This window comes from Rhodococcus sp. ACS1 (assembly GCF_002300155.1).
Classification (GTDB): domain Bacteria; phylum Actinomycetota; class Actinomycetes; order Mycobacteriales; family Mycobacteriaceae; genus Rhodococcus_F; species Rhodococcus_F koreensis.
Map to the genome: position 1 here is coordinate 401,537 of NZ_NSDZ01000005.1, position 115,343 is coordinate 516,879.

The following is a 115,343-nucleotide window of genomic DNA, read 5'->3' on the forward strand; positions in this document are numbered from 1 at the left end:
CGGGGACTACCGTGCGCGACGTGCCAGGCGCTCGGAGTCGGAGATCAGCACACTCTTGCCTTCGAGGCGCAGCCATCCGCGGTGCGCGAAGTCGGCGAGCGCCTTGTTGACGGTCTCGCGGGAAGCGCCGACGAGCTGGGCGATCTCTTCCTGCGTGAGGTCGTGGGTGACGCGCAGTGAGCCCGCCTCCTGGGTGCCGAACCGCTGTGCGAGCTGCAGCAGCGCCTTGGCGACACGACCGGGGACGTCCGTGAAGATGAGGTCGGCCAGGTTGTTGTTGGTACGACGCAGACGGCGCGCGAGGACCCGCAGCAGCTGTTCGGCGATCTCGGGGCGGTGGTCGATCCACGCCTTGAGCGCTTCGCGGTCCATGCTGACCGCGCGGACCTCGGTGACCGTGGTCGCGGTGGACGTACGCGGACCCGGGTCGAAGATGGACAGCTCACCGAACATGTCGGACGGGCCCATGATCGTCAGCAGGTTCTCACGGCCGTCCGGCGAGCGGCGGCCGATCTTCACCTTGCCGGAAACGATGATGTACAGGCGGTCACCGGGCTCACCTTCGTTGAAGATGACATGTCCGCGGGGGAAGTCGACAGGCTGCAGCTGCTTGGTCAGCGCCGCTACCGCTGAGGGCTCGACTCCTTGGAAGATGCCGGCTCTTGCCAGGACGTCGTCCACGTGCGCTCCTTGGGAATATTGTTCGTCTGTATGCATATTGTGCGCGATTTGCTGCATGTCGACGATGCCCCGGTGATCCGCGGCGTGTCGCTGTGCAACAGGTACGGCTCTGAAGTCTACGTTGAGACGGCTCGGTCTGAGTGACCGATGCCACGGAAGTCGCAAAAGTTAACCGGATGATGCGTCCGGTGGTGCGTCTTTGCGGGGGTTTCCAGGGGTCAGCTGGCGCGCCGCGAGCCCACTCCGGTGATGTCGGCGTCGTCGGATTCGAAGCCCGACCGCCCCTTGCGACGTCGATGGAAGCGTGCCAATGCGTGGGGGAAACCTTCGTGGGCCAGGGTGGCCACTTCGTCGTGACTTGCCTGGTCGAGGAACTCTTCCACCTCTTGCTGACGAACCGTGAGCCGGCGGAGTCTGAACTCCACCCGCTCCATTGCCAGCGCAAACAGCATCAGCAGCACTGGGAAGAGGACCACAGCGAGACCTTGCATACCGGGAAGTAAACACTGCAAATGTCTCAGAAGCGACACAGCAGCAATTCGGATCGGTCGGGTATCCGTAGAGTTGATCCCGTGCATGCGACCCCCAGCGACGGCTCCGAAGTGCGTGGACGCACCCGTTCGCGGGCCGCGAAGCAGGAAGAAACCCGACTCGGACTCGTCCGGCGCGCCCGGCGGATGAACCGCAGGCTCGCCGAGGCCTTCCCTCACGTCTATTGCGAACTCGACTTCACCACACCCCTGGACCTCGCCGTCGCGACGATCCTGTCCGCGCAGTGCACTGACGTGCGGGTGAACATGGTGACGCCGGCGCTGTTCGCCCGCTACCCCGATGCGAAGGCGTACGCGGAGGCCGAACGGACCGAACTCGAGGAGTACATCCGGTCCACGGGTTTCTACCGAAACAAGACGAACTCTCTGATCGGGCTCGGGCAGGCGCTGCTCGAGCGTTTCGACGGTGAGGTCCCCGGCAATCTGAAGGATCTCGTGACGCTGCCCGGGATCGGCCGGAAGACGGCCAACGTGATCCTCGGCAACGCGTTCGATGTGCCGGGAATCACGGTCGACACCCACTTCGGGCGGCTCGTGCGGCGGTGGAAGTGGACCGAGGAGGAAGACCCGGTCAAGGTCGAGCACGCCATCGGCGCCCTGATCGAGCGCAAGGAGTGGACGCTGCTCTCGCATCGGGTGATCTTCCACGGCAGACGCGTCTGCCACGCCCGCAAGCCCGCCTGCGGGGTGTGTGTGCTCGCTGGCGACTGTCCGTCGTACGGGCTCGGCCCGATCGACCCCGACGTCGCCGCCGGACTTGTTCGTGGACCGGAGACAGAGCATCTGCTGCGTCTGGCCGGCAGGTGAGGGTAGATACGAGTGTCTAGTGCAGCGCGGTGGAGTCTGGCCGCCCTCGTGGTCGTGGTGGCTCTCGTCGTCGCGATCTGGCCGCGGGGCGACGACGCGGAGACGCCCTCGTACGAGGACCGGTTCGGTGCGGGCGGCAGCACCCCGACGTCGGTGAGCGCCGATCCCGACGCGCTCGCGGCACTGAGGACGCAGGCGGGCCTGGCTCCGTGCCCCGCCCCGGCGGCCGCGTCCGGGCCTTCGGCGGATCCGGTGCTGTCCGGCATCACACTGGAATGCGTGGGCGACGGCAGTCAGGTGGATCTGGCGGCCGCGCTCGGTGGTAAACCGGCGCTGCTGAACCTGTGGGCGTACTGGTGTGGCCCCTGCGCCGAGGAGCTGCCCTATATGCAGCAGTTTTCGGATCGTGCGGGCGACGCGGTTACCGTGCTTACGGTGCACACCGATCCCAACGAGTCCAGCGCGCTGTCGCGGCTCATCGATTACTCCGTCACCCTGCCCGGTGTGCAGGACGGCGACGGTCGCGTCCGCGTCGCGGTCGGGGCCCCTCCCGTCCTCCCGGTCTCGGTGCTGATCCGGCCCGACGGCACGGTGGCGAAGGTCCTGCCGCAGCCGTTCCGCAGTGTCGACGAGATCGCGGACGCCGTCGAACAGAACCTGGGGGTGGCGGCATGACGTCTTCCGTGGACGGCGTCGCCGTTCCGCCCTGGCTGCGCCGGGTCGTGCACCGCACGCCGGCCGACCCGCACAGGATCAACCCCGTCCTCGATCGGCGCGCACCCCGTGGTGCGATCACCCGTGAGGCGGCGGTGCTCGTGTTGTTCGGCGGTCCCGTCGAGGCGGACCCGTTGATGTCGGGCGGCCTGCCCGCCGGCGCCGACGTCCTGCTCACCCAGCGTGCGTCCACGATGCGTCAGCACAGTGGTCAGGTGGCATTCCCGGGCGGTGCCAGCGATCCCGGAGACGAGGGACCCATCGCCACCGCGTTGCGGGAGGCCCAGGAGGAAACGGGACTCGACCCGTCCGGTGTCCGCCCACTCGCCGTGCTCGAGGAGATCTTCATCCCGCCGTCCGGCTTCGACGTCACTCCCGTCCTCGCGTACTGGGAGAAGCCCAGCGCGGTCGGCGTGGTCGATCCCGCGGAGGCCGAACGCGTCGCCCGGGTTCCCGTGCACACCCTGATCGATCCGCGGAACCGGTTCCAGGTGCGCCACCCGGCCGGATACCAGGGGCCCGCGTTCGCCGTCGACGGCATGCTCGTGTGGGGTTTCACCGCCGGCATCCTGGCCGCCCTGTTCGCGGTCTCCGGTTGGGAACAGGAGTGGGACCGCCACGACATCCGCGACCTCGACACCGTCCTCGCCGAACTCGACAACGACCTGGACGACGACCACCTGACCCACGGTCACGGCCGGCCGGCGGCCGAGCGATGACGGGCTCGCACTGGATCGACCTGGCGATCGTGCTGATCGCCTTCGTCGCCGCGACGTCGGGCTGGCGTCAGGGCGCCGTGGCGTCGGTACTCGCCTTCATCGGCGTGGTGCTGGGCGCGGTCGCGGGCATCCTGATCGCCCCCCACGTGCTGGTGCACGTGGACGAGGGCCGCGGTCGCGTGCTGGTCGGCATCGCCCTCATCGTGGTGCTGGTCATCGTCGGCGAAGTCGCGGGCATGGTCCTCGGCCGAGCCGCGCGGGGAAGCATGCACAGTCCGGTCGCGCGGTCCGTCGACAGCGTGATCGGCGCCTGCGTACAGGCGGTCGCGGTGTTCGTCGCGGCGTGGCTGCTGGCGATCCCGCTCACGTCCTCGTCCCAGCCTCAGCTGGCGGCGGCGGTGCGCGGGTCGACCGTCCTCGAGACGGTCGACAACATCGCGCCCGCCTGGATGCGGCAACTGCCCACCGAGTTCACCGCGCTGCTCGACACGTCCGGGCTTCCCGACGTCATCGGGCCGTTCGGGCGCACCCCCATCACGACCGTCGACCCGCCGGACGCCAGCGTCCTGGAGAGCCCCGTCGCGTCCTCGCTGCAGTCGAGCGTGCTGAGGATCCGGGGTGTTGCCCCGAGCTGCCAGCGCGCGCTGGAGGGATCCGGGTTCGTCGTGGCACCCGACCGGGTGATGACCAACGCGCACGTGGTCGCGGGAACGGCCGGGATCGTCGTCGACACCGCGAACGGGCCGATGGACGCCGAGGTCGTGCTGTTCGACCCGTCCGCCGACGTCGCGGTCCTCGAGGTGCCCGGACTGGACGCTCCCGTCCTGAACTTCGCGCCCGAACCGGCGCAGACCGGCGACAACGCGCTGGTGCTCGGCTACCCGGGCGGCGGCCCGTACACGGCCAGCGCCGCGCGGGTCCGGGAGATCCTGGACCTCAGCGGTCCCGACATCTACCGGGCGGGCACCGTCCAGCGTGAGGTGTACACGGTCCGCGGTTCCATCCGGCAGGGCAACTCCGGCGGACCGCTCGTCGACAGCGACGGCCGGGTGCTCGGGGTGGTCTTCGGCGCCGCCGTCGACAACAGCGACACCGGGTTCGTGCTCACCGCCGCCGAGGTGTCGCGTCAGTTGCAGGCGGCGTCCGGGGCGTCGGTCGCCGTGGACACCGGGGCGTGCATCCTCTGACGGTCAGGCCGTGCGGGGCGCGACGAGGTCGAGCAGGGCGGCGTTGACGCGTTCCGGGGCTTCCCAGTGCGCGTAGTGGCCGACCCCGGGCACGGTCTGCATCTGCTGGGTGGGTGCGAAGCGGTGGCTGCGGCGCACGGTGTCCGCGAGCACGTACGGGTCGAGGTCGCCGTGCAGGTGCAGGACGGGGATCCGCAGCGTCTGATCCATCGACGCCATGAACCGGCTGCCGTCCGGCCGGAACTGACTGCGGAACGCCCACCGCTGGTACTCCAGGGTGCAGTGCGCGGTGCCGGGAATCTGGATCGCCGACCGCATCCGTGACACGACGACGTCGAATTCCGGATTCTCGGTCCAGCCGGGGCCGGAGCGTTCGCGGATCAACCGCTCGACCTCCGACCCGTTGTCCCGGGTGAGGCGACGTTCGGGACGCCACGGCACCTGGCAGGAGACGAACGAGGGCAGCAAAGCTTTGCGCTGGTAGCGGTCGTGGAGGACGGCCTGCTTGAGCGCGAGTGGATGCGGCGAGCTGACCAGTGCAATCGACCGGACGAGACGAGCATGGAGGACCGCCGTGGCCCAGCAGACCAGGCCGCCGTCGGCGTGCCCGACCAGTGTTGCCTCGCCATAGCCCATCGCCCGGATCAGGCCGGCGATGTCGCCGGCCAGCGTCCACCCGTCGTAGCCGCGCGGCGGTTTGTCGGAATCGCCGTAGCCGCGGAGGTCGACGGCGACGGCCCGGTACCCCTGCTCGGACAGCGCGGTCAGCTGGTGGCGCCACGACCACCAGAAGTCCGCGAACCCGTGCAGCAGGATGACGAGCGGCGCATCCGGTGCGGATGCGCCGACCTCGACGGTGTGGAATCGGATTCCGTTGGCATGGATGTCGCGATGAATCCAGGGGCCGTCGAAACGGACGGTGGACGGATCGGGTGGTGCCACAGGAGCGAGTTACCGCGCGTGACGTCCGGTGGGCGATGCGAGATGGGCCTCCGCATCCGAGTACGACGTGGGCAGCACCGTCTTGGCCTGCCTCAGGGAGTCGATGGTCTTCTCGGGTGCGCGGAGTTTGCGTACCCGCAGATAACCGAGCAGCGCGAGGATCGCCGTCACCACGAGCATGATCAGGAAGACGATCAGGAACGCCAGCCAGCGGGCGATCCACACGTCGAGGAGTTCGGCGAGGAAGAAGAAGAAGAAGAACGAGCTGAACAGCAGCACGGTGAACGCGAGGATGAAGAACAGGCTGCCCTGCAGGCCCTTCTTGACCTCACCGGTGACCTCGGCCTTCGCGAGCTCGACCTCGGCGCGGACGAGGGTGGACACCTGCGCGGTCGCATGCTTGACCAGCGTGCCGAGGCTCGCCTCGCCGGGTGTCTGAGCGTCCACGTCCGTGAGCGGGATCGACGACACCGTGTTCGGCACCCCGTCTCCCGTATAACGCGGGCTGTCTCCCTTGCCGTGAGTGATGCTCACTTGTCGACCCCTCCAGGTAGCTCTTGCACGTCCGAGTCATCCTGCCGGGCCGCATGGGCCCGACCGCGTCGCCACAGTAACGCTGATCCGATCAGCGACGCTGTCAACGATGTCACGAGCACCGCGACCTTAGCTATTTCGGCCGCGCTGCCGTCACCGATTCCCGCAAGCGCGAGATCCGCTACGAGAAGGCTAACGGTGAACCCGATCGCACCGAGCACTGAGAGGGCAAACATGTCCCGGAACCCCAGTGCACGCGGTTTCTTCGCGATACCCAGGCGGATCGCGAGCCAGGAGACGCCGAAGATGCCGACGGTCTTGCCGACGAGGAGCCCGGCGATCACGGACTGCGAGATGGGGTCGGTGAACAGCTGCCCGAGGAGCTCGCTGCTGAGGGCGACCCCGGACGCGAACAGGGCGAACACCGGGACACAGAAGCCCGCCGACAACGGCTGGATGCGGTGCTCGAGGCGGGACGCGGGGGATTCGCGTTCGCCGGGGTCGCGCCGCACCCGGGTGAGGAGGCCGAGAGCGACGCCGGCCAGCGTGGCGTGGATTCCGGCTTGGTGCATGCAGTACCAGGCGAACAGTGCGAGCGGAACGTAGAGCAGTGGGGTGGTGATGCGCCGGTGCTGGGCGACCGCGTAGACGACCAGGCACACGGCGGCGCCCAGCAGCCACAGCAGGGCGATCGAACTGGTGAACAGGACGGCGATGAGCACGATCGCGAGAAGGTCGTCGACGACGGCCAGGCTGAGCAGGAACACGCGGGCGCTCGCCGGGATGCGGGACCCGGTCAGCGCCAGCACACCCAGTGCGAACGCGATGTCGGTGGCGACGGGGATGGCCCAGCCGCGGTCCATGCCGGGTGTTCCGGCGCCGATCGTCGCGGCGATGATCGCGGGCACCACCACCCCGCCGCAGGCCGCGATGATCGGGAGCAGCGCACGTTTGCGGTCGGCGAGTTCGCCCACCACCAGTTCTCGTTTCAGTTCCAGGCCGGCGACGAAGAAGAAGACCGCCAGCAGCCCGTCCTGCGCCCACGTCCCGACCGTCAGGTTCAGGTGGAGCGCCTCCGGGCCGATCGTCCAGTCGCGCAACGCGAAGTAGGAATCCGAGACGGGGGAGTTCGCCCACAGGAGGGCGACCGCGGCGGCGGCGAGCAGGATCGAACCGCCGACCGTCTCGGTGCGGAGGTAGCGGGAGAGTTCGGAGCGGAGGGGCTGGGTCACCGGGGTCGCTCGCTTTCGATGTGGTCGGGGTACGGCAAATGCTCTGCCGACCAGACTTCCCGGCGCACCGAGGAGAGCTTATCCAATTTGCCAAGCGAAAGACACGAGGTGTTCAATTCCTAAGGAATGGACTGTCGTCCCAATAGTTGAAATAGCATCGTGCAGGAGTAAGTCGAGTGAGCAGTGCCGTCGATACGTCGAAGCCAGAACCGGACGGCGGGGCCACCGTCGCCGGCGTACCCAGAAGCCGGATCGTCGTTGCGAGCATGGTGGGAACGTCCATCGAGTTCTACGACTTCTACATCTATGCGACCGCGGCCGTGTCCGTGTTCCCGCATCTGTTCTTCCCCAAGGGAAACGGCACCACCGCCCTGCTGGCGTCCCTCGCCACGTTCGGTCTCGCCTTCGTCGCCCGGCCGCTCGGTTCGATCCTGTTCGGCCACTTCGGCGACCGCATCGGACGCAAGACGACGCTCGTCGGCTCACTCCTCACCATGGGCCTCGCGACGTTCGTGATCGGTCTGCTGCCGACCTACCATCAGATCGGCATCGTCGCGCCCGCGCTGCTGGCGTTGATGCGCTTCTGCCAGGGTCTGGGACTGGGCGGTGAGTGGAGTGGCGCGGCACTGCTCGCGACCGAGACCGCCCAGAAGGGCAAGCGCGCGTGGGCGGCCATGTGGCCGCAGCTGGGCGCGCCGATCGGCTTCTTCCTCGCCAACGGTCTGTTCCTGATCATCACGCTGTTCCTGGACCACGACAACAGCAGCCCCGACCTGGACGGCGCGTTCCTCACCTGGGGTTGGCGGATCCCGTTCCTGCTCAGCGCGATCATGGTGATGATCGGTCTGTACGTGCGGCTCAAGCTGGAGGAGACGCCCGTGTTCGCCCGCGCCGTCGCGCGCGGCGAGAAGGTGAAGACCCCGATCGCCGAGGTGTTCAAGACCAGCTGGCGTCAGTTGATCATCGGCACGTTCGTCATGCTCGCCACCTACACGCTCTTCTACATCATGACCACCTGGGTGCTGAGTTACGGCACCGGCAAGACCCCCGCGCAGGGCGGCACGGGAGCCGGGTTCCATTACACCGACTTCCTGGTGCTGCAACTGGTCGCGGTCCTGTTCTTCGCGGCCGCCGTCCCCGTGTCGGGGTGGCTGGCCGACCGCTTCGGGCGCCGCATCACGCTGCTCACGATCACCGGGTTCATCATGCTGTTCGGCCTCACGTTCGGTGTCATGCTGAACCAGGACGGCATGGGCAACGCCCGCATGCTCGTGTTCCTGGCAATCGGAATGTTGTTGATGGGAATGACCTTCGGGCCGATGAGCGCCGTTCTGCCGGAGCTGTTCCCGACCAACGTGCGCTACACGGGTTCGGGGATCGCCTACAACACCGCCAGCATCCTGGGCGCCGCCGTCGCACCGTTCATCGCCACCTGGCTCGCCACGTCGTACGGCGTCGGCTGGGTGGGCATCTACCTGCTGATCGCCGCCGCGCTCACGTTCATCGCGCTGCTGGTGATGAAGGAGACGAAGAACGAGTCCCTCGACGACGTAGGGGTGTAGTCCCCGTGCGCCTTTCTGGTAGCAGGAGCAACCAGAAAGGCGCACAGGCGCGGAGCGCCTATAGTTCTTGCATGGCGAAAGCCGTGCTGCTGTCCAGGACGGCCCGGATCCGGCTGCCGAAGCAGGATCTGTGGTCGTTCCTCGCCGATACCGATCGGCTCAATCGCAACATCGATCTGTCGCCGGTGCGCTTCGCTCCGATGCTGGACCGCCGGCGCAAGGGGCACTATTCCGCGGAGACGCGTTCGTACGGGCGGCGGGTGCGGTACGAGGAGTTCCCGTTCGAGTGGGTCGAGGGCCGCTTCTATCAGGTCCTTCGACGTTTCTCCCGCGGTCCGCTCGTGGAGGTGTCCACGGGTGTCCGGCTCCACCCGGCCGCCGACGCCACCGAGGTCGAGGTGTTCGCCCGGATCGTCCCGCGCACCCGGTTCGGGACGATCGCCGCGCGAACGCTGCTGGCGCGCACGGGAATAAGGAAGACGGTGGCGCTCGCGCACGCGCTGGAACGACACGTCCGCGACCCGCGCGCGCATGCCGTCCCCGCCCTGCCGCCGCCGGAGCAACTCGACGCAGGCAGGCTGGAACTCCGCACGGCGCAGCTGTCGCGATCGCACGACGCCCCGAACCTGATCGGGCGCTTGGAGTCCCACTTGCGGACCGCGTCCGACCTGGAGGTGACGGGCATGCGCCCGTTCGAGCTTGCGGACCGCTGGGGTGCCGACAGGATACAGCTGCTGTACGTCTTCCTCCACGCCGCGGACTGTGGTCTGCTGGACCTGAGCTGGAGCGTGCTGTGCCCGGTCTGCCGGACCGCGCGCGAGGACGCCGCCCACATTCGACAGTTGCCGAGCCGCGTCCACTGCGACACGTGCGACATCGCGTTCGACACGGACCTCGCGCGGTCGGTGGAGATCCGCTTCGACGTCAACCCGGCCGTCCGCCGGGCGGAGCGGGCCCGGTACTGCATCGGTGGTCCGGCGAATTCACCGTCGGCGGTGGCTCAGTTGCGGCTCGAGCCGGGGGAGCGGCGCTGCGAGCGACTCGAACTCGACCCCGGGTGGCTGCGCATCCGGTGCTACCAGGTGGGCGCCCCGGTGGCCTGGGAGGTCGGTCCGGCCGGCGGCACGCTTCGGGTCGACTGCGGGCCCGGTGAACTCCGAGTGCGTGATGCGCCCGGCACCGACGGTGCCTGCCTGCTGGAGGTCGCGAACCGGCTTCCCGGTGAGGCGCTTGTGGCGGTCGAGCGGGAGCGGTGGAAGGACGCTGCGGCGACCGGCGCGCTCGTGACGTCGCTCGACGGTTTCCAGGACCTGTTCCCGGATCAGGGGGTGGCGCCGGGCGACGAGATCGGGATCGCGAACCTGGCGGTGCTGTTCACGGATCTGAGCGGTTCGACCGCCCTGTACGAGCGCATCGGCGACGTCCGGGCGTTTGCGTTCGTGCAGAGCCATTTCCGCTACCTGCGTGACGCGGTGGTCCGCGAGAACGGCAGCGTCGTGAAGCAGATGGGTGACGCGGTCATGGCGACGTTCGCCGACGCGCGGGAGGGCTGGTCTGCGGCGGCGTCGATGCAGGCGGGCTGGGACGACTTCCGCCGCCGGCACCTCGGCGACGACGACTCGGTGTCGTTGAAAGTCGGGTTGCACCAGGGGCCCGCCGTGATGATCGACAACGCCGGCCGCACCGACTACTTCGGTGCGACGGTCAACCTGGCGGCCCGGGTGCAGGGCTGTGCCGCGGGCGGCGACATCGTCCTGTCCCGGGCCGTTCACGACGACCCGGAGGTGGCGCCGCTGCTCGCGACGTCCGGCTACCGGTGCGACGTCTTCACCACCGGGCTGAAGGGAATCGGCGAGGAGCAGACGCTGTGGAGGCTTCGCCGCCCGTGAGTGGTTGAGGAGTGCAGAGACTCGTCAACCACTCACGGGGCGCGGAGCGCCCTACTTGCCGCGGATCGCGTCGAAGACCTTGGGGTCGACGAGGGTGGAGGTGTCGCCGAGGTCGCGGCCTTCGGCGATGTCCTTGAGCAGGCGTCGCATGATCTTGCCCGACCTCGTCTTGGGGAGTTCGGGGACGATCGTGATCTGGCGGGGCTTGGCGATCGGGCTGATCTCCCGGGACACTTCGGCCTTGAGTTCGGCGATGAGGGTGTCGCCGGTGTTCTCCACACCTTCGCGGAGGATGACGAACGCGACGATGCCCTGGCCGGTGGTCTCGTCGGCGGCGCCGACGACGGCGGCCTCGGCGACGCCGTGGTGTCCGACGAGGGCGGATTCGACCTCGGAGGTGGAGATGCGGTGTCCGGAGACGTTCATGACGTCGTCGACGCGGCCGAGCACCCACAGGGCGCCGTCCTCGTCGTACTTGGCACCGTCACCGGCGAAGTACCAGCCCTGCTCGGGGTAGCGGGACCAGTAGGTGTCGCGGTAGCGGTCCATGTCGCCCCAGATGCCGCGGAGCATCGCCGGCCACGGCTTGTCGAGGACGAGGTAGCCGGAGCCGCCGGCGCCGAGTTCGTTCGCGTCGTCGTCGACGATCTTCGCGGAGATGCCGGGCAGCGGTGCCATCGCGGAGCCGGGTTTGGTGGCGGTGATCCCGGGCAGCGGGGAGATCATGATGGCGCCGGTCTCGGTCTGCCACCAGGTGTCGACGATCGGGGCCTGGTTGCCGCCGATCACCTCGCGGAACCATTTCCAGGCCTCGGGGTTGATGGGTTCGCCCACCGAGCCGAGGAGCCGGATGCTGGACAGGTCGTGGGCGTCGGGGATGTCGCGGCCCCACTTCATGAATGTGCGGACCAGGGTGGGTGCGGTGTAGTAGATGCTGACACCGTATTTTTCGATGATCTGGAAGTGGCGGTGCTCGTCGGGGGAGTTCGGGGTGCCCTCGTAGACCACCTGGGTGACGCCGTTGGACAGGGGCCCGTAGACGATGTAGCTGTGGCCGGTGACCCAGCCGATGTCGGCGGTGCACCAGTACACGTCCTGGCCGGCCTTGTGGTCGAAGACGTTGTGGTGGGTGTAGGAGGCCTGGGTGAGGTAGCCGCCGGAGGTGTGGATGATGCCCTTGGGTTTTCCGGTGGTGCCGGAGGTGTAGAGGATGAACAGCGGGTGTTCGGAGTCGAACGGGGTCGCCTGATGGGTGCCGGACGCCTTGTCGACGGTCTCGTGCCACCACAGGTCCCGGCCCTCGGTGACCTCGACGTCGATGCCGGTGCGCTTGACGACGAGGACGTGCTCGACGGATTCCGCGCCGTCGACGGCTTCGTCGACGGCGGGTTTGAGGGGTGCGGCCTGGCCGCGGCGCCACTGTCCGTCGACGGTGACGACGAGTTTGGCTTCGGCGTCGTCGATGCGGGAGCGCAGGGCGCTGGCGGAGAAGCCGGCGAAGACCACGGAGTGGGTCAGGCCGAGGCGGGCGCAGGCGAGCATGGTGACGATGGCCTCGGGGATCATCGGCATGTAGATCGCGACGCGGTCGCCGGCGACGAGTCCGAGGTCGGTGAAGGTGTTGGCGGCCTTGCTGACTTCGGTGAGCAGGTCGTTGTAGGTGAGGTCGCGGGTGTCGCCCGGTTCGCCTTCGAAGTGGATGGCGACGCGGTCGCCGTTGCCGGCGAGAACGTGGCGGTCGACGCAGTTGAAGGCGACATTCAACTCGCCGCCGACGAACCATTTCGCGACGGGTGCGTCGGAGAAGTCGAGTACCTCGGTGAAGGGCGTGTGCCAGTGCAGGCGCTCGGCCTGTGTCGCCCAGAATGCGAGTCGGTCCTCGTCTGCGGCAGCCTGCAGTTCGGGGCCGGCGTTGGCCGCGGCGGTGAACTCGGGGCTCGGCGGATATACCTGCGGGACGGCATCCGAGTGGTCCGACTGATCCGTCGCTCCGCTCGCCTGTGCGGCATTCCCCGTCGCTCCGCTCGCCTGTGCTGCACTGGTCATTGTGGGCCGGCCTTCTTTCCAGTCTCGAATTCGGCACTTCTAGCACGTGTGAGGGTAGTCACAAGGGCTCCCGAGCGCACCGTTGCACAAGGTTGCATGCCCATATTCTGCGACGATCGGTCGAATGGGCGCGACGGACGGCAAGCGCGGACGACGAGTGGCGACCCCAGCGCCGACGATGTTTCGATCGGATGCCGATTCCGCGAGTTTCACCCGTCGTGGCCACACAGATTGAAACGTTGACTTATCGTCATCCCATCGTTCGGGCTGCGCCCGGCACGGCTGCCCGGAACCATGCAGATCTGGGAGGATCGTCTTGCGCATCACACGTGTGGCAACCGCCGTTCTGGCGGTTGGCCTGGCAGCAGGGATGCTGTCCGCCTGCTCGTCCGGTGACTCGACGGGCGGGGGTGGCAGCGGAATCGTCAACGCCTGGGCAGGTGAACCGCAGAATCCGTTGATTCCCACCAATACCAGCGAGAATCAGGGTGGCCGCGTCGTCGATGCGCTGTTCGCGGGGCTCGTCTCCTACGACTCCGACGGTGGAGTGAACAACGAGGTCGCCGAGTCCATCGAGACGACCGACGGCAAGAACTTCACCGTGAAGCTGAAGGACGGCTGGACGTTCACGGACGGCACGCCGGTCACCGCGGCCTCGTTCGTCGACGCCTGGAACTACGGCGCGCTGTCGACGAACGCGCAGCTCCAGGCGTCCTTCTTCGACCCGATCCAGGGCTACGACGAGGTGGCTCCCGAGAACCCCACGGCGCAGACCATGTCGGGACTGAAGGTGGTCGACGATTCGACGTTCACGATCGAACTGAAGCAACCCGAGTCCGCCTTCCCGGACCGTCTCGGTTTCGCCGCGTATTACCCGCTGCCCGCGGTGGCGTACCAGGACATGGCCGCGTTCGGCGAGAATCCCATCGGCAACGGGCCATACATGATGTCGGGTCCCGGGGCGTGGCAGCACAACGTGCGAATCGACACCGTCGTGAACCCCGACTACAACGGCAACCGTAAGCCGAAGAACGCCGGCGTCGACTTCGTCATGTACAACAGCCTCGACACGGCATACACGGATCTGCTCGCGGGCAATGTCGACGTCCTCGACCAGGTGCCGCCGAGTGCCGTCACCACGTTCGAGACCGACCTGCCGGGTCGCACCGTGAACCAGCCGTCCGCGACCATCGAGACGTTCACCATCCCGGGCCGTCTACCGCATTTCAGTGGTGAGGAGGGCACGCTGCGCCGGCAGGCCATCTCGATGGCGATCAACCGAGACCAGATCACCCAGCAGATCTACAACAACACCCGCACCCCCGCGCTCGACTTCACCAGCCCCGCCATCGAGGGCTGGTCGGATTCGCTCGTCGGCAACAGCAACCTGAAGTACGACCCGGAGGCGGCGAAGAGGCTGTGGGCCCAGGCCGACGCCATCGCCCCGTGGTCGGGCAGTTTCGAGATCGCGTACAACGGCGACGGCGGCCACAAGGAATGGGTCGACGCCACCGCCAACAACATCCGCAACACCCTCGGAATCGACGCGAAGGGCAAGGAGTATCCGACGTTCGCGCAGATCCGCACGGAGGCCACCAACCGGACCATCCCCAGCGCGTTCCGTTCGGGGTGGCAGGGCGACTACCCGCAGCAGTACGGCTTCCTCGCGCAGAACTACCAGACCGGCGGCAGCTCCAACGACGGCGACTATTCGAACCCCGAGTTCGACCGGCTGCTGCGAGCCTCCGCGGGTGAGGTCGATCCCGGAAAGGCGCAGGACCTGCTGAACCAGGCGCAGGAGGTTCTCCTGCACGACCTGCCCGCGGTCCCGACGTGGTACCGCAACGCGGCGAGCGGCTGGTCCGAGAACGTGTCGAACGTGGTCATCGACTGGAAGGGCATCCCGATGTACTCGGACATCGAGAAGAACTGACGCACGGGAGTTTTCTCCGACGGGTGGGGCCGCGAGCTGTCAGTTCGCGGCCCCGTTCGGGAATACGGGCCGAGGCTCCGGATTCCTGACGTCACGGCCCCCGACGAATAGGAGGTGATCCGATGCTCTGGTACGTCGGTCGCCGTTTGCTCCAGATGATTCCCGTGTTCATCGGGGCCACGTTCCTGATCTACGCGATGGTTTTCTTGCTGCCCGGAGACCCGATCGCGGCATTGGCGGGCGACAAGGCCCTCAGCCCCGCGGTGGCGGCGCAGCTCCGCGCCCGGTACCACCTCGACCAACCGTTCCTGATGCAGTATTTCCTGTATCTGAAAGGCATCTTCACGCTCGACTTCGGTACGTCCTTCTCCGGTCGCCCGGTCAGCGAGGTTCTGGCGCAGGCCTTTCCGATCACCATCAAGTTGTCTCTGATGGCACTCGCGATCGAGGGGATCTTCGGGATCGGCTTCGGCCTGTTCGCCGGGCTCCGCAAGGGCGGCATCTTCGACAGCACCGTCCTCCTCGTCAGCCTGGTGATCATCGCGATCCCGATCTTCGTCATCGGTTTCCTCGCCCAGTTCTTCATCGGCGTGAAGTGGGGGCTGGTGCCGCCGACGGTCGGGGGCAACACCAGCTTCAAGAATCTTCTGCTGCCCGCCTTTGTCCTCGGGTCGGTGTCGTTCGCGTACGTGCTCCGGCTCACGCGGACGTCGGTCGCCGAGAACCTCACCGCCGACTACGTGAGGACCGCGACCGCCAAGGGTCTTTCGCGGCGCCGGGTGGTGCAGGTGCACGTGCTGCGGAACTCGCTGATCCCGGTGGTCACCTTCCTCGGCGCCGATCTCGCCACCCTGATGGGCGGCGCGATCGTCACGGAGGGCATCTTCAACATCAACGGTGTCGGCGGCACGATCTATCAGGCGGTCACCCGCGGTGAGGCGCCCACGGTGGTGTCCTTCGTGACGGTGCTGATCGTCATCTATCTGCTCGCCAACCTGATCGTCGACCTCCTGTACGCCGCGCTCGACCCGAGGATTCGTTATGTCTGAGAAAGTGGAGAACGAGTCCGCCGGAACGGGCGACCGGAAGACCCGTCAGGCGCATTTCGTGGCGCCCGAGGAAGTGGCGGCGCCCGGGGAGACCGACGCCGTCCACATCGACCAGCCGCCGACGAGCATGCGGTCGGATGCATGGCGCGATCTGCGTAAGCGCCCGCTGTTCCTGGTCGCATCGGTGATCATCGTCGTGGTGATCGCCGTGGCGGCGTTTCCGGACGTGTTCACCAGCACCGACCCGCGGTTCTGCGATCTCGCGTTCAGCATGCAGGGGCCGTCGGCGGGGCACTGGTTCGGATTCGACAAGCAGGGCTGCGACATCTACTCCCGCACGATCCACGGGGCGCGGGCGTCGGTGCTGGTGGGTGTCGGCGTCACGTCGATCGTGCTCGTGGTGGGCGTGGTGTTCGGTTCGGTCGCCGGGTTCTACGGCGGCGCGGTGGACTCGCTGCTGTCCCGGGTCGCCGACATCTTCTTCGGCATCCCGCTCATCCTCGCGGCGATCGTCCTGATGCAGCTGTTCACCAACCGCACCATCTGGACGCTGATCGTCGTCCTCGCCCTGTTCGGGTGGCCGCAGATGGCGAGAATCGCTCGGGGCGCGGTGATCTCGGCGAAGGGCAACGACTACGTGATGGCGTCGCGGGCGCTCGGCGTCTCGAACGTGCGCACCCTGATCCGGCACGTGCTGCCGAACTCCCTCGCTCCGATCATCGTGATCGCGACCATCTCCCTCGGCATCTACATCGTGGCCGAGGCGACGCTGTCCTTCCTCGGCATCGGGCTGCCGTCCACCGAGATCTCGTGGGGCGGAGACATCAGCACCGCCCAGGTCACCCTGCGCCAGGGTTCGCCGATCCTGTTCTACCCGGCGACCGCCCTGGCGATCACGGTCCTCGGCTTCATCATGATGGGCGACGCTCTCCGGGACGCGCTCGACCCCAAGGCCCGGAAGAGGTGAGCGCGATGACCGCGAACGATCCGGCCGGACCGCAGAATTCGGCCGACGAGGTGCCGCTGCTCGAGATCCGGGACCTGGAGGTGTCGTTCCAGTCCCATTCCGGGCTCGTGCCCGCGGTGCGTGGGGCCAGCCTCACGGTGTATCCGGGGCAGACGGTGGCTATCGTCGGTGAGTCCGGTTCGGGCAAATCCACCACCGCCCACGCGATCATCAACCTGCTGCCCGGAACGGGAAAGGTGACCGGCGGCCGGATCCTGTTCGAGGGGCAGGACCTCGCGGAGGCGCCCGAGCGGGAGTTCGTCGCACTGCGCGGGAAGAAGATCGGCCTCGTCCCGCAGGACCCGATGTCCAACCTCAACCCGGTGTGGAAGGTCGGGTTCCAGATCGAGGAGGCGTTGGAAGCCAACGGGATCGCGAAGGGCAAGGCCGCGAAGGCGCGGGCCGCCGAACTCCTCGAGGAGGCGGGCCTCGCCGACGCCGAGAACCGGCTGGGCCAGTATCCGCACGAGTTCTCCGGGGGCATGCGCCAGCGCGCGCTCATCGCCATCGGGCTGTCGGCCCGCCCGCAACTGCTGATCGCGGACGAGCCCACGTCCGCCCTCGACGTGACGGTCCAACGTCAGATCCTCGACCACCTCGACGGTCTCACCGACGAACTCGGCACCGCGGTCCTGCTCATCACCCACGACCTCGGTCTGGCGGCCGAGCGGGCGGAGCACCTGATCGTGATGAGCAAGGGACGGGTGGTCGAGGCGGGGCCCGCACTGGAGATCCTGCAGCGGCCGCGTCACCCGTACACCCGGAAACTGGTGGCCGCGGCGCCGTCGCTGGCGTCGCAACGGCGGAGTTCTTCGCTGGCCCGGGCGGACATCCGGGAGCACGCGCTCGAGGTGGTGGGCGAGGCCGAGGAGCACGGGCAGATCGGCGTCGAATTCGGCAAGGCCACCGACGACGTGGTCGTGGCCACCGGGCTGACCAAGGTGTTCAAGATCCGCCACGGGCTACGGAAGTCCACCGACTTCACCGCCGTCGACGACGTCTCGTTCGCGGTCCGGCGTGGGACGACCACGGCCATCGTCGGCGAGTCGGGGTCGGGCAAGTCGACGGTCGCGCAGATGGTGCTGGGACTGCTCGCTCCGACGGCGGGGAATGTGGTGTTCGACGGCAAGGACGTCGCGACGCTGGACCGCAGGGAGACGCTCGCGTTCCGCCGGCGGGTGCAGCCGATCTTCCAGAACCCGTACGGCACGCTCGACCCGATGTACTCGATCTTCCGCACCGTCGAGGAGCCCCTGCGCACCCACAAGGTGGGGACGAAGGCGGAGCGGGAAGCGCGGGTACGCGACCTGCTGGACAAGGTGGCGTTGCCGGCTTCTGTCATGCGGAGGTTCCCGAACGAGTTGTCGGGTGGCCAGCGGCAGCGGGTGGCGATCGCCCGGGCGCTGGCGCTGCAGCCCGAGATGGTGGTGTGCGACGAGGCGGTGTCGGCGCTCGACGTGCTGGTCCAGGACCAGATCCTCACGCTGCTGAACGACCTGCAGGCGGAGCTGGGGCTGACGTACCTGTTCATCACCCACGACCTGGCGGTGGTGCGGCAGATCGCCGACGACGTGCTCGTCATGTCTGTCGGCGCGATCGTGGAGAAAGCCACCACCGACGAGGTCTTCACGTCGCCGAAGGAGGAGTACACGCGGAAGCTGCTGGACGCGATTCCCGGCGGATCGATCCGGCTCGGCGCCTGACCCGCGGCGGCGCCGGGTAGCGTTCCAGTACGTGAGCGACCCGTTGCAGCCCCTCGTCGACCTTCCCGGTGTCCGCGAAGCCGCGGACCGTGCGCGCGACGCGCTCGGCGCGGTTCACCGGCACAAGACCAACCGGCGCGGCTGGCCGACCACGGCGGCCGAGGCGGCGGTCCGGGCGGCCCGCGCCTCCGCGTCGCTGGACGGGGGCAGCACCGAACTGCCCGCCCCCGGCGAGGCCGGCGACCCCATCCTGTCGGGTGCCCTGCGCGTCGGGCAGGCTCTCGACGGTGACGCCCTCACGCTTCTGCAGTCCACGTGGCAGCGGGCGCCCCTGCAGGCCCTTGCCCGGCTGCATCTGCTGGCCGCGGCCGACCTCGTGGAGGATCAGGAATTGCTCGGCAGGCCGCGAGCCGGGTCCGGCGTCGCGGAGCGGCTGGACGGTCTGGCTCAGCTCGTGACGGGAGGAACCGCTGCACCCGCGCCCGTTCTGGCGGCTGTGGTGCACGGGGAATTGTTGACGCTGAGGCCGTTCGGGGTGGGCGACGGCATCGTCGCGCGCGCCGCATCCCGTCTGGTCTCGGTGTCGAGCGGGCTCGATCCCCACAATCTCGGGGTTCCGGAGGTCAGCTGGCTGCGCCGGCAGCAGGCGTACCGCAACGGGGCAGCGGCCTTCGCCTCGGGCGAGCCGGACGGGGTCGGGAGCTGGGTCGTCCTCTGCTGCGGTGCGCTGGAGGCCGGGGCCCGTGAGGCCACGTCCATCGCGGAAGCGGCGGCAAGTTAACTCGAATCCGTTGCACTGCAACATGTTCCCGACATGTGAAACGGGCGGCGCTGCCGACTGGTGTCGACTTCGCCGCCCGTTAGCACGGACAACCGGTTACCAAGCGTGCAATGGTGGGTTGTGTGGGTGGCCTCGGCGAGAGTCCGAATATCGTCGGGTCGTCCTTGCAACCTGTGCAGGGTCCTTGCCGGTGAAGACTCGAGTCTCGCAGGCCCACAACGCTTTTGCCCTTATAGTGGCTTATGCTTCGCGTGGGTGCCTAGTGCCCGTGCTGGGAATCCTGGTCGGGAGATCGATCCTTCTCTTCTGGGTCGACCTTGGCCTTCCGTTCTTCCGTAACTCCTTTGTACCCCGTGACCCCCCTCACAGCAAGTATCAAATTAGGTTTGTGACCGTGTCGCGGGTTGCGGCGGTCAGCGCTTGCGGCGCAACACTCCATAGGTGAATGCGCCCGCCACCAGGGCCCCGACGCTCACCGCGGCGGTGGTCGCCAGGGTGGTGGCGGACGGCGCCTGGAGGCGCGCCCTGAGGGAGACCGGATTCGAGAAAGTCAATATGGGCCAACCGTTTCCGGCCGCGGCCTTCCGGAGCGCCCGGTCCGGGTTGACGGCCGTCGGGTGGCCGACCGCGGTCAGCATCGGCAGGTCGGTCACGGAGTCGGAGTAGGCGTAGCATGCCGACAGGTCGTAGTGGTATTCGTCGGCCAGTTGCCGCATCGCCTCGACCTTGCCCTCGCCGTAGCAGTAGAACTCCACCTCGCCCGTGTAGAGCCCGTCCGCGACCGCCATGCGGGTGGCCATGCTGCGTGTCGCCCCGAGTGCTTCGGCGATCGGCGTCACCACCTCCTCGCCCGACGCCGAGACGACGATGACGTCGTGACCCCGCAGCTTGTGGTCCGCGATGAGGTCGGCGGCCTCCGCGAACACCAGGGGGTCGACGATGTCGTGGAGGGTCTCGGCGACGACGGACCGGACCTGCTCCACGTTCCAGCCCGCGCACATGCTCGTGAGGTAGGCGCGCATCCGCTCCATCTGATCGTGGTCCGCGCCCGACAGCAGGAACAGGAACTGCGCGTAACTGCTCTTGAGGACGGACCGTCGATTGATCAGGCCCTGGTCGAAGAACGGTCTGCTGAACGCGAGGGTGCTGGATTTCGCGATGATCGTCTTGTCGAGGTCGAAGAATGCGGCAACCCGACCCGTCTCGGTGTGTCGACCTGTCTTGGCACTTCTCTGTGGCTTCGCGGTCACAATTTCCAAGGATATGCGGACTTCGGCCCGGGGTGCGCGTTCCGTGCAACGGCCCGGAACAGGGGCGTTCGGTATCTCCGACACCGTAAAACATTTGAACAGTTGAACTTGCAAATACTGATCTGGGGAGGTGTAGTATTGCTGATGTCCGGATTTGATCCGGACGATGTTCAGCCCGACCCCCCGGGGCTGAACACTGACGACCCTCGCCTCCTCCCCCCCTGGCGAGGGTCGTCCTCTGTTTGTGGGCGCTCTGCCATCCTTCGCTCTCTGCTCTCTAGAAATTGGTGCGGTAGTACCAGTTCTTATCCCCAGCCCCGAAGTTGTCCACAATTCGCAAAGGGCACCTTTCCGCGGTCTCCGGCAGCGGGCACGCTCGCTGCATGGACGCACATGACGGTGGCGAAGTGCTGGTTCTGGTAGACGATCCGGCGCTGCTGCACAGCATCAGGCGCGTGGCGGCAGCGGCCGACCGGACGCTGAACGAGACCGACGTCGCCGACGCCCGGCACGCCTGGGGCAGCGCGCCGATCGTCGTGCTCGACGCGCGTGCCGCCGCCGCGTGCCGCAACCGGCTTCCACGCCGGCGGCGGGTCGTGCTGCTGTGCGACGGGCCGCCGGGCATCGACGAGTGGCGGATCGCGACAGCGGTCGGTGCCGAACACGTGCTGGCCGTGCCCGACGACGAGTCGGCCCTGGTCGCCGTTCTCGGCGAGCAACCCCAGCGGCCCGAAGCGGACGGAACCGTCGTCGCCGTGGTCGGCGGGTGCGGCGGAGCCGGCGCCTCCACCCTGGCGGCGGCGACCGCCCTCACCGCGGCGGCGCGGTCGCAGCTCACACTGCTGCTCGACACCGACTCGTGGGGATCCGGGCTCGACGTGCTGCTGGGCATCGAGGACGTGCCCGGACTGCGGTGGTCGGGACTGTCGATCGAAGGCGGCCGGATCTCTTCGGGCGCGCTCCGGGACGCGCTGCCCGCTCGAGGCGAGCACCTGCGGGTCCTCGCCTGCAGCAGGACCGGGCACGGCGCGGGACCGACGGCGGCCGCGGTCCGCGCCGTCACCGACGCCGGGCGTCACGCCGGCGAACTGGTCGTGTGCGACGTGTCGCGGTTCCCGGGTCCGGTCACGGAGGCCGTCCTCGAACTCGCCGACCTCGTGGTTCTCGTCGTGCCCGCGACCGTCCGGGCCTGCATCGCCGCGGGGAAGGTGTCGCAGTGGATCACCGAACGGAATCCCAATCAGGGACTCGTGGTCCGTGGCCCGGCACCTGGCGGGCTTCGCGGGGCAGACGTGGCGGAGGTCCTCAACCTGCCGCTGATCGCGTCGATGCGCGCCGAGCGCGCGCTTACCGGAATGCTTGAACACGGCGGTCTGCGGCCGGGGCGGCGCTCCCCGCTGGGCGCCGCGGCCGAGGCGGTCCTCGACACCGTCGGCAGCAGACCGCGCACACGGGAGTGGGCGGCATGAGTTCCCTCGTCACCCCCGACCTCCTCGACCGGGTGCGCGAACGCCTCGCGCACACGTCCGGCGAGCCGACACCCGCGACGGTTGCCGCGGCCATCCGGACCGAGTCCGGCGGCGTGCTCGGCGACACCGACCTGCTCGGTGCGTTGCGGGTGCTCATGACCGAACTCACGGGCGCAGGCCCGCTCGAGTCGCTGCTGACGGAGCCTGGTGTCGCGGACGTGCTCGTCACGGCGCCGGACCGGGTGTGGGTGGACCGCGGCCGCGGACTCGAGCGCGCAGCGGTCCGGTTCACGGACGAAGCAGCCGTGCGCCGACTCGCCCAGCGACTCGCGCTGTCTGCCGGCCGCCGCCTCGACGACGCCCAGCCGTGGGTCGACGGAAGGCTGCGGGACGTCGGAAACGGCTCGTTCGGTGTACGGCTTCATGCCGTACTGGCGCCCGTCGCTCAGGGCGGCACCTGCCTGTCGCTGCGGGTGCTGCGCCCGGCCACCCAGGGGCTGGGTGCGCTCGTCGCGGGCGGCGCCGTGACCGAGGCGGCCCACGATCTGCTGGTGAAGATCGTGCACGCACGCCTCGCCTTCCTCGTCACCGGCGGCACCGGGGCGGGGAAGACCACGCTGCTGGCCGCGTTGCTGGGTGCGGTGGACCCGGCGGAACGGATCGTGTGCGTGGAGGACGCCGCAGAGTTGGCGCCGACGCACCCGCACGTGGTCAGGCTGGTGGCCCGGGCACCCAACGTCGAGGGCGTGGGCGAGGTGACCGTCCGGGACCTCGTCCGTCAGTCCCTCCGTATGCGACCCGATCGGATCGTCGTGGGCGAGGTGCGCGGCGCGGAGGTGGTCGACCTGCTGACGGCGCTCAACACGGGGCACGACGGCGGCGCCGGGACGGTGCACGCCAACTCGCCAGAGGAGGTGCCCGCCCGGCTCGAAGCGCTTGCGGCACTGGGCGGAATGGACCGCGCGGCGCTGCACAGTCAGCTGGCCGCGGCCGTGCAGGTGATCCTGCACGTCCACCGGTCGTCGAGTGGAGCGCGGCAGTTGACGCAGATCGGTGTCGTCACTCGCGACGAGCACGGACGCGTCACGATCGTTCCCGCCTGGAGTCACGACAGGGGGGAGGGGCCGGCGGTGGACCGGCTCCGCCTCTGGTGTTCTCGGCGGGAACGGTCGGCTTCTCCTCGGGAGGCGTCGTGATCGCAGGTCTGGTGGTGCTTGCGTGTGCGGTACTGGCGGTGCCGTCCGCGCGGTCGCGTCCGCGCTTGCTCGCGGTGACCGGGCGGGGAGGTTCCGGGCGGCGGATGCGTCTGCCCTGGGCGGTTCCGGCGGCGGTCGTCTGCGCTCCGGTCGTGTACGAACTCGGCGGGATCTGCGCGGTTCTGGCGTCGGTGATCGTCTGTGCGACAGTGCGGTTCAGGTCGGTGCGACGTCGGTCGGCGAAGGCGAAGGACGCCGATCTGCGCGTCGTGCTGGCGGGCCTCGAGGTGGTAACGGCGGAACTTCGGGTGGGCGCGCATCCCGCCGCGGCATGTCAGACCGCGGCCGACGAATCGGTGGGCAGTGTGTCGGCGGCGTTCCGGGCCGCTTCGGCGCGCTCGCGGCTCGGGGGATCCGCCGCCGACGGGTTCCGGATCGCGGACTCCCGTGTCGGCACCGAGTTGGGGCGGATCGCCGACATCTGGGCGGTGGCCGACGCGCACGGTCTCGCGCTGGCGGAACTGCTCGAGGCGGCGCGGACGGACCTCCTGGGGCGCAGTCGCTTCCGTCAGCGGACCGAGGCGTCCCTCGCCGGAGCGAGGGCGACGGCGACCGTGCTGGCCGGGCTGCCGCTCCTGGGTGTCGGTCTGGGTCAGATGATGGGGGCGTCCCCGCTGGCGGTGCTGTTCGGCGGCGGGGTGGGCGGCATCCTGCTGCTGCTCGGTGCGGGATTGGTGTGCGCGGGACTGCTGTGGACCGACCGGATCACCGGGCGGGTGACGGGATGATCTGGGGCGCGGTACTTCTCCTCGCCTGCGCCGTGTTGGTTCTCCCCGCACCCAGATCACCGGTGCAGCGACTGCGCGGCGACACCGGCGGTCCGGGCGATGCGGTGGCCACGGCGGACGACCCCGCGCGCCGCGAGGACCCGCTCGCGACCGCCGCCGCCTTCGACCTGCTGGCAGCGTGCCTGCGCGCAGGGTTGCCGGTCGCGACCGCGGCGCTGGCCGTGTCGCGGTCCGCGCCGGCGCCGCTGTCGGAATCGCTCCGCCGCGCCGCAGACCTACTCGCGCTGGGGGCCGACGCGGCGACCGCGTGGGAGGCGGCGGCGTCGGACCCGGCCACCGAATCGCTCGCTCGGATGGCGCGACGGTCGGCGGCATCGGGTTCGTCGCTCGCCGGTTCGATGACGGAACTCGCCGCCGACGGCCGAACCCAGGTCGAGCATCTGGCGGCGGCATCGGCCGAACGAGCGGGTGTGCTCATCAGCGGTCCGCTCGGGTTGTGCTTCCTGCCGGCGTTCATCTGCCTCGGGATCATCCCGGTCGTCGTGGGGCTCGCCTCGCGCGTGCTGGACGGCGGGTTGCTGTGACACGCAGACACTTCCGGCGCAGAACCGCTGCGCCGGACACTCTGAAGGGGGAACACCATGAAACACGGAATCCGGTCTCTGGCGGCAGTGCGGGCACTGACGGCGCACCTCGCGCTGCTCGCGACGGACGAGGACGGCATGTCGACCGCCGAGTACGCCATCGGCACCATCGCGGCCGCGGCGTTCGGGGCCGTCCTGTATTCGGTCGTCACCGGCGACAGCATCGTCACGGCGTTGACCAACATCATCGACAAAGCGCTGAACACCGCGGTGTGATGAGGTCCGCCGAGAACCTGCGCCGGTCGGAGGCAGGCGGCGTCACGGTGGAGGCGGCGATTGCGATCGCGTCGATCGTCGCGGTGGTCGTGCTGTGTGTCGGCGCGATCACCGCGGTGACGCTGCACGTCCGGTGTGTCGATTCGGCGCGCGAGGCCGCCCGGCTCGCCGCCCGCGGAGACCACGAGTCGGCGATCTCCGCGGCGGAGGGGGTGGCCCCGGGCGGCGCCGAGGTGTCGGTACGGACCGAGGGGGAGTTCGTCGTCGCGACCGTGCGGGCACACAGCCCACTTCTTCCGCTGGTGAACATCTCCGCGGAGGCGGTGGCCGCTCTCGAACCCACGGTGCCGGGGTGGAGTGGGGGAAGCCGGTGAGTGCGGGGATCTCCGACGACCGCGGTGCCGCGACGGTGCTGGCGTGTTGTGCGCTCGCGGCCTTGGTGGTGGTCACGGCGATGCTGGTGCACGTCGGTTCGGCGGTGGCGGTGCGGCACCGGGCGCAGTCGGCCGCGGATCTGGCCGCTCTCGCCGCGGCCGTCGGTCTGGACCGCGGCACCGCCGCGGCGTGCGACGCGGCGCGGGAGGTCGCGGGGCGGATGCACACCGAGGTCGTGTCCTGTGAGGTCGACGACTGGGACGTGGAGGTCGCGGTCACCGCGCCGGTGCTGCTGTCCGTGCCGGGGGTCCGGGACGCCCGGGCGGTGGCGAGGGCGGGCCCCGCGGAGTGACGTCGACGGCGGGGCGGCACTGGTGACGCCCATCGCTCCAGCGTGCGCGGGGTTTCCCGGATTATGACCAGATCGGTAATAATCCCCGGCCGGAGAAGTATTGGACGGCATGGATCCTGTGATGCGAGTCTCACTGAAGCGAGCTGGTTTCCATTCACACCACTCCCCTTGGCGAGAGAGGGCACTACATGACCACGGCACCACCGCAGCGGACCGAGGCCGAGACGAAAGCACGGAGAGCGGGCATCGCCTCGTTCATCGGCACCACGATCGAGTGGTACGACTTCTACATCTACGGCACCGCGTCCGCCCTGGTCTTCGGTCAGGTGTTCTTCTCCGACACCCTGCCCGCAGGCATGGGCACCCTGCTCGCGTTCGTCACGCTGTGGGCCGGGTTCCTCGCCCGACCGATCGGTGGCATCGTCTTCGGGCACCTCGGCGACAAGATCGGCCGGAAGACCACCCTCGTCATCACGCTCGTGATGATGGGGACCGCCACGGTCGGGATCGGCCTCCTGCCCTCCTACGCACAGATCGGGGTGTGGGCGCCTGTCGCACTGGTCTTCCTCCGCGTCGTTCAGGGCGTGGCCGTGGGTGGCGAGTGGGGCGGGGCCGTCCTGATCGCCAGTGAGAACGCACCCAAGGGCAAGGGAATTCTGTACTCCGCGTTCGCGCAGCAGGGGTCGCCCGCCGGAAACCTTCTGGCCACGATGGCGTTCTTCCTGCTCTCCGCGATGCCCACCCCGGAATTCGTGCTGTACGGCTGGCGAATCCCGTTCCTGATCTCCGCGGTCCTGGTGATCGTCGGCATGATCATCCGCCTCAAACTCGAAGAGTCGGACGCCATGAAGACCGTGCTGAAGCGCAAGAAGACCGTCGCACTGCCGATCGGTGAGGTGTTGCGCAAGCATTGGGTCCTCGTCCTGCTCGGTGCGGGCGCGCTGCCCCTGGCGCAGGTGACGTACTTCAAGAACACCTTTGCGTTGTCGTGGGCCACCAGCGAACTCGGCTACGACCGTGGCACGTTCCTCGGTGCCATCGCGATCGCCCTCGTGGTGCAGTTCATCGTGCAGCCGTTCGGCGCCGTCCTGGTCTCCCGGATCGATATGCGGAAAGCCATGTGCATCATGGTAATTCCCGAGTTCGTCCTGATGCCGGCGATGTTCTTCGCGATCCGGACCGAGAACTTCGCCGTCGCCGTGGTCATGATGTGCCTCGCAACCATTCCGCATTCGATGTTCTACGGCGCCATCGCCGGTGTGCTCGCGCGTGCCTTCCCCGCCAACATCCGCTACACCGGCTTGTCGGCGGCCTACCAGCTGTGTTCGCTGATCGTCGGCGGCGGCACACCGGTGCTGGCGCAGTGGATGCTCAACTCGTCCGGCAACATCGTCGGTGTCGCCTTCGTGTCGGCCGGCTACGCCGCCGTGTCGCTGGTCTGCACGCTCCTGCTATTGAACCGGACCGGATTCGACGCGCGCCGGTTGTCGACGGCGGAGCAATCCGACGCCGACGAACTGCAACTCGACGTCGAGGAAGACGACGAGGCGGACGGCACTCCGAGCGCAGGGCAGGCACATGCGACAGCCCACTCCTGACCGCGCGGTGTCATTCCGGAGTGGGCAGTCATTCCGGAGTCGGCAACGCCTCTTCGGACAGCCTGAGGACTTCCCGCAACGCGGCGCTGTCGTCGTCCGCACGCCACGCGATCCGCAACTGCAGGGTGCTGGGACCTCCGATCAGCGGGAGGAACACGACATCCGGGTTGTTGACGTTCTCGACGACGGAGGAGACGGTCAACGCGCAGCCGACCTCCGCGGACACCAACGCCATCAACGACATCGAGTCCGGCGCACTCTGCACGATCCGGGGCGTGAAACCGGCGTCGTGGGCGGCCCTCTGCAGGGAGTCGCGCAGCGCGGATCCGGGATCGGCGGGCAGCGCCACCCAGGGCTCGGTCGCGAGCTCCTCGATCCGGACGCCGTCCCTGCCCGCGAGCGGGTGGTCGACGGTCATGGCCACCACGAAGTCCTCGTTGAGGATGACGCGGGACGCGATGCCGGGTGGGGTGAAGATCCACCGGCCCAGGCCGATATCGAGGGTTCCGTCGAGGAGTTTGTTCAGTGCCTCGCTCGCGAAAGCGGAACTGTTCAAAACGAATTCGATTCCCGGATGAGTGTGCCGGACGAGTTTCGCCCACCGTCCGATGAGCAGATGGGACGAGACGCCGGAGAAGCCGATGCGCACCCGGCCGACCTGGCCGCGCCCGGCGGCGGCAACGGCGATCTCCGCGAGCCGGCAGGCGTCCAGGACCTCGCGCGCCGGGCCGAGCAGTGCCTCGCCGGCGGAGGTGAGGCGGACGTTCCGCGTGTTCCGGTCGAACAGGGTTGCCCCGAGCTGCTTCTCCAGTTGCCGAATGGTTCTGCTCAGCGGCGGCTGAGCCGAGTGCAGGCGCTGTGCGGCCCTGCCGAAGTGCAACTCCTCGGCGACCGCGAGAAAGGCAGTGATCTGAGAAATCTCCACACCAGAACTATTGCAGTTCGAGCAATAGAACTGTCAACACTATTGAGCGCGACGGCGGTAGTCCGGTGGGAAGGTTCCCGAAGCGACCCCCGGCCGGTCCGGAGAAGGGCATGGCAATGAGCAAAGTGGTCAGTATGGCGGACGCCATCGAGACGTACGTCGAAGACGGCATGACCGTGTGCCTCGAGGGCTTCTCGCATCTCATCTCGTTCGCGGCTGCGCACGAGATCATCCGGCAGCAGCGCCAGAACCTGACGCTGTGCCGGATGACGCCGGACATCGTGTCGGATCAACTCGTGGCCGCCGGCTGCGTCACCAAGCTCGTGGCGTCGTTCTTCGCGAGCGGCTCGGCCGGGTCCCTGCACGAGTTGCGACGACGCATCGAGCGTCACGATCCGGTGCCGCTCGAGGTCGAGGAGTACAGCCACTACGGAATGGTCTGCCGCTATCAGGCGGGCGCCGCCGGTCTGCCGTTCTTTCCGCTACGGTCCTACGCCGGAAGCGACCTTCCGCGGCTCAATCCCCGAATTCGACTGGTCGACGACCCCTACGGGGAGGGCACCGTCTACGTCGTGCCGCCGCTGAACCCGGACGTCACCATCGTTCACGCGCAGCGCGCGGACCGCCACGGCAATGTGCAGATCTGGGGGATCTCCGGGGTCCAGCAGGAGGCGGTCTACGCCGCGAGGAAGGCGATCGTGGTCGTCGAGGAGATCGTCGACGACGAGGTCGTCCGCTCCGACCCCAACCGCACGTTGATCCCCTCCCACGCCGTCGACGCCGTCGTCGTCTGTCCGCGTGGGGCGCATCCCTCGTACGTGCAGGGCTACTACGACCGGGACTGCGCGTTCTACCGGCGCTGGACCGCTATCAGCAAGGACTCGGGACTCCTGCAGGCGTGGCTGAAGGAATGGGTGCACGGCACCGCGAATCACGAGGAGTACCTGGACAAACTCGGCGGCGACTACTGGGACGACCTCGCCGTCGCGCCTCGATTGTCCGAACCAGTCGACTACGGGAGCAGAAAATGACCACAGCACGAGTCGGAGGGATCTCGGCGACCGAGGTCATCGTGTCCGTTGCCGCCCGCGAACTCGCAGGCAAGAGGCGTGTCTTCGCCGGCGTCGGCCTGCCGACGCTCGCCGTCGACCTGGCCAAGCGGACCAGCAACCCGGATGTCGAACTGATCTACGAATCGGGTGTGTGCGGCGCCCATCCCAGCGCGATGGCCGAGGGCATCGCAGACTCGGTGGTCGTGTCGGGTGCGGAGTCGGTGGTGTCGATGTCGGCGTTGTTCGGGTACGTGCTGCAGGGCGGCAACGTCGACGTCGGGTTTCTCGGTGCGGCCCAGATCGACAGGTACGGCAGCCTCAACACCAGCATCATCGGCGACTGGGACAGGCCGACGGTCCGATTGCCCGGTGCCGGTGGTGCCGTGGAAATCATGCCCAACGCCGGCGAGATCTTCGTGGTGATGCGGCGACACGATCCGAGCGCCTTCCCCGCGGAACTCGACTTCTGCACGTCGCCGAGCCCGGTCCGGGCCCGGGCGGCGGGTGACGGGATCGCTCCTCGCGGCCGCGGGGTGACGAAGGTGTTCACGAACCTCGGCGTGCTGTCGCGGCAGGGCCCGTTCGACGAACTCGAGTTGGTCAGCGTGCACGAGGGGGTCACCGTCGACGACGTGCGGGCGCAGACCGGCTGGGAGTTGAAGGTCGCCGACGATCTCACGGTCACCGCGCCGCCGACCGGCGAGGAGATTCACCTGCTCCGCGATGTGATCGACACGGTGCGGTTGTATCTGCGCTGATCGGAAGGCGGTATCTCAGCCGAGCGAGTCCAGCACCGCGGAGAGGACCTGGATCGCCCCGTCCTTGTCCAGGGGATCGTTGCCGTTTCCGCACTTCGGCGAGTACACGCAGGACGGGCACCCGGACGCGCATTCGCACGAGCGGATCGCTTCGCGGGTCGCGCCGAGCCAGCGGGTGAGTTCGGCGTGCCCCCGGTCGGCGAATCCGGCGCCACCGGCGTGACCGTCGTAGACGAACACGGTGGGAAGTCCGGTGTCGGCGTGCAACGCCGTGGAGACGCCGCCGATGTCGCCTCGATCGCACACCGCGACGAGCGGCAGGAGCCCGATCGCCGCATGTTCCGCCGCGTGGAGTGCCCCGGGCACGCGTTCCGCCGGAACACCCGCCTGCAGCAGGAGTTCCGGGGTGACCGTGTACATCACCGCGCGGGTGGGGAGGGTGTGCTTCGGCATGTCCAGTTCGACGGCATCGAGGATTTCGCCGGACGACAGTCGCCGCAGGTACCCGATCACCTGATGGGTCACCTCGACCTCGACGAGCGCGACTTCGACATCGCCGAACTGCTTCTGCTCGAGCACCGAGGTGACGGTGATCTCGGTGGTTTCGCGGGCCGACGTCGTCCAGTCGGGGTCCTCGGCGTGGACCAGGGCGAGGCCCTGGTCGAGGTCGAGTTCGTCGACGACGTACGACTCGCCCTGATGGATGTGGACGGCACCGGGGTGCGCTGTGGCGGGAGCGCGGCCGGTGTCGACGGTCCCGAGCATGCGTCCGGATTCCGACACGACAATCGCAACCTGGGTACCGATTCCACCCCGGATATCCACTGCGCCATGAGGATTTGTGCCGGCGGTGACGAACCAGCCGTGTGCGCGCCGTCGGATCAGGCCCTGCTCCGACAGCTTCGCGAGCACGTCGAGCGCCCCGAACGCTTCGGCCTCCGCGTCGGACAGTGGTAGTTCCATTGCCGCGCAGAGCAACTGCGGGCCGAGAACGTACGGATTGCTCGGGTCGGTGACGGTGGCCTCGACGGGCTTGTCGAGCAGCGCGGACGGATGATGGACGAGGTACGTGTCGAGCGGGTCGTCGCGCGCGACCAGCACGACGAGCGAGCCTTCGCCGCGCCGGCCGGACCGGCCGCCCTGCTGCCAGAACGACGCCACCGTCCCGGGGAACCCGGCGACCACGACGGCGTCGAGGCCGGCGATGTCGACGCCCAGTTCCAGCGCATTCGTCGTCGCCGCCCCCAGCAGGGTGCCGTCGGCGAGGGCTGTCTCGAGTTCACGCCGGTCCTCGGCCAGGTAACCGGCCCGGTACGACGCGACGCGCGACGCGAGTTCGGGATCGATCTCCCCGAGTAGGCGTTTGGTCGCCATCGCGGTCAGCTCGGCGCCCCGGCGGGAGCGCACGAACGTCAGCGTGCGGGCGCCTTCGACCATCAGATCGGCCATGATGCGGGCGGCCTCGGAGCCGGCGGGCCGCCTGACGGGGCTCCCGTTCTCCCCGGTGACCTCCCGCATGAGCGGGGGTTCCCACAGTGCGACGGTCCGGGGACCGTGCGGCGAACCGTCTTCCACGATCTCGGCGCAGGGCGCCCCGATCAGCCTCGACGCCGCCGCCCCGGGGTCGGCTGTGGTGGCGGACGCGAGGACGAAGACGGGGTCGGCGCCGTACCGCGCCGCGATGCGCCGCAGCCGCCGCAGCACGAGCGCGACGTTCGAACCGAAGACGCCACGGTAGGAGTGGCATTCGTCGATCACCACGTACGCCAGATTGCGGAAGAAGTGCGCCCATCGCTGATGGGTCCGGAGAAGCGAGATGTGCAGCATGTCGGGGTTCGTGAAGAGCCACCGCGAGTTCTCCCGGGCCCAGTGCCGCACCTCGAGGGGGGTGTCGCCGTCGAACACACACGGGCACGCACCGCGCAGGTCGTCCCCGGCGTCCAGGACCTCGGAGTCGATGAGGGCCGTCACCGCCCGGAGCTGGTCCGCTCCCAGCGCCTTGGTCGGCGAGAGGTAGAGCGCGGTCGCCCGCGGATCCGTTGCCAGAGTGGTGAGTACCGGAAGCTGGTAGGCGAGGGATTTACCCGAAGCGGTGCCGGTGGACACCACGACGTTCGTCCCGTGATGCGCCAGGTCGGCGGCAGCGGCCTGATGAGTCCAGGGACGGGCGATCCCGTTCTCCTGCATGGCCCGGACGACGCTGGGGTGCGCCCAGGCCGGCCATTCCGACAGCTGGGAAGTCCGGGCGGGCATTTCTGCGGCGAAAGTGAGCGGTTTTTCGTCCCGGGGAACACCCTCGAGGACTCGGTTCAGCAGTGTTCGGCCGTATGTTTCGCCCGTATTTCCACTGTCGTCACGGGGTGAAAACGGTGTGCTCACTGAAGTCTCCGGGCTGTCGTAGGGACGGGCGAGTAGCTTCCACACCGCCACGACCTGCGCATTTGATGATAACGAGTGCCCCTTCGGGCCTGTCGCCCGGGGTGTCGCGACGCCGTCGCTAATGCCCAGTTCCGTGCCTGTTCGCTACAAGATCAACTTTTTGTGTGAATTGTTCGGATTTCGACTGTTGCGTTCCCGGAGTTCATGGTTGACTACAACTGGTCGCAGCTTCTGTGTTCGTAGGCTTGAAAGAGTGAACGTTCGCAGGATCGATGTTGCGAACGCGGTGCTCTGCTTTTCCTGAGGGGGAAATCTAGAAGTACAGCGGTCGGAACCGGCCCGGCGGACTGTATGTGCTGTCCGCCGAATCCGGTGGTTAGAAAGAGAAGGAAAAGCATGGCACAGGGCACTGTGAAGTGGTTCAACGCGGAAAAGGGCTTCGGCTTCATCGCACCCGAAGACGGCTCCGCTGACGTCTTCGTTCACTACTCCGAGATCCAGGGCAGCGGCTTCCGCACCCTCGAGGAGAACCAGCGCGTGGAGTTCGAGGTCGGCCAGGGCACCAAGGGTCCCCAGGCAACCGGCGTTCGCGCAGTCTGATTCTGCCGTTCACGTTCGTGAACACGTAAATCAGATAGGCGGGGTCCTCGTGGCCGCGTCTGATTCGTCCCCCATCGCCTGAGGCGGTGGGGGACGAGTCGTTTTCACGGCAACGGTGCCGTGGCAAAAGGGGGTACTTCAGTGAGCCAGCTCTCCTTCTTCTCTGCGGAGGCGATGCCGCCGGCGATCACCGATCTGTGTGGTCTTCTCGCGGCGACGGGCCAGGTGGTCACGTCCGGCGGGCGGGCGCGCATCTCCATCGTGGTCGACGCGCAGTGGCGGGCGGAGGCGATCGCGGAGCTGATCGCGCAGGCCGGACTCGAGGTCGAGATCACGCGGAGCGACGAAGGTAGTCCCCTGGTCCGCACCGCGTCCGTCGTCGACCTGCGGCCTCTCGCGGACCAGTGGACGAGGGGAGCGGTCAAGGCGGTGCCCTCCGGCTGGGTGCCGTCGGGGCGTCAGCTGAGGGTGTGGGCGCTGGCGTCGGGTAGGGGTGAAGCGGAGGGCGAACGGTTCGTCCTCGGACTCGATCCGCACGCCCCGGATACCCACGCGCCGTTGGCCCAGGCCTTGATGCGGTCGGGCATCGCGCCGACGCTGATCGGCACCCGTGGGTCCGGTCCGGGTCTCCGGATCTCGGGTCGGCGTAGGCTCGGCAGACTCGTCGAGAGCATCGGCGAGGCTCCCGGAAATGTGGACGACCGTACCGGTTGGCCCCACGTGTAGGGCCGCGTAGACGGTACTGATCTGCGAGGATGGGTTCCGGGTATGTCACTCTAGTAATAGGCGAACCGGGTATAAAAGGGTTTGTCTGCACAACTGTCGAGTGGCAGCGATCGACTTCAGGAAGGCTCGGGCTTCACGTGGCTAAAGGGGACAACGGCAGTGCACAGGGTGCGGCGGGAGCGTCCGGCCAGCCTCGCCGCCTCGTGATCGTCGAGTCGCCGACCAAGGCCCGCAAGATCGCCCCGTACCTCGGAAAGAACTATGTCGTCGAGGCGTCGGTCGGCCACATCCGCGACCTTCCGCGAGGAGCCGCCGACGTCCCGGCCAAGTACAAAGGTGAGCCGTGGGCGCGGCTCGGCGTCAACGTCGACCAGGACTTCGAACCTCTCTACGTGGTCAGCCCGGAGAAGAAGTCCAAGGTCACGGAGCTGAAGAGCCTCCTCAAGGACGCCGACGAACTCTTCCTCGCCACCGACCCCGACCGCGAGGGCGAAGCGATCGCCTGGCACCTCCTCGAGACGCTCAAGCCGAAGATCCCGGTTCGCCGGATGGTCTTCCACGAGATCACCGAGCCGGCCATCCGCGCGGCGGCCGAGGACACCCGCGAGCTCGACACCGACCTGGTCGACGCGCAGGAGACCCGCCGCATCCTCGACCGTCTGTACGGCTACGAGGTCAGCCCCGTGCTGTGGAAGAAGGTCATGCCGCGGCTGTCGGCAGGCCGCGTGCAGTCCGTCGCGACCCGCGTCATCGTGCAGCGCGAACGCGAGCGGATGGCGTTCCGCTCGGCCTCCTACTGGGACATCTCCGCCACTCTCGACGCCGGCGCGGACGCCAGCCCCCGCAGTTTCGGGGCGCGTCTGGTGACCGTCGACGGGTCCCGGGTGGCCTCCGGCCGCGACTTCGGTTCGGACGGACAGCTGAAGACGAGCACCGTCACGGTTCTGGACGAGGCGCGGGCGCAGCGCCTGGCCGAGTCCCTCGCGGGTGTCGATCTCACCGTCTCCTCCGCGGAGAGCAAGCCGTACACCCGCAAGCCCTATGCACCGTTCATGACGTCGACGCTGCAGCAGGAGGCGGGCCGCAAGCTGCGGTTCACGTCCGAGCGGACCATGCGCATCGCGCAGCGGCTGTACGAGAACGGCTACATCACCTACATGCGTACCGACTCGACGACGCTGTCGTCGTCGGCGATCGCTGCCGCCCGGGCGCAGGCCACCGAGTTGTACGGGGCCGAGTATGTGCACGACACTCCGCGGCAGTACACCCGCAAGGTCAAGAACGCGCAGGAGGCACACGAGGCGATCCGCCCCGCCGGCGACGTGTTCCAGACCCCCGGTCAGCTGCATTCGCGCCTCGACACCGACGAGTTCCGTCTGTACGAGCTGATCTGGCAGCGCACCGTCGCGTCGCAGATGGCCGACGCACGGGGCACGACGCTGACGCTGCGGATCACCGGAACCGCGGGCACCGGCGAGGAGTGCACGTTCTCGTCGTCGGGCCGCACCATCACGTTCGCCGGCTTCCTGAAGGCCTACGTGGAGAGCGTCGACGAGGAGGCCGGCGGCCAGTCCGACGACGCCGAGTCCCGTCTGCCGGTGCTCGTCGAGGGCCAGGCGGTCACCGCCACCAAACTCGACCCCGACGGCCACACCACCAACCCACCCGCCCGGTACACCGAGGCGAGCCTGATCAAGACCCTCGAAGAGCTGGGCATCGGCCGCCCGTCCACGTATTCGTCGATCATCAAGACCATCCTCGATCGCGGATACGTCTATAAGCGCGGCAGCGCGCTGGTCCCGTCCTGGGTGGCGTTCGCCGTCATCGGCCTTCTCGAGATGCACTTCGGACGGTTGGTCGATTTCGACTTCACCGCCGGGATGGAAGACGACCTCGACGCGATCGCCGGTGGTCGCGAACAGCGAGGCAACTGGCTCAGCAGTTTCTACTTCGGCGGCGATCACGGAGCCGAGGGTTCGGTGGCCCGTGAGGGCGGCCTGAAGAAGATGGTCGGCGTCAACCTCGAAGAGATCGACGCCCGCGAGGTCAACTCGATCCGGCTCTTCGACGACGCCGAGGGGCGGGAAGTGCACGTCCGCGTCGGACGGTTCGGTCCGTATCTCGAACGGATGGTCCAGAACCCGGACGACCCCGAGGGCGACCTCATCTCCCAGCGCGCCAACCTGCCCGACGACCTTCCGCCGGACGAGTTGACACCGGAGTACGCGGAGAAGCTGTTCTCGACGCCGCAGGAGGGTCGCAAGCTGGGCGTCGACCCGCTGACCGGGCACGAGATCGTCGCGAAGGAGGGCCGCTTCGGCCCGTACGTCACCGAGATCCTGCCCGAGCCGGAACCGGAGCCCGAGCCGGCCGTGGTGCCGGTGCCCGACGAATCGGCCGACGGGACGACCAAGACGAAGACCGCTGCTGCCAAGAAGGCACCCGCGAAGAAGGCGGCGAAGAAGGCCACCGGCCCGAAGCCGCGGACGGGCTCGCTGCTCAAGTCCATGGACCTGGCGACGGTGACCCTCGACGACGCCCTCAAGCTGCTGTCGCTGCCGCGTGTGGTGGGTGTCGATCCGGAGTCGAAGGAGGAGATCACCGCGCAGAACGGCCGCTACGGCCCGTACCTGAAGAAGGGCACGGACTCGCGGTCCCTCGCCAACGAGGACCAGATGTTCACGGTGACCCTCGACGAGGCGCTGAAGATCTACGCGGAACCGAAACGTCGCGGACGTCAGGCCGCCGCCACACCGCCGCTGCGTGAGCTGGGCGTCGACTCGGTCAGCGAGAAGCCGATGGTGATCAAGGACGGCCGGTTCGGACCGTACGTCACGGACGGTGAAACCAACGCCAGCCTCCGCAAGGGCGACGAGGTGGAGTCCATCACCGACGCTCGCGCTTCGGAACTGCTCGCGGATCGGCGTGCCCGCGGCCCCGTCAAGAAGAAGGCCGCTGCGAAGAAGGCGCCCGCCAAGAAGGCTGCGAAAAAGACCGCCGCCAAGAAGGCACCCGCCAAGAAGGCCGCCTCGACGAAGGCCGCGGACAAGAAGGCGTGAGCCGGTACCGCGGGCCGGTAGGGATGTCGCACGTGCCGGTTAGGCTGGCGCGATGACGGTATTCGACCGGTTGGTGGGCCAGGAGGACGTCGAGTCCGAGCTGACGGCCGCGGCGACTGCCGCCCGTCGTGGAGTCGGCGAGATGGGCTCCGCGATGACGCATTCGTGGCTGTTCACCGGCCCGCCCGGCTCGGGTAGGTCGGTGGCGGCGCAGTGTTTCGCCGCCGCCCTGCAGTGCACGAGCGACGGCACACCCGGCTGCGGCGCCTGCCACGCCTGCACCACCGCGATGGCCGGCACCCACGGCGACGTCCGGCAGGTCGTCCCCGAGGGCCTGAGCATCAGCGTCAAGGAGATGCGCGCCATCGTGCAGACCGCCGCCCGCCGTCCCAGTACCGGGCGCTGGCAGATTGTCGTCGTCGAGGACGCGGACCGGCTCACCGAGGGTGCGGCCAACGCGCTCCTGAAAGTGGTGGAGGAGCCACCGGACCGCACCGTGTTCCTGCTGTGCGCGCCGTCCGTCGACCCGCAGGACATCTCCGTGACGCTGCGGTCGCGCTGCCGGCACATCCATCTCGTGACGCCTTCGGCCGACTCCATCGCCAAGGTCCTGCGCGAGCGGGACGGCCTGGCCCCCGAAGACGCGCAACTGGCGGCCTCGATCAGCGGCGGCCACGTCGGGCGCGCCCGGCGTCTCGCGACGGATCTGAACGCCAAGGTGCGTCGGAAGGACGCGCTCGATCTGGCGGTCGCGGCGCTGCGGCCGGCCACCGCGTTCGCCGCAGCGGAGGAACTTGTGCGTTCCGCCGACGCGGAGGCGAAGGAGATGAGCGCCGCTCGGGACGAGCAGGAGACCGAAGAGTTGCGCACCGCTCTGGGCGCGGGCGGTACCGGTAAGGGTGCGGCCGGAGCCCTCCGTGGTTCGGCAGGCGTGCTGAAGGATCTCGAGAAGCGCCAGAAGTCCCGGGCCACCCGCACGGGCCGCGACGCACTCGACCGCGCACTGATCGATCTGGCCGGTCTCTACCGCGACGCGCTCGCCGTCGCGTGGAAGTCGAACGCCGCCGCGAATCACCCGGACATGGCCGATCGAGCCGCCGACCTCGCGTCGCGAACAACCCCGGAAGGCCTTCTGAAGTGCATCGAAGCCGTCCTGGAGTGCCGCGAGGCGATCACCGTCAACGTCAAACCGCAGTGGGCTGTCGACGCCATGGTGGCCAGTCTCGGCGACGCGTTCAGGGAGCCGTTTTCGCATACTCGGGGTTGAGGCGCTAGACTCGCCACCGCCGAAAGGCACCGCTGCCTTAGCTCAGTCGGTAGAGCATTTCACTCGTAATGAAAAGGTCGAGAGTTCGATTCTCTCAGGCAGCTCAGCGGTCCTCTGGCCCTTCCCGATCAGTCGGGAAGGGCCAGAGTCGTCTCCGGGGTCCGATCCACCGCAGACCGGAAGAATCGGGAAGACTGGACGGGTGGACACCCAGAGTGGAACTCCGGCGACGCGGGCGGTCGGTCTGCGTGCACTCGGAGCACCCGCCGCTGTCGCCGCCGGCGCCGTGGTCGCGACCGCCGTCCTCCACTTCCGGGATCCGCATCAACCGGGTTCGTACGGTTTCTGTCCCGTCTACGCCCTGACCGGGTGGTGGTGCCCGGCCTGTGGCGGGCTGCGGGCAGTGCACGACCTGACCAACCTCGACCTCGGCGCGGCCGTCGCCGGCAATGTTCTGATCGTCCCGTTCATCGCGGTCATGGTTTTCGCCTGGATCGGCTGGGCACGTCACCGCTGGCAAGGACGACGCGACCGCGTCTTCGTGGTGGGACCGCGAGTGACAGTGGGTGTGCTCATTGTGCTTGCGGCGTTTACCGTCACCAGGAACACATCTTGGGGAAGCTGGCTCGCGCCGGTCTGACACCTGGTCGCCGCGGGCACGAAACAGAGAGTCGGTTCACAGATGGCAATGCAGGTCTTTTCGTTGATCGCGATCCTGGGCGCGCTGATCGTCCTCATTCCGACCGCGCTGCGAGTCTTCGGCAAGAGCGACAACGTGAAGGCGCCGGACGAGACCGAGGAGTGATCGTGTTGCACTCTCGACAACCCATCGCCGCACGACCATGATTTCGATATGAGCGATTCGCTGAAGGACCGGGTGCGCGAGAAGCTGTTGCGTCAGCTGGCCGAGGACGGGGGGCACCCGGTCCAGGAGGCGGAGGGGGACGACCCACGATTGGTCTCCATCGACTCCGACCTCGCGACGTTGGAACAGGCATCGGAGGGAGATCTGGTGATCGAGGAGCTGGCTGCCAAGTACTGGGTGCCCTGAATCGGCCGAATAGCGACGTTGACCTGGCGATTTGGTGTTCTCGTTTCCCTTCGCGTAACTTATTCCAGGTCAGAGCGACACGGACACCGACCCCGGCCGGAAGGCGGGGGACACGAGGTTGGACGAAGGCGCCTGGTAAATCGGAAGTTCACCGCCGTGTATGGTGGTGCTTCAATCCCGGTTTGATCTTGATCAGCGTCACGGCTTGCGCCGGTGAGGCTGGTAGGATAAGATGGAACGGTTGCCCCGGAGAGGCTGAAGTTGATACTTCGGCAGTGATGGTGTGCGCGTGTTCTTTGAGAACTCAACAGTGTGTCGATGAATGTCAGTGCCAAATGTTTTTGGTACTCCGCATCACGGATTGCTTTCGGGGCCTTCGGGTTTCGGGGTGTGTGGTGTGGGTATTTGCTGGCTTCCCTCCTTCTTCCGTCGGTGGGGGGTCAGTGTTTGATAATGCTAGTTTGAGTTTTTGATCGCTAGTGATTTGACTCGATGTCTATGACTGATTAACGGGTTCGCCTGTGAAATCTAGAGTCTTCAACGGAGAGTTTGATCCTGGCTCAGGACGAACGCTGGCGGCGTGCTTAACACATGCAAGTCGAGCGGTAAGGCCCTTCGGGGTACACGAGCGGCGAACGGGTGAGTAACACGTGGGTGATCTGCCCTGCACTTCGGGATAAGCCTGGGAAACTGGGTCTAATACCGGATATGACCAAGGACTGCATGGTTTTTGGTGGAAAGGTTTACTGGTGCAGGATGGGCCCGCGGCCTATCAGCTTGTTGGTGGGGTAATGGCCTACCAAGGCGACGACGGGTAGCCGACCTGAGAGGGTGACCGGCCACACTGGGACTGAGACACGGCCCAGACTCCTACGGGAGGCAGCAGTGGGGAATATTGCACAATGGGCGAAAGCCTGATGCAGCGACGCCGCGTGAGGGATGACGGCCTTCGGGTTGTAAACCTCTTTCAGCAGGGACGAAGCGAGAGTGACGGTACCTGCAGAAGAAGCACCGGCTAACTACGTGCCAGCAGCCGCGGTAATACGTAGGGTGCAAGCGTTGTCCGGAATTACTGGGCGTAAAGAGTTCGTAGGCGGTTTGTCGCGTCGTTTGTGAAAACTCACAGCTCAACTGTGAGCCTGCAGGCGATACGGGCAGACTTGAGTACTGCAGGGGAGACTGGAATTCCTGGTGTAGCGGTGAAATGCGCAGATATCAGGAGGAACACCGGTGGCGAAGGCGGGTCTCTGGGCAGTAACTGACGCTGAGGAACGAAAGCGTGGGTAGCGAACAGGATTAGATACCCTGGTAGTCCACGCCGTAAACGGTGGGCGCTAGGTGTGGGTTCCTTCCACGGGATCTGTGCCGTAGCTAACGCATTAAGCGCCCCGCCTGGGGAGTACGGCCGCAAGGCTAAAACTCAAAGGAATTGACGGGGGCCCGCACAAGCGGCGGAGCATGTGGATTAATTCGATGCAACGCGAAGAACCTTACCTGGGTTTGACATATACCGGAAAGCCGTAGAGATACGGCCCCCCTTGTGGTCGGTATACAGGTGGTGCATGGCTGTCGTCAGCTCGTGTCGTGAGATGTTGGGTTAAGTCCCGCAACGAGCGCAACCCTTGTCTTATGTTGCCAGCACGTAATGGTGGGGACTCGTAAGAGACTGCCGGGGTCAACTCGGAGGAAGGTGGGGACGACGTCAAGTCATCATGCCCCTTATGTCCAGGGCTTCACACATGCTACAATGGCCAGTACAGAGGGCTGCGAGACCGTGAGGTGGAGCGAATCCCTTAAAGCTGGTCTCAGTTCGGATCGGGGTCTGCAACTCGACCCCGTGAAGTCGGAGTCGCTAGTAATCGCAGATCAGCAACGCTGCGGTGAATACGTTCCCGGGCCTTGTACACACCGCCCGTCACGTCATGAAAGTCGGTAACACCCGAAGCCGGTGGCCTAACCCCTTGTGGGAGGGAGCCGTCGAAGGTGGGATCGGCGATTGGGACGAAGTCGTAACAAGGTAGCCGTACCGGAAGGTGCGGCTGGATCACCTCCTTTCTAAGGAGCACATCTCCAGTAGGAGATCAACACAGGTTGATTTCTCCTCTGGCAGAGACTGTTTCGTTCCCACATGTGGAACGGCAGACGCTCATGGGTGGAACACTGACACATTTTCCCGCGTATCGGTCGATCTGATGATCGGCCGGCGGGTGATATATCGATGCACTGTTGGGTCCTGAGAGAACACGCGAGTGTTTTTTCCAGGTAAGAACGACAAGCGATCATGGTGGTCATACCGGCCGGGTTTTTCCGGTGTTCGGTGGCGACAAGAACATGGTTGGTTGTGTGTTGTTTGAGAACTGCACAGTGGACGCGAGCATCTTTGTTGTAAGTAATGAAGAGCGTACGGTGGATGCCTTGGCACCAGGAGCCGATGAAGGACGTAGGAGGCTGCGATAAGCCTCGGGGAGCTGTCAACCGAGCTGAGATCCGAGGATGTCCGAATGGGGAAACCCAGCACGAGTGATGTCGTGTTACCCGCACCTGAATATATAGGGTGTGTGGAGGGAACGTGGGGAAGTGAAACATCTCAGTACCCACAGGAAGAGAAAACAATAGTGATTCCGTGAGTAGTGGCGAGCGAAAGCGGAAGAGGCTAAACCATGGATGTGTGATAGCCGGCAGGTGTTGCATTCGTGGGGTTGTGGGGTTCATCTTGTCAATGCTGCCGTGTTGGCCGACAGTAAGAAATCATTGTGTTAGTGGAAGTGGTCTGGAACGGCCTGTCGTAGAGGGTGAGAGTCCCGTACACGAAAACATGATGACTGTCGTGATGGAAACCCAAGTAGCACCGGGCCCGTGAAATCTGGTGTGAATCTGTCGGGACCACCCGATAAGCCTGAATACTCCCTGGTGACCGATAGCGGACTAGTACCGTGAGGGAAAGGTGAAAAGTACCCCGGGAGGGGAGTGAAATAGTACCTGAAACCGTGCGCTTACAATCCGTCAAAGCCTTCGCACACTTCGGTGTGGGGGGTGATGGCGTGCCTTTTGAAGAATGAGCCTGCGAGTTAGTGGCATGTCGCGAGGTTAACCCGTGTGGGGTAGCCGTAGCGAAAGCGAGTCCGAATAGGGCGTTTTAGTGGCATGTTCTAGACCCGAAGCGGAGTGATCTACCCATGGCCAGGTTGAAGCGACGGTAAGACGTCGTGGAGGACCGAACCCACTTAGGTTGAAAACTGAGGGGATGAGCTGTGGGTAGGGGTGAAAGGCCAATCAAACTCCGTGATAGCTGGTTCTCCCCGAAATGCATTTAGGTGCAGCGTCGCGTGTTTCTCACCGGAGGTAGAGCTACTGGATGGTCTAGGGGGCCCACAAGCTTACCGAAATCAGCCAAACTCCGAATGCCGGTGAGTGAGAGCGCGGCAGTGAGACTGCGGGCGATAAGGTTCGTAGTCGAGAGGGAAACAGCCCAGATCGCCAGCTAAGGTCCCTAAGCGTGTACTAAGTGGAAAAGGATGTGGGGTCGCGAAGACAACCAGGAGGTTGGCTTAGAAGCAGCCACCCTTGAAAGAGTGCGTAATAGCTCACTGGTCAAGTGATCCTGCGCCGACAATGTAGCGGGGCTCAAGTACACCACCGAAGCTGCGGCATTCACACAATGCACCCCTGCGATTCTGCGGAGTCGTGGGCAGTGGTGTGGATGGGTAGGGGAGCGTCGTGTGGCCATGGAAGCGGCGGGGTGACCCAGCCGTGGAGGCCACACGAGTGAGAATGCAGGCATGAGTAGCGAAAGACGAGTGAGAAACTCGTCCGCCGAATGACCAAGGGTTCCTGGGCCAGGTTAATCCGCCCAGGGTGAGTCGGGACCTAAGACGAGGCCGACAGGCGTAGCCGATGGACAACGGGTTGATATTCCCGTACCCGTGTGAACGCGCCCCTGGTGAATCAGTGATACTAACCATCCTGAAGCGTCCTTACGTCCCTTCGGGGGCCCTGGATGTGGATGCATGGGACCTGATCTGGTAGTAGCCAAGCGATGGGGTGACGCAGGAAGGTAGCTGAGCCAGTCAGTGGTAATACTGGTGTAAGCCTGTAGGGCGAATGGTAGGCAAATCCGCCATTCACACAGCCTGAGAGGTGACGCATAGCCGAATGAGGCGAATTCAGTGATCCTATGCTGCCGAGAAAAGCCTCTAGCGAGCTTTCACACGGCCCGTACCCCAAACCGACACAGGTGGTCAGGTAGAGAATACTAAGGCGATCGAGATAACTATGGTTAAGGAACTCGGCAAAATGCCCCCGTAACTTCGGGAGAAGGGGGGCCTCGTCCGGTGATCACTCTTGCAGTGTGAGCTGGGTGGGGCCGCAGAGACCAGTGAGAAGCGACTGTTTACTAAAAACACAGGTCCGTGCGAAGTCGTAAGACGATGTATACGGACTGACGCCTGCCCGGTGCTGGAAGGTTAAGAGGACCGGTTAGCTCTTCGGAGCGAAGCTGAGAATTTAAGCCCCAGTAAACGGCGGTGGTAACTATAACCATCCTAAGGTAGCGAAATTCCTTGTCGGGTAAGTTCCGACCTGCACGAATGGCGTAACGACTTCTCAGCTGTCTCAACCATAGACTCGGCGAAATTGCATTACGAGTAAAGATGCTCGTTACGCGCGGCAGGACGAAAAGACCCCGGGACCTTCACTACAGCTTGGTATTGGTGTTCGGTTCGGTTTGTGTAGGATAGGTGGGAGACTGTGAAGCGCTCACGCCAGTGAGTGTGGAGTCGTTGTTGAAATACCACTCTGATCGTATTGGACCTCTAACCTCGGACCATGATCTGGTTCAGGGACAGTGCCTGGTGGGTAGTTTAACTGGGGCGGTTGCCTCCCAAAATGTAACGGAGGCGCCCAAAGGTTCCCTCAGCCTGGTTGGCAATCAGGTGTCGAGTGCAAGTGCACAAGGGAGCTTGACTGTGAGACTGACAGGTCGAGCAGGGACGAAAGTCGGGACTAGTGATCCGGCACCGGCAAGTGGAAGCGGTGTCGCTCAACGGATAAAAGGTACCCCGGGGATAACAGGCTGATCTTCCCCAAGAGTCCATATCGACGGGATGGTTTGGCACCTCGATGTCGGCTCGTCGCATCCTGGGGCTGGAGTAGGTCCCAAGGGTTGGGCTGTTCGCCCATTAAAGCGGCACGCGAGCTGGGTTTAGAACGTCGTGAGACAGTTCGGTCTCTATCCGCCGCGCGCGTTAGAAACTTGAGGAAGGCTGTCCCTAGTACGAGAGGACCGGGACGGACGAACCTCTGGTGTGCCAGTTGTTCCACCAGGAGCACCGCTGGTTAGCTACGTTCGGAAGGGATAACCGCTGAAAGCATCTAAGCGGGAAGCCTGTTCCAAGATGAGGTTTCTCACCCCCTCGAGGGGGTAAGGCCCCCGGCAGACCACCGGGTTGATAGGCCAGAACTGGAAGTCCGGTAACGGATGCAGGTGACTGGTACTAATAGGCCGAGGACTTACCACAAAGAAGCTACGCGTCCACTGTGCAGTATCTGAAACAACACACGTTTCGGAACTGAAGAAGAAGAACCACCACCACCATCGGTCCAACGATGTGTGGTTGTGTCTTCGCTGATGTTCCGTGTGACAGTTTCATAGAGTTACGGCGGCCATAGCGGAGGGGAAACGCCCGGTCCCATTCCGAACCCGGAAGCTAAGCCCTCCAGCGCCGATGGTACTGCACCCGACAGGGTGTGGGAGAGTAGGACACCGCCGAACATCCGTTACCGAAAGCCCCCCAACCATGTTGGGGGGCTTTCGGCATTTCACAACACTTTCACCCACCGCAACTTGATAACGCTGCGGTAACGTCCCCCCGGTTCCCCTTTGGCAGGTCCTTCGCCTGCGTAACGTGGCCCGGGCAGATCCGTTGGGATCGTGCCGTGCGGTGCGCGTCCTCCCGGATCACCCGAGGTGACGAAGGGGAATCTGTGGTGACGAGCACGATGTCGAAACAACGTCCGGCTGTCAGAGCGGCTGTCGCGTTCGCAGGCTTGATGGTGGCCGCCGGCTCCGTCGCGGGGTGCACGAAGACCGACACCGCGAGCGGCGGATCGCTCCTCCAGCAACTGCAGGACAGCGGAACGGTGACCGTCGGTTTCGCCGGCGAGGCGCCGTACAGCTTCGAGCAGGACGGAAAGTTGACCGGCGCCACCGTGGCGTTGCACCGGGAAATCTTCGAGAACCTCGGCATCGACAACGTCGAGGGCGTGAGCACCGACTTCGGAGCCCTCATTCCCGGACTGCAGGCCCGCCGCTTCGACGTCGTCAGTGCCGGCATGTCGATCTTGCCGCAGCGCTGCGAGCAGGCAGCGTTCAGTGAGCCGGAATTCAACTACACGACCGCGCTGATGGTGCCCAAGGGCAATCCCGCGAACCTCACCGACATGCAATCGGTGCAGCAGAGCGGGGTGCGGATGGCCGCGATGACCGGGGCGATCGAGTCGGACTACGCGCAGCAACTCGGAATCGACGCGATGCAGGTGGCGTCGCCGCAGGACGGAATGGACGCTGTCGCCAACGGGCGAGCGGATGTCTTTGCGCTCACCGGGATCTCGCTGAACTGGCTGGCGCAGAACAACCCGCAGGCCCCGGTGGAGGTGACCAACTCCTTCGTCGCAGTGATCGACGGGGTACCCCAGGTCGGTGCCGGCGGAACGGTCTTCCGGAAGGAGGACACCGAGTTGCGCGATGCCTACAACGCCGAACTCGCCAAGATCACGTCCGACAAGGAGAAGTACCTGTCGATCGTCGGACCGTTCGGATTCACCGAAAAGGAACTGCCCGATCCGAACCTGACCACCGCCAAACTCTGCGGCGAGACCGGCTGATCGACGCCGGGGTCTGCTGCCTGTGAAGGAGAACATCGACGCGCTGCTGGATGCGTGGCCGAGCATCCAGGAAGGCATCGTCGTCACGCTCCAACTGACGGCGGGAGGCGCGCTCCTGGCGTTCGTGCTCGCGCTCGCTCTCGGGTTGGCTGCCCGTGCCCACAACATCGTGATCCGGGGATCGGCTCGCGCGTTCATCGAATTCTTCCGGGGCACTTCGCTGTTGGTGCAGTTGTTCTGGTTGTTCTACGTGGTTCCGCTGTTCGGCTATCTCATCGACCCGGTGCTGTGCGGGATCCTCGCGCTCGGGCTCAACTACGGCGCCTACGGAGCCGAGGTGGTCCGCGGTGCGATCAACTCGGTGCCGCAATCGCAGTGGGAGGCGGCGACGGCACTGGACTTCAGTCACTGGCAACGGCTGCGCCGGGTGGTCTTCCCGCAGGCCTGGGCCGAGATGATTCCTCCGCTGACGAATCTGCTGATCCAGCTCCTCAAGGGCACCGCGCTCGCGAGCTACATCCTTTTGCAGGACTTGACCTTCGAGATCGACCAGCTGCGGCAGACGACCGGGAACACGCTCTTCGCGTTCGGTGTGGGGCTCGTCATCTATTTCGTCATCGGCTATGTGCTGACCCTGCTGATGAACGCGCTCGAGGTGCGGGCGAAGAATCGCCTCGGCACGGGGCCGTCTCTGCGTGAAATCTTCAGTCTCGCACCGTCCGATCCACGGGGATTGGAGGCGGCGAAACAATGAGTGCACACTGGAGCTGGGACCGCGCATTCGAGGCTCTGCCCGTGCTGCTCGAGGGTTTCAAGATCACCCTGATCGCCACCGTGCTCGGGTTCCTGATCTCCGTCGTACTCGGACTCGTCATCGCGTTGATCCGGCAGGCCGCACCGCGGTGGGTGAGTGTGCCGGTCCGCGCGGTCAGCGAATTCATCCGGCTGACCCCGCTCGTCGTGCAACTGCTGTTCGTGTACTACACGTTCACGGGACTGTCTCCGCTGCAGATCGGTGTGGTGGTGCTCGGAATTCATTATTCGACGTACATGGCAGAGGTGTACCGGGCGGGGATCGAAGCGGTGCCCGTCGGTCAGTGGGAGGCGGCGCGGGCGTTGTCCATAGCGCCGACCCGGACGTGGCGGGCGATCATCCTGCCGCAGGCCATCCGTCGCGTCGTCCCGGCGCTGGGCAACTACGCGGTGTCGATGTTCAAGGACACCCCGTTCCTGTTCGCCATCACTGTGGTGGAGATGGTGACGGCCGCACAACAGTTCGGTGCCCGGCACTTCCAGTACCTCGAACCGTTGACGCTGGCGGGTGTGATCTTCCTGCTCGCCAGCTACCCGACGTCCCTGCTCATACGGCGATTGGAGAGACGTCTTGCCCGATGACGCGAGCGCAGCAACCCCGATGATCCGATTCGACGACGTCGTCAAGCAGTTCGGCGACCATGTCGTGCTCGATCACCTGGATTTTCAGGTCGAACGCGGCGACCGTGTGACCCTCATCGGTCCGAGCGGATCGGGGAAGACGACGATCCTGCGGCTGCTCATGACCCTCGAGAAGGTGAACGACGGCGTCATCTGGGTGGACGGAGCGCCGCTGACGCACGAGGAGAAGGGCAGCAAACTCGTTCCGGCGTCGGAGAAGTACGTGCGCCGGATACGACGCCGGATCGGCATGGTCTTCCAGCAGTTCAACCTGTTCCCCAACATGAACGTGATCGAGAACATCACCGAAGCGCCTATCCACGTGCTCGGCCTGGACAAGGCCGCGGCCGCGAAGCGGGCACGCGAGTTGCTCGAGACGGTCGGTCTGTCGGACAAGGAGACCGCGCACCCGACGCAGCTGTCCGGTGGTCAGCAGCAGCGGGTCGCGATCGCGCGAGCCCTGGCGATGGACCCCGACATCCTGCTGCTCGACGAGGTGACGTCGGCACTGGATCCGGAGTTGGTGGCGGACGTCCTCGACGTGCTCAGGGACGTCGCGCGCACCACCGACATCACGATGCTGATCGTCACACACGAGATGCAGTTCGCGCGGGACGTGTCGAACCGGGTGATGATGTTCGACGCGGGCCGCATCGTGGAAGAAGGCGACCCGGCCACGATCTTCACTGCGCCGAAACACGAGCGCACCAAGGCGTTCCTGAAGGCTGTACTGGCCGACTGATTCCCGGACTAGCGTGAGGTGGTCGCGAGTTCCGTGTCGTCGGCGGGAGCGCGCCGTGCCAGCCTGCCTGCCATCCACGCGCACACCAGCAACTGCAGTTGGTGGAACAGCATGAGCGGCAGCACGATCAGGCCGATCGGCTGGCTGGCGAACAGGACGGTGGCCATCGGAAGACCGGTGGCGAGGCTCTTCTTCGACCCGCAGAACGTAATCGTGATCTGATCGGCCCGGTCGAACCCGAGTCGCTTCGACCCGAACCAGGTGAGGGACAGGACGATCGCGAGCAGCACCGCGCACACCGCGAGCAGGCCGAGGAGCCGGCCGACGGACAGCGTGCCCCAGATGCCCTCGTTCATTCCTTCGCTGAATGCGACGTAGACGACCAGCAGGATCGACCCCCGGTCGACGAGCTTGAGCGGTGCGCCGTGCTTCTTCACCCACGGACCGATCCACCGTCGCACGGCCTGACCGGCGATGAACGGGAGCAGCAGCATGACGAGGATGCCGATCGCGGAGGACGCGTCGAAACCCGCACCCTCGCTCGTCATCAACAACGCCACGAGCAGCGGAGTGACGACGATGCCGAGGATGTTGGAGAACGACGCGCTGACGATCGCCCCGGGCACGTTGCCGCGGGCGATCGACACGAAGGCGATCGACGACTGGACGGTCGACGGCAGGAGGCAGACGTACAGAAGGCCCAGATACAGCGGCTGGGTCAGGATCGTCGGGACCAGCACGCGTGCGGCGATTCCGAGGAGCGGGAAGATGACGAACGTCGCCGCGAGGATGGTGAGGTGGAGCCGCCAGTGACGCAGGCCCTGCAGCGCCTCCTGTGTGGAGAGCCGGGCGCCGTAGAGGAAGAACAGAATTCCGACAGCAACCTTCGTGGCCCAGGTGAACGCCGTCAGGGCCGTGCCGTCAGCGGGGAGCAGGCTGGCGATCCCGACGGTGATCAGGATGCCGATGATGAACGGATCGAGTCTTCCGAGCAGCGGGATCTTGGTCAGCATGGTTCGACCGTAAGGAATCCGCGGATATTTCGAAAGGCGATAGTGACGTTTACTGTAATGCTGAACCGTGATAACAATGGATCATGTTCGATCCGGTTCACCTGCGGAGCTTCCTGGCGGTCGCGCGCACCAGGAGCTTCACCGCCGCCGCCCGGCGCCTGGACCTGCGGCAATCGACGGTCAGCCAGCACGTCGGCAAACTCGAGAACGCCGCCGGTCGCCGCCTGTTTCTGCGGGACACGCATTCGGTCGAACTGACGGCGGACGGCTCCGTGATGGTGGGGTTCGCGACGTCGATACTCGAGCGGCACTCGGACGCCGAACGCTACTTCACGCAGTCCGGGGTGCGCGGACGCGTCCGGTTCGGCGCGTCCGAAGATCTGGTTCTGCACGAACTCCCCCGGATTCTGGGCGAGTTCCGGCGCAGCCATCCGCTCGTGGATCTCGAACTCACCGTGGCGTTGAGCGAAGTGCTGTTCCGGCAACTGCACGAAGGCCGGCTGGACCTGGTCTTCGGGAAGCGTCGCCGAGGAGACCGGCACGGGGAACTGGTGTGGACCGACCGGTTGGCGTTTTTCGCCGCACCCGATTTCGTGCCGGACGCCGAGGGCCCGGTGCCGCTGGTGACGTACCCGCCGCCGTCGATCACGCGGGCAGCGGCGCTGGACGCCCTGGAGAAATCCGGGCGCGGCGCGCGCGTGGCCTGCGTGACGGACAGCTTGAACGGGTTGCGGGCCGCCTGCCTCGCGGGTCTCGGCGTCGTGTTCCACGCGGAGACCCTTCCACCCGCGGGGCTGGTTCCGGTGCGGATGCGTTCGCGCGACGAGTGGGGGCCCGCGGTCGACGTCGAATTCGTGCTGGAGGCCCGCCGGAGCGTTCTCAGCGAACCGGAGCAGGCGTTGCGCGCCGCCATCCTCGAGAACGCGGATCGACTGCGCGCGTGACCTCGGTGGGAGGGCTGCCCCACCGAGGCCGTCGAGCTTTCAGAAGATGAGGACGGACAGCGCTGTGGACAGCACCAGGCCGGACACCACCGGCACGAAACACTTCCGGGCGAGTTCGAGGACGGGCACCCGGGCGAAACCGGCCACCGCGATCAGCGACGACCACGCGACGAGCGTTCCGCCGCCGGACCAGATGTTTCCCATCTGACCGATCGCAGCCAGGGTTGCGGGATCCATTCCGACCGCGGGTCCGAGTGCGCCTGCGAGCGAACCGGTCAGCGGCAGGCCCGTGAAGCCGGAGCCTTCGAGTCCCGCGATCATTCCGATGGCGAGAATGCCGAACGACGTGACGAACGCGTTCTGGGGCAGGTGGGACTGTGCGGCGTTGACCAGGTCGAACAGCAACGTCGGACCGGTCGCGTCCGCGGGAAGCCCGAGAATGGCGGCGGAGAAGTCACCGTTGCCGATGAAGAAGAAGCCGGCGATCGGGATCACGATGCCCATCGCCTTGAACGCGAAGACCAGGCCGTCGATCAGGTGCTCGGACGTCGTTTCGAGGAAGCCCTTCTTGTCGTTGGTCGCGGCGGCCGCGAACAGGATGAGCGCCGCGATTCCGCCGACCATCGCTGCCGCGTCGCCGCCCTTGAGGTCGGGCACCAGGTCGGTGAATTTGCCGACCATGAGGTAGACGATGAACGCCAGATACGCGGTGGGCACGAGCACCGCGAAAGTCTTTGCGGCGCGGATGCTCTTGAACGTGTCGTCGATGACCTGCCGCGCCGACGCCGTGACGGGTTCGGCGAGGACCGCCGTCGACGTCTGCGGAGCGGTAGTCGTCGCCGCCTCGGCCGGTGCGGGACCGGTCGTCGTCCCGCCGCCGGTGGGGGCCGCACCGCCGTCGGGGGCGTCGCCGACGGGCTTGCCGAAGTCGCTCTCCGCGCGTGACTCCCAGTCGGTGAGCAGTTCCGGCGCGGGGCGGCGCATGTGCCTGCGCTGCGTGACGTAGGCGATGACGAGCGCGGTGAGGCCGACGATCAGGGACATCACCAGGGCGCGGTCCGCGACGACGTCCGGATCGACGCCCGCCGACTTGGCCGACAGGCCCGGCGCCACCTTGATGATGTAGTCCGAGGACAGCGCCATGCCCTGCCCGCAGATGGCGATGGCCATGCCGACGGCCATCGGGGGAAGGCCGGCGCGAATGGCGACGGGGATGAGGACGGCGCCGATCAACGGAACCGCCGGGGTGGGCCAGAAGAACAGCGAGATCGTGTAGGTGACGACGGCCAGGACGATGAAGCTGCTGGTGCCGCCGCGCATGACGCGCCGGAACGGGGCGACCATCAACCTGTCGGCGCCCATCTGCCGGAGGGCGCCGAGCATTGCGGTCACCAACGAGATGATGAGGAAGATGTTGAAGAGCTCGCGGGCGGCGACGAGGCTCGCGTTGAAGATCGACGCGAGACCGGTGACGAGGCTGTCGGAGAACACGAACGCGGTCAGGAACGTGCCGATGACGGCGGGGACGACGATGTTCTTCCGCATGAGCATCGTCCCGAGGATGACGACGATTCCTCCGAGATACACCCAATGTGCGGCGGTGAGACTTACATCCACGGTGCGCCCCTTCGAAATAGGTACAGACTAGTGGCACTAGTCACAGTGCAGTGATACTGCGCGGGGCGTTTTCCAGGGTCAACGTCCAGAGTGCACATCGATAACCAGCGTATTTGTGCATTGTGCCCGGCATTTTTCCGCAGGATTGCTTGTTGTCACGCGTAAGTAAAGGAATGCTCGGGAGAGGCCCTTTCCCGGAATCTTGTGTTCATAATTAGGATTGCCTAACCAAATTTGAGGGCGGGCGTGTCAAGGGTTGCGCGGCGAGAACGGGCATCGCCGAAGCGCGAATTCTCGGATGAAAGTGGACTCTATGATGACGGCGATCGGTCAGGCGCGGAGCGCAACCGCGAGTGAGGAACGAGGACCGGGCACGTCGCCCGCGCTGGCGGCGCTGCTCGCCGGAACGTTCGTCGGCACGGTCAGCAACAACATCGTCAACGTTCCGCTGAACGCGATCCTCACGGACTTCGACGCCGGACTCGGTGGCGGCATCTTCGTCGTCGTCGGATTCCTCCTCACATTCGCGACGACGATGCCGCTGGCCGGGTGGATCGGGGACCGGTTCGGTCGCAGGCGCGTGTACTGCGCCGCCCTGCTGGGGACCGCGGTCTGTTCCCTCGGCGCGGCGCTCGCGCCGTCGCTGCCTGCGCTCGTGATCTGGCGGTCGCTCGGCGGGATCGCGGCGGCCGCGTTCGCGCCCGCGGTCATGGGGCTGATCGCGTGGCTGTTCGGACCCGCGCGGCGGGCGAGCGCCGTCGGCGCGTGGGCGGCGGTGAACGGCATCGGTCAGGCGGTGGGTCCGTCCATGGGCGGAGTCGTCAGCGACTGGTGGGGCTGGCGGTGGGCGTTCGTGCCACTGGTGCCGGTCGCCCTGATCGGATTCGCCGCGACCCTCCGCTACATCCCGAGATACCCCGGCAAGAAGATGCGGCTCGACGTGATCGGGGCGCTCACCGTCACACTCGGGGCGGCCCTGCTGATCCTCGGTCTCACGACCGTCTCGCAGGAGCAGGTGCCCGCCTGGGCCAGCATCGCGACCATCGGCCTCGGAGTCGCCGTCATTGCCGCGTTCGTGATCCACTGCAGGCGGGCGGCGAACCCGTTCGTGCCCATCGACCTGGTGATCGAATCACGTTTTCTGCGTAGCGCTCTCGCCGCCTTCACTCAAATGTTCGCGCTGGGGGCAGTATTGCTCGCGCTTCCGCTCTACCTGACGGGCTCGGGCAGTTCGACCACGCAGGCCGGGCTGATGCTCTTCGTGCTGCCGGTCGTCATGACGTGCGTGGCACCCGTCGTCGGGCGTCTCGTCGACAGGATCGGGGCCCGGGTGGTGATGCGATCCGGTCTGGCCGTGTTGATCGGTAGCCAAGTGGCACTGGCGATCACGTTGTCCGCCGACGTCCGGAACCCGGTCGCGCTCGGAGCCGTACTCGTCGTCGCCGGACTGGGAATCGGCATGGTTCAGACGCCCGCCGCGGCCGGTTCGACCCGGTCGCCCGCGGGGGCCGTGGGGACGGGTCTGGGACTGTTCAACCTCATCCGCTTCGGCGGTTCCGCCGTGGGCGCCGCCTGGGTCGGCGTGTCCGCACACCTGGCGTCCGATCCGTACGGGCTGCTGTTCGTAGTCGCCGCCCTCGTCGTCGTCGCAGGATTGGCCGGGACCTTCATCGGCGAAGACCCGGTGGCCGCGTGAGGTCTAGCGAGTCACGATCTCGTTGTTGACCGTGTCCTGCACCTGGGAGAGCAGATCGAGCCGGAGCGCCAGCCACAGCGTGAACTGGTTCTCCGGTTCCCGGATGTCCATGCCGATGAGCCGCGACGTGCGGTCGAGCTTGGCGATCATCGTGTTCCGGTGGATCCGGAGCCGCCGCGCGGCGGCGTTGATGTTGCCGCCTTCTTCGAGATAGGCGAACAGCAACTCCTCGGTGTCGGCGTGCGAATTCGACGCCCGAAGGGGGCCGAGAACGTCGCGGATGAGCCGACGGCTCTCGTCGGTGTCGGTGGCGCGGGCGAGCACGCTGAACCCGCGCAGGTCGTTGTAGGCCACCGAGCCGGACAGCCCGAGCCGCTGGGCGATACCCAGGGTGATGCGGGCCTCGCGGTAGCTTTCCCCGATGTCGCGGGCGCCCGCCGCCGGGCGACCGTGGGCAACGGGAATCCGCTGGCCCAACCGGGTTTCGAGATCGAGCGCCATGGCGTGCGCGTACTCGCCGATCTCCGAGTCGACGCCGGGGGCGCCGGCGGAACTCAGGGATCGGATCACCACGAGCACGTCGCCGATGACGGTGACATGAGAACGTACGCCCGGACGGGGGAGCACGCCGGCGGCGTAGCGAGCCAGCCGGACCATGCTCGCGCCGGGTCGTCCCGCCGCCCGATCGACGAGACCGGGAGCGACGAACACGATGTAGTGCAGGTCCAGATCGATCTCGTGCAGTGCGGCCCGGGTGCGCAGGTCGTGGTCGTTGGCGAAGTTGCCGTGCACCAGGGCCTGAACGAAGTCGCCCCGGGCCCGCTCCTCGGCCTCGTCCACGCTCCGCTGCCGGAGCATCTCGGTGCCGATGATCGTCCCGGCCTGCTCGACGACCACCCGGTGCTGCGCGATGTCGTGCCTGCGCGGGTTGGCCCCGGGCACGATGACGACGACCCAGCCCTCGTAGCGGCCTGCCAGTTGCATCGCCCCGGCGACCGCCGTCGTGGGGGCGAACAGTCCATCCGGATGCTCCAGGCGGATCACGTGCACGTTGTGCATCCGTGCCGGTGGCGATTCCTCCAACCGCGGCAGGGCGTCGGCGAGCGCGTCGAGCAGCGCGACGGTGCCCGCGTCCTCGGCGTCCGGAAGTCCGGCGTGCGCGAGGAGGCGTCCCCGGACATCCAGAGCGACCGCGACGTCCGAGGTCAGCGCCGCGACCTCGCGGATCAGCATCGGCAGGCCCGCCCCACGGTGCAGCAACCCCGCGAGCGACTGATGCACGGTGAGCGCATAACGCATCACGTGCGCTTCCTGGGTGAGTGCGCGCTCGGCGAGGAGTCGGTTGAGCGCCGTGAACCCTACGGGAAATCCCAGTTCCACGACCGTCAGTCCGGTCGGCCAGGTGATGCCTACGGGCGCCGACCCGTCGACCAGGAGGACGCCGGCACCCCGCGCCACCAGCGACTCGAGTTCGCGTCCGGGTGCGGACAGGGTTTCGGGCCGGGTGTAGACGGCGACCTCGGCGAGCGAGTCGGGCCTGCTCATCACCTCACCCCACGGCAGGCACCACGTCACCGGGCCGCTCAGGGCGTCCGTGCCGGACAGCACCCGGGCCGACGCGAGCAGTGGCTCTTCGAGCAGGCCGCGCAGCGACAGTCGCTCGTCGTCCGCGTTCGGCGTCGTGGTGTCGTCCACTACGGACCTCCTCGGCTGGAGTCGAAAGGTGCAGTATGGCGGAGCGCGCACCTGCACTGCCTATGCACTATGCCCTGATTTCACGGAAATTGCCGGATAGTTTGACCATGGTTCCGCCGGCGATGCCGGTGATAGAAATCGGTGCATCACTTCCTCCCGAATACGCAACGGAGAAGACCATGCATCAGGTTCACCGCATCACCCTCGACGACGCACTCCCGCTGCTCGCCGCGGGACGCGCGAAGGCCGAGGAAATCGGCGTCAAGCAGACCCTGTGCGTCTGCGACGACGGCGGCAACGTCCTGGCCCTGCACCGACTGCCCGGAGCGCGCCTCACCGGAGTCGACATCGCGATCGCCAAGGCGTTCACCGCGGCCGGCCACGAGCGGGCCACGCACCTGTTCAACGAGGCCCCGGACGGCCCCGCTCTGCCCGGGAACGAGGCATTCGGCATCAGCCACATGCTGCCGGGCAAGTTCGCGGTGTTCGTCGGCGGATTCCCCCTCGTCTTCGACGGCCAGATCGTCGGCGGCATCGGGATCAGCGGCGGAAACGGCAAGCAGGACAAGGCGGTCGGAGCGGCGATGCTGGCCGAGTTCGAAGCTCTCGCGGTAGTGCGCAACTGACAAACTTCCCGGTGTGCCGACAACGTGCACATCGAAACCGTTCCGTCGCAGTCACTTCGACCGTGGTCGCCCCGATCTCGAGTCGATACCGTCGAATTCACTCCAGTCGGAGCATTCCCCAACCATCTCATACCCGAGGAAGACGAGGCACATCATGACCGAACTACTGGGCAGGGACGAATTCCGCACAGCTCTGGAGAACGCCATCAAGGGCCGCGAGGCGAAGAACGCGTCGTTCAGCAAGGCCTGGGCCGAGGGCAAGCTCGAGAAGCACCACTTCGCGCGGTGGGCGGAGAACCACTACCACTACGTCGGTCCCTTCGCCGACTACCTCGCGAATATCTACTCGAACACCCCCGACACCTTCACCAATGCAAAGGATTTCACCCTCCAGAACATGTACGAGGAGGAACTGGCCGACATCCGGCACACCGACCTCCTCATCAAGTTCGCCGAGGCGTGCGGCACCACGAAGGAACGCGTCGAGGATCCGTCGAACATGAATGCGATCACCCGCGGATTGCAGTCCTGGTGCTACGCGGTGTCGCAGCGTGAACACTTCGTCGTGGCCACCGCCGCACTCGTCGTCGGACTCGAGTCGCAGGTTCCGAGCATCTACAAGAAGCAGATCGTCCCGCTGCGTGAGGTGTACGGGTTCACCGAGGACGAGATCGAGTTCTTCGACCTGCACATCACGTCGGACGTCGTGCACGGTGAGCGCGGATACCAGATCGTGCTCGACCACGCGGACACCCCGCAGCTGCAGCAGCGTTGCCTGCAACTCGTGCAGTGGGGAGCCGAGATGCGCTTCTCGTACACGAAGGGTCTCTACGACACGTACGTGGCACCGGACCTCACGCTCGCGACCGCCTGACCGTGCGAAGGGAGGGGCCCGGACCGGGCCCCTCCGGACGCAGGCCGCCCGACAGGAGAGAACGATGGAGACGAACTGGACCCGGCTGGTCACCGTGCGCGAACTCGGCCGCCGCCGGAAGCTTCGAGTCGAGGCCGGGGACACCGCGATCGCCCTGTTCCAGACCGACGACCGGATCTACGCCTTCCGTGATCTGTGCGTCCATCAGGATCGGTCGCTGGCGAAAGGCACGCTGCTGCACGGGCGCGTCATCTGTCCGGGCCACCAGTGGGCGTTCGACCTCGACACCGGCTACGAGGAAGACCAGGACCTGTGCCAGCCGACCTACGCGGTGAAGGTCGAGGACGACGTCGTCTACGTGGATCTCACCCGCAGCCCCGATTACGCCGAGACCGCGACTTCGCCGGCCGAAGTCGACTGAGAGAGCGAGTGACACCATGACGCTGAACACCATCGTCACCATCGGTGCCGGCCAGACCGCCGCCGTCGCGGCGCGCACCCTGCGGCGCCGAGGGTTCGACGGCAGGATCCTCCTCGTCGGCGACGAGCCGCACGCGCCGTATCAGCGCCCACCGCTGTCCAAGGAATTCCTCGCCGGGCAGGAGGACCGCGAATCGTTGATGCTCCTGCCCGACGCATGGCGAGACCAGCAGAACGTCGAACTCCTCACCGGCACGACGGTGACGCGGATCGACGCGAGCGGCGGATCGGTCGAACTGTCCGACGGGCGGAGCATCGCGGCCGATGCCGTCCTCGTCGCGACCGGCGGCAGGCCGCGCACGATGCCGGTGACCGGCCCCGCACCGGAACGGGTGCACTACCTGAGGACGATCGACGACGCCGAACGGCTCGCCGCCCAGCTTCGCCCCGGCGTTCGACTGGTGCTGATCGGCGGCGGTTTCGTCGGACTCGAAATTGCTGCCACCGCGCGAACTCTCGGGGCGGAGGTGACGGTCCTCGAGGCGGACGCGGTGCCTCTCGCCCGGATTCTCGGGCCCGAGATGGGCGACATCTGCACGCGGTTGCAGCGCGAGAACGGCGTCACCGTACGCGGCGGCGTCCGGGTCGACGCCGTGACGACCCGGCCGGACGGCGTGCTCATCGCGCTCGAGGGCGGAGACGTGATTGAGGCCGACGTCGTGCTGGTCGGGATCGGGATCGTCCCCAACGTCGAGGTCGCGCAGGCCTCCGGACTGGCCGTCGACGGCGGAATCCTCGTGGATGCGCAGGGGCGGACGTCGATTCCGCACGTGTACGCCGCCGGCGACGTGGCGGCCCGATTCTCCGACGCGGCAGGCAGACACGTTCGCGTCGAACACTTCGACAACGCGAGCAAGCAGGGGGCCGCGACGGCGAACCTGATGCTCGGACGCGTCGGGGCCGTGGACCCCGCGCACTGGTTCTGGTCCGATCAGTTCGGCAAGAACATCCAGTTCACCGGCGCCGCCACCTACACGGACCTGGTATTCCGCGGCAATGCCGACAGCGGCGAATTCGCCGCCTTCTATCTGGACCGCGGCGTCGTGCGCGGCGCCTTCACGCTCGACCGCGGCGAGGAGATCGGCGCGGCCAGGGAACTGATCGGCCGGGCGATCGCACCGGCCCGGTTGGCGGACGAGAGCGTCGACCTGTTCGACCTGATGGACGAGGACGACGAGGAATTGGTGACGGTGTCATGATCGAGGGACTCAATTTGATCGACGGGCAGTGGGTTCCGTCGTTCTCGGGCGAGGTGTTCGAGCGGCGCAACCCCGCCGACCACCACGACGTGATCGGCGTGTTCCCCGATTCCACCGAGGCGGACGTGGATGCCGCCGTGGGCGCGCTGGCCAAGGCGGCGCCGCAGTGGGCCGCGACGCCCCCGGAACGCCGCGCGGCGATTCTGGAAGGTGCCGCCGCGCACCTCGAGACGCGGGCAGCCGAACTCGTCGACGAACTCGTTCGAGAGGAGGGCAAGACCCGGGCGGAGGCGACGATGGAAGTCGGCCGCACTCCGATGAACCTGCGCTTCTACGCGGGTGAGGCGCTCCGGACCACCGGCAGCACGTATCCCACCCCGGGCGAGGGACTGGTCATCACCCTGCGCGAACCCGTCGGCATCGTCGGCGCGATCACCCCATGGAACTTCCCGCTCAACATCCCGTCACGCAAACTGGGACCGGCCCTCGCCGCGGGAAATGTCGTGGTGTTCAAACCGTCCGAGTTGACGCCGCTGATGGGACAGCGGCTGGTCGAGGCACTGCTGGCCGGGGGGCTTCCGGCCGGGGCCGTCGCTCTGGTCCAGGGCTCCGGCCGCGCCGGCGCCGCAATCGCGGCGGACGAGCGCGTCGACGCCGTGACGTTCACCGGCTCCACCGGCGTGGGCCGCGCGATCCACGCGGCGGTGGGTCCGTCGCGCCGGAGTCAACTCGAGATGGGCGGCAAGAATCCCGTCGTCGTCCTCGACGACGCAGACGTGGACAAGGCGGCAGCGCTGATCGTCAAGGGCGCCTTCGGGTTGTCCGGGCAGGCCTGCACGGGCACCAGTCGGGTGATCGCGGTGGACTCGATCCACGACCGGTTGCTGGACCGCGTGGTGGAACTCGCCGGCGAGATCACCGTCGGGCCGGGCGCGGACCCGGGGGTGGGGATGGGTGCTCTCGCGAGCGCGGGGCAGCTCGCCAAGTTCCTCGAGTACGTGCAGATTGGCCGTGACGAAGGCGCCGAACTGGTCTGTGGCGGAACCAGTCTCGACAGCGAGAACGGCTATTTCGCCGTCCCGACCGTGTTCGCCGGAGGCAGCCCGGACATGCGGGTGGTGACGGAAGAGGTGTTCGGACCACTGCTGGTATTCTTGCGGGCCGCCGGCTTCGACGAGGCGGTCGCACTCGCGAACGACACCGAATTCGGGCTCAGCGCCGGAATCGTCACCAACGACGTGACCAGGGCGCTCGCGTTCGCAGGCCGTTCCGAATCGGGCCTGGTGAAGATCAACCAGCCCACCACCGGCATGAGCATGAACGCGCCGTTCGGCGGGTACAAGGCGTCGAGCACGCAGACCCACAAGGAACAGGCGGGGGACTCGATGATGCAGTTCTACCAAGCCGAAAAGACCGTCTACCTCAGCCCTTCGGCCTGAGACCGACCTGTCGACAGAGGGAGAAGACCATGGAATTCACTCGCGTTGCGCGCTCCGGACAGGTTTCCGAAGGCATCGTGCGCCGCTTCTTCGCCGGTGACCACGAGTTCGCCGTGGCCCGCCTGAACGGGAAGGCCTACGCCACGTCCAACTACTGCACGCACCTGGACTGCCTGCTCTCGTCCGGGAAACTCGTGGACGACGGCATCGGATGTTCCTGCCACGGAAGCGTGTTCGACCTCGAGACCGGTGAGCCCGTGTGCCCGCCGGCGACGGTGGCCATCAAGACCTATCCCGTAGAGGAACGTGACGGCGAGATCTTCGTCGGCATCGACCCGGACGACATGAGCTCCATTCCGCGCCGGCGGGCCGCGCGGGGGTGCATGAAGTGAACCCTCGACCGTCCACCCTCTCCACCGACGGCATGGTCTCGTCCAGTCATCCCGCGGCGAGCACGGTCGGTGCGCGCGTACTCGCCGACGGCGGCAACGCGATCGACGCGACACTGGCCATGGCCGCGATGACCTGGCTGACGTTGCCCGGCCAGTGCGGGATCGGCGGCGACGCGTTCGCCGTCGTCCGCGAACCCGACGGAACGGTGTGGACGGTCGGGGGCAGCGGCTTCGGGCCCGACGGCGCCGACGTGGACTTCTACACCGAACGCGGGCTGCGGTCGGTTCCCCTCGACGGGGCGCTGGCGGTGGCGGTTCCCGGAGCGCCCGCCGCCCTCGCCGCACTCCACGCGGGTGGGGCCACCCGCTCGCTGGGGGATCTCTGGGCGCCGGCGGTCCGCGCGGCCGAGAAGGGGCTGCCCTGCTCGGCCAAGACTCGCGACGACGTGCGGGAGGCGCAGGCCGCGATCGCCGCCGACCCCGGACTGCGTGCCGTGTATCTGCCGGGCGGGCGGTTACCGCAGGTCGGGGAGTTGCTGCCGCAGCGCGATCTGGCCGGATTCCTCCGTCAACTGGCGCGCGACGTGCACGGTTTCTACACCGGCTCGTTCGCTCGGCGGGCCGTCGACGCGCTCCGCGCCGGAGGGGCGCCGTTCGGCGGGGACGAGTGGGAGGCAGGCGCCGACGTGCGACCGGAGTCCGCGATCAGCGGCCACTACGCCGGCGCGGTCGTGCACCAGACGCCGTTGCCCACACCCGGATGGATGGTGCTGCAGCAGGCAGCGCTGAATGATGGCGTCGTCGGCTTCTCCCCGTGGCTGACCGCTCCGGCCGTCGACCGCATGGCGAGAGCGGCGCGCCTGGCGTTCGAGGATCGGCTCGCGACCTGCGGCGCCGGCAACGACGGGTGGCAGGCGGTCCTCGAGCCGGCCGCGGTCGGGTCGGCGCGGGACCGGCTGGACGGTCACCGGGCGTCGTCGGGAGCCTTCAGTGTGAGCGCGGGAGACACCACCTCCACCGTCGCGGTGGACGCCGACGGCCGTGCCGTCAGTTTCATCCACTCCCTCGCCTTCACGTTCGGCGCCAAGATGACCGTCCCCGGCACCGGGGTGGTGCTGAACAACCGATACGGCCGCGGGGCCTACCTGATCCCGGGACATCCGAACGCCGCGGCGCCGCGGCGCAAGCCGCTGCACACCCTCAACGCGTGGGTCGTCACCGACACGTCCGGGAATCTGCTGCACGTCGGCAACACCCCGGGCGGGGACGGGCAGGTGCAGTGGAACATGCAACTGATCTCGCACCTGCTCGACCACGGACTCGACCCGGCGGAGGCCGTCGCGGCCCCCCGCTTCACGGTCTTCCCCGGCAGCGACGCCGACGTGGTCGGCCGCCCGGCGGAACTGCGCTGCGAGTCCCGTATCCCGGAGAAGGTGCGTGCCGAGTTGGAGCGGCTGGGTCACGACGTCGCGGTGCAGGGGCCGTGGGCGGCAGGCGGCAGCGCTCAGATCATCTCCGTCGACACCGCACGCGGACTGCTGTCCGGTGCCGCCGACCCTCGTCAGGAAGGGATAGCGCTCGGTGTCTGAGCCGGAATCCGTCCCGCGGCCGCAGGGCCGCTACATCCCCGCCGTCGTGCACGACGGGATCGCGTACAGCGCGGGGATGACACCGCGCCGCGACGGGGTGCTGACCGTGGCCGGTGTCGTCGGACGAGACCTGGACATTCCGCGGGCCCGGGAGGCGGCCGGGTTGGCGGCGAGAAACGCGATCGCCGCCGTCGCCGCGGCCGTCGGTGGCACGGCCGCCATCTCCCGATGCCTGCGGATGAGCGTCTTCGTCGCGTGTGCCCCGGACTTCCGCGAGCTGTCCGCGGTGGCCGACGGTGCATCCGACGTGCTGGTCGAATGCCTGGGACCCGGCGCGCTGCCGGTGCGCAGCGCGATCGGCGTGTACGCCCTGCCGTCCGGCGCGCCCGTGGAGATAGAGCTCACAGTGGCCGTCTCGGCATAGACCCGTCCTCGGCTCAGGAGTATAAATACATCTTGTGTCTATGTTGTATTCCGCCGCGGAGCAGGCCTATCGCGAGGTCAAGGAACTCATCCTGTCGGGCGGCCTGCCCGGCGGTGAGCTGATCAGCGAGGGCGAGATCGCCGGACGGATGGGGCTCAGCCGCACCCCGGTGCGCGAGGCCTTCCTCCGGCTCGAGGCCGAGGGCTGGATGCGGCTGTACCCGAAGCGGGGCGCGCTCGTCGTGCCCGTCGCGGACGGCGAGGCGGAACACGTGGTCGACGCCCGCCAACTCGTCGAGACACACAGCGTCCGGGTGCTCGCCGATCAGCCGCACGCCCGCCAACTCCTCGTCGCCCGCCTGCGCGAGAACCTCGCGGAGCAGCGCGAGATCGCCGCACGAGGCGACGTCGCGGCCTTCAGCGCCGCCGACGCCGACTTCCACCGGATGATCGTCGAGGCGGGCGAGAACCCGCTGCTCGCGACGTTCTACTCCAGCATCCGCGAGCGCCAGCGCCGGATGACGGCACACTCCATCACCCGCGACCCGGGACAGCTGCCCAGGATCATCGCCGACCACGAACAGCTGACGGAACTCGTCGAGGCCGGTGACGCCGCCGGCTTCGACGCCGCGGTGCTCGTCCACATGCGCCAGGTCCACGCCCTCAACCCGAGAGGAGTTGCGCGATGACCGCCGTCCGCGAATACCCGACGGAGATGCCGCAGGCCCTCGCGTCGCCGCGCGCCTGGATGCTGGTGGCCGCGACCATGTTCGCCGTCGCCTGGGGTGGCAACGAGTTCACGCCGCTGCTCGGGATGTACCGCGCCGATCACGGATTCTCACCGGTCACGGTCGACCTGTTCCTGTTCGCCTACGTCGTCGGGATCGTGCCCGCCCTGCTCCTCGGCGGACCACTGTCCGACCGGCTGGGACGACGGCCGATCCTGCTCCCCGCGCCGTTCCTGACGGTCGCCGGCTCCGCACTCCTGGCCCTCGGCGCCGACTCCGCGGCGATGCTCATCGTCGGCCGCGTCCTGTGCGGCGTCGCGCTCGGCCTCGGCATGGCCGTCGGCGGCAGCTGGGTGAAGGAGTTGTCGACCCCGCCGTGGGATCCCGCGGCCGCGGACGGTGCGGGTGCGCGGCGGGCCGCGATGAGCCTGACGGGTGGGTTCGGCCTGGGTGCCGGTGTCGCCGGGTTTCTCGCGCAGTGGGCGCCGCTGCCGAGCGTCCTGTCCTACGCCGTGCACAGTGCGATCGCCGTCGCCGCAGCCGTCGCGCTGTGGCGGGCCCCCGAGACCCGCGCGGCCCAGCCCGTCTCCGAACGAGTCTCCCTCGCCCGCGACCTCGCGATCCCGTCCGCCGCGCACAAGCGGTTCCTGTTCGTGATCGTGCCGCTCGCGCCGTGGGTGTTCGGCACGGCGGCCGCCGCCTACGCGGTGCTCCCGTCGCTGATGTCCCGGAACACCGGTGGGCTGCCGCTCGCGTTCTCCGCGCTCATGTGCATGGTCGGCCTCGGGGCGGGTTTCGCCATCCAGGCTCTCGGCCGCAAGATCGACACTCCCCGGAACGCGCGGGCCGTCGTGGTCTCGCTCGTTGTCGTCGTCGCCGGAATGGGTGTCGCGGTGGTCGCGGCGTCCGCGCTGACCGTCCCGCTCGCGCTCGCCGCGGCCGTCGTGCTCGGCTGCGGATACGGCATGGCGATGGTGTCGGGACTGCAGGAGATCCAGCGGATCGCGGGCCCGGACGACCTCGCCGGACTGACCGCGGTCTTCTACTCGCTGACGTATCTGGGGTTCGGGACACCCGTCGTGATGGCGTACCTGTCCGAGACGTTCCCGGCGGTGACGTACCCGAGAATGTTCGTGTTCGGGGCGGTCGCGGCCGTCGGCTGCCTCGCGCTCGCCCTCACGAAGTGGCGCGCGCACCTGCCGAATTCGGAAGCGGCGTCAGATCACATCGACGGCAGCGTCTTCTCCCCGAGCCACGAATCCCACAGCAGGCGCAGCGATTCGTCGGTGTAGTGGGCGGCCAGATCGGTGAACTGCTCGCTCGTGACGGTGGAGTGGCGATGGGCCAGGGTCCACTCGCGCAGCAACGCGAAGAACTTGTCGTCGCCGAGCCGGCGCCGCAGCGCGTGGAGCGTGAGCGCGCCGCGCTTGTAGACGCGGTCGTCGAACATCAGCTGCGGTCCCGGATCGGCGATCATCAGGTCCTGTGGTTTACGGGCCAGGCCCTGATGCGCCTGCAGGGCGAGTTGGTGCGCCGAATGTCCACCGGAATTCTCCGACCAGATCCACTCGGCGTAACAGGCGAAGCCTTCGTGCAACCAGATGTCCCGCCACTGGCCGAGCGTCAGGCTGTTGCCGAACCATTGGTGGGCCAGTTCGTGCGCCACCAGACGCTCGGCCCAGCGCCTGCCGGTGCAATGGTTGGCGCCGAAGATGGACAGTCCCTGCGCCTCGAGCGGGATCTCCAACTCGTCGTCCGTCACGACCACCGTGTAGTCGGCGAACGGGTAGGGGCCGAACAACCGGGAGAACACGTCCATCATCTGGGGCTGTCGGCCGAAGTCCACGTCGAACGACGCTCGTAGCCGCGGCGGGTGGACGGCGAACATGGGAACACCACCGGAACCGAACCTGCGGCGCTCGTACGGCCCGATTTGGATGGTGGCGAGGTAACTCGGCATCGGCTCGGTCTGCTCGTACACCCACGTCGTCTGACTGGCCCGGGTCTGTTTGCTCACCAGCGCGCCGTTGGCCACCGTGTAGTACGGCGAATCGGTCGTGATCGCGATGCGGTAGCTGGCTTTCGAGCTGGGATGGTCGTCGCACGGGAACCAGGACGCCGCCCCGTTGGGCTGACTGGCGACGAGGGCGCCCTCGGACAATTCCTCCCACCCGACCTCACCCCACATGCTGCGGATCGGTTTCGGCGAACCCCCGTACTGGATGGTGAGCACGAGAGCGCCGCCCGGGGGGATCTTCTGCGCGGGCGTGATGATCAGCTTGCCGTTGCGGTGCAGCCACTTCGTGTTGCGGGAACCGTTGGCCGCGACCTTCGTGACGTGCATGCCGGCCGCCAGGTCCAGGGCGAACCGGGAACGTACCGCGGTCGTGACCGCGGTGATCGTGGCCTTGCCCGTCAGCCGGTTGCTGTGGACCTTGTAGGTGAGGTCGAGTTCGTACCGGGACACCCGGTATCCACGGTTGCCGTTTTGGGGGAGGTACGGGTCGACCGGCTCGTCCATCCCCTTGTCGGACTTCACGTGGCCGCCCAGGGGGCGATCGGGTTCCCCTGCCACCGCGTGGACGGCGGCACGGAGTCGCCGCGCATGACGAGGGAGGCCGGTCCGACCGTGCCGCCTTCGCCGATCCGGGCGGCGGGCAGCGCGACACAGTGCGGCCCGAGGGTGGCTCCGGCTCCGAGGATGACGGTGTCCATGGACATGATCCGATCATGGAACAGGTGAGTCTGCACCACGCACCCCCGTTCCACGGTCGCCCCGTCGCCCAGCGTCACGAGATCGGCCTCGGGGAGCCAGTAGGTTTCACACCACACCCCCTTGCCGATGGTGGCGCCGAGGCCGCGCAACCAGACGTTCAGCACTGCGGTGCCGGTGGCGGCGCGCGCGAACCAGGGTGCGGCGACGGTCTCCACGAACGCGTCCGACACCTCGTTCCGCCACACGAACGAACTCCACAGCGGGTGTTCGATCTTGCCGATCCGACCCACCACCAGCCACTTCGCGATGACGGAGATCAGTCCGGCGGCCGCACCCGCGACGAGGAGCACGAGCCCGCTGGCCAGCGCCGCGAGCCAGAAACCGACGCGGCCGGCCATCACCTCCACCGCGAACAGCACGCCGAGCCCGATCCCGAACGTCACCATCACGGGAAGGAGACGGCACGTTTCGACGACGGCACGAGCGACCTTGAGCCGGAACGGCGGACGGAACGTGCGGGAGGCGTCGGTGTCGCCGGGCGCCCGGCGGAGGCGGACAGGCGGACTGCCCAGCCAGGAGGAACCGGATTTCGCCTTCGACGGCGTGGCCGACAGCACGGCGACGAGACCGTTCTTGGGGACCCGCCTACCCGGGCCGGTCATCCCGGAGTTGCCGAGGAACGCGCGCTTGCCGACCTTCGCGTGCTCGATGTGCATCCAGCCGCCGCCGAGTTCGTAACTCGCGATCATCGTGTCGTCGGCGAGGAACGCGCCGTCCGCCACGGTCGTGAACTTCGGCAGCATGAGGACGGTCGACGCTTCCACGTTCTTGCCGATCCGGGCGCCGAGCAACCGCAGCCAACCCGGTGTCAGCAGGCTCGCGTACAGCGGGAACAGGAACGTGCGGGCCGAATCCATGAGCCGTTCGGTGGCCCACACCTGCCAGCCGATGCGACTACGGACCGGGTGGTAGCCCTCGCGCAACCTGATCGACAGCAGCCGGACGGACACGACCGTGAGGACGGCGAACACGGCGAGGCTGACGAGCGTCGCGACGGGGAGGATCACCAGCGACTGGAGTGCGGCCGCCCCGACCGTTGCCGCGTCGCGGATCCACCACCCGACGACCACGATGCCTGCGACGAGGGCGAAGATCGGCAGTCCGGCGATGAGCATGGACGTCACGCCGAACGCGGGAACCCAGTAGGCCGCGCGGCGCGGGGTCCCTTCCGGCCACGGGTGGACCGCCTTGCCGACCTTGACCGCCGGTGAACCGGCCCAGTGCTGATTGGCCTTGACGCGTCCGAACACGGCGGAACCGGCCTCGACTTCGGCGTTACGTCCGATGGTGGCGCCGGGCAGCAGCGTCGATCGCGCGCCGACCGAGGCGCCGGGGCCGATCTTGATCCCGCCGATGTGCACGACGTCGCCGTCCACCCAGTGCCCGGACAGGTCGACCTCCGGTTCGACGGAGCAGCCGTCGCCGAGTTCGAGCATGCCGGTGACCGGCGGCAGGGTGTGCAGGTCGACGCCCTTGCCGACGTCGGCGCCGAGCGCCCGCGCGTAGTAGAGCATCCACGGGGCCCCGGACAGGTTCGCGGCGCCGCTGGCCTCGGTGAGGCGCAGTGCCACCCACAGTCGCAGGTGTTCGCTGCCGCCGCGGGGGTACGTTCCCGGCTCGAGCCCGCGCAGCAGGATCCGTGAACCGAGCACCGAGATGGCCATCCGGCCGACCGGGCTGATGAACGCGAAGAACGCGAGCAGAATCCACCACCACGACACCGTCGGCGCCCAGGACACGGTCGTGAACCAGGAGAAGACGTTGTTCGCGATCGCCAGCCACGTCACCCACTGCAGACCGGTGAGCGTGGTGAGCGGGACCGTGGCCGCGATCTGCGCGAGCTGGCTTCGCCGCGGAGTCGGGGTGACGATGCGGGGTTCGGCGGCGTCGATCGGCGCCAGCTCGTCGAGGTATTCGGCGAGGGAACCGAGCCGCGGATGATCGTAGAGTTGCGCGACAGTCACTTCGGGGAACCGTTCGCGCAGCGCCGTGACCAGCTGGGCGGCGGAGAGGGAACCACCGCCGAGTTCGAAGAAGTCGTCGTCGGTTCCGGTGATCTCGGCGCCCAGAATCGACGTCCACAACTCGGCGACCCACGCCGGTGTGCCCTCGAGGCCCAGCTTCTCCGCGGCGTCGTCGACGCCCGGCGGCGGCCAGGGAAGGGCGTTGCGATCGACCTTCCCCGACGTGCGGGTGGGGAGTTCGTCGACCAGCACCAGCCGCGGGACCAGCGCGGCCGGAAGCTGGCCGGTGAGCGCGGTGTGCGCGGCCTTGAGGTCGAAGTCGGGGTTGGTGCTGGCCAGGTAGCCGACGAGGATCTGGTGACCGGCGCCGGTCCGGCGCACGGCCGCGGCGGCGCCGCCGACGCCGGGGAGGTTCTGCAGCGCGTTGTCGACCTCGCCCAGCTCGATCCGCCTGCCGCCGAGTTTCACCTGGTCGTCGGCGCGGCCCTGGAACAGGAGCCCGCGGCGGTCGAGGCGGACCAGGTCGCCGCTCCGGTAGGCCCGATCCCAGCCGAGCGTCGGCATCGGGGCGTACTTCTCGGCGTCCTTCGCCGGGTCGAGGTACCGGGCCAGGCCGACACCGCCGATGACCAGTTCGCCGACCTCGCCCTCGGGTACGGGTTCGCCGGATCCGTCGACGACGGCGAGGTCCCAGCCGTCCAGCGGGAGGCCGATGCTGACCGGGCTCCGACCGTCCATCAGGGCGCCGCAGGCCACGACCGTCGCCTCGGTGGGCCCGTACGTGTTCCACACCTCGCGACCGTCGACGGCGAGGCGTTCGGCCAGTTCGGGTGGGCAGGCCTCGCCGCCGAAGATCAGCAGGCGCACGGCCTCGAGGGCCTCGGCGGGCCACAGCGACGCCAGGGTCGGCACCGTCGAGACGATGCTGACGTCGCGGGCGACGAGCCACGGGCCGAGGTCCATGCCGCTGCGCACCAGCGACCGGGGTGCGGGAACCAGGCAGGCGCCGTGACGCCATGCCAGCCACATCTCCTCGCAGGACGCGTCGAACGCCACCGACAGTCCGGCGAGCACCCGGTCGCCGGGCCGGATCGGGTCTTCCTGCAGAAACATCCGGGCCTCGGCGTCCACGAACGCTGCCGCGTTGCGATGGTTCACCGCGACACCCTTGGGGGTGCCGGTGGACCCGGAGGTGAAGATGATCCACGCGTCGTCGTCGACGGTCGGCGGGCGGGCGCTCGGCGCGTCGGCCCTGGCCGGTGCGGTGCCGGCCATGATCCCGGTACCGGTCACCACACACCGCACCTGCGCCTCGCCGAACACGAGTTCGGCGCGTTCTTCGGGGTCGTCCGCGTCGACCGGCACGTACGCGGCGCCGACGGCGAGCGTCGCCAGAATGGCGACGTACAGCGAGCACGACCCGGACGGCATGCGGATTCCGACACGATCGCCGGCCCCGACTCCCGATCCGGCGAGGACGTCGGCGGTCTGCCGGATCTCCTCGAGCAGTTCCTGGTACGTCAGCGACGTGGTGCCGTCGTCGATCGCGGGGGCCTCGGGGTTCGCCTCGGCCGTCGCGAACAGGATGTCGACGAGGGTGCGCGGCGCCGGTGCGAATTCACGGCGGAGGAATTCCCGGGGTATACGGAGCGACAGGTCCGAATCCGTCGGCGACTGGAGAGACAATCCAGGATTCCTTCTCTGAGCGGGTAGTGGTGCGTACGGCTCGTTATCTCACGATCAAGTGGCCAGATGGTGAACAGTTGGTGGTTGGCAGGCCTTCTTCGACCATTCTTCACCTGCTGTTGGAGGTTTCTCGCCGCGGATGTAGAAGTTCGCTACTTTTCTTCGTCGTCTGGTCAGAGGGAGCACCCGAGTTCCTTCGAACCGAGGAAGGATGACCCCATGTACTACCTGGCATTGCTGGCGGACGAGAAGAACGCCACCGAATGGGCACCGGACAGTCCGGAGTTCGCGGTGGCCGTTGCGCGCCATCAGGCGTTCACGGAGAGAGCGGGCTCCGCGATCGTCGGAGGTGGTGCCTTGTATCCGAGCACGGCGGCGGCGACCATCCGGAACGAGGGCGGCCGCGCGCTGATCACGGACGGTCCGTTCGCGGAGACCGTGGAGGTGATCGGTGGTTTCTACGTTCTCGAGGGACCGGACCTGGACGAGGTGCTGAATGTCGCGCGGCACATCCCCGAGGCGATCATCGAGTTGTGGCCGATGTTCGAGTGGATGCCCGTGACCGATCAGAAAGGCTGCTGGATGGCGCTGCTCCGCGAACCGGTGGCGGCTGCGGTGGCGCCGGGCACACCCCAGTGGGACGAGGGGATGGCCGAGCACGAGAAGTTCGGTCGCCTCGCCGGGTCCGCGGTGCATGGTGGCGGAGCCCTGTATCCGCCGGACTCCGCGACGACGATCCGCGTCCGAGACGGCGAACTTCTGCTCACCGACGGCCCCTTCGCCGAGACCACCGAGGTCGCGAACGGTCTGTACGTGCTCGCAGCCGACGACCGGGAGAGCGCGATCGCGTTGTCGGCGAAGATCCCGGTGTCGCCGAAAGGCTGCATCGAACTCCGGCAGATCGTCGACTTCGCCGAGTAATGGACGGCGACACGCTGAGCCGCGTCTTTCGGGAGGAGTCCGGTCGGGCGCTGGCCACCGTGGCTCGGATGGTCGGTGACCTGTCCCTCGCGGAAGACGCGGTGCAGGAGGCGTTCGCCGAGGCGATCCGCAGCTGGCCGGATTCGGGTGTGCCGAACAACCCGGGGGCCTGGATCACGACCGTCGCCCGCAACCGGGCACTGGACCGGTTACGCAGGGAGTCGCTGCGCGGCGACAAGGAGCACGATGCGGCGAGGCTCGTTCCGCCTCCGGACGAGGAAGAGGTGTGGCCGGTGCGTGACGACCAGTTGCGGCTCATGTTCACGTGCTGCCATCCCGCGCTGTCCTCGGAGTCGCAGGTGGCGTTGACGCTCCGGCTGGTGGCCGGGCTGAGGCCTGCGGAGATCGCCCGGTTGTTCCTCGCCCCGGAACCGACCGTGTCCCAACGGCTCAGCCGCGCCAAGGCCAAGATCCGGACGGCCGGGATCCCGTTCCGGGTTCCGCCCGACCATCTGCTTCCCGAGCGCACCCCGCAGGTGCTCGCCTGCATCTACCTGGTGTTCACCGAGGGGTATTCGGCCACGTCCGGTGACGCCGCGATCCGGGACGAACTCTGCGACGAGGCGCTGCGGCTCGGCCGGTTGCTGTGCGAGCTGATGCCGGACGAGGGTGAGGCGTGGGCGTTGATGGCGCTCATGCTGTTCCACGACAGCAGGCGGACCCAGCGCACCGACGACGCCGGTGACCTCGTCCCGCTCGAGTGCCAGGATCGCAGGCGGTGGGACCGGGCGAAGATCGAGGAAGGCGTCGTGTGCCTGCGGGCCGCCCGGCGCCGGGGAGGCGGTCCGTACAGCGCGCAGGCCGCGATTGCCGCCGCCCACGCGACGGCGCCGAACTGGGAAGCCACCGACTGGGATGCCGTCGTCTCCGGATACGACGATCTCGCCGCGTACGGTGACTCACCCTCGGTCCGTCTCAATCACGCTGTCGCCGTGAGTTTCCGTGACGGTCCCGACGCCGGCCTCGCCGAGGTGGACGCGCTCGTCGGGGAACCGAGGCTGGCCCGGACGCACACCCTGCACGCCACCCGCGCCGACCTGCTGCGCCGAGCAGGCAGGCCGGCGGAGGCGAGCGTGGAATACCGCGCCGCGATCGCACTGGCGGCGAACGAACCGACCCGGCGTTTCCTGACCCGACGGCTCACGGAAGTGGACGGCGAAACCGGTGCCCGTCAGATCCGCCCGCGCGGCTGATGCTGGGTGATGCAGTGGATGCCGCCGCCCCGCGCGAAGATCTGCCGGGCATCGACGGTGACGACGCGACGACCCGGGTAGACGCTCGACAGGATGTCGCGGGCGAGGGCGTCGTGGGGGTCGTCGAAGCCGCACGCGATGACGCCGCCGTTGACGACGAGGTGATTGATGTAGCTGTAGTCGACCCACCCCTCCTCGTCACGCAGGACCGTCGGCGCGGGCACCTCGACGATCCGCCACGGCGCACCGGACCGGTCACGGCTGTCGGACAGCACCTTCAGGATCTCGGCGGTCACCTCGTGGTCGGGGTGGGACGGGTCGCGCTGGCAGTGCACCAGGACCACCCCGGGTGCGGGAAGCGCCGCGACGATGTCGACGTGCCCCTTGGTGCCGAACTTCTCGGAATCCCGCGTCAGGCCGCGCGGCAGCCAGACGACGTGCTCGGCGCCGATCGTGCGCGCGAGTTCCGCCTCGACCCCGGCCGCGTCCAGGCCGGGGTTGCGCAGTGGGTCCAGTTGCACCGTTTCGGTGACGAACACGGTTCCGTGGCCGTCCACCTGAATTCCGCCGCCTTCGTTGACCATCGACGATGGGACCGGCCGGGCGCCCGACCACGCCGTGACGGCCGCGCCGATGGAGCGGTCGTGGTCCCAGGTGGCCCACTCCTGCTGTCCCCAGCCGTTGAACACCCAGTCGACGGCACCGAGGCGGTCCTCCTCGTCGAGGACGAACGTGGGACCGATGTCGCGCATCCAGGCGTCGTCGAGGGGCGCCTCGACCACGTCGATGTCCGGGGACAGGTACTGCCGGGCGACGTTCCTGTCTGCCGGATCGACGACCATGGTGACCGGTTCGAATTCGGCGACCGCGTGGGCGGCGGCCGCCCACGCGGTCCGCGCCTCGTGGGCGTCGTCCGCCGTCGCGGTCATCGACGCCCCGAGAGGCGGGAACGCCATCCAGACCCGCTCCTGAGGTTCCGTCTCGCTGGGCATCCGCCAGGTCATGACCGGGTCTCCGCGGCGGCGACCGTCGACGGAAGACCGTAGGGGTGCTCGTGGTCGACGGCGTCCGTCAGCCGGGTGTACGTGTCCGGCCTACGGGTGGTCAGGAACGGGAAGAGGTCGAGCCAGTCCTTGCGCTGGTCGAGGTCGAGGTCGGCCACGAGGACCGCTTCCTCGTCGCGGGGAGCGGACACCAGCACTCGGCCGTACGGGTCGGAGATGAACGAGGAACCGTAGAAGTCGATGCCGCCCTCGTTGCCGCAACGGTTCGGGACAACCATGAATGTGCCACTGGTGATGCCGTTTCCGACGATCACGTGCTGCCAGATCGGCTGCGTGTCGAACGCCGGGAAGCTCGGCTCGGACCCGATCGCGGTGGGGTAGACCAGGATCTCCGCGCCGGCGAGCGAGTACATCCGCGCCACCTCGGGGAACCATTCGTCCCAGCACGTCGGCAGTCCGAGGGCGGCGCCGCCCAGTTCGGCAGGCCGGTAGACGGGATAGGCGTCGTCGGCGGGGCCGCCGCGGAAGTAGGTGTCCTCGTAGTATCCGGCGCTGACGGGGATGTGCAGCTTGCGTGTCCGGGACAGCAGTTCACCGGACGGGGACACGAGGATGGCGGTGTTGAAACCGAGACCGTCGGGGCCGTCGGCTCGTTCGTAGAGGGAGGCATGCACGCATACCTGGTGGCGGGCAGCGGCGGCGGCCGCGAAACTGTATGTCGGTCCGGTCGTGAGGTCCTCGGCGTCGCGCCCGGGTCTCCCGGTCGCGCGGGTGTCGGCGGGGTACTTCGATAGCGTGAGTTCCGGCAGGAACACCACTGCCGCGCCGAGGGCGGCCGCCTCACCGATCGCGTCGGTCAACCCGGTGCGCAATGCGTCCGCGTCGGCGAGCCAGCGGTGCTGCACCAACCCGACCCGCAGCGGAGTGCGGGCGGACGCCGTGGAACGTGCGGGGGAGGAGGGTGCGGGCAGCGCGGTGATCGTGCGGATGGTCATCGTTTTTCCTTCGTTCTGGTGGTGACGGGGTTGTCGGTGGTGCGGTTGGGGGGCTCGGACATCACGACGTCGATCGCGCCGAGCAGGTGGGAGCGGGCGTCCTCGGTGGAGATCTCCTTGCAGAGCCACCGCCCGGACAGTCCTTCGACGAGGGCGGTCATCGTGACCGCGGTGCGCCGGGGGTCGAGGGAGGGGGAGATCTCGCCGGTGGCCTGCGCCTGCGTGATCGCGTCGGCGATCTCGGCAACCCACGCGGCGGTGGTCCGCGCGAGGGGCTCCCGCAGCGCCTCCTCGTACACGGCGGAGGCGCGTAACTCGTTCCAGGCCAGCGAGTTCTCCACGACCTCGGGGCGGTCCTGGATCTCGCCGAGGAGCGAGCGGGTGAGCCGGTCGCGTGCGGAGTCCGCGGACCCCTCGCCCTCGCTGCGGTAGTCGCGGGCACGGTCGTTGATGTAGTTCAGGGCGGCCTCGAGCAGGCCGATGCGATCCTTGAAGTGGTAGTACAGCAGTCCCGGCGAGACGCCCGCGACCTCCGCGACATCGTTGACGCGCAGCCCGCGGATACCTCGCTGGGCAATCGCCGTCGCGCTGGCCTTCAGAATCGCGTCGCGTCGCTCGCTCATCGGAATCTCCTTCGGTTCGTGTCGTGCTAGGACGACGGCGCCTCGACCGGGGCCACGTGTTCGGGCCACAGTCGCAGCGCGACGAGGTAGCCGGCCACGGCGATGACCGATGATCCGATCAGACTGACATCGACACCGTGCGCGATGTCGGCAAGAGGCCCGGAGTACAGCGACGTGTCGACCGCGAGCAGGCCGAACAGCGATCCTGCGGCCCAGGGGATGACGGCGCGAAGGTTCCAGCCGCCGGTGAACCAGTACCGCCCGCCCTTCCGGCCCAGGTTGAACACCTGGAGATCGACGGCGTCGTACTGCCCTCGCCGCGCAACCAGGAAGCCGGCGACGTTGATCGCGACCCACGGCGCGGCGAAACCGTTGAGCACCAACGTCATCGCCGTGATCGAATCGACGGCGTCGACGACGAAGACACCGATGTAGAGCAGGGCCACCGCGAGCGCCGACGTGATCAGCGTCGTGTGGACGCGGCGTAACCGGGGGATCAGCGCCTCCAGGTCGAGTCCGCTGGCGTAGACGTTGAGGACGCCCTGGCCGAGTCCGCCCGCGAGGGCGACGAGGACGATCGGCAGCACGTACCAGCCGGGAGCCTCCGCCACCAGGTCGGCGACGTAGGAGTCGCTCAGCGTGGTGAACGTCGACGCGGTGAACGAACCGAATGCCGCGGTCAGGAACAGTCCGAAGAAGATGCCGGCCATGGTGGCCGCGACGATCGAACGGTCGCTGAACCGCACCCGGGAGATCCGCCTGCTGTAGTCGCCGAGCGTCGGGGCGTAGGACAGCGGACCGCCGACGGCGAGGACCACGGCCAGAATCCAGGTCGGCCAGAAACCGCCGAGCAGGTAGTCGCCGCTGCCCGCGCCGCCGTCGAAGTGGCCACCGAACGCGAAGACCCCCAGCAAGAGTAGTGCGGCGACGACGGGCAGCACGAACTTCTGGAGCGCGACCACCGTGCCGTGGCCGAACAGTGCGACGGCCACGATCTCGGCGGCGATGATGCCGTAGCCGAGGGCGAGCATGCCGTTGTCGACCGGTGTGCCGAACAGGCGGTGGGCGGCGGCGATCAGTGCGTCCCCCGACGTCCAGACCGCGATCGCCGCGTACGCGAGGGCGAAGAGGAGGGTGAGCCCGGAGCCGATCATCCGTCCGCTCACGCCGAAGTGCGCACCACTCGACACGGTGTTGTTCGTGCCGGTGCGCGGTCCCAGGAGTGACAGGGGAGCGATGAGGAGCGTTCCGAGCCCGATGCCGATCGCGCTGGCCGCCAGCGCGCTGCCGAAGCTGAGCCCGAATGTGATGGGGAGCCAGCCGAACACGATCACGGAGAACGCCAGATTGCCGCCGAAGAACACCGCGAGCATGTTGAGCGGTCGCGAATCGCGTTCCGATTCGGGGATGTACTCCACGCCGATCGTCTCGACGTGGCCGAACCGGTCCTCCGGCGGGGAGGGAGCGGTGTCGTCGAGGGGCGTCGTCGGGTCGAGATTCGTGGACACTGCGGACCTCACATTCGGGGCGGAGGTGACCGGTATCACGTCCTGTTGGCTACCGAACATATTACAAACTGAAAATTCAGTCAAGACCAGACGGTGACGTGCGCCACCGCGGACTGTGCGGAGTTTGCGCTGCTCTGGCGACCGGACTAGCTATATGTGTGACCGTTCGTCTCATGTAGCTACCTGTCATCGGAGTGCCTGTGTCTGCGGCCGCCATCGCCAGTCGTCTCGTGAGCCGGCGCCGGCTCACCGCCGCGGGGGCGGTGCTCGACCGGTGCGACATCGAGGGCGCACGGTGAGGTCGCCGATGGTCCGGTGGCAGCTGATCGGCTTCGTTCTCGTCGCCCCCCGGGGGGCACGGCCAAGCCGATGCCCGTCGAGGAGTTACTCGCCAGCGCAAAGGGATTGACCAAATCCGCGCCGATCGACGCGCTCCACACCGTCGTGACGGAACTCGGCGCGGCATTCGACGGAAAGGGTGAAGACCTTCAGTCGCTGGCGGACCGGCTGCGCAGCAGCGACCCCGATGTCCGGCGGCTGATCGATAACGGAAATCCCGCGAGAAAGCAACTGGGGCAACTGGTCTCGGATGCGGGCCCCGGCATCACGACGAACCTCGCCACCCTGTCCGCCACGGCGAAGGTGATCTCCGTGCACCTGGGCCGGGTGGCCGAGGCGAACAACCCGCCGTCGTGCACCGTCGGGTAGGAGGGCACCCGGGCGATCCTCCGGGAGATGAAGCGCCAGGATCCGAACTTCGACGACACGCAGCAGGACTTCCCGCAGAACACCGCCGCCACCTGTGCGGCCCCGCAGGGCAGTCTCACCGGCGTCCGCAGCGCGAACCGGATCGTGTTCGGCGACCCCGCCACCGTTCAGCCGTGGGACTCCACGCCCAAGAAGGACCCGAACAAGCTGGACCTCAACCCGATTGCGAATCGGCTCGCCCCGCTGCTCGGAGTCACCCCCAACTGACGCGAGCGCCGAGCCCGGATCCCGGACCCTCCCGGTGTCGGGTTGACAACTGCGCGCCGATCCTGCAATCTTCGAAACAGGTCACGAGTACCAGCGTCAAGCCCCGGCTAGCTGGTCGGCAACCCTCCACCGCGGCGGGGTGCTCCGGGTGACGACCAGGCTGAGGTTCATACCGAACCCGGCAAGCGCGGACTCCGAGAGGGCACCGACCCTGCGACGAGTCCCTGACTACGAGGGATGTCGTGATGACTGCTGTATTGACCGCTGACGTGTGTGTTGCCCCCCTGGCTCAGGTTTCGGGTTCCGACCTGCGGGTTCCGCTCGTTCAGGGCGGCGACTGCACCTACGTGAACTTCGACTACGCGGCCAGTGCGCCGGCGTTGGCGCAGGTGACGGACCGTATCGGGGCCCTGCTTCCGACGTACTCCAGCGTGCACCGCGGCGCCGGTTACGCCTCGCGGGTGTCGACCGAGTGCTACGAGAACGCCCGCGACTCGGTGGCCCGGTTCGTCGGAGCGTGCGACGACCAGGTGGTGGTGTTCACCCGCAACACCACCGACTCGCTGAACCTGCTCGCCGGCTGCGTTCCCGGCAGCACCGTCGTCCTCGACATCGAACACCACGCGAACCTGCTGCCGTGGAAGGACTCTCGCGTCGTGCGGGCGGCGGACACGCTGGCCGAAACCGTCCGGCTGCTCGTCGCCGAACTGTGCTCCAAGCCCACCGCCCTGCTCGCGGTGACGGGGGCGTCCAACGTCACCGGTGAGGTGCTGCCGATCGCCGCCCTCGCCGAGGTGGCGCATCGTTGCGGCGCACGGATTCTCGTCGACGCCGCTCAGCTCGCACCGCACCGCCGCATCGACGTCGAGGAGTGGGGTGTCGACTACCTCGCCTTCTCCGGGCACAAGCTGTACGCCCCGTTCGGCGCCGGCGTGCTCGTGGGCCGCCGGGACTGGCTCGACGCCGCCGAGCCCTACCTCGCGGGCGGCGGCGCGGTCCGGAACGTGACCGTCGAATCCACCCAGTGGGCGCCTGCCCCCGCCCGGCACGAGGCGGGAACCCCCAACGTGCTCGGCGCCGCTGCCCTCGCCGCCGCGTGCGATGCGCTGTCCGAACTCGACTTCGGCACGGTGGCCGAACACGAGGCGGCACTCACCGGCCGGCTGCTCGACGGCCTCGGCTCCGTCGACGGCCTGGAGTTCCTGCGGCTGTGGTCGGACGCCCCCGACACCGTGGGAATCGTGACGTTCACGATCGACGGTTTCGAGCCGGGGGAGATCGCCGCCTACCTGTCCGCCGAACACGGAATCGGAGTTCGCGACGGACGCTTCTGCGCACACCCGCTGCTCGGCCGCCTCGGCAAGCCCGACGGTGCCGTGCGGGTGAGCCTGGGTCTCGGAAGCTGCTCGGAGGACGTGGATCGGCTGGTCGACGCCGTGTGCACCCTGGTGGCGGGACGCCGGAACTGGGCCTACGCCAAGGAGAGCGGCCAGTGGAATCCGGTGCCCGAGACCCGCTTTTCGCGAGACGCGCTAGTATGACGGCATGGCATCGCAGGCTGGGAGCACAATGATTGCTCACTGGTGCCGTCGGCATGTCGATCTGTGCCGAACCGCCTCGGGTATGTGTTCGAGCTGACCGGTCTTCCCGCTCCGTTTCACTCACACGCACACGTCATTCCCGAGGAACCCTTATGTCTCGAGACAATGCCTTCGTTTCCCGTCCCCTTCGCGTCGCCGTCGAGCTGACCGGATCGGGACACCACCCGGCCGCCGAGGGCGCCGCAGGCACGCGGCCGATCAACGGTGCCGACTACTGGGTGGACCTGACCGCCGACTCGACGGATCAGCTCGACCTCACGTCGTTCCCGCCGAACGTCGTCCGGATCCGGGCCGCCGATCTGCGTGAGGCGCAGCAGGAGCGCGCGCGGATCCGTGCCGAGATCGTCGCCGACGGCCGCGACCCCGACAGCGTCACCGTCCTGGTGGACCTCGAGGTGCTCATCGCCGGAGAAGCCCGCGCCGCGCGCAAGGAACTGGCCCTCCTCGACAGTGCGCTGGACACACCGCGCACACCGGTGTCGTTGCAGTACATCGGAACTCCGGTCGGCCTCGCCGGCCTCATCGCCGACATCCAGGCGGCCGGCGTCGCCGACGGCGTGACCCTGCTCCCGCTGTCGCTGCCCAGGGTTCTCGAGCAGCTCGTCGACGGCACCCTCCCGTGGCTGGAGCAGCGGGGTCTCGTCACGTCCGCCGAAGCGGTGGACGAGGCGCTGCGCCGCTTCGACCTGCCCCGCGTCGAACGGGTGCTGGCGTCCTGACCAGGTCAGTTGCCGTTGTTCGCTGAACCCAGCGGAGTGGGCCGGTAGTACCGGCCCTCGTGATACAGCAGGGGAGCCGACGCGGAATCGTCGTCGGCCTCGGCGTGGACGCGGGTGACGAGGCCGATGACGAGCGTGTGGTCGCCGACCGGGATCAACTGGTCCACGACGACCCGCATCCAGCTGGGAGTTCCGTGGAGAACCGGTTCGCCGGTGTCGAGCCGCGCCCACAGCGACTCGTCGGAGAACCGCTGGTCCGCGCTCCGCGAGAAGCGCTGAGCCAGGTGCTGCTGGTGCTCCCCGAGCAGGTGGATCACCAGCGAGCCCGCCGAGTGGAGCGCATCGATGCTCGACGACGTGTTCGCGATGTTGAACGACACCAGCGGCGGGGCCAGCGAGACGGACGAAAACGAGGATGCGGTGAAGCCGACCGGGCCCGATCCCGAGTCGAGGGTCACGATGGTGACGCCCGCCGGGTGACGGCGCAGGGCTGCGCGGTAATCCTCCGCACAGATTCCGGGGGCGAGTTCGGGGTCGCGGGGGAGGTCCGAACCATCGACGGTATCGGCGTTCTCGGCTCTGTCGGACAAATCATTCTCCGGGTCGGCCCGTGTGGGCACTGTGTCATTCTCGAGCGCGGTCATTCTCGCGCGCGTCATTCTCGTTCACGAGATCTGACGTCAACTATAAGGGCGGGAACCGCCCGGGATTCAGTCGACGTCGATCGCCAGGCCCGCGGTGATCCGGACCAACTCCGAGAACGACGTGCGGAAGACGGTGTCCGGGTGACCGGCGGCCGCCCACAGTTCCGCGTACTCCGACAGGGCGTTGTCGACGTAGGTCGGAAGGTTCGTGGGATGGCCGAGCGGGGCGATACCGCCGATCGGCTGCCCGGTCGCGATCCGCACCATGTCGAGGGGTGCCTGGGTCAGATTCCCCTGCAGTCGTTTGCCGGTGTTCGCCAGATCCACCTCGTGCGCCCCCGACACGAGGAGCAGGATCGGGTCGTCGTCGAGGAGGAACACCAGCGACTTGGTGATGGCGCCGACATCGACCCCCAGAGACTCCGCCGCCTCGGCCGCGGTGTGGGTGGAGTCGGGCTGGGTCACGATCACCCCATGGTGCCCTCGCGCGATCAGAGTCTCGGCGACATGCGCGGCGTGGGGGTGCAAGGGCGTCGGCATGAACCAAGAGTAGGTCCATTCCCCTGGAACGACATCAAGAAGCGTCTTCCGACACGACATCGGAACGGGGCGTAGTCGATTCCAGCTTCCGGAGCCGCCGGACGGTGAACCCGAACAGCAGTCCCAGCCCGACCGCGGAGTACAGCGCGAGGGCGAGCGCGGGCTGTCCCAGTCCCGCGTCGTCGAAGTACACGATGCTGCGGATTCCCTCGGTACCCGCGCCGGGGGTGATCCACCGTCCGATGGCCGCGTAGAACGTGGGGATGACGTTCGAACCGAACGCCCCGCCGGCGCTGGGATTGCCCAGGATGACGAAGACGGCGATCGCGAGCGGCACCGCGAGGATGCCGACCGAGGCGCGCAGGCCGAGCGTGAACACGGCCGTGCCGAAGACGACACCGGTCCCGAGAAGCCACAGCGGGAACCAGTGGCCCGCGAACGTGCCGAGCACGTGCGTCGTGATCAGGGCGCCGAGTGCGCCGGAGAGCAGGGCGTAGCCGAACAGGACGGCCGTGTGCGCCGACGCCTGGCGCAGCGTCCGAGGGGCGCCGATGAACAGGCCGATCGCCGCCGCGAGCAGGTAGCCGCCGACCACCCACCCGATCGCCAGGTAGAAACCGGACAGCCCGCGGTTGTCGTGTGCACCGACGGGAATCTCGTCGCGAACGGTGAACTCGCGACCCTGACTGTTCTCCACCTGGGTGAAGACCGATTCGAGTGCGCTCGAGATGGAACTGCCGCCCGCGCTCGCCGTGATCAGGGTGTCGGGGCCGGCGGGATTGACGACGAACGCGCCCTGGATCTCGCGGTCGTGGAGGAGGCGACGGGCTTCCGCGGTGTCCGAGACGACCCGTGCGCGGAGCGGCCTGCCGTCGATCGCGCCGAGCCGGTCGGCGACCTGCTGGTCCGTCCCGGCGGGCAGTCCCGCCGCGGCGACGACACCGATCTCGATGTCGCGGGGCGTCGGCTGATGGAACGCGGCCACGTAACTGAGGATGAAGCCGAGCTGGAGGAGGAGAACACCGAAGACCAGCGCGGCCATCACCTTGGGCGCGCCGTATTTCGGCACCGGGCTGTCGTGGTGCGCGGGAGCCGGGGTGGTGGTTTCGCTGGCGGTGATGGTCATCGGACGTCCTCGATCCTTGTCGATACCGTGGGTATTGAATACCATAGGTATCGTGATTGAAGAACGTCAACCGGACAGTCGTCACACCGAATGGACGCCGACGACGCGTCCCGGTCGCGACGTCGTACGCCGGCGCCTCCTCGACGCGGCGGCGGAGGAATTCGCGGAACGCGGCTTCAGTGCGGCCCGGCTCGCCGAGGTCGCGCGCCGGGCCGGATTCACCAAGGGCGCGGTCTACTCGAACTTCGAGTCGAAACAGGACCTGTTCGCCGAACTCTTCGCGGCGCGCTCACTCGAACTCGCGGGACGGGTGCTCGCCGAGATCGCAGGTATGAACCCGACGGACGCCGCGGGGAAGGGTGGCGAGGCCGTCGCGTCGTGGATGGTGCGTGAGCCGGGCTGGTCGCTGCTGGTACTCGAATTCGGTGTGCTCGCCGCCCGCGACCCGCAGATCGCGCAGGCTTACCTGCGGGAACGGCGGCAACTACGGGGACGGCTCGTCGAATTGATCGGCGAGCGCGCGCGGGAGTGGGGAGTCGACGACACGTTCGACGTCCGCACCACGGCCATCTCGCTGATGGCCCTCATCTCCGGCCTCGTGCTCGAACACTCCGTCGACCCGGAGGAAGTGGGCCAGCAGACGATGGGCGCCGCGGTCACCGCGTTGTTCGCAGGTGCCGTCGCCCGGGCCGGGCTCGTTTGAACAGTCCGGGCCGGGCTCGTTTGAACAGTCCGGGCCGGGCTCGTTTGAACAGCCCGGGCCGGGCTGATGTCAGGCGGTCTGCGCGACGACCCCGTCGAGGAAGCCGTCGATGTGTGCCCACGTGGAGTCCTTGGCCTTCGGGCCGGCGACGAGTCCCAGGTGGCTGCCCGGCGCGGACTCGAACCGCACCGACGGTGACCCGGTGAGCACGTCCGTCGCCGCCCGGACCGACGGGATCGGGGCGATGACGTCCTCGGTGCCGCCGATCGCGAGGACCGGCACCGTCAGATCGGCGAGCGCGATCGCGCCGTTCCGGGTCTCGAAGTTCCCCTCGGTGAGCGCGTTCCCGAGGATCAGCTGAGTGCAGACCTGGCGGAAGAAGCGTGCGGGGTACCCGGGCATGTCGGCCATGAACCGGTCGATGGACTCCATGCGGGCCAGGGTCTCGGTGTCGTGCAGGTTCCGCGCGATGAACCACGGCTTGGTGAGTTCGCGCTGGAGTGCGGTGAAACGGTAGCTGGCCTGGACCAGTGGCGCGGGCAGTCCGCCCATCGCTCCCGTGGCGGTGGTGAGGGGACGGTCGCCGGTGAACCGGCCGACCGCCCGCAACGGCGCGATCATGGTCACCGACTCGTAGTCGATCGGCGTGCCGATCGCCGTCACCGAACCGATCGGCAGATCGCCCCGGCCGGCGGCCGTGAGCAGCGACATCGTGCCGCCGAGGCTCCAGCCGATCAGGTCGACGGGTGCGCCGTCGTGGAGTCGGGACACGCGGTCGACGGCGGCCGGGATGAAGTCGTCCACCCAGTCCTCGAACCCCAGGCCGCGGTCGGCGTAGCCCATCGTTCCGTAGTCGACGAGATACGTGGCCTTTCCCGACCCGGCCAGGTGCGCGGCCAGGCTCTGGCCGGGCCGGAGGTCGAAGCACTGTGCGGGCGCGGCGAGCGGCGGCACGAGGAGGATGGGCCGGTCGTCGTCGGTGTCGGAACCGTCGAACCGGTACAGGTCCTGATGGGGTGCCTCGTGGATGCGGGTCGACGGGGTGCGCTGGACGGGCGCGATGCCGCCGCCGAAGGACAGCCGCCAGGCGTTGCGGGTCAGCGTGTTCAGCGTCGGGTTCCAGGCGATGTCGAGCACGGATTTCCTCTCGTGGCGGCGCAGATCCTCCAGGTATCTGTGACGTCAACATACAGGTAATCCTGCGGTGGTCCGTCAGCGGGAGGCGAGCAGAACCCGCAGCACCGTCGCCGGTCGGAGCAGCGTCCCCGGACGGTCGAGGAGATGCGTCACCCGGAGGAAAGCGGACCCCACGGCCGGGTCCACGGACGCGGCCCGGTCGAGCCGGGACGCATAGGCATTGGCGAACCGCACCCGCGCCGACCGTCGTCCCGGCACGGCCGGGATCCGGAGGTCATTGTCGGCGGTGAGGGTCCACGCGGCATCGATGCACCGGTTCGCCCCGCGCAGGAACCGGCGAGCGAGATGCGTCCGACCCGACCGCAGGCAGTCCCGCAGGATCTGCGCCTCCACCGCGGCGACACTCATCCCCTGACCGTAGATGGGATTGAACGAGCAGATGGCGTCCGCGAACGGCAGATAGTTCGGCGGCAGATCGTCCGCGGAATAGTGCCGCCGGACGGTCGTCGGGATCCGGTAGCGCACGCCGTCGTCCACCGGCACGGCCGTGCGCAGTGCGTCGTACATGTCCGGGGCCGGGAACGACTTCACGAAGTCGAGGAACCCGCCCGGATCCAGCGGCGGCACGTCGTCGCCGTACCCGGCGAGCGTGACGATCCACGTGCCGTTCTCCTGCACGCCCATGAATCCACTGCGCGGACTCGACGGTCCCGGCGCCATCCCGATGCCGGAATCGCCGTCCAGGTGCGGCGGGTCGAGCCGGAAGTGCCTCGTCGCGTAGCTGACGGCCACGGCCACCTGTGACTCGGACGGCGGCGAAAACCCCAGCGCGCCGAGCCGGGCGACGCTTTGCGAACTGCGGCCCGACGAATCCACGACGAGATCGGCCCGGACGACCTCCGGCGGAACCCCGCCCCGGTGCTGCACGGTCACGCCGGTCACCCTCCCGCCGTCCAGGGCGAGACCCGTGACGTCGGAACGGTCCAGGATCCGCACGTTCGGCAGGGCCTGGATCCGCCGCCGCACCTGCCACTCGACGAGCGGCCTGCTGGCGAGGATGCCGGGAACCCCGCTGGTCGCGCGGGCCATCCGATGCCCGTCGACGATCCACCGGATGTCGCCGAGCGCGTCGCCCGCGGTGGCGCCGAGGGCGAGGAGTTCGGACACGAGACCTGGCAGGAGGTCCTCCATCGCGGCCTGCCCGCCGGCGAGGAGAGCGTGCACGTGGCGGGCCTGCGGCACACACCGGCGCGCCGTGGCCGCGTCGGGAAGAACGTCGCGGTCGAGGACGACGACATTCCGGAACGTGCTGCCGAGCGCCGCGGCGGCCAGTAGACCACCCATTCCGGCGCCGACGACCACGGCGTCGCCACCCGGGGTCGTCCGATGCGTCATCGCGGCTGTCCGTTCGCAAGGCGATGCAGAGACCTCCAGGGTATTTCTCCTGACACCGGCGAGCGGAGGTTACTCTCGAGTAATGACCGAACAGAAGACCTGGAATGCGTTCACCGTCGAGCGCAAGGATCACGTCGCGCAGGTGACGCTCACCGGACCCGGCAAGGGCAACGCGATGGGGCCGGATTTCTGGAGCGAGCTCCCCGAGATCTTCGGTGAACTCGACTCCGATCCGGATGTGCGGGCCGTGGTGATCGCGGGCTCGGGCAAGAACTTCTCCTTCGGTCTCGACCTGCCCGCCATGAGCGGCAGCTTCGGCTCCGTGCTCGCGGACAAGGCACAGGCAGGCCCGCGCACCGCGTTCCACGACATGATCAAGCGGATGCAGTCCGGCATCAACGCGGTCGCCGACTGCCGCAAGCCGGTGGTCGCGGCCATCCAGGGCTGGTGCATCGGCGGCGGCGTCGACCTGATCTCCGCCTGCGACATCCGTTATGCCGGCGCCGACGCGAAGTTCAGCATCCGTGAGGTGAAGGTCGCGATCGTCGCCGACATGGGCAGCTTCGCCCGGCTGCCCGCCATCATCGGCGACGGCCATCTGCGGGAACTCGCGCTCACCGGCAAGGACATCGACGCGGACCGCGCGCAGAAGATCGGTCTCGTCAACGACGTCTTCGCGGACGCCGACGCCGTCCTCGCGGCCGCGCACGCCACCGCAGCCGAGATCGCGGCGAACCCGCCGCTCGTCGTGCACGGCATCAAGGACGTCCTCGACCACTCCCGGGCGGCCGCCGTCGACGACAGCCTCCGTTACGTCGCCGCGTGGAACGCTGCGTTCCTGCCGTCTCAGGACCTGACCGAGGCGATCACCGCAGTCTTCGAGAAGCGCGCCCCCGAGTTCAAGGGCGAGTAGTCCGGCGGCGGCAGGGCTTATCCGCAGGTAAAGCCCAGTCCAACAGTTGCCCGAATCCTCGCTGCGCTCGCATACTTGCCGACTACAAGTAAACGACAGCGCAGCGAGGAAACAGTGTCGAATTCGGTCGAAACGCCGGTGGCCTACACCCACCGGCAGATCCTGGCTGTACTCAGCGGGTTGATGCTCGGCATGTTCCTCGCCGCGCTCGATCAGACGATCGTGGCGACGGCGATCCGCACCATCGCCGACGACCTCGACGGCTACTCGCTCCAGGCGTGGGCCACCACCGCCTACCTCGTCACCGCCACCCTCGCGACGCCGCTCTACGGCAAGCTGTCCGACATCTACGGCCGCAAGCCGTTCTTCATGTTCGCCATCACGGTGTTCGTGATCGGCTCGGTCCTGTGCACGTTCTCGACGTCGATGTACATGCTCGCGGCCTTCCGTGCGGTGCAGGGACTCGGCGCCGGCGGCCTGTTCTCGTTGGCGCTCACCATCATCGGCGACATCGTCTCCCCGCGTGAGCGCGCCAAGTACCAGGGCTACTTCCTGGCCGTGTTCGGCACGTCCAGCGTGCTCGGGCCGGTGCTCGGCGGACTGTTCGCCGGGCAGGACGTGATCCTCGGAATCGACGGCTGGCGTTGGGTTTTCCTGGTCAATGTGCCGGTGGGGCTGGTCGCGCTCACCGTCGTCTCCCGGGTGCTGCAGCTTCCGCGGCGACCGGGCGGAAGCAGGCGGATCGACTGGTGGGGCGCGATCGCCCTCGCGGTGGGTGTCGTGCCGTTGCTCGTCGTCGCCGAACAGGGGCACACCTGGGGATGGGGCAACTCGAAGTCGTTGGCGTGCTACGTGATCGGCGCAGTCGGCGTGCTCGCGTTCGTGCTCGTGGAACTGGCGATGAAAGACGACGCGCTCATCCCGATGCGCTTCTTCCGCAACAGCACCTTCGCGCTCGGCGTCGTCATCAGCCTCGTCGTGGGCGCCGTGATGTTCGGCGGCATCACCCTCCTGCCCCAGTACCTGCAGGTGGTGAAGGGCTCGAGCCCCACCCTCGCCGGGTTCCAGATCCTGCCGATGGTCCTCGGTCTCATGGCCGGGTCGGTGGTCAGCGGCCAGATGATCTCGCGGACCGGGCGGTACCGGTACTTCCCGATCCTGGGGACCGCCCTGATCGCGGTCGCCGCGTTCCTGCTGCACACGCTCGCAGCCGACACCCCGATGCCCGTCGTGATGGCGTTCATGCTGATCCTGGGACTCGGTCTCGGAAACCTGATGCAGCCGCTCACCCTCGCCATTCAGAACGCCCTGCCCCCGCAGGACATGGGGGTGTCGACCGGAGCGGCCACCTTCTTCCGGCAGATCGGCGGCACCGCAGGCGTCGCGATCTTCCTGTCGATCCTCTTCTCCCGCCTCACCCCGGCCATCGGCGAGCGCGTGACGGCCGCCGCAGGCACCTCCGACTTCCGGCGGGCAGTCGTAGCCGCCGCGCAGAGCAACGACCCCGCCGAGGCCGCCATGGGTCAGGGAATGCTCAGCCCCGACCACGCAGGCGTCAGCGGCGTCCTCACGGACAGTTCGGTGATCGGAAGACTCGACGACGTGCTCGCCCTGCCGTTCCGGCAAGGATTCGCCGACGCCATCGGATCCGTCTTCCTCAGCGTCTCGATACTCGCCGTCGTCGCGTTCGTCCTCACCGTGCTGTGGAAGGAAGTACCCCTGCGGAGTGAGTCCGGACTGCAGGCCGCGGCCCGCGGCGACGCGGGGGAGTGAGACGGCAATGGCGCCCGGTCCACCCGATGACGGGAGAACTGGGCGCCGCTCGAACGAACGTCGGGCTCAGTGCCCGCCGTTGTCCTTCAGACGCTCGAGCGAGGCCTCGACCTCTGCCTTCGCCTCGGCGAGCCCGACCCAGTCGGCCGCCTCGACGTGCTTGCCCGGCTCGAGGTCCTTGTAGTGGACGAAGAAGTGCTTGATGGCGTCCAGTTCGAACTGCGGGACGTCGCCGATGTCCTGGATGTGGTCCCAGCGCGGGTCGCCGGCGGGCACACACAGCACCTTGTCGTCGCCGCCGGCCTCGTCGACCATCTTGAACATGCCGACGGGACGTGCCTCGACGATGACTCCCGGGAACACGGACTCGGGGAGCAGAACCAGCGCGTCCAGCGGGTCGCCGTCCTCGCCGAGGGTGTTCTCGATGTAGCCGTAGTCGGCCGGGTAGCCGAACGCGGTGTACAGGTAGCGGTCCAGCTTCACGCGACCGGTCACGTGGTCGACCTCGTACTTGTTTCGCTGACCCTTGGGGATCTCGATGGTGACGTCGAACTCCACGCCGATTCCTCGCTGTCGTGTCGATGATGATTCGGGGAGAGGATATCGGGTCGAGGATAAGGTTGGTTGTCTGACCACCCACGAATCACAGTGAAGACGGAGGCGCGTTGCCGGGCCAGGGAAAGAAGAAGATGGGCTCGTTGGCGGGACGCCACCGTCGGAACATGCGAATTCTGTTCGCGTCGGTCGTCGTCGTGGTGCTCGCGATGGCCGCCGTGCTGGTGGTCGCGGTGAGCGCGCACAACGCGTCGGCGGGCCGCGGTGAACTGACGATCGCCCCCGCACCGGCGCCGATCATCGCGGCTCCGCAGGTCACGCCGGTCCCGGACGACGCGCCGATGCCGACTGCGCAGGGGATCGCGGCCGCGGTCGATCCGGCCGCCGCCAACCCCGACCTCGGCAAGTTCAGCGGAACGGTCGCCGACGCGGTCACCGGTGAGGTCTTGTGGAGCGTCAACCCGCAGACCCCGATGACGCCTGCGTCGACCACCAAGGTCCTCACCGCGGGATCCGCGCTGCTGTCGTTGCCGTCCGACCACCGCGTCACGACGAAGGTGGTGCAGGGGGCGACTCCCGGGGAGATCGTCCTCGTCGCCGGTGGTGATCCCACTCTCACCGCGAAGCCGGTCGGGGAGAACGGCTACTACCCGGGTGCGGCTCACATCTCGCAACTGGTCGATCAGATCCGGAACGCGGGCATCCAGGTGACGCGCATCGTGGTCGACACCGGCATCTACTCGGGCGACACCATGGCGCAGGGGTGGTTCCCGACCGATGTCGGCGCCGGATTCATCACCCCCACCGAGCCGATCATGATCGACGGCGGACGCGCCGACCCACTCGTGGACGAGTCGCCGCGCAGTTCGACGCCCGCGCTCGACGCCGGGCGGACGCTGGCCGGTGCGCTCGGCGTCGACCCGTCTGCGGTCGCGTCGGGCGTCGCGGCACCCGGCGCCGCCACCGTCGCGAGTGTGCAGTCCGCGCCGCTGCGCGACCGGTTGCGGCAGATGATGGAACACTCGGACAATGTGCTTGCCGAAGCGATCGGGCGGGAGGTTGCCATGAATGCCGGCGCGGAAGCATCGTTCGCGGGCGCCGTCGCGACCATCGGCCAGACCCTGTCCGGCGCCGGATTCGATCTGTCGGGGCTCACGCTGCACGACGCGAGCGGGCTGTCCGTGGACGACCGCATCGCACCGCACACGCTCGACCAGGTCCTGACGGCCGCTGCCGGGGAGGGAAATCCCGCCCTGCGGCAGATGCTCGACTACCTGCCGGTGGCCGGTGCCACGGGCAGCCTGTCGGACCGGTACGCGTCGGGGAACCGCACGGGCGCCGGATGGGTGCGCGCGAAGACCGGCACCCTGTCCACGGCCAGCGCCCTCGCCGGCTACGTGGTGGACCAGAACGGGCGCGTCCTCACGTTCGCGCTGATGTCCAACGACCGCCCGCCGGAGGTCAGCCGTCCCGCGCTCGACGCACTGGCGGCCGCGCTCCGCACGTGCGGGTGCGAGTGATGGCCGCCGAGGGAAATGCCTTCAGCGGTGCCGTCGACTGGAAACTCGCAGCCAGGACGGGAGTGAGGCTGGCACGCAGCGGGCCCGCCACGTCGCGGTACACGGCCGAAACCGTGGTCGCGGAACTGGCCGACGCGTCGATGCGCGCGGAACTGCCCGTCCGTGAAGTCACCGGCCTCGCCGACGGACTGCCGGTGCCCACCGCCCAGATCCTCGACCGGGCGGGGTGGATCCACGCCGCCGCGCATTCGATGTCGCAACTCACCGGCGGCGACGCCGCCCCCGGCATGCTCCTCGGCAAGCCGGCGGGCATTCAGGCCGGGGCGATGCTCGCCTACCTGTCCTCGGCGATCCTCGGCCAGTACGACCCGTTCACCGGCGACAACGGAACCCTGCTGCTCGTCGCGCCCAACGTGGTGTCCGTCGAGCGCACACTGCGGGTGCGGCCCAGCGACTTCCGGCTCTGGGTGTGCCTGCACGAGGTGACGCACCGGGTGCAGTTCTCGTCGTCACCGTGGCTCACCGGGTACATGCAGGAGTCGGTGGAGACCCTCGGATCCGCCGAGGACGAGTCGATCACCGACATGGTCGGCCGGTTGTCCTCCGCGCTGCGCGACCGTGGGCGCACGGAGCCCGACGAGTCGGGTGCGCCGGGCGGCATCGTCGGACTCCTGCGCGCGACCCAGGCCGAGCCGCAGCGTGAGGCACTCGACCGTCTGCTGGTGCTCGGCACACTCCTCGAGGGGCACGCGGACCACGTGATGGACGCGGTCGGTCCCGCGGTCGTGCCGTCGGTGGCCGCCATCCGCGCGGCCTTCGACAGCCGGCGCCGCCGCAAGAGCAACCCGGTGCAGCGCGTCATCCGGGCGCTGCTCGGAATGGACGCGAAGATGGCGCAGTACGTGCGCGGCAAGGCATTCGTCGACGCCGTCGTGGACAAGGTCGGGATGGACCGGTTCAACGTCGTGTGGACGGGCCCCGACACATTGCCCCGGCTCGCGGAGATCGACGCGCCGGACGCCTGGGTGTCCCGGGTGCTGGGCTGATTCGCGAAGGACTGAGCCGGTGACAGTGCTTCCCGAGGAGCCGGCGATCCTCGAGGTTCGTCACGCGGTGCGGCGCTGGATCGCGGCACACGCCCCGGACGGCGACGTCGCGGTCGCTCTGTCGGGCGGCGCCGATTCACTGGCACTGACCGCGGCGGCCGCCGCCGAGGCGCGTTCGGCTATCGCCCTGGTCGTCGATCACCGGCTGCAGCCGGGGTCGGACGCCGTCGCCGACGAGGCGGCAGCGCGTGCCCGGGCCCTGGGTTGTGCGTCCGCCGAGGTGCTTCCCGTCGACGTCACCGGAACCGGCGGGCTGGAGGCCGCCGCCCGGCAGGCCCGCTACCGGGCCCTCGACTCGGCGCGCGGAACCCGCCCGGTGCTGCTGGGGCACACCCTCGACGATCAGGCCGAAACCGTGTTGCTCGGGCTGTCGCGCGGTTCGGGCGGTCGATCCATCTGGGGAATGAGCCCCTACGACAGCCCATGGGGCAGGCCGCTACTGGACGTGCGACGCGCGGTGACCCGGCAGACCTGCGCGGAACTAGGCCTGCGCCCGCACGAGGATCCGCACAACAGTTCACCCGACTTCGTCCGGGTGCGACTGCGCACCGAGGTGCTGCCGCTGCTGGAGGACGTCCTGGGCGGCGGCGTCGCCGGGGCCCTCGCCCGCACCGGGGAACACCTGCGCGAGGAAGGGGCCGTCCTCGACGCGGTGGCCGCCGACGCCGAAGCGAAAGTCGTGGTGGACGGGGAAATCGACGCGGTGCTCCTGGCCCTGTCGGCGCCGCCCGTCCGCCGCCGGGTACTCCGCAGCTGGCTGCTCGCGGCCGGTGCGCGCGGCCTCGGAGACACCCAGCTGCGGGCCGTGGACGACCTCGTCGCACGGTGGCGGGGACAGGGACAGGTGGCGGTCGGGGGCGGAACACCGGATGCGAGGTTGGTGGTCCGACGGCGACGTGGCAGGCTGAACGTCGGATTGGACGACCGACGAAGGGTTTGATCGCGTGTACGAAGGCGACATCGCATCGGTACTGATCTCCGAGGACGAGATCCGTCGACGTACCGTCGAACTGGCCGAGGAGATCGCCAAGCGCTACCCGGAGGGCGCCCCGGAAGGGGATCTGCTCCTGGTGGGTGTCCTCAAGGGCGCCATCTTCTTCATGACCGACTTCGCGCGGGCCCTCCCCATCCCCACCCAGATGGAGTTCATGGCCGTCAGCTCCTACGGGTCGTCCACGTCGTCCTCGGGTGTCGTGCGCATCCTCAAGGACCTCGACAAGGACATCGCCGGCCGCCACGTGCTGATCGTCGAGGACATCATCGACTCCGGTCTCACGCTGTCCTGGCTGATGCGCAATCTCTCGACGCGGAACCCGGCGTCGCTCGAGGTCGTCACGCTGCTGCGCAAGCCCGACGCCATCAAGGTCGACATCAACGTCGCGAACGTCGGCTTCGACATTCCCAACGAATTCGTCGTCGGCTACGGCCTCGACTACGCCGAGCGCTACCGCGACCTGCCGTACATCGGAACGCTCGAGCCCTCCGTCTACGGCGGCTGAACCCCGCCCGTCAGCGGACGGGTTCGTGGGACACGGCGAGCTCCAGCGCCCGCAGATCCTGCTCCAGCTGGCGGAACAGCCAGTACACGCCGACGAACGCGAAGATGCCGCCGACGCACAGGATGCGGACGGCGATGATCACCAGCGTGATCTCGTCGGGCGACAGGAACGTCACCCCGGCCACACCGGCCAGCGGAACCGACGCGGCCACCGCGAGATACAGCGTGCTGCGGCGGTCGAGTCCCCGCAGTTTGTGCGCGTCGGCGCTGCTCGCGATGTCCTGCGGTAGCAGGGTCGGGTAGATGCAGCGCACCGCGAAGAACGCCACCACGAAGAACGGGTACGCCACCGACACCGCACCACACACGATCAGCGACGCGATGAAGTGCACGTACGCGCCCGGCGGCACGTTCCCCGCCGCCAATTGCAGGGAAATCGGATAGGCGATTCCCGCGATCACCCACAACCCGAACACCACGAGCACCACGCGGTCGCCGAGCAGCAACGTGTCGGTGCGGGCTCGGGCCAGGGTCTGGCGGTCGTACGTCCGGCCCTTGCGCAGACCCCGCGGAACCAGCAGCGGGTAGCGGCACCAGTAGAGCAGCATGATCGCGCCCAACGGGAAAGCGATCGAGTTGATCACCAACTGGATCCCCTCGAACGACTGCTGCGCCTCCGGCGTCAGATTGCTGATGATCAGCATCTTGTTGTGGTGATAGTTGTACGCGCCCGCGAGCGCGTTCGGCACCGCGATACCGAAAACCAGAATCGGAAGCGCGAAGCGGCGCAACCGCATGCGCCAACTGTTCGGCGGCGGATCGACGAGATCACGGGCCCGCGGGTTCAGGCACAGGTCGAACTGCTGGGCCAGTTCGGCGCCGGACGACCACCGGTCCTCCGGCTTCGGCGCCAGACACGTCAGCAGTACCCGGCGCAGCGACGGCGGGCAGTCGGCGGGCAACTGGTCCAGGAATTCCGGGTCGACGTCGCGGCTGCGGCTGTCCAGCATCGCCTCGAGTGCGGCGAGCGACTCGCTCGACACGTCCTCGTCCTGGAACGGACGACGCCCGCACATCAGCTCCCACAGCATCACCCCGAGCGCGAAGATGTCGCTGCGGGTGTCGAGGTCCGCCGCCGTTCCCGGCATTCCGCGGTGACACGCCTCGAGTTGCTCGGGGGACATGTAGGCCAGGGACCCGCCGAAGTAGGCGAGCGGTGACGCCCCGGTGACGGTGTCGCTGAAACTGATGTTGAAATCGGCGAGCTTGGGCACACCCTCCGCCGTCAGCAGGATGTTGGCGGGTTTGATGTCGCGGTGCAGGACGCCGCGCTTGCCTGCGTAGTCGAGGGCCTCGGCCAGTCGCCGTCCCAGCCACGCGATCGTCTCGGGCCAGGTGAGGGACGCGATCTCGTCGCGCACACTCGAGTCGGTGGGCCTGAGTTCGCCCTTCTCCCGCATCTCCTCGTCGACGACGTCGAGCAGCAGGCTGCCGGTCCGCTCCCGCTCGGGGGTGACGCGCACGCGCCGCAGAACCCGCAGCAGGGTGCCACCCGGCAGGTACTGCATGTAGAGCAGGCGCAGTTGACGGTCCTCGAGCAGCCGCTGGTCGAACACGCGGACGATGTAGTCGTGGTCGAGTTGCGCGAGGGTCTGCGGCTCGTTGCCCTTGTCGTGGGAGATCTTCACCGCGACGAGACGCTGCATCGACCGCTGGCGTGCGAGGAACACGCGGCCGAATGCGCCGCTGCCCAGCCCCATCAGCAGATCGAAGTCGTCGACCTGCTGCCCGACCTCCACGTCGTCGAGCGCCGCATTGCCGGGCGGCATGGTGATGAGCGTGTCCGGCTGCCGGGCGGTCACGGTCGGACGGGCCTCCGCGGTCTGTTCGGCGGCAGCGGTTCGCTCGGCCTCCGCGGTCTGTTCGGCGGCAGCGGTTTGTTCGGACGCGGCGGTCTGTTCGGCGGACGCGGTCTGCTCGGCGGTCATCGTCCGTGCCGACAGTGCTTGCTCAGCCGTCACCGTCGACGGGCCGGCCGCGACCGTCGCTTCGCTGCTCTCGTGTTCGGAGTTCGTGACTCCGACGGTCCGTTCGGCAGAGTCCGATCCAGCGGCCGATCCGTCTCTGCCCGACCCGTTTCCTCTGGTCATTGCACATCGAGGGTTCTACTGGGCGGGTTCTCTGGGCACATCGAGGTTGTCTGGAGCGGTGTGAAGAGTCCCATCCAGGGACAAGCGAATGGTAACCCCGCAGACCTGCCGTATCCAGCGCGAATACTCGAAATCGCTGCTGCGCTGCACCATATACTCGGGTGATGGGGGACTCCCCGTTCACCTCAGCCGTCGTTGTCGCCGAGCAGGTCCGCTCGGGCGTCTCGAGCCCGATGGAGCAGGTCGAGGCCGCGCTCGCGGCCATCGCGGAGCGTGAACCGAAGATCCAGGCGTTCGCCGCGGTCCTCGGCGACCAGGCCCGAGCCGAAGCGCTGGCCCTGTCCCGCCGACCGGATCTGGCCACTCTTCCACTGGCCGGAGTGCCCGTCGCGATCAAGGACGTCATCCCCGTGGCCGGGCTGCCGATGCGTGAGGGATCGGGCGCGACCAGCGCCGAACCGAAGGCCGCCGACCATCCGGTCGTGGCGCGACTGCGGGCGGCGGGAGCGGTGGTGGTGGGCCTGACGACCCTGCCCGAACTGGCGGTGTGGGGAACCACCGACGCGCCCGGCCACATCACCCGCAACCCGTGGAATCCGTCCCGGACCTGCGGCGGCTCGTCCGGGGGAGCGGCCGCCGCCGTCGCCGCGGGAATGGTGCCGCTGGCGCACGGGACCGACGGTCTGGGGTCGATCCGCATCCCGTCGGCGAACTGCGGAGTGTTCGGTATCAAACCGGGCAGGGGAGTCGTGCCGTCCGAACTCGGCGCCACCTCCTGGTTCGGCATGGCCGAGAACGGGCCCATCGCCACGACCGTCGACGACGCCGCCCTCATGCTGTCCGTGATCGCCGACCGTCCCGAACTCGCAAGGATCGGGCCGTCGGAGCCACTGCGGATCGCGGTGGCGTCGGGGTCGCCGACGTTCCTGGCCACGGTCGATCCGCAGTGGCGGGACGCGGCCGTGCGTGCGGGGACGGAACTGACCGGCTCGGGCCACGACGTGGAGCCAGCGACGTTGCCGTACCCGGTCAACCTGATTCCGGTTCTCGCCCGCTGGACGGCGGGAACGGCCGCCGACGCGGAGGGCCTCGACCGCAGGCGACTGCAGCCGCGGACCCGCAGGCACGTCGCGTTGGGTCGCGCGCTGGGCCGGTTCGTCCGCCCGCAGCAGGTGAACAGGCTCGAGGACTCGCTGCGCGCCTTCTTCGAGAACTACGACGTGGTGATCACCCCCGCGCTCGCGCAGCCGCCGCTCGCGGCGACGACGTGGAGCGAGCGGTCGTGGTTGTCGAACATCGTGGCCAACGTGCGGTACGCCCCGCTCAGCGCGCTGTGGAATCTCGTCGGCTGGCCGGCGGCCAGTGTCCCCGTCGGCACGCACTCGCATTCGGGCACCCCGCTGGCCGTGCAGATCGCGGCGCCACCCGGCGGAGAGGCCAGAATCCTGGCCCTCGCCGCCCACATCGAGCGGGTCGGCGGCGGCTGGCCGAGGGTCGCGCCTACGCGGTGACCTCCCGCACATCCGGACCCGGATCGAGGCGGAGGGAACCGATGGGCCGCCGCGCGCGTTGAACGAAATAGAGACCGCTCGCGACAGCGGTTGGCTGCTACCTGGAGTCGCCGGGGTGCCTTCGCGGTAACCTGGTTTGTCCGGTTGGCAGCCGGAAGGCGCACCCGGAAGACCCGCACTCTCGAAAGGACCGGCCATCTCGGCCGACCTGTATGAACCGTAAGACTGTGTTTCGAAACCTGGCGATAGTTGCCGGCATCCTGCTGGTGATCTACGCCTTCAGCTACTTCGGCAACGACACGCGCGGCTTCAAGGGTGTCGACACCTCCGTGGCGATCGCGCAGCTCGACGCGAACAACGTCGAGAAGGCGCAGATCGACGACCGGGAGCAGCAGGTGCGCCTGTGGCTGAAGGACGGCAACGACGCCACCGACGGCAAGACCGAGATCCTCGCCAAGTATCCGGCGTCGGCGTCGGAGCAGATCTTCAACGAGATCTCCGACAAGGGCCTGCAGAGCTACAACACCACGGTCACGCAGGAGAGCTGGCTCACGTCCATCCTGCTGTTCGTCCTGCCGATGGTGATCCTGCTCGGCATCTTCTTCTTCGTGATGAGCCGCATGCAGGGCGGCGGCCGCGGCGGCGTCATGGGCTTCGGCAAGTCGAAGGCCAAGCAGCTGTCCAAGGACATGCCGAAGACGACCTTCGCCGATGTCGCGGGTGCGGACGAGGCCGTCGAGGAGCTGTACGAGATCAAGGACTTCCTGCAGAATCCGGCGCGCTACCAGGCACTGGGCGCGAAGATTCCCAAGGGTGTCCTGCTCTACGGTCCGCCCGGAACCGGTAAGACCCTGCTCGCCCGCGCGGTGGCAGGCGAGGCCGGTGTCCCGTTCTTCACGATCTCCGGTTCGGACTTCGTCGAGATGTTCGTCGGTGTCGGTGCGTCCCGCGTGCGCGACATGTTCGACCAGGCCAAGCAGAACAGCCCCTGCATCATCTTCGTCGACGAGATCGACGCCGTCGGACGCCAGCGTGGCGCCGGTCTCGGTGGCGGTCACGACGAGCGTGAGCAGACCCTCAACCAGTTGCTGGTGGAGATGGACGGCTTCGGTGACCGCACCGGCATCATCCTGATCGCCGCCACCAACCGCCCCGACATCCTGGACCCGGCGTTGCTGCGTCCGGGCCGCTTCGACCGGCAGATCCCGGTCGGCGCCCCCGACCTCGCCGGCCGTCGCGCCATCCTGAAGGTGCACTCGCAGGGCAAGCCGATCGACCAGCACGCCGACCTCGAGGGCCTGGCCAAGCGCACCGTCGGAATGTCGGGTGCCGATCTGGCCAACGTCATCAACGAGGCGGCGCTGCTCACGGCCCGCGAGAACGGCACCGTCATCACGGAGGCCGCGCTCGAGGAGTCCGTCGACCGTGTCGTCGGCGGTCCGCGCCGCAAGAGCCGCATCATCAGCGAGCACGAGAAGAAGATCACCGCGTACCACGAGGGCGGGCACACGCTCGCCGCGTGGGCGATGCCCGACATCGAGCCCGTCTACAAGGTCACCATCCTCGCCCGCGGCCGCACCGGCGGTCACGCGATGACCGTGCCCGAGGACGACAAGGGTCTGATGACGCGGTCCGAGATGATCGCCCGCCTGGTCATGGCGATGGGTGGCCGCGCGGCCGAGGAACTCGTGTTCCACGAGCCCACCACCGGTGCGTCCTCCGACATCGACATGGCGACGAAGATCGCCCGGTCGATGGTCACCGAGTACGGCATGAGCGCCAAGCTGGGTGCCGTGCGGTACGGCCAGGAGGGCGGCGACCCGTTCCTGGGCCGGTCGATGGGGCAGCAGTCCGACTACTCCCACGAGGTTGCGCGCGAGATCGACGAGGAGGTCCGCAACCTCATCGAGGCCGCGCACACCGAGGCGTGGGCGATCCTCAACGAGTACCGCGACGTGCTGGACATCCTGGCCACGGAACTGCTCGAGCGGGAGACCCTCACCCGCAAGGATCTCGAGAAGATCTTCCACAGCGTCGAGAAGCGCCCCCGGATCACGGCGTTCAACGACTTCGGGCACCGGACCCCGTCCGACAAGCCGCCGGTCAAGACGCCGCGGGAACTCGCGACCGAGCGCGGCGAGCCGTGGCCCCAGCAGCCCGAACCGGTGTTCGCGCAGCAGCAGTCGCAGCAGGCCCCGCCGCAGCAGCACTACCCGCAGCAGGCGCCCGCCAACGGCTACTCGCAGCCGACTCCGGCCCGGCCGCAGGGCGGCATGACGCAGCCGCGTCCCGACTACGGCGCCCCCGCGGGATGGTCGGCTCCGGGCTGGCCGCCCCGCGATCCGGGCAACCAGAGTCCGGAGGGGCAGTACCCCGGCAACCAGGGGCCGGGCACCAACCAGGGTCCGGGGAACCAGTGGAATCCGCCGCACGAGCAGCGGGGCACCGGGGACGACGATGCGCAGACGAGGGCCTGGAAAGGACCGGACGGATCGAACTGATCCGCCCGACACTAGGCTGTTGCTTCGGGACGATCGGTCCCGGTACTGGAGGAGTTTCGGTTGTCGGTGAATCATCTCGGTAGTGAGCCCGTGGCACTCGAGACAGGCCGGGTGTTCGATCAGCCGCGTGCCGAGGCTGCGGTGCGGGAACTGCTGATCGCGATCGGTGAAGACCCTGATCGTCCCGGACTCCGCGATACGCCCGCCCGCGTGGCGCGGTCGTACCGCGAGGTCTTCGCGGGCCTGTACACCGATCCGGACACCGTGTTGAACACGACGTTCGACGAGGGGCACCAGGAGTTGGTGCTCGTCCGCGACATTCCGCTGTACTCCACGTGTGAGCACCACCTCGTGTCGTTTCACGGGGTCGCGCACGTCGGGTACATCCCGGGCCGGACGGGCAAGGTGACCGGGCTGTCGAAGCTGGCCCGCGTGGTCGACCTGTATGCCAAGCGCCCGCAGGTCCAGGAGCGTCTGACCAGCCAGATCGCCGACGCCGTCATGCGCAAGCTCGATCCGCGCGGTGCGATCGTGGTCATCGAGGCCGAGCACCTGTGCATGGCGATGCGGGGGATCCGCAAGCCTGGTGCGAGTACCACCACCTCCGCGGTGCGTGGTCTGCTCCAGTCCAGCGCGGCCTCACGTTCCGAGGCTCTGGACCTTATTCTGCGGAAGTGACCGTGATCGAGCTGCCCTCACCGGGCCGCACCGTGGTGATGGGGATTCTCAACGTCACCACCGATTCCTTCTCCGACGGCGGACGCTTCCTCGATCGTGACGCGGCGCTCGAACGCGGTCTCGCGTTGAAGCGTCTCGGCGTCGACATCGTCGACGTCGGCGGCGAGTCCACCCGGCCGGGCGCGGCGCGGGTCGATCCCGACGTCGAGGCCGGACGGGTCGCACCCGTCATCGCGGACCTGGTCGCCGAGGGCATCTGCGTCAGCGTCGACACGATGCGGGCGTCCGTCGCGGAGGCCGCGATCGGCGCGGGCGCGTCGATCATCAACGACGTCGCCGGTGGTCGTGCCGATGCGGCGATGGCGTCGGTGGTCGCGGACGCCGGAGTTCCGTGGATCCTGATGCATTGGCGTTCGGCCGGCGACTACGTGCACCGCGGTACCGCCGACCACTACGACGACGTGGTCCGTGAGGTCCGGGACGAACTGATGACGCAGGTCGACCTTGCCGTGAAGGCCGGGGTGGATCCGGGCTCGCTGGTGCTGGATCCGGGTCTCGGTTTCGCGAAGAACTCCGATCACAACTGGGCGCTGCTGAAGGCGCTGCCCGAGTTCAACGAGCTGGGATTCCCCGTTCTCGTCGGCGCATCCCGCAAGCGGTTCCTGGGTTCGCTGCTCGCGGATGCGGACGGCGAACCCCGTCCCCCTGCGGGCCGGGAGACCGCGACCGCCGTCGTGTCGGCGCTCGCCGCGACCCACGGAGCGTGGGGAGTGCGTGTGCACGACGCACAGGCCTCGCTCGACGCCATCGCGGTCGCCGAGGCCTGGACGAGAGGTGCAGCCGGACGTGAGTGATCGAATCGAGTTGCGCGGATTGAAGGTTCGCGGCAATCACGGTGTCTTCGACCACGAGAAGCGGGACGGTCAGGACTTCTACGTCGACATCACCGTCTGGATGGACCTCGCGCCCGCCGCGGCGTCGGACGACCTCGGAGACACCCTGGACTACGGCGGCCTCGCCGAGCGTGCGGCCGCGATCATCGCGGGCCCCTCCCGGGACCTGATCGAGACCGTGGCGGCCGAGATCGCGGACGGGGTGATGACCGACCCCCGCGTCCGGAGCACTGAGGTGGTGTTGCACAAGCCGTCCGCGCCGATCCCGCTGACCTTCGCGGACGTCGCGGTGGTGGCGCACAGGTCGAGACCATGAGTCGCGCGGTGCTGTCGATCGGGTCGAACGTCGGCGACAGCCTTGCCCACCTGCAGTCCGTCCTCGACGGTCTGGGTGACGCGGTCGTTGCGGTGTCCCCGGTGTATTCGACGGCGCCGTGGGGCGGCGTCGAGCAGCAGGACTTTCTCAACGCGGTCCTCGTCGCCGACGATCCCGCCCTCGACGGCTACGGCTGGCTGCGGCGTGGGCAGGAACTCGAGGCCGCCGCCGACCGGGTGCGCGTCGAACGGTGGGGTCCGCGCACGCTCGACGTCGACGTCGTCACGTGCGACGACATCCGCAGCGACGACCCGGAACTGACGTTGCCGCACCCGCGAGCTCACGAACGTGCCTTCGTGCTGATTCCGTGGCTGGACGTCGAACCCGACGCCGCGTTGCCGGTCGACGGCACGACGACCCGCGTGGACGCGCTGCTGCCGCTGCTGGACGCCGAAGAGCGGGCCGGTGTGCACCGGACGGACCTCGCCCTGGACCGGCGGTCGCGATGAAGCCGGAGCCGACGGGCACGATGAAACCCACCCGCATCTGGGATCTGCTGTTCCTCGCCGCGCTCGCCGTCGCCGCCACCTGGATCCTGGTGCGCGTGTTCTACGGGTCGTTCCCGCCCATCCCCGTGTACGCGGGGGCGTCGCTGTATCCGGTCGCGCTGATCGAGGTCGTGCTCGCGTTCATGGTGCGATCCCGGGTCAGTAACCATCAGGTGGGTGACGGGCCGCGTCAGCTGCACCCGATCACCGCCGCCCGGGTTGCCGCTCTGGCCAAGGCATCCGCACTCGTCGGCGCCGCGACGGCCGGGGTGTGGGGAGGCTTCCTGCTGTACCTGCTTCCGCAGCAGTCGGTGTTGCGCGCCGCCGGCTCGGACAGTCCCGGCGCGTGGGTCGGTCTCGTCGCGGCACTGGCGCTCGTCGGTGCGGCGCTGTGGCTGGAACACTGCTGCCGCACCCCCGACGACCCCTCGGACGAGCCCGCGCATTAGGGCACAGGGGATCGCCGCAGGTCGGATGGAATGCGCGGTGCACCCTTCGCGGCCAAGTACCCTTGGCACCATGACGAATCCTGGTCGCCTCAAGTCTGCGCGCCGCAACAGGCGCAGCGCGAGCCAGATGATCGTTGCGGGTCTGCTCGCTCTCGCGGTGATCGCGTCCCTGTTCCTGATCTTCAGCGACAGCGTCCAACTCCTGCGCGTGGGACTGGTGGCCGCGCTCTGGGCCGCCACGGTCGGTGCCATCGCCATGACGAAGTACCGGCGCGAGTCGGCGCTCGACAAGGCGAAGGTCAGCGACCTCCAGACCGTCTACGAGTTGCAGCTCGAGCGGGAGATCTCGGCACGGCGCGAATACGAGCTCACCGTCGAGAAGCGGGTGCGCAGCGAAGTGCGTGCCGATGCAGAGGAACTCGCCGCGCTGCGCGCCGAACTCTCGTCGCTCCGCAAGAATCTCGAGGCACTGTTCGACGGCGCGATGCCGACCGAACGGATCGCGCTGCGGGCGGATTCGACGCGTGTGCAGGAACTCGCAGGCGGCTCGTACAGCAGCTATCAGCCGGCCGCCTCGGGCCTGTACATCCCGGGCGCGGGGCACGCCGCGGGAGCCGGGCATCAGAGCGGTTCCGCGCAGTCTTCGCATTTCGCGAATCCCGACGACGATCCGGTCACCGCCGAGACGTCCATCGTCGAGCCCGCCGGCGCCGGACAGACCGAACCCGAGATCGAGGTCGAACCGGAACCGGAGCCCACGCCGGAGCCTGTTGCCAAGATCGCGCCGGTCACCGCGCCCGCGCCCGTCGCGAAGGTCGCGCCCGCGCCTGTCGCCGAGCCGGAACCAGAGCCCACGGACCCCGAGCCGGAGCCTGAGCCCGAGGCGGCCGAGCCGGAGCCCGAGGGGCGGCGGGGCCGCAGGCGGGCGGCGGAGGACGACGACTCTTCGGGCGCGCACTCGAACGGGCTGTCCGTCGCCGAGATCATGGCCAACATGCAGTCCGCGTCGGGGGCGTCCCAGAGCGCCGGAGGCAGGCGTCGCCGGGCCGAATAGGCTCCGACTCGCCCGAGGATCAACCCGCACGGTGTGAGGCGTATATCACTCTGCCTGCGCATGGCGGGCCGAGTTCGAGCCGGGCTATCCTCACCGTGGAACGTCTGGTACCCGCCGAGCGGGACTGGAACGAACGAGAGGACGAAGGTGACCTCTTTCGGGATCACTAATGGCCCTGCGCCTGCGAGATTGACAGTAGGAATCGTCTCCGCCGGCCGGGTCGGAACAGCAATCGGTGCCGCGTTGGAGCGGGCGGGTCACGTCGTCGTCGCCTGCTCGGCCGTCTCCGACGCGTCACGGCATCGGGCACGTACCCGGCTTCCCGAGACCGAGATTCTGCCGGTCGCGGAGGTCGCGGCCCGCTCCGAACTGCTCATTCTCGCTGTCCCCGACGCCGAACTGCCGTCACTGATCGCGGGGCTGGCCTCCACCGGTGCCGTGCCAGGTCGCGCGATCGTGGCCCACACGTCCGGCGCGAACGGCATCGGGATCCTCGGCCCCCTCACCGAGCAGGGTGTCGTTCCGCTCGCGATTCACCCCGCGATGACGTTCACCGGCCACGACGAGGACACGGTCCGTCTCGCATCCGCCTGTTTCGGTATCACCGCCGCCGACGACATCGGCTACGCGATCGCGCAGTCGCTGGTTCTCGAGATCGGCGGCGAGCCGGTGCGGGTCCGCGAGGACATGCGGCCGCTGTACCACGCCGCTCTCGCTCACGGCAGCAACCACCTGGTCACGCTCGTCGTCGACGCCGTCGCCGCACTGCGAGTCGCGCTCGAAGGCCAGGAACTGCTCGGCCAGGAGTTGATCGGCGACGATCCGAACGGCCTGGCCGAACGAGTTCTGCAGCCGCTGCTGTCCGCGGCGCTCGACAACGCCCTGCGCCGCGGACCCGCGGCGCTCACCGGGCCCGTCGCCCGGGGCGACTCCGAGGCGGTGGCCACGCATCTGCGCGTCCTCGAGGAAGTCGATCCGCGGATTGCGGCCGGCTACCGGGCCCTCTCGCTGAGGTCGGCGCAGCGCGCCGGCGCCCCACCTGAACTGCTGGACATCCTGGAAGACCGGAGGTGAGCCCCGTGAGTGATCTGCAGGGCGGATACAAGCGCGGCGAACTGACCGTGCACCACGACCCGAGCGTGCTGACGCGGGTCTCGAAGGCGCTGCGCGGCGTCGGCCGCCAGGTCGCGCTCGTGCCCACGATGGGAGCCCTCCACACGGGTCACCTGGAGCTGGTGCGGCAGGCCAAGCTCACCGGCGCGGTGGTGATCGTCTCGATCTTCGTCAACCCGTTGCAGTTCGGTGCCGGCGAAGACCTCGACGCCTACCCGCGCACCCTCGACGCCGATCTCGAACTGCTGCGTGAAGCCGGAGTCGAGCTGGCGTTCGTGCCGACCGCGGCCACCATGTACCCGGCCGGTCCGCGGACGACGATCCATCCCGGACCGCTGGGCGCGGAGCTGGAGGGCGCGTCCAGGCCCACGCACTTCGCGGGCATGTTGACCGTCGTCGCCAAGCTGCTGCAGATCGCCGCACCGCACGTCGCGTACTTCGGCGAGAAGGACTACCAGCAGCTGACGCTGATCCGGCAGATGGTGACCGACCTGAACTTCGACGTCCGCATCTTCGGCGTGCCCACCGTGCGTGAACACGACGGACTCGCGCTGTCCTCGCGGAACCGCTACCTCGACGAGGATCAGCGGAACGCGGCGACGACGTTGTCCGCGGCCCTGATCGCCGGTGCCCACGCCGCGGCCGGTGGCGCCGAGGCGATCCTCGCCACCGCGCGCGAGGTGCTGGCGTCCACCCCCGAGGTGGAGGTCGACTACCTCGAGGTGCGGGGCGTCGACCTCGGTCCGGCCCCCGCGCGAGGCGATGGCCGGCTGCTCGTCGCCGCCAGGCTCGGAAACACCCGCTTGATCGACAACGTCGGTGTCGCCGTCGGCACCGGTTTCCTCGAACGTGACACCGAGGCGTCGGACGCGTCGGCGACAGACGAACTTCTTTCCCGCTAGAAGAGTAAGGACCGGAACATGTTTCGCACCATGATGAAGTCGAAGATCCATCGCGCCACCGTCACACACGCCGACCTGCACTACGTGGGCTCGGTGACGGTCGACCAGGATCTGATGGATTCCGCCGACCTCCTCGAGGGTGAGCAGGTGTGCATCGTCGACATCGACAACGGCGCGCGGCTCGAAACCTATGTCATCGCCGGCGAGCGGGGAAGCGGTGTCATCGGGATCAACGGTGCGGCAGCGCATCTGGTCAAGCCCGGCGATCTCGTCATCCTCATCGCCTACGGCGTCATGAACGAGCAGGAGGTGCGCGACTACGAGCCGCGCGTCGTGTTCGTCGACGCCGCGAACACGCCGGTCGAACTCGGTGCCGACCCGGCGCACGCGCCGGAGGGCTCCGGCCTGATCACCCCGCGCATGCTGTCGACGCTCGACGCCGAGCGCGAATCCAGTTTGGTGTAACCCGTGCTCCTCACCGTCGACGTCCGGAACACGAACATCGTTCTCGGGCTGTTCACCGGTACCGGTGAACATTCGAAGTTGGTGCAGGACTGGCGGATGCGCACCGATGCCAGGATGACGGCCGACGAACTGGCGCTCATCTTCCGCGGGCTCCTCGGCGCGCACACCGATCAGATCACGGGGGTGTCCGCGCTGTCGACGGTGCCGTCGGTGCTGCGGGAGATCCGCGTGATGCTGACGCGGTACTGGGGGCACGTCCCGCACGTGCTGGTGGAACCCGGGGTGCGAACCGGTGTTCCGCTGCTCGTCGACAACCCCAAAGAGGTCGGCGCCGACCGGATCGTGAACAGTCTTGCGGCGCATCACCTCTACGACGCGCCGTGCATCGTGGTCGACTTCGGGACGTCCACGTGCGTCGACGTCGTGTCCGCGAAGGGTGAGTTCCTCGGCGGCGCCATCGCGCCCGGCCTCGAGATCTCCTCGGACGCACTCGCGTCGCAGTCGGCGGCGCTGCGCAAGGTCGAACTGGTGCGGCCGCGCTCCGTCGTCGGCAAGAACACCGTCGAATGCATGCAGTCGGGTGCGGTGTTCGGTTTCGCCGGCCTCGTCGACGGACTGGTCCGCCGGGTGCGCAGGGAACTGCCCGCCTTCTCCGGTTCCGACGTGGTGGTGATCGCGACCGGCGACCGTGCGCCGCTGATCATGCCCGAGACGGAGACCGTCGACGAGCACGAACCGGATCTCACGCTCGAAGGGCTGCGCCTGGTCTACGAGCGGAATCAGGCCCGCAAGGGAGCGCGTCGCAGTCCGCTCGACTGATGGGTTCCCTCTTCGCGGAAGTTATGTCAGAATGGTTCCCGTGAATCTCTGCACGAGTGCTCAGGAGTGTTGTCGAGGCTGAACGCTGCCTTGACCAATTCACACTTCTGGGAGTCTCTCTCGTGCTCGCAACGTATTCTTCTGCATCTGTACCCACCCGTCTTCGCCCGGCTGACCTGCTGCGCATCACCGATCAGGGTGCTTCCGAGGTCCTCGACGGCCGCCACGACGTCCTGCTCCCGCAGAGCTGGCCCACCGACGAGCGCTGGTCGACCCGGCTCTACTCGGACGACGACGTCGACGTCTGGCTGATCAGCTGGGTTCCCGACCGGAATACCGAATTACACGACCACGCAGGATCTTTCGGTGCGCTCACCGTTCTCAGCGGCGCGCTGTCCGAGTTCCGTTGGGCGGGTGATCAACTGCGTCACCGCATCCTCGACGCCGGCGATCAGGCCTCGTTTCCGCTCGGCTGGGTCCACGACGTGGTGCGGGCGCCGGACGCACCCGGGGCACAGGCGGTGACGCCGACGCTGAGTGTGCACGCCTACTCGCCGCCATTGTCGGCCATGTCCTATTACGAGGTCACGGACCACGGCACGCTGCGCCGTACCCGGACCGAGCTCACCGATCTCCCCGAGGGCGGTTCGAAGTGAATATCGACCAGATGCTCGAAGAGGCCCGCACCAAGATCGACCGGATGTACGCGTTCGAGCTGCCCGAGGCCGTGGCGCGCGGCGCGATCGTGGTGGACATCCGCCCGCAGGCGCAGCGCGCGATCGAGGGGACGCTGCCCGGCGCGCTCGCCATCGAACGCAACGTCCTCGAGTGGCGCTGCGATCCCACCAGCTCGGCGCACCTGGCGCTGTCGGTGGATCACGACGTCGAGTGGATCATCGTCTGCTCCGAGGGCTACACGTCGAGCCTGGCCGCGGCGGCCCTGCAGGAGCTGGGTCTGCACAAGGCGACCGACCTCGTCGGCGGGTACAAGGCGATCAAGGCGGCGGGGCTGCTGGGGTCGCTCATCGCGACGCAGCACTGCGTGCGGGAGTTGGCCACCGTCTCGGCGCACTGACGGCGAGCCGTCGGTCGGTGCTGACAACGAGCCGTCGGGATGAACGCTGACCTCTGAATAGGGGCACGACCGGCTGTCGATTAGGCTGGTGACCCGTGAGTGAAGTAGCAGCCCAGCCAGTCGACGACACCCCCGAGCAGCTTCGGATCCGCCAGGGGAAGCGTGAGCGCATTCTCGCGGAGGGACGCGAGGCGTACCCGGTGTCGGTGGCGCGCACCCACTCGCTGGCGGAGATCCGCGCCAAGTATCCGGACCTCGAGCCCGACACGACCACGGGCGACCAGGTCGGTGTCGCCGGCCGGGTGATCTTCGTGCGCAACACGGGCAAGTTGTGCTTCGCGACGCTGCAGGAAGGCGACGGCACCCAGCTGCAGGCGATGATCAGTCTCGCTGCTGTCGGCGAGGACGCTCTCGTGTCGTGGAAGGCCGATGTCGACCTCGGTGACTTCGTGTTCGTGCACGGTGAGGTGATCAGCTCCCGTCGCGGTGAGCTGAGCGTGATGGCCGATTCGTGGCAGATCGCGTCCAAGTCGCTCCGGCCCCTGCCCGTTGCGCACAAGGAGATGAACGAGGAGTCCCGGGTCCGGCAGCGTTACGCCGATCTGATCGTGCGCCCCGAGGCGCGGGACAATGCGCGTAAGCGTGTGGCAGTGGTCCGTGAGCTCCGGAACGCGCTCGAGCGTCGCGGGTTCCTCGAGGTCGAGACGCCGATGCTGCAGACGGTGGCAGGTGGCGCGGCGGCCCGTCCCTTCATCACGCATTCCAATGCCCTCGACATCGACCTGTATCTCCGGATCGCCCCCGAACTGTTCCTGAAGCGGTGCGTCGTGGGCGGTATCGAGAAGGTTTTCGAGATCAACCGGAATTTCCGCAACGAGGGCGTCGACTCGACGCACTCGCCGGAATTCGCGATGCTCGAGACGTACGAGGCTTACGGCACATATGACGATTCGGCCGTCATGATCCGCGAACTCGTTCAGGAGGTGGCGCAGGCCGCTTTCGGTTCGCAGGTCGTCACTCTTGCCGATGGCACCGAATACGACCTGAGCGGTGAATGGAAGACCCTCGAGATGTATCCGTCGCTGTCGCAGGCGATCGGTGTCGAGGTCACTCCGGATACCACGGTCGAGGAATTGCTGGCTCTCGCCGAGAAGGTGGGCCTCGAAGTCCCGAAGGACAAGGGTTACGGGCACGGGAAGCTGGTCGAGGAACTGTGGGAGCACCAGTGCGGCGACCAGTTGTTCGAGCCGACTTTCGTCCGTGATTTCCCGGTCGAGACGTCGCCGCTGACTCGTGACCACCGCAGCAAGGCCGGGGTGACCGAGAAGTGGGACCTCTACATCCGTGGGTTCGAGTTGGCCACGGGCTATTCGGAATTGGTCGATCCGGTGATCCAGCGTGAGCGGTTCGTCGATCAGGCGCGTCTCGCGTCGGCCGGCGACGACGAGGCGATGGCCCTCGACGAAGAATTCCTCGCCGCAATGGAGCAGGGAATGCCGCCGACCACCGGTACCGGAATGGGAATCGACCGTCTGCTCATGGCATTGACGGGATTGGGAATCCGCGAAACAATCCTCTTTCCCATTGTTCGGCCTTCTTCTCGCTGATTCGCTGGGGGTGAATTCGCGCGGATAAATTCGATCCATTCCTCGTATTCCGAATCGGAAGAACAGGGGTATGGTTACCTCGGGTCGTAGCTCACGTTGACGATGAGACGTCGCTTCATTCGAGAGGAATTTCATCCCATGGCTAAGAAGGTCACTGTCACCCTGATCGACGATGTCGATCAAGAGGCGTCTGCCGACGAGACGGTCGAGTTCGGACTCGATGGTGTTCAGTACGAGATCGACCTTTCCTCGGAGAATGCGGCGAAATTGCGCGAGCAGCTCGACGTGTGGGTTTCCCACGCGCGCAAGGTGAGCTCGCGCAAGCGCGGCAAAGCGGTGGCGGCCCCGGCCGTCACCAAGTCCCGAGTTTCGGTCGACCGGGAACAGAGCGCCGCTATCCGGGAATGGGCGCGCAAGAACAACAAAAAGGTTTCTGCGCGCGGCCGTATCTCCGCCGAAATTATCGAGGCCTACAACAAGGCGAACTGAAAGTTAGCTGGGAACAGAATTCGCTGATTCGCTCCGCAAGGCGACCTGGACTGTTACCGTCCCGCTCTGATCCGACATTCGGGGAGTCTGGGGGTAGCTGTGCGCCGCTGCGTGTCCGTTTCAGGGATTCTGTTCCTGGCTTTCGTTATGTGGGCCGGGGTGGCATCTGCAGCGCCTGCCTATCCGGTGCCGGATTCGTTCCTCGCCGGAGTGCCCCTCGAATTGGGAAATCCGGACGGTTCGGCCCCGGGCTCGAACGACTGGTCCTGCCGGCCGAGTGACGCGCATCCCGAACCGGTGGTCCTCGTCCACGGGACGGGAGGCGCGCGCCAGACCAACTGGGCGGTGTATGCACCCCTGCTCGCCAACGAGGGCTACTGCGTGTACTCCCTCACCTACGGCAACTTCCCCGACCTGCCCTGGCCGCTCGACGCGATCGGCGGAATGACGCCCATCGACATCGGCACCGCTCAGATCGCCGCGTTCGTCGATCAGGTGCTGGCGAGTACGGGCGCCGCGAAAGTCGACCTGGTGGGACATTCCCAGGGCACGGTGCAGGCGAATAATTACGTGAAGTTCTTCGGGGGTGCGGACAAGGTCGCGAAGATCGTGTCGCTCGCCCCGCCGTGGCAGGGCACGTACGGAAACGATCAGATCAGTGCAGGCCGGTTCCTGCGTTCGCTCGGCGTCGACGACGCGGTGGCGGCAGGTTTCCCCGTCTGCCAGGCGTGTCCCGAGATGCTTCAGGGGTCGAAGTTCATCGACCGCATGCGCGCGGGCGGGGTCTACGTCCCCGGGATCGAGTACACGAACATCGTCACCCGCTACGACGAACTGGTCGTCCCGTACACGAGCGGCCTCGAGCCGGGGCCGGACACCACCAACATCGTCGTCCAGGACGGGTGCCAGCAGGACTATTCCGACCACGTCGCCGTCGCCGGCTCCGCCCGCGCCGCCGGTTTCGTCCTGAACGCGCTGGACCGCGACAATCCGCGCGTGGTGCCGTGCAGTTTCGTCGCCCCTGTCGCGGGGTAGCCCCCCGCGAGATCCATCTGCCGCCAGTTACCGGGGGGAGGCCTGGGCAACCCGCTGGGTAACGCCGCCGACCCCGGCGGAAACGAATGGGTGGCGAACTCACAGCTCGTCGACATACCCTGTCCGGATACGCAGGTCTCGCCCCCTCGGGGAGCGGGCCGCCGGCCTCTATCGACCGGGTGCCCTTCACAGGCACCACCGGACCTGTTCGCTCCAGGCGTACAGCGAAGGGGAAACGATTGCCGGAGCTGGGGCGTTAAATACGAATAAGCAGGCGTGCTCGCCCACCTAAAGGGGTGGAGGGGCAGCAGGTCGATCGGCAGCCAACTAGAGTAATAGCTGGGGTCGTGGAACCTTCGTCGGTTCGGGGCTTCTGCCCTCGGAGCAGGCGCTGGCGATCTGCTTGTAGTGCCGGAGCGAAACGCGGCGAACAGGGACGAGACACCCGGTCTCGTGACTGCACGTCGGAAAGTGTGAGGGAGAGCGATGTTCGAGAGGTTCACCGATCGCGCACGGCGCGTTGTTGTCCTGGCTCAAGAAGAAGCCAGGATGCTCAACCACAACTACATCGGTACGGAGCACATCCTGCTCGGCCTCATTCACGAGGGCGAAGGTGTCGCTGCCAAGTCGCTGGAGTCGTTGGGCATCTCCCTCGAAGGAGTGCGCAGCCAGGTCGAGGAGATCATCGGCCAGGGCCAGCAGGCCCCGTCCGGCCACATCCCCTTCACCCCGCGTGCCAAAAAAGTCCTGGAGCTCAGCCTGCGCGAGGCACTGCAGCTCGGACACAACTACATCGGTACGGAGCACATCCTGCTCGGCCTCATCCGCGAGGGTGAAGGCGTCGCAGCGCAGGTTCTGGTGAAGCTCGGCGCCGATCTCAACCGGGTCCGTCAGCAGGTCATCCAGCTGCTTTCCGGTTACCAGGGCAAGGAGCCGGCCGAATCCGGCGGCACTCGTGGCGAGGCGGGCACCCCGTCCACGTCGCTGGTGCTCGACCAGTTCGGTCGCAACCTCACCCAGGCGGCCCTCGAAGGCAAGCTCGACCCCGTCATCGGCCGCTCGAAGGAAATCGAGCGCGTCATGCAGGTGCTGTCGCGCCGTACCAAGAACAACCCCGTGCTGATCGGTGAGCCCGGTGTCGGTAAGACCGCCGTCGTCGAAGGTCTCGCTCAGGCCATCGTCAACGGCGAGGTCCCCGAGACGCTCAAGGACAAGCAGCTGTACACGCTCGACCTCGGGTCGCTCGTGGCAGGCAGCCGCTACCGCGGTGACTTCGAAGAGCGCCTGAAGAAGGTCCTCAAGGAGATCAACACCCGCGGCGACATCATTCTGTTCATCGACGAGCTGCACACCCTGGTGGGTGCCGGCGCGGCCGAGGGCGCCATCGACGCGGCCTCGATCCTCAAGCCGAAGCTGGCCCGCGGTGAGCTGCAGACCATCGGTGCGACCACCCTCGACGAGTACCGCAAGTACATCGAGAAGGACGCCGCACTCGAGCGCCGCTTCCAGCCGGTGCAGGTCGGCGAGCCGACGGTGGAGCACACCATCGAGATCCTCAAGGGTCTGCGCGACCGTTACGAGGCGCATCACCGCGTGTCCATCACGGACGGTGCACTCGTCGCCGCGGCCACCCTGGCCGATCGCTACATCAATGACCGCTTCCTGCCGGACAAGGCCATCGACCTCATCGACGAGGCCGGAGCACGGATGCGCATCCGCCGGATGACCGCACCGCCGGACCTCCGCGAGTTCGACGACAAGATCGCCGACGCCCGCCGCGAGAAGGAGTCCGCGATCGACGCGCAGGACTTCGAGAAGGCCGCGAACCTGCGCGACAAGGAGAAGACCCTCGTCGCTCAGCGTGCGGAGCGGGAGAAGCAGTGGCGTTCCGGTGACCTGGACGTCATCGCCGAGGTCGACGACGAGCAGATCGCCGAGGTCCTGGGTAACTGGACCGGTATCCCCGTGTTCAAGCTCACCGAGGAGGAGACCACCCGTCTGCTCCGTATGGAGGAGGAGCTGCACAAGCGGATCATCGGTCAGGAAGACGCGGTCAAGGCTGTCGCCAAGGCCATCCGTCGTACCCGTGCCGGCCTGAAGGACCCGAAGCGTCCGTCCGGTTCGTTCATCTTCGCCGGCCCGTCCGGTGTCGGTAAGACCGAGCTGGCCAAGTCGCTCGCCAACTTCCTGTTCGGTGAGGACGACGCTCTCATCCAGATCGACATGGGTGAGTTCCACGACCGCTTCACCGCGTCGCGGCTGTTCGGTGCCCCTCCCGGCTACGTCGGCTACGAAGAGGGCGGACAGCTCACCGAGAAGGTGCGCCGCAAGCCGTTCAGCGTGGTGCTGTTCGACGAGATCGAGAAGGCACACCAGGAGATCTACAACACCCTCCTGCAGGTGCTCGAAGACGGCCGTCTCACCGACGGTCAGGGCCGGACCGTGGACTTCAAGAACACGGTGCTCATCTTCACCTCGAACCTCGGCACGTCGGACATCTCCAAGGCAGTGGGTCTCGGCTTCACGTCCGGTAAGGGCGACGAGTCGAACTACGAGCGGATGAAGCTCAAGGTGCACGACGAGCTGAAGAAGCACTTCCGGCCCGAGTTCCTCAACCGCATCGACGACATCGTCGTGTTCCACCAGCTCACCACCGAGCAGATCGTTCAGATGGTGGACCTGATGGTTGCGCGCGTCGAGGTGGCCTTGAAGAACAAGGACATGACGATGGAGGTCACCGACAAGGCGAAGTCGCTGCTGGCCAAGCGTGGCTTCGATCCGGTCCTGGGTGCGCGGCCGCTGCGTCGCACCATCCAGCGCGAGATCGAGGACCAGCTGTCGGAGAAGATCCTCTTCGGCGAGGTCGGCCCCGGTCAGATCGTGTACGTCGACGTCGAGAACTGGGACGGCGAAGGCGCGGGCGAGGACGCGAAGTTCACGTTCCGCGGCGAGACGAAGCCGGTCACGGTGCCCGACGAGGTTCCGGTCGACCTGGCCAAGTCGGGCGCAGCCGACTCGGAGTAGTCGGGCAGTAGTCGAACGAGACGGGCCGCCGGTGGTTTCCACCGGCGGCCCGTTCGTGTGTGCGGGTCAGATGCTCTTGCGTCCCGACCAGTTGACGAGGCGTTCGGTGGGACCGGCGGTGGGGTGCGGCTCGACCACGTCCGCGAACGGCACGTGCCCGCCGCGTGGTTCCGCTGGGATCGCGCGCTGTGCGACGGCGAGCATGGCCTCCGCGAGTTCGGGGCGGGTTTCGGAGGGCTGGCCGGTGGCGACCGCCAGATCCCAGCCGTGCACGAGCGTCTCGTTGATGTAGCCCCAGATCGCGGCGCGGCCGGGGACGGTGCCCCACGGGGCGGTCACCGTTGCGTCGAGGCGGCTGTCGTCGGTCCAGACGGGCCACATGCGGTCGGCGGCCGACCGGTAGGCGTCCGCGTAGCCCTCGTCGGGGATGTCGGTGACGACGAGCGGAACGGTGGCCGGGTCGCCGCCCTCACCGATCACGCGGGCACGCTCCACGGTGGCGACGAGGTGGCCGAGCATGGTGCGGACGTCGAAGTCGGCGCACGGGGTGGATGCCGTCAACTGGTCCTCGCGGACGTTCTCGATGAGACCGGTGGTCCAGGTGAGGGCTTCGCGGTACAGGGGCCGGGGATCTGTCGTGTTTGTCATGAGGCAACTATCGCCGCAATACATGACATCCTCTGTCGTGTATTTCTGACAGACTTTCCGCATGCGCGCCGACCGTCTGCTCTCGCTCGTCCTCCTGCTCCGCAACCGTGGGCGAATGTCGGCTGCGGCGCTGGCCCGCGAACTCGAGGTGTCGCCGCGCACCGTGCTGCGAGACATCGATGCGCTGTCGACGGCGGGGATCCCGGTGTACGCCGAACGCGGCCGGGACGGCGGTTTCGAGTTGCTCCCGGGATTCACCACCGACCTCACGGGCCTGACCGTCGACGAGGCCAAGGCCCTGCTGGCGGCGGGCTCCGCGGTGACCTCGGAGTCGCTGGGCATGGCGCCGGCGTTCGCGTCGGCGATGCGCAAGGTGGTCGCGGCGATGCCGGACGCGCACCGGGCCGCGGCGACGAAGGTGGCGGAGCGGGTGTTCGTCACCCAGGGTTCGTGGCTGACCGATCCGGAACCGGTCGACGACCACCTCGGGCTGATCCAGCAAGCGGTGTTCGTGGGCAGGCGCCTGAGCATCCTCTACCCGTCGCGGGGCAACGAACCGGTGTGGCGGGTCATCGACCCGCAGGGTCTCATCCACGCGGGGGGACGGTGGTACCTGGTGGCGACGGACGCCGGCCGCGACCGGACGTACCGGCTCGAGCGGATCGCGGACGTCCGCGAACTCGACGAACCGGCACAGCGACCGGCCGACATCGACCTCGCCGCGATCTGGGAGCATCGCCGTTCGGCGTTCCGGGCACGCGGCACACCGATCGTCGTCGACGTTCTCGTCCGCCGGGAGTGCCGCGACGTTCTGGCGGAGCGTGCCTACGCCGTCCGATCCGAGCAGCCCGCCGACGGCGACCGGGTGCGCCTGGAAGTGGTGTTCGGCGACGACTCCCACGCGAGCGGCGTGCTGTGGTCGCTCGGCGAGGACGCAGAAGTGCTGGCGCCGGACGATCTGCGGGCCGCCCTGCGTTCCCGGGCGCTGCGGATGTGCGCCAGGTACGAGTAGGTTCGACACGTAAACCGAAGAACCACGAGAGGATGTGGCATGCCGACACGTACCGCACGGACCGCTTGGAACGGATCACTCGAACAGGGAAGCGGCCAGGTGGAACTCACCAGTTCCGGTGTCGCGACCTTCGACGTCTCGTTCCCGAAGCGCGCGGCGGAGGAGGCGGGTGGAACCACCAGCCCGGAGGAGCTGATCGCGGCGGCGCATTCGTCCTGCTACGCGATGCAGCTGTCCGCACTCATCGCGGAGGCAGGCGGAACCCCGCAGAGCCTCGAGGTGAAGGCCGATGTCTCACTCGGGCCGGACAACCCGGGTTTCAAGCTCACCGGCATCAAGCTGACGGTCCGCGGTGAGGTGGACGGGCTCGACGCCGACGGCTTCGCCAAGGCCGCTCAGGCCGCGAAGGAGTCGTGCCCGGTGAGCAAGGCGCTCACGGGCGTCGAGATCACGTTGGACGCGGCACTCGAATCCTGAGTGCCGGCTACCGACGGTTGAACCGTGCGCGTATTTCCTCCATCTTCGCCTGAAGTTCGTCCGGGCTGATGACGCCCTTGTCCATCAGCGCGTGCGCGGTGGCGACGACGGACCGGGAGCGGACGGGGAACTCGCGGTAGATGGTTTCGCCCAGCTGGTCCTCGGTGTGGCGCCTGTCGAGATTGTCCCAGGCGCCACGCCAGGACAGGCATTCCGCGGTGGCCTGCATGCTCGATTCCCACGGGTCGGGCTTGCGGTCGAGGTCCGGGAGCGTCACGTCGTCGCGAGTTGTCGCCGGTGTCAACGTGTTCAGGATGACGTCGTAGCCCCTGTCTGCCATCATCGCGCGGCTCCTCCGTTGTCCGAGGGTGGTGTGGTCGCCGTCCAGTCGACCTGCGGGACGGCGACGCCGATCATGGTGTCGCGGGTGACGATCGACGCCAGCTGTTCCTCACTCCACCCCTCGGTGCCCTCGGGGCGCATCGGCATCACCATGAATCGCGATTTCTGATTCGAATCATGCACGCGCACTTCGACGTCCGACGGGAAGTGCAGACCGAACTCCGCGATCACCTCGCGGGGCCAGCGCACCAGCCGGCGGCGGTAGTTGGGTGTGCGGTACCAGTCCGGGGACATGCCGAGGACGGGCCGCGGATAGCACGAACACAACGTGCAGACGATGACGTTGTGCATCTTCGGGGTGTTCTCCAGTACGTAGAAGTACGTGTAGTCGCTCGGTGTGCCCGACCCGGTGGGGTCGCGCCAGTCGATCCCCACTTCCTTGCAGGTCTCGGTGCCGTCGGCCAGTAGGCGCTTCTTGAATTCCGG

The 115,343-nt window shown here is 67.7% G+C and carries 104 protein-coding genes, 1 tRNA gene, 3 rRNA genes, 1 pseudogene and 1 riboswitch (1 of these 110 cut by a window edge); of the genes and pseudogenes, 81 read left to right on the forward strand and 28 right to left on the reverse strand.

Translation table 11 applies throughout. The features are described from left to right. Positions 1 to 6: 6 nt before the first annotated feature. Positions 7 to 681: a Crp/Fnr family transcriptional regulator gene (locus CJ179_RS22595; protein ID WP_005256089.1), complete on the reverse strand. Its 675-nt coding sequence runs from the start codon at positions 679 to 681 to the stop codon at positions 7 to 9. Positions 682 to 899: 218 nt separating this feature from the next. Further along, positions 900 to 1,172, reverse strand: a complete 273-nt coding sequence (locus tag CJ179_RS22600) for a hypothetical protein (protein ID WP_072938063.1) — start codon at positions 1,170 to 1,172, stop codon at positions 900 to 902. A 21-nt stretch (positions 1,173 to 1,193) separates the two neighbouring features. On the opposite strand from CJ179_RS22600, the gene nth reads away from it, so the two are divergent. From nth to marP, 4 genes are read left to right on the forward strand one after another with little or no spacing between them, the layout of a single operon-like run. Further along, entirely contained in the window at positions 1,194 to 2,039 is an 846-nt protein-coding gene (nth, locus tag CJ179_RS22605; RefSeq protein ID WP_095862956.1) for an endonuclease III, read from the forward strand. A 12-nt stretch (positions 2,040 to 2,051) separates the two neighbouring features. Next, on the forward strand, positions 2,052 to 2,714 hold the full coding sequence (locus tag CJ179_RS22610; RefSeq protein WP_095862957.1) for a TlpA disulfide reductase family protein: 663 nt from the start codon (positions 2,052 to 2,054) through the stop codon (positions 2,712 to 2,714). After that, a complete protein-coding gene (locus tag CJ179_RS22615) occupies positions 2,711 to 3,472 on the forward strand; it encodes a CoA pyrophosphatase (RefSeq protein WP_072938058.1) in 762 nt (253 codons plus the stop codon). Before CJ179_RS22610 ends, CJ179_RS22615 begins: the two co-directional genes overlap by 4 nt. After that, positions 3,469 to 4,659, forward strand: coding sequence for an acid resistance serine protease MarP (gene marP / locus CJ179_RS22620; RefSeq protein WP_072938056.1), 1,191 nt, complete (start codon positions 3,469 to 3,471; stop codon positions 4,657 to 4,659). The genes CJ179_RS22615 and marP overlap by 4 nt, the downstream gene beginning before the upstream one ends. A gap of 3 nt (positions 4,660 to 4,662) precedes the next feature. Here marP and CJ179_RS22625 read toward each other — a convergent pair whose 3' ends face one another. The 3 genes from CJ179_RS22625 to nhaA are packed head-to-tail and all read right to left on the reverse strand — an operon-like array spanning position 4,663 to position 7,367. Continuing rightward, the gene (locus CJ179_RS22625) at positions 4,663 to 5,601 is read right to left on the reverse strand and encodes an alpha/beta fold hydrolase (RefSeq protein ID WP_072938054.1); all 939 of its coding nucleotides are present in this window, start codon (positions 5,599 to 5,601) and stop codon (positions 4,663 to 4,665) included. 9 nt (positions 5,602 to 5,610) lie between these two features. After that, on the reverse strand, positions 5,611 to 6,135 hold the full coding sequence (locus CJ179_RS22630; protein ID WP_072938053.1) for a phage holin family protein: 525 nt from the start codon (positions 6,133 to 6,135) through the stop codon (positions 5,611 to 5,613). Then, positions 6,132 to 7,367 carry a Na+/H+ antiporter NhaA gene (nhaA, locus tag CJ179_RS22635; RefSeq protein ID WP_095862958.1) on the reverse strand — a complete coding sequence of 412 codons (1,236 nt, stop codon included), beginning with the start codon at positions 7,365 to 7,367 and terminating at the stop codon, positions 6,132 to 6,134. Before nhaA ends, CJ179_RS22630 begins: the two co-directional genes overlap by 4 nt. Before the next feature lie 176 nt (positions 7,368 to 7,543). On the opposite strand from nhaA, the gene CJ179_RS22640 reads away from it, so the two are divergent. Beyond that, on the forward strand, positions 7,544 to 8,929 hold the full coding sequence (locus tag CJ179_RS22640; protein WP_095862959.1) for an MFS transporter: 1,386 nt from the start codon (positions 7,544 to 7,546) through the stop codon (positions 8,927 to 8,929). 71 nt (positions 8,930 to 9,000) lie between these two features. Further along, the gene (locus tag CJ179_RS22645) at positions 9,001 to 10,818 is read left to right on the forward strand and encodes an adenylate/guanylate cyclase domain-containing protein (protein ID WP_095862960.1); all 1,818 of its coding nucleotides are present in this window, start codon (positions 9,001 to 9,003) and stop codon (positions 10,816 to 10,818) included. Positions 10,819 to 10,869: 51 nt separating this feature from the next. Here CJ179_RS22645 and acs read toward each other — a convergent pair whose 3' ends face one another. Beyond that, a complete protein-coding gene (gene acs / locus CJ179_RS22650) occupies positions 10,870 to 12,864 on the reverse strand; it encodes an acetate--CoA ligase (protein ID WP_095862961.1) in 1,995 nt (664 codons plus the stop codon). A gap of 316 nt (positions 12,865 to 13,180) precedes the next feature. Here acs and CJ179_RS22655 point away from each other — a divergent pair, with 316 nt between their 5' ends. The 5 genes from CJ179_RS22655 (at position 13,181) to CJ179_RS22675 (ending at position 19,336) form a co-directional block, all read left to right on the forward strand. Beyond that, a complete protein-coding gene (locus CJ179_RS22655; protein ID WP_095862962.1) occupies positions 13,181 to 14,797 on the forward strand; it encodes an ABC transporter substrate-binding protein in 1,617 nt (538 codons plus the stop codon). A gap of 122 nt (positions 14,798 to 14,919) precedes the next feature. Further along, the gene (locus CJ179_RS22660; RefSeq protein WP_072938042.1) at positions 14,920 to 15,846 is read left to right on the forward strand and encodes an ABC transporter permease; all 927 of its coding nucleotides are present in this window, start codon (positions 14,920 to 14,922) and stop codon (positions 15,844 to 15,846) included. Beyond that, a complete protein-coding gene (locus tag CJ179_RS22665; RefSeq protein WP_095862963.1) occupies positions 15,839 to 16,813 on the forward strand; it encodes an ABC transporter permease in 975 nt (324 codons plus the stop codon). The genes CJ179_RS22660 and CJ179_RS22665 overlap by 8 nt, the downstream gene beginning before the upstream one ends. Before the next feature lie 5 nt (positions 16,814 to 16,818). Further along, on the forward strand, positions 16,819 to 18,555 hold the full coding sequence (locus CJ179_RS22670; RefSeq protein WP_241031449.1) for an ABC transporter ATP-binding protein: 1,737 nt from the start codon (positions 16,819 to 16,821) through the stop codon (positions 18,553 to 18,555). Positions 18,556 to 18,586: 31 nt separating this feature from the next. Beyond that, the gene (locus CJ179_RS22675) at positions 18,587 to 19,336 is read left to right on the forward strand and encodes an oxidoreductase (protein WP_072938038.1); all 750 of its coding nucleotides are present in this window, start codon (positions 18,587 to 18,589) and stop codon (positions 19,334 to 19,336) included. A 413-nt stretch (positions 19,337 to 19,749) separates the two neighbouring features. Here CJ179_RS22675 and CJ179_RS22680 read toward each other — a convergent pair whose 3' ends face one another. Next, a complete protein-coding gene (locus CJ179_RS22680; RefSeq protein ID WP_072938036.1) occupies positions 19,750 to 20,586 on the reverse strand; it encodes an HAD-IB family hydrolase in 837 nt (278 codons plus the stop codon). Positions 20,587 to 20,969: 383 nt separating this feature from the next. Here CJ179_RS22680 and ssd point away from each other — a divergent pair, with 383 nt between their 5' ends. From ssd to CJ179_RS22720, 8 genes are all read left to right on the forward strand, one after another. After that, positions 20,970 to 22,055 (forward strand): septum site-determining protein Ssd, encoded by a 1,086-nt coding sequence (gene ssd, locus CJ179_RS22685; protein ID WP_095862965.1) that lies wholly within the window; start codon positions 20,970 to 20,972, stop codon positions 22,053 to 22,055. Continuing rightward, entirely contained in the window at positions 22,052 to 23,251 is a 1,200-nt protein-coding gene (locus CJ179_RS22690) for a TadA family conjugal transfer-associated ATPase (RefSeq protein WP_072938103.1), read from the forward strand. The genes ssd and CJ179_RS22690 overlap by 4 nt, the downstream gene beginning before the upstream one ends. Beyond that, positions 23,248 to 24,039 carry a type II secretion system F family protein gene (locus CJ179_RS22695; protein ID WP_095863579.1) on the forward strand — a complete coding sequence of 264 codons (792 nt, stop codon included), beginning with the start codon at positions 23,248 to 23,250 and terminating at the stop codon, positions 24,037 to 24,039. Before CJ179_RS22690 ends, CJ179_RS22695 begins: the two co-directional genes overlap by 4 nt. Then, positions 24,036 to 24,623 (forward strand): type II secretion system F family protein, encoded by a 588-nt coding sequence (locus CJ179_RS22700; protein WP_095862966.1) that lies wholly within the window; start codon positions 24,036 to 24,038, stop codon positions 24,621 to 24,623. Before CJ179_RS22695 ends, CJ179_RS22700 begins: the two co-directional genes overlap by 4 nt. Positions 24,624 to 24,680: 57 nt before the next feature. Continuing rightward, on the forward strand, positions 24,681 to 24,899 hold the full coding sequence (locus CJ179_RS22705; RefSeq protein ID WP_012691430.1) for a DUF4244 domain-containing protein: 219 nt from the start codon (positions 24,681 to 24,683) through the stop codon (positions 24,897 to 24,899). Then, positions 24,899 to 25,273, forward strand: a complete 375-nt coding sequence (locus CJ179_RS22710) for a TadE family type IV pilus minor pilin (protein ID WP_072938030.1) — start codon at positions 24,899 to 24,901, stop codon at positions 25,271 to 25,273. Before CJ179_RS22705 ends, CJ179_RS22710 begins: the two co-directional genes overlap by 1 nt. Continuing rightward, positions 25,270 to 25,626 (forward strand): Rv3654c family TadE-like protein, encoded by a 357-nt coding sequence (locus tag CJ179_RS22715; RefSeq protein WP_072938028.1) that lies wholly within the window; start codon positions 25,270 to 25,272, stop codon positions 25,624 to 25,626. Before CJ179_RS22710 ends, CJ179_RS22715 begins: the two co-directional genes overlap by 4 nt. A 188-nt stretch (positions 25,627 to 25,814) precedes the next feature. Next, positions 25,815 to 27,224 (forward strand): MFS transporter, encoded by a 1,410-nt coding sequence (locus CJ179_RS22720; protein ID WP_095862967.1) that lies wholly within the window; start codon positions 25,815 to 25,817, stop codon positions 27,222 to 27,224. A 28-nt stretch (positions 27,225 to 27,252) separates the two neighbouring features. On the opposite strand, the gene CJ179_RS22725 is transcribed toward CJ179_RS22720, so the two are convergent. Beyond that, complete coding sequence (locus CJ179_RS22725) at positions 27,253 to 28,149, reverse strand: LysR family transcriptional regulator (RefSeq protein ID WP_095862968.1); 897 nt, start codon at positions 28,147 to 28,149, stop codon at positions 27,253 to 27,255. A 110-nt stretch (positions 28,150 to 28,259) separates the two neighbouring features. Between CJ179_RS22725 and CJ179_RS22730 the strand changes: the two genes are divergently transcribed. Next, positions 28,260 to 29,180, forward strand: a complete 921-nt coding sequence (locus CJ179_RS22730) for a CoA transferase subunit A (RefSeq protein ID WP_095862969.1) — start codon at positions 28,260 to 28,262, stop codon at positions 29,178 to 29,180. After that, positions 29,177 to 29,959, forward strand: a complete 783-nt coding sequence (locus tag CJ179_RS22735) for a CoA-transferase subunit beta (protein WP_072938021.1) — start codon at positions 29,177 to 29,179, stop codon at positions 29,957 to 29,959. Before CJ179_RS22730 ends, CJ179_RS22735 begins: the two co-directional genes overlap by 4 nt. Before the next feature lie 15 nt (positions 29,960 to 29,974). On the opposite strand, the gene CJ179_RS22740 is transcribed toward CJ179_RS22735, so the two are convergent. Then, positions 29,975 to 32,338 (reverse strand): DEAD/DEAH box helicase, encoded by a 2,364-nt coding sequence (locus CJ179_RS22740; RefSeq protein WP_072938101.1) that lies wholly within the window; start codon positions 32,336 to 32,338, stop codon positions 29,975 to 29,977. Positions 32,339 to 32,734: 396 nt separating this feature from the next. On the opposite strand from CJ179_RS22740, the gene CJ179_RS22745 reads away from it, so the two are divergent. From CJ179_RS22745 to ehuA, 15 genes are all read left to right on the forward strand, one after another. Then, positions 32,735 to 32,938 (forward strand): cold-shock protein, encoded by a 204-nt coding sequence (locus CJ179_RS22745; RefSeq protein WP_005248460.1) that lies wholly within the window; start codon positions 32,735 to 32,737, stop codon positions 32,936 to 32,938. 141 nt (positions 32,939 to 33,079) lie between these two features. Next, a complete protein-coding gene (locus CJ179_RS22750; protein ID WP_072938019.1) occupies positions 33,080 to 33,664 on the forward strand; it encodes a hypothetical protein in 585 nt (194 codons plus the stop codon). A 137-nt stretch (positions 33,665 to 33,801) separates the two neighbouring features. After that, positions 33,802 to 36,723, forward strand: coding sequence for a type I DNA topoisomerase (gene topA, locus CJ179_RS22755; protein WP_072938018.1), 2,922 nt, complete (start codon positions 33,802 to 33,804; stop codon positions 36,721 to 36,723). A gap of 52 nt (positions 36,724 to 36,775) precedes the next feature. Further along, positions 36,776 to 37,990 (forward strand): DNA polymerase III subunit delta', encoded by a 1,215-nt coding sequence (locus tag CJ179_RS22760; protein WP_072938016.1) that lies wholly within the window; start codon positions 36,776 to 36,778, stop codon positions 37,988 to 37,990. A 31-nt stretch (positions 37,991 to 38,021) separates the two neighbouring features. Continuing rightward, positions 38,022 to 38,094 (forward strand) — tRNA-Thr (locus CJ179_RS22765). 98 nt (positions 38,095 to 38,192) lie between these two features. Continuing rightward, positions 38,193 to 38,630 (forward strand): DUF2752 domain-containing protein, encoded by a 438-nt coding sequence (locus CJ179_RS22770; RefSeq protein ID WP_072938015.1) that lies wholly within the window; start codon positions 38,193 to 38,195, stop codon positions 38,628 to 38,630. A 42-nt stretch (positions 38,631 to 38,672) separates the two neighbouring features. Then, positions 38,673 to 38,795 (forward strand): hypothetical protein, encoded by a 123-nt coding sequence (locus CJ179_RS52790; RefSeq protein WP_005248443.1) that lies wholly within the window; start codon positions 38,673 to 38,675, stop codon positions 38,793 to 38,795. A gap of 48 nt (positions 38,796 to 38,843) precedes the next feature. Then, the gene (locus CJ179_RS22775; RefSeq protein WP_072938013.1) at positions 38,844 to 39,041 is read left to right on the forward strand and encodes a hypothetical protein; all 198 of its coding nucleotides are present in this window, start codon (positions 38,844 to 38,846) and stop codon (positions 39,039 to 39,041) included. A 537-nt stretch (positions 39,042 to 39,578) separates the two neighbouring features. Next, positions 39,579 to 41,096, forward strand: a 16S ribosomal RNA gene (locus CJ179_RS22780). Positions 41,097 to 41,424: 328 nt separating this feature from the next. Beyond that, a 23S ribosomal RNA gene (locus CJ179_RS22785) occupies positions 41,425 to 44,557 on the forward strand. A gap of 137 nt (positions 44,558 to 44,694) precedes the next feature. After that, positions 44,695 to 44,811 (forward strand): 5S ribosomal RNA (gene rrf, locus CJ179_RS22790). The 16S, 23S and 5S rRNA genes sit together here, the layout of an rRNA operon. A gap of 227 nt (positions 44,812 to 45,038) precedes the next feature. After that, positions 45,039 to 45,923 carry an ectoine/hydroxyectoine ABC transporter substrate-binding protein EhuB gene (ehuB, locus tag CJ179_RS22795; protein ID WP_095863580.1) on the forward strand — a complete coding sequence of 295 codons (885 nt, stop codon included), beginning with the start codon at positions 45,039 to 45,041 and terminating at the stop codon, positions 45,921 to 45,923. Positions 45,924 to 45,945: 22 nt separating this feature from the next. Continuing rightward, complete coding sequence (ehuC, locus tag CJ179_RS22800; protein ID WP_095862970.1) at positions 45,946 to 46,677, forward strand: ectoine/hydroxyectoine ABC transporter permease subunit EhuC; 732 nt, start codon at positions 45,946 to 45,948, stop codon at positions 46,675 to 46,677. Continuing rightward, complete coding sequence (gene ehuD, locus CJ179_RS22805) at positions 46,674 to 47,318, forward strand: ectoine/hydroxyectoine ABC transporter permease subunit EhuD (RefSeq protein WP_072947317.1); 645 nt, start codon at positions 46,674 to 46,676, stop codon at positions 47,316 to 47,318. Before ehuC ends, ehuD begins: the two co-directional genes overlap by 4 nt. Positions 47,319 to 47,337: 19 nt before the next feature. Beyond that, the gene (gene ehuA / locus CJ179_RS22810; RefSeq protein WP_095862971.1) at positions 47,338 to 48,099 is read left to right on the forward strand and encodes an ectoine/hydroxyectoine ABC transporter ATP-binding protein EhuA; all 762 of its coding nucleotides are present in this window, start codon (positions 47,338 to 47,340) and stop codon (positions 48,097 to 48,099) included. 8 nt (positions 48,100 to 48,107) lie between these two features. On the opposite strand, the gene CJ179_RS22815 is transcribed toward ehuA, so the two are convergent. Then, a complete protein-coding gene (locus CJ179_RS22815; protein WP_072947319.1) occupies positions 48,108 to 49,112 on the reverse strand; it encodes a bile acid:sodium symporter family protein in 1,005 nt (334 codons plus the stop codon). Positions 49,113 to 49,195: 83 nt separating this feature from the next. Between CJ179_RS22815 and CJ179_RS22820 the strand changes: the two genes are divergently transcribed. After that, positions 49,196 to 50,056, forward strand: a complete 861-nt coding sequence (locus CJ179_RS22820) for a LysR family transcriptional regulator (RefSeq protein ID WP_072947320.1) — start codon at positions 49,196 to 49,198, stop codon at positions 50,054 to 50,056. Between the two features lie 39 nt (positions 50,057 to 50,095). Here CJ179_RS22820 and CJ179_RS22825 read toward each other — a convergent pair whose 3' ends face one another. Then, positions 50,096 to 51,673 (reverse strand): hypothetical protein, encoded by a 1,578-nt coding sequence (locus tag CJ179_RS22825; protein WP_072947321.1) that lies wholly within the window; start codon positions 51,671 to 51,673, stop codon positions 50,096 to 50,098. Positions 51,674 to 51,986: 313 nt separating this feature from the next. Here CJ179_RS22825 and CJ179_RS22830 point away from each other — a divergent pair, with 313 nt between their 5' ends. Further along, on the forward strand, positions 51,987 to 53,369 hold the full coding sequence (locus CJ179_RS22830) for an MFS transporter (protein ID WP_095862972.1): 1,383 nt from the start codon (positions 51,987 to 51,989) through the stop codon (positions 53,367 to 53,369). Between the two features lie 3 nt (positions 53,370 to 53,372). Here CJ179_RS22830 and CJ179_RS22835 read toward each other — a convergent pair whose 3' ends face one another. Next, on the reverse strand, positions 53,373 to 55,064 hold the full coding sequence (locus CJ179_RS22835) for a CdaR family transcriptional regulator (protein ID WP_072947322.1): 1,692 nt from the start codon (positions 55,062 to 55,064) through the stop codon (positions 53,373 to 53,375). Positions 55,065 to 55,243: 179 nt separating this feature from the next. Here CJ179_RS22835 and CJ179_RS22840 point away from each other — a divergent pair, with 179 nt between their 5' ends. The 10 genes from CJ179_RS22840 (at position 55,244) to CJ179_RS22885 (ending at position 64,106) form a co-directional block, all read left to right on the forward strand. Beyond that, entirely contained in the window at positions 55,244 to 55,690 is a 447-nt protein-coding gene (locus CJ179_RS22840; protein ID WP_072947392.1) for a heme-binding protein, read from the forward strand. A 154-nt stretch (positions 55,691 to 55,844) separates the two neighbouring features. After that, positions 55,845 to 56,564, forward strand: a complete 720-nt coding sequence (locus tag CJ179_RS22845; protein ID WP_072947323.1) for a TenA family transcriptional regulator — start codon at positions 55,845 to 55,847, stop codon at positions 56,562 to 56,564. Between the two features lie 64 nt (positions 56,565 to 56,628). Next, positions 56,629 to 56,985 (forward strand): Rieske 2Fe-2S domain-containing protein, encoded by a 357-nt coding sequence (locus CJ179_RS22850; RefSeq protein WP_087559799.1) that lies wholly within the window; start codon positions 56,629 to 56,631, stop codon positions 56,983 to 56,985. A gap of 16 nt (positions 56,986 to 57,001) precedes the next feature. Further along, positions 57,002 to 58,243 carry an NAD(P)/FAD-dependent oxidoreductase gene (locus CJ179_RS22855; protein WP_095862973.1) on the forward strand — a complete coding sequence of 414 codons (1,242 nt, stop codon included), beginning with the start codon at positions 57,002 to 57,004 and terminating at the stop codon, positions 58,241 to 58,243. Further along, positions 58,240 to 59,682, forward strand: a complete 1,443-nt coding sequence (locus CJ179_RS22860) for an aldehyde dehydrogenase family protein (protein WP_095862974.1) — start codon at positions 58,240 to 58,242, stop codon at positions 59,680 to 59,682. Before CJ179_RS22855 ends, CJ179_RS22860 begins: the two co-directional genes overlap by 4 nt. 29 nt (positions 59,683 to 59,711) lie before the next feature. Beyond that, a complete protein-coding gene (locus CJ179_RS22865) occupies positions 59,712 to 60,074 on the forward strand; it encodes a non-heme iron oxygenase ferredoxin subunit (RefSeq protein WP_072947327.1) in 363 nt (120 codons plus the stop codon). Further along, positions 60,071 to 61,663: a gamma-glutamyltransferase family protein gene (locus CJ179_RS22870; RefSeq protein ID WP_095862975.1), complete on the forward strand. Its 1,593-nt coding sequence runs from the start codon at positions 60,071 to 60,073 to the stop codon at positions 61,661 to 61,663. Before CJ179_RS22865 ends, CJ179_RS22870 begins: the two co-directional genes overlap by 4 nt. Beyond that, on the forward strand, positions 61,656 to 62,087 hold the full coding sequence (locus CJ179_RS22875) for a RidA family protein (protein WP_095862976.1): 432 nt from the start codon (positions 61,656 to 61,658) through the stop codon (positions 62,085 to 62,087). Before CJ179_RS22870 ends, CJ179_RS22875 begins: the two co-directional genes overlap by 8 nt. A gap of 40 nt (positions 62,088 to 62,127) precedes the next feature. Next, positions 62,128 to 62,775, forward strand: a complete 648-nt coding sequence (locus CJ179_RS22880; protein ID WP_095862977.1) for a GntR family transcriptional regulator — start codon at positions 62,128 to 62,130, stop codon at positions 62,773 to 62,775. Next, positions 62,772 to 64,106, forward strand: a complete 1,335-nt coding sequence (locus CJ179_RS22885) for an MFS transporter (protein ID WP_095862978.1) — start codon at positions 62,772 to 62,774, stop codon at positions 64,104 to 64,106. Before CJ179_RS22880 ends, CJ179_RS22885 begins: the two co-directional genes overlap by 4 nt. On the opposite strand, the gene CJ179_RS22890 is transcribed toward CJ179_RS22885, so the two are convergent. After that, entirely contained in the window at positions 64,037 to 65,335 is a 1,299-nt protein-coding gene (locus tag CJ179_RS22890) for a M1 family metallopeptidase (protein WP_072947393.1), read from the reverse strand. The two genes, CJ179_RS22885 and CJ179_RS22890, sit on opposite strands and share 70 nt — an antisense overlap. A 14-nt stretch (positions 65,336 to 65,349) precedes the next feature. Then, positions 65,350 to 69,240, reverse strand: a complete 3,891-nt coding sequence (locus CJ179_RS22895) for a Pls/PosA family non-ribosomal peptide synthetase (RefSeq protein ID WP_095862979.1) — start codon at positions 69,238 to 69,240, stop codon at positions 65,350 to 65,352. A gap of 219 nt (positions 69,241 to 69,459) precedes the next feature. On the opposite strand from CJ179_RS22895, the gene CJ179_RS22900 reads away from it, so the two are divergent. Both CJ179_RS22900 and CJ179_RS22905 read left to right on the forward strand, forming a co-directional pair. Continuing rightward, positions 69,460 to 70,161, forward strand: a complete 702-nt coding sequence (locus CJ179_RS22900) for a YciI family protein (protein ID WP_095862980.1) — start codon at positions 69,460 to 69,462, stop codon at positions 70,159 to 70,161. After that, positions 70,161 to 71,414 carry an RNA polymerase sigma factor gene (locus CJ179_RS22905; protein WP_095862981.1) on the forward strand — a complete coding sequence of 418 codons (1,254 nt, stop codon included), beginning with the start codon at positions 70,161 to 70,163 and terminating at the stop codon, positions 71,412 to 71,414. The genes CJ179_RS22900 and CJ179_RS22905 overlap by 1 nt, the downstream gene beginning before the upstream one ends. Here the strand turns inward: CJ179_RS22905 and CJ179_RS22910 are convergent. From CJ179_RS22910 to CJ179_RS22925, 4 genes are read right to left on the reverse strand one after another with little or no spacing between them, the layout of a single operon-like run. Next, the gene (locus CJ179_RS22910; protein WP_072947335.1) at positions 71,393 to 72,418 is read right to left on the reverse strand and encodes an agmatine/peptidylarginine deiminase; all 1,026 of its coding nucleotides are present in this window, start codon (positions 72,416 to 72,418) and stop codon (positions 71,393 to 71,395) included. The genes CJ179_RS22905 and CJ179_RS22910 overlap by 22 nt on opposite strands. Next, positions 72,415 to 73,413 (reverse strand): nitrilase-related carbon-nitrogen hydrolase, encoded by a 999-nt coding sequence (locus tag CJ179_RS22915; protein ID WP_095862982.1) that lies wholly within the window; start codon positions 73,411 to 73,413, stop codon positions 72,415 to 72,417. The genes CJ179_RS22910 and CJ179_RS22915 overlap by 4 nt, the downstream gene beginning before the upstream one ends. Then, on the reverse strand, positions 73,410 to 74,036 hold the full coding sequence (locus CJ179_RS22920; protein WP_072947337.1) for a TetR/AcrR family transcriptional regulator: 627 nt from the start codon (positions 74,034 to 74,036) through the stop codon (positions 73,410 to 73,412). Before CJ179_RS22920 ends, CJ179_RS22915 begins: the two co-directional genes overlap by 4 nt. A 26-nt stretch (positions 74,037 to 74,062) precedes the next feature. Then, positions 74,063 to 75,544: a cytosine permease gene (locus tag CJ179_RS22925; protein WP_087559826.1), complete on the reverse strand. Its 1,482-nt coding sequence runs from the start codon at positions 75,542 to 75,544 to the stop codon at positions 74,063 to 74,065. 309 nt (positions 75,545 to 75,853) lie between these two features. Here CJ179_RS22925 and CJ179_RS22930 point away from each other — a divergent pair. The 4 genes and pseudogenes from CJ179_RS22930 to CJ179_RS22940 all read left to right on the forward strand — a co-directional run. Beyond that, positions 75,854 to 76,519: pseudogene (locus CJ179_RS22930) on the forward strand (mammalian cell entry protein); the annotation flags it as partial. Between the two features lie 79 nt (positions 76,520 to 76,598). Further along, positions 76,599 to 76,713: riboswitch (SAM riboswitch) on the forward strand. A gap of 51 nt (positions 76,714 to 76,764) precedes the next feature. After that, positions 76,765 to 78,060: an aminotransferase class V-fold PLP-dependent enzyme gene (locus CJ179_RS22935; RefSeq protein ID WP_095862983.1), complete on the forward strand. Its 1,296-nt coding sequence runs from the start codon at positions 76,765 to 76,767 to the stop codon at positions 78,058 to 78,060. A gap of 28 nt (positions 78,061 to 78,088) precedes the next feature. Next, entirely contained in the window at positions 78,089 to 78,157 is a 69-nt protein-coding gene (locus CJ179_RS54065; protein ID WP_369325290.1) for a putative leader peptide, read from the forward strand. 55 nt (positions 78,158 to 78,212) lie between these two features. Beyond that, positions 78,213 to 78,839 carry a hypothetical protein gene (locus CJ179_RS22940; RefSeq protein WP_072947341.1) on the forward strand — a complete coding sequence of 209 codons (627 nt, stop codon included), beginning with the start codon at positions 78,213 to 78,215 and terminating at the stop codon, positions 78,837 to 78,839. Between the two features lie 5 nt (positions 78,840 to 78,844). Here the strand turns inward: CJ179_RS22940 and CJ179_RS22945 are convergent, their stop codons facing one another. The 3 genes from CJ179_RS22945 to CJ179_RS22955 all read right to left on the reverse strand — a co-directional run bounded on the left by CJ179_RS22945 (position 78,845) and on the right by CJ179_RS22955 (position 81,149). Further along, positions 78,845 to 79,483 (reverse strand): flavin reductase family protein, encoded by a 639-nt coding sequence (locus CJ179_RS22945; RefSeq protein WP_095862984.1) that lies wholly within the window; start codon positions 79,481 to 79,483, stop codon positions 78,845 to 78,847. A gap of 66 nt (positions 79,484 to 79,549) precedes the next feature. Next, on the reverse strand, positions 79,550 to 80,023 hold the full coding sequence (locus CJ179_RS22950) for a YbaK/EbsC family protein (RefSeq protein ID WP_072947342.1): 474 nt from the start codon (positions 80,021 to 80,023) through the stop codon (positions 79,550 to 79,552). A gap of 34 nt (positions 80,024 to 80,057) precedes the next feature. Next, the gene (locus CJ179_RS22955) at positions 80,058 to 81,149 is read right to left on the reverse strand and encodes a hypothetical protein (RefSeq protein ID WP_095862985.1); all 1,092 of its coding nucleotides are present in this window, start codon (positions 81,147 to 81,149) and stop codon (positions 80,058 to 80,060) included. Between CJ179_RS22955 and CJ179_RS22960 the strand changes: the two genes are divergently transcribed. Beyond that, entirely contained in the window at positions 81,142 to 81,852 is a 711-nt protein-coding gene (locus tag CJ179_RS22960) for a TetR/AcrR family transcriptional regulator (RefSeq protein ID WP_095863581.1), read from the forward strand. The two genes, CJ179_RS22955 and CJ179_RS22960, sit on opposite strands and share 8 nt — an antisense overlap. 69 nt (positions 81,853 to 81,921) lie before the next feature. Here the strand turns inward: CJ179_RS22960 and CJ179_RS22965 are convergent, their stop codons facing one another. Together CJ179_RS22965 and CJ179_RS22970 are read right to left on the reverse strand one after the other, a co-directional pair. After that, the gene (locus tag CJ179_RS22965; RefSeq protein WP_095862986.1) at positions 81,922 to 82,989 is read right to left on the reverse strand and encodes an alpha/beta fold hydrolase; all 1,068 of its coding nucleotides are present in this window, start codon (positions 82,987 to 82,989) and stop codon (positions 81,922 to 81,924) included. Between the two features lie 75 nt (positions 82,990 to 83,064). Further along, positions 83,065 to 84,384, reverse strand: a complete 1,320-nt coding sequence (locus CJ179_RS22970; protein ID WP_095862987.1) for a monooxygenase — start codon at positions 84,382 to 84,384, stop codon at positions 83,065 to 83,067. Between the two features lie 82 nt (positions 84,385 to 84,466). Between CJ179_RS22970 and CJ179_RS22975 the strand changes: the two genes are divergently transcribed. Together CJ179_RS22975 and CJ179_RS22980 are read left to right on the forward strand one after the other, a co-directional pair. Continuing rightward, positions 84,467 to 85,297 carry a crotonase/enoyl-CoA hydratase family protein gene (locus CJ179_RS22975; RefSeq protein ID WP_072947346.1) on the forward strand — a complete coding sequence of 277 codons (831 nt, stop codon included), beginning with the start codon at positions 84,467 to 84,469 and terminating at the stop codon, positions 85,295 to 85,297. Positions 85,298 to 85,372: 75 nt separating this feature from the next. Further along, the gene (locus CJ179_RS22980; protein WP_072947347.1) at positions 85,373 to 87,070 is read left to right on the forward strand and encodes an MDR family MFS transporter; all 1,698 of its coding nucleotides are present in this window, start codon (positions 85,373 to 85,375) and stop codon (positions 87,068 to 87,070) included. Between the two features lie 66 nt (positions 87,071 to 87,136). On the opposite strand, the gene CJ179_RS22985 is transcribed toward CJ179_RS22980, so the two are convergent. Next, a complete protein-coding gene (locus CJ179_RS22985; RefSeq protein WP_072947348.1) occupies positions 87,137 to 87,628 on the reverse strand; it encodes an inorganic diphosphatase in 492 nt (163 codons plus the stop codon). A 131-nt stretch (positions 87,629 to 87,759) separates the two neighbouring features. Between CJ179_RS22985 and dacB the strand changes: the two genes are divergently transcribed. Genes dacB through hpt form a run of 4 tightly spaced genes read left to right on the forward strand, consistent with a single transcriptional unit; the run spans position 87,760 to position 91,750 of the window. Next, positions 87,760 to 89,145, forward strand: coding sequence for a D-alanyl-D-alanine carboxypeptidase/D-alanyl-D-alanine-endopeptidase (gene dacB, locus CJ179_RS22990; protein WP_095863582.1), 1,386 nt, complete (start codon positions 87,760 to 87,762; stop codon positions 89,143 to 89,145). Then, entirely contained in the window at positions 89,145 to 90,191 is a 1,047-nt protein-coding gene (locus CJ179_RS22995) for a zinc-dependent metalloprotease (protein ID WP_095863583.1), read from the forward strand. The genes dacB and CJ179_RS22995 overlap by 1 nt, the downstream gene beginning before the upstream one ends. A gap of 19 nt (positions 90,192 to 90,210) precedes the next feature. After that, positions 90,211 to 91,191 carry a tRNA lysidine(34) synthetase TilS gene (tilS, locus tag CJ179_RS23000; protein ID WP_095862988.1) on the forward strand — a complete coding sequence of 327 codons (981 nt, stop codon included), beginning with the start codon at positions 90,211 to 90,213 and terminating at the stop codon, positions 91,189 to 91,191. A gap of 4 nt (positions 91,192 to 91,195) precedes the next feature. Beyond that, a complete protein-coding gene (gene hpt / locus CJ179_RS23005) occupies positions 91,196 to 91,750 on the forward strand; it encodes a hypoxanthine phosphoribosyltransferase (protein WP_072947351.1) in 555 nt (184 codons plus the stop codon). Between the two features lie 10 nt (positions 91,751 to 91,760). Here the strand turns inward: hpt and CJ179_RS23010 are convergent, their stop codons facing one another. Next, on the reverse strand, positions 91,761 to 93,899 hold the full coding sequence (locus tag CJ179_RS23010) for a serine/threonine-protein kinase (RefSeq protein WP_072947352.1): 2,139 nt from the start codon (positions 93,897 to 93,899) through the stop codon (positions 91,761 to 91,763). 164 nt (positions 93,900 to 94,063) lie between these two features. Here CJ179_RS23010 and CJ179_RS23015 point away from each other — a divergent pair, with 164 nt between their 5' ends. The 18 genes from CJ179_RS23015 to CJ179_RS23100 all read left to right on the forward strand — a co-directional run bounded on the left by CJ179_RS23015 (position 94,064) and on the right by CJ179_RS23100 (position 112,378). After that, positions 94,064 to 95,410, forward strand: a complete 1,347-nt coding sequence (locus tag CJ179_RS23015; RefSeq protein WP_095862989.1) for an amidase — start codon at positions 94,064 to 94,066, stop codon at positions 95,408 to 95,410. A 212-nt stretch (positions 95,411 to 95,622) separates the two neighbouring features. Further along, on the forward strand, positions 95,623 to 97,911 hold the full coding sequence (gene ftsH / locus CJ179_RS23020) for an ATP-dependent zinc metalloprotease FtsH (protein WP_095862990.1): 2,289 nt from the start codon (positions 95,623 to 95,625) through the stop codon (positions 97,909 to 97,911). Positions 97,912 to 97,971: 60 nt separating this feature from the next. Beyond that, positions 97,972 to 98,589 carry a GTP cyclohydrolase I FolE gene (gene folE, locus CJ179_RS23025; RefSeq protein ID WP_043826734.1) on the forward strand — a complete coding sequence of 206 codons (618 nt, stop codon included), beginning with the start codon at positions 97,972 to 97,974 and terminating at the stop codon, positions 98,587 to 98,589. Next, positions 98,586 to 99,443 (forward strand): dihydropteroate synthase, encoded by an 858-nt coding sequence (folP, locus tag CJ179_RS23030; protein ID WP_083395653.1) that lies wholly within the window; start codon positions 98,586 to 98,588, stop codon positions 99,441 to 99,443. The genes folE and folP overlap by 4 nt, the downstream gene beginning before the upstream one ends. Beyond that, on the forward strand, positions 99,436 to 99,798 hold the full coding sequence (gene folB, locus CJ179_RS23035; RefSeq protein ID WP_072947354.1) for a dihydroneopterin aldolase: 363 nt from the start codon (positions 99,436 to 99,438) through the stop codon (positions 99,796 to 99,798). Before folP ends, folB begins: the two co-directional genes overlap by 8 nt. Continuing rightward, complete coding sequence (gene folK, locus CJ179_RS23040) at positions 99,795 to 100,307, forward strand: 2-amino-4-hydroxy-6-hydroxymethyldihydropteridine diphosphokinase (protein ID WP_095862991.1); 513 nt, start codon at positions 99,795 to 99,797, stop codon at positions 100,305 to 100,307. The genes folB and folK overlap by 4 nt, the downstream gene beginning before the upstream one ends. A gap of 20 nt (positions 100,308 to 100,327) precedes the next feature. Next, complete coding sequence (locus CJ179_RS23045) at positions 100,328 to 100,795, forward strand: DUF3180 domain-containing protein (RefSeq protein WP_179377657.1); 468 nt, start codon at positions 100,328 to 100,330, stop codon at positions 100,793 to 100,795. A gap of 70 nt (positions 100,796 to 100,865) precedes the next feature. After that, a complete protein-coding gene (locus CJ179_RS23050; protein ID WP_095862992.1) occupies positions 100,866 to 101,849 on the forward strand; it encodes a DUF6779 domain-containing protein in 984 nt (327 codons plus the stop codon). 147 nt (positions 101,850 to 101,996) lie between these two features. Beyond that, on the forward strand, positions 101,997 to 102,923 hold the full coding sequence (locus CJ179_RS23055) for a Rossmann-like and DUF2520 domain-containing protein (protein WP_095862993.1): 927 nt from the start codon (positions 101,997 to 101,999) through the stop codon (positions 102,921 to 102,923). A gap of 5 nt (positions 102,924 to 102,928) precedes the next feature. Further along, the gene (gene panC / locus CJ179_RS23060) at positions 102,929 to 103,864 is read left to right on the forward strand and encodes a pantoate--beta-alanine ligase (protein WP_072947400.1); all 936 of its coding nucleotides are present in this window, start codon (positions 102,929 to 102,931) and stop codon (positions 103,862 to 103,864) included. Positions 103,865 to 103,882: 18 nt separating this feature from the next. Beyond that, on the forward strand, positions 103,883 to 104,329 hold the full coding sequence (panD, locus tag CJ179_RS23065; protein WP_095862994.1) for an aspartate 1-decarboxylase: 447 nt from the start codon (positions 103,883 to 103,885) through the stop codon (positions 104,327 to 104,329). A 3-nt stretch (positions 104,330 to 104,332) separates the two neighbouring features. Next, positions 104,333 to 105,148: a type III pantothenate kinase gene (locus tag CJ179_RS23070; RefSeq protein WP_072947360.1), complete on the forward strand. Its 816-nt coding sequence runs from the start codon at positions 104,333 to 104,335 to the stop codon at positions 105,146 to 105,148. A 122-nt stretch (positions 105,149 to 105,270) separates the two neighbouring features. Further along, positions 105,271 to 105,804 (forward strand): cysteine dioxygenase family protein, encoded by a 534-nt coding sequence (locus CJ179_RS23075; RefSeq protein ID WP_072947361.1) that lies wholly within the window; start codon positions 105,271 to 105,273, stop codon positions 105,802 to 105,804. Then, positions 105,801 to 106,223, forward strand: coding sequence for a rhodanese-like domain-containing protein (locus CJ179_RS23080; RefSeq protein WP_095862995.1), 423 nt, complete (start codon positions 105,801 to 105,803; stop codon positions 106,221 to 106,223). The genes CJ179_RS23075 and CJ179_RS23080 overlap by 4 nt, the downstream gene beginning before the upstream one ends. Before the next feature lie 95 nt (positions 106,224 to 106,318). Continuing rightward, positions 106,319 to 107,830 (forward strand): lysine--tRNA ligase, encoded by a 1,512-nt coding sequence (gene lysS, locus CJ179_RS23085; protein WP_095862996.1) that lies wholly within the window; start codon positions 106,319 to 106,321, stop codon positions 107,828 to 107,830. Between the two features lie 138 nt (positions 107,831 to 107,968). Further along, the gene (locus CJ179_RS23090; RefSeq protein ID WP_072947363.1) at positions 107,969 to 108,319 is read left to right on the forward strand and encodes an Lsr2 family protein; all 351 of its coding nucleotides are present in this window, start codon (positions 107,969 to 107,971) and stop codon (positions 108,317 to 108,319) included. A 99-nt stretch (positions 108,320 to 108,418) separates the two neighbouring features. Then, on the forward strand, positions 108,419 to 109,354 hold the full coding sequence (locus CJ179_RS23095) for a triacylglycerol lipase (RefSeq protein ID WP_095862997.1): 936 nt from the start codon (positions 108,419 to 108,421) through the stop codon (positions 109,352 to 109,354). A gap of 486 nt (positions 109,355 to 109,840) precedes the next feature. After that, a complete protein-coding gene (locus CJ179_RS23100) occupies positions 109,841 to 112,378 on the forward strand; it encodes an ATP-dependent Clp protease ATP-binding subunit (RefSeq protein ID WP_072947365.1) in 2,538 nt (845 codons plus the stop codon). Between the two features lie 66 nt (positions 112,379 to 112,444). On the opposite strand, the gene CJ179_RS23105 is transcribed toward CJ179_RS23100, so the two are convergent. Further along, complete coding sequence (locus CJ179_RS23105) at positions 112,445 to 113,026, reverse strand: TIGR03086 family metal-binding protein (protein WP_095862998.1); 582 nt, start codon at positions 113,024 to 113,026, stop codon at positions 112,445 to 112,447. 61 nt (positions 113,027 to 113,087) lie between these two features. On the opposite strand from CJ179_RS23105, the gene CJ179_RS23110 reads away from it, so the two are divergent. Further along, on the forward strand, positions 113,088 to 114,038 hold the full coding sequence (locus tag CJ179_RS23110) for a YafY family protein (RefSeq protein ID WP_072947367.1): 951 nt from the start codon (positions 113,088 to 113,090) through the stop codon (positions 114,036 to 114,038). A gap of 39 nt (positions 114,039 to 114,077) precedes the next feature. Further along, the gene (locus CJ179_RS23115) at positions 114,078 to 114,515 is read left to right on the forward strand and encodes an OsmC family protein (RefSeq protein WP_005244949.1); all 438 of its coding nucleotides are present in this window, start codon (positions 114,078 to 114,080) and stop codon (positions 114,513 to 114,515) included. A 7-nt stretch (positions 114,516 to 114,522) separates the two neighbouring features. Here the strand turns inward: CJ179_RS23115 and CJ179_RS23120 are convergent, their stop codons facing one another. Continuing rightward, positions 114,523 to 114,858, reverse strand: coding sequence for an SH3-like domain-containing protein (locus CJ179_RS23120; protein WP_095862999.1), 336 nt, complete (start codon positions 114,856 to 114,858; stop codon positions 114,523 to 114,525). Continuing rightward, on the reverse strand, positions 114,855 to 115,343 hold the 3' portion of the coding sequence (scnC, locus tag CJ179_RS23125; RefSeq protein ID WP_095863000.1) for a thiocyanate hydrolase subunit gamma. The gene runs 201 nt beyond the window's last position; only the last 489 of its 690 coding nucleotides appear in the window; its start codon lies beyond the right edge, outside the window — the gene reads right to left on this strand; its stop codon occupies positions 114,855 to 114,857. The genes CJ179_RS23120 and scnC overlap by 4 nt, the downstream gene beginning before the upstream one ends.

Coding starts and splice junctions, on each gene's coding strand:
- CJ179_RS23045 (WP_179377657.1), top strand. CDS start 100,328: ATGAAACCCACCCGCATCTGGGATCTGCTGTTCCTCGCCGCGCTCGCC.
- CJ179_RS23015 (WP_095862989.1), top strand. CDS start 94,064: ATGGGGGACTCCCCGTTCACCTCAGCCGTCGTTGTCGCCGAGCAGGTC.
- ssd (WP_095862965.1), top strand. CDS start 20,970: ATGGACGCACATGACGGTGGCGAAGTGCTGGTTCTGGTAGACGATCCG.
- panD (WP_095862994.1), top strand. CDS start 103,883: ATGTTTCGCACCATGATGAAGTCGAAGATCCATCGCGCCACCGTCACA.
- CJ179_RS22705 (WP_012691430.1), top strand. CDS start 24,681: ATGAAACACGGAATCCGGTCTCTGGCGGCAGTGCGGGCACTGACGGCG.
- CJ179_RS22900 (WP_095862980.1), top strand. CDS start 69,460: ATGTACTACCTGGCATTGCTGGCGGACGAGAAGAACGCCACCGAATGG.
- CJ179_RS22945 (WP_095862984.1), bottom strand. CDS start 79,483: ATGACCGCGCTCGAGAATGACACAGTGCCCACACGGGCCGACCCGGAG.
- CJ179_RS22815 (WP_072947319.1), bottom strand. CDS start 49,112: ATGCTGACCAAGATCCCGCTGCTCGGAAGACTCGATCCGTTCATCATC.
- CJ179_RS52790 (WP_005248443.1), top strand. CDS start 38,673: ATGGCAATGCAGGTCTTTTCGTTGATCGCGATCCTGGGCGCGCTGATC.
- CJ179_RS22710 (WP_072938030.1), top strand. CDS start 24,899: ATGAGGTCCGCCGAGAACCTGCGCCGGTCGGAGGCAGGCGGCGTCACG.
- CJ179_RS22840 (WP_072947392.1), top strand. CDS start 55,244: ATGCATCAGGTTCACCGCATCACCCTCGACGACGCACTCCCGCTGCTC.
- CJ179_RS22885 (WP_095862978.1), top strand. CDS start 62,772: ATGACCGCCGTCCGCGAATACCCGACGGAGATGCCGCAGGCCCTCGCG.
- CJ179_RS22975 (WP_072947346.1), top strand. CDS start 84,467: ATGACCGAACAGAAGACCTGGAATGCGTTCACCGTCGAGCGCAAGGAT.
- CJ179_RS22700 (WP_095862966.1), top strand. CDS start 24,036: ATGATCTGGGGCGCGGTACTTCTCCTCGCCTGCGCCGTGTTGGTTCTC.
- ftsH (WP_095862990.1), top strand. CDS start 95,623: ATGAACCGTAAGACTGTGTTTCGAAACCTGGCGATAGTTGCCGGCATC.
- CJ179_RS23090 (WP_072947363.1), top strand. CDS start 107,969: ATGGCTAAGAAGGTCACTGTCACCCTGATCGACGATGTCGATCAAGAG.
- ehuD (WP_072947317.1), top strand. CDS start 46,674: ATGAGTGCACACTGGAGCTGGGACCGCGCATTCGAGGCTCTGCCCGTG.
- CJ179_RS22600 (WP_072938063.1), bottom strand. CDS start 1,172: ATGCAAGGTCTCGCTGTGGTCCTCTTCCCAGTGCTGCTGATGCTGTTT.
- CJ179_RS23050 (WP_095862992.1), top strand. CDS start 100,866: ATGACGAATCCTGGTCGCCTCAAGTCTGCGCGCCGCAACAGGCGCAGC.
- nth (WP_095862956.1), top strand. CDS start 1,194: ATGTCTCAGAAGCGACACAGCAGCAATTCGGATCGGTCGGGTATCCGT.
- CJ179_RS23120 (WP_095862999.1), bottom strand. CDS start 114,858: ATGATGGCAGACAGGGGCTACGACGTCATCCTGAACACGTTGACACCG.
- CJ179_RS23115 (WP_005244949.1), top strand. CDS start 114,078: ATGCCGACACGTACCGCACGGACCGCTTGGAACGGATCACTCGAACAG.
- CJ179_RS22820 (WP_072947320.1), top strand. CDS start 49,196: ATGTTCGATCCGGTTCACCTGCGGAGCTTCCTGGCGGTCGCGCGCACC.
- CJ179_RS22950 (WP_072947342.1), bottom strand. CDS start 80,023: ATGCCGACGCCCTTGCACCCCCACGCCGCGCATGTCGCCGAGACTCTG.
- CJ179_RS22775 (WP_072938013.1), top strand. CDS start 38,844: ATGAGCGATTCGCTGAAGGACCGGGTGCGCGAGAAGCTGTTGCGTCAG.
- CJ179_RS22735 (WP_072938021.1), top strand. CDS start 29,177: ATGACCACAGCACGAGTCGGAGGGATCTCGGCGACCGAGGTCATCGTG.
- CJ179_RS22865 (WP_072947327.1), top strand. CDS start 59,712: ATGGAATTCACTCGCGTTGCGCGCTCCGGACAGGTTTCCGAAGGCATC.
- CJ179_RS22830 (WP_095862972.1), top strand. CDS start 51,987: ATGATGACGGCGATCGGTCAGGCGCGGAGCGCAACCGCGAGTGAGGAA.
- ehuA (WP_095862971.1), top strand. CDS start 47,338: ATGATCCGATTCGACGACGTCGTCAAGCAGTTCGGCGACCATGTCGTG.
- CJ179_RS22745 (WP_005248460.1), top strand. CDS start 32,735: ATGGCACAGGGCACTGTGAAGTGGTTCAACGCGGAAAAGGGCTTCGGC.
- CJ179_RS22935 (WP_095862983.1), top strand. CDS start 76,765: ATGACTGCTGTATTGACCGCTGACGTGTGTGTTGCCCCCCTGGCTCAG.
- CJ179_RS22730 (WP_095862969.1), top strand. CDS start 28,260: ATGGCAATGAGCAAAGTGGTCAGTATGGCGGACGCCATCGAGACGTAC.
- CJ179_RS22905 (WP_095862981.1), top strand. CDS start 70,161: ATGGACGGCGACACGCTGAGCCGCGTCTTTCGGGAGGAGTCCGGTCGG.
- marP (WP_072938056.1), top strand. CDS start 3,469: ATGACGGGCTCGCACTGGATCGACCTGGCGATCGTGCTGATCGCCTTC.
- CJ179_RS22940 (WP_072947341.1), top strand. CDS start 78,213: ATGTCTCGAGACAATGCCTTCGTTTCCCGTCCCCTTCGCGTCGCCGTC.
- CJ179_RS23010 (WP_072947352.1), bottom strand. CDS start 93,899: ATGACCAGAGGAAACGGGTCGGGCAGAGACGGATCGGCCGCTGGATCG.
- ehuB (WP_095863580.1), top strand. CDS start 45,039: ATGTCGAAACAACGTCCGGCTGTCAGAGCGGCTGTCGCGTTCGCAGGC.
- CJ179_RS22665 (WP_095862963.1), top strand. CDS start 15,839: ATGTCTGAGAAAGTGGAGAACGAGTCCGCCGGAACGGGCGACCGGAAG.
- CJ179_RS22910 (WP_072947335.1), bottom strand. CDS start 72,418: ATGACCTGGCGGATGCCCAGCGAGACGGAACCTCAGGAGCGGGTCTGG.
- CJ179_RS22955 (WP_095862985.1), bottom strand. CDS start 81,149: ATGACCATCACCGCCAGCGAAACCACCACCCCGGCTCCCGCGCACCAC.
- CJ179_RS22920 (WP_072947337.1), bottom strand. CDS start 74,036: ATGAGCGAGCGACGCGACGCGATTCTGAAGGCCAGCGCGACGGCGATT.
- CJ179_RS23110 (WP_072947367.1), top strand. CDS start 113,088: ATGCGCGCCGACCGTCTGCTCTCGCTCGTCCTCCTGCTCCGCAACCGT.
- CJ179_RS22615 (WP_072938058.1), top strand. CDS start 2,711: ATGACGTCTTCCGTGGACGGCGTCGCCGTTCCGCCCTGGCTGCGCCGG.
- folK (WP_095862991.1), top strand. CDS start 99,795: ATGAGTCGCGCGGTGCTGTCGATCGGGTCGAACGTCGGCGACAGCCTT.
- CJ179_RS22850 (WP_087559799.1), top strand. CDS start 56,629: ATGGAGACGAACTGGACCCGGCTGGTCACCGTGCGCGAACTCGGCCGC.
- CJ179_RS22890 (WP_072947393.1), bottom strand. CDS start 65,335: ATGGACGAGCCGGTCGACCCGTACCTCCCCCAAAACGGCAACCGTGGA.
- CJ179_RS23105 (WP_095862998.1), bottom strand. CDS start 113,026: ATGACAAACACGACAGATCCCCGGCCCCTGTACCGCGAAGCCCTCACC.
- CJ179_RS22970 (WP_095862987.1), bottom strand. CDS start 84,384: ATGACGCATCGGACGACCCCGGGTGGCGACGCCGTGGTCGTCGGCGCC.
- acs (WP_095862961.1), bottom strand. CDS start 12,864: ATGACCAGTGCAGCACAGGCGAGCGGAGCGACGGGGAATGCCGCACAG.
- dacB (WP_095863582.1), top strand. CDS start 87,760: ATGGGCTCGTTGGCGGGACGCCACCGTCGGAACATGCGAATTCTGTTC.
- CJ179_RS22880 (WP_095862977.1), top strand. CDS start 62,128: ATGTTGTATTCCGCCGCGGAGCAGGCCTATCGCGAGGTCAAGGAACTC.
- CJ179_RS22915 (WP_095862982.1), bottom strand. CDS start 73,413: ATGACCATCCGCACGATCACCGCGCTGCCCGCACCCTCCTCCCCCGCA.
- CJ179_RS22760 (WP_072938016.1), top strand. CDS start 36,776: ATGACGGTATTCGACCGGTTGGTGGGCCAGGAGGACGTCGAGTCCGAG.
- CJ179_RS22860 (WP_095862974.1), top strand. CDS start 58,240: ATGATCGAGGGACTCAATTTGATCGACGGGCAGTGGGTTCCGTCGTTC.
- CJ179_RS23100 (WP_072947365.1), top strand. CDS start 109,841: ATGTTCGAGAGGTTCACCGATCGCGCACGGCGCGTTGTTGTCCTGGCT.
- CJ179_RS22960 (WP_095863581.1), top strand. CDS start 81,142: ATGGTCATCGGACGTCCTCGATCCTTGTCGATACCGTGGGTATTGAAT.
- CJ179_RS22645 (WP_095862960.1), top strand. CDS start 9,001: ATGGCGAAAGCCGTGCTGCTGTCCAGGACGGCCCGGATCCGGCTGCCG.
- CJ179_RS22855 (WP_095862973.1), top strand. CDS start 57,002: ATGACGCTGAACACCATCGTCACCATCGGTGCCGGCCAGACCGCCGCC.
- CJ179_RS22995 (WP_095863583.1), top strand. CDS start 89,145: ATGGCCGCCGAGGGAAATGCCTTCAGCGGTGCCGTCGACTGGAAACTC.
- CJ179_RS22670 (WP_241031449.1), top strand. CDS start 16,819: ATGACCGCGAACGATCCGGCCGGACCGCAGAATTCGGCCGACGAGGTG.
- CJ179_RS22845 (WP_072947323.1), top strand. CDS start 55,845: ATGACCGAACTACTGGGCAGGGACGAATTCCGCACAGCTCTGGAGAAC.
- CJ179_RS22690 (WP_072938103.1), top strand. CDS start 22,052: ATGAGTTCCCTCGTCACCCCCGACCTCCTCGACCGGGTGCGCGAACGC.
- CJ179_RS22660 (WP_072938042.1), top strand. CDS start 14,920: ATGCTCTGGTACGTCGGTCGCCGTTTGCTCCAGATGATTCCCGTGTTC.
- CJ179_RS22720 (WP_095862967.1), top strand. CDS start 25,815: ATGACCACGGCACCACCGCAGCGGACCGAGGCCGAGACGAAAGCACGG.